87 protein-coding genes, 1 tRNA gene and 2 pseudogenes (2 of these 90 running past the window's edge) are annotated in these 115343 nt (G+C 61.0%); 49 read left to right on the plus strand and 41 right to left on the minus strand.

Annotated elements, in window-relative coordinates; genetic code table 11:
• Together ACR9Y2_RS06815 and ACR9Y2_RS06820 are read right to left on the minus strand one after the other, a co-directional pair.
• Positions 1-237, minus strand: partial view of a hypothetical protein gene (locus ACR9Y2_RS06815; RefSeq protein ID WP_435040305.1) — the 5' portion only. Its footprint begins 66 nt before the window's first position; the window shows 237 of its 303 coding nt (coding positions 1-237); the start codon lies at positions 235-237; the stop codon falls past the left edge of the window.
• A 30-nt stretch (positions 238-267) separates the two neighbouring features.
• On the minus strand, positions 268-486 hold the full coding sequence (locus ACR9Y2_RS06820) for a hypothetical protein (protein WP_435040306.1): 219 nt from the start codon (positions 484-486) through the stop codon (positions 268-270).
• A gap of 296 nt (positions 487-782) precedes the next feature.
• On the opposite strand from ACR9Y2_RS06820, the gene ACR9Y2_RS06825 reads away from it, so the two are divergent.
• Positions 783-1661, plus strand: coding sequence for a helix-turn-helix domain-containing protein (locus tag ACR9Y2_RS06825; RefSeq protein ID WP_435040307.1), 879 nt, complete (start codon positions 783-785; stop codon positions 1659-1661).
• A gap of 139 nt (positions 1662-1800) precedes the next feature.
• The gene (locus ACR9Y2_RS06830; RefSeq protein ID WP_435040308.1) at positions 1801-3345 is read left to right on the plus strand and encodes a B12-binding domain-containing radical SAM protein; all 1545 of its coding nucleotides are present in this window, start codon (positions 1801-1803) and stop codon (positions 3343-3345) included.
• A 38-nt stretch (positions 3346-3383) separates the two neighbouring features.
• Here ACR9Y2_RS06830 and ACR9Y2_RS06835 read toward each other — a convergent pair whose 3' ends face one another.
• Genes ACR9Y2_RS06835 through ACR9Y2_RS06845 form a run of 3 tightly spaced genes read right to left on the minus strand, consistent with a single transcriptional unit; the run spans position 3384 to position 4665 of the window.
• Positions 3384-3836 (minus strand): nuclear transport factor 2 family protein, encoded by a 453-nt coding sequence (locus ACR9Y2_RS06835; protein WP_435040309.1) that lies wholly within the window; start codon positions 3834-3836, stop codon positions 3384-3386.
• A complete protein-coding gene (locus ACR9Y2_RS06840) occupies positions 3833-4243 on the minus strand; it encodes a DoxX family membrane protein (RefSeq protein WP_435040310.1) in 411 nt (136 codons plus the stop codon). The genes ACR9Y2_RS06835 and ACR9Y2_RS06840 overlap by 4 nt, the downstream gene beginning before the upstream one ends.
• Positions 4240-4665 carry a cupin domain-containing protein gene (locus ACR9Y2_RS06845; RefSeq protein ID WP_435040311.1) on the minus strand — a complete coding sequence of 142 codons (426 nt, stop codon included), beginning with the start codon at positions 4663-4665 and terminating at the stop codon, positions 4240-4242. The genes ACR9Y2_RS06840 and ACR9Y2_RS06845 overlap by 4 nt, the downstream gene beginning before the upstream one ends.
• Before the next feature lie 83 nt (positions 4666-4748).
• Here ACR9Y2_RS06845 and ACR9Y2_RS06850 point away from each other — a divergent pair, with 83 nt between their 5' ends.
• On the plus strand, positions 4749-6257 hold the full coding sequence (locus tag ACR9Y2_RS06850) for a PLP-dependent aminotransferase family protein (protein WP_435040312.1): 1509 nt from the start codon (positions 4749-4751) through the stop codon (positions 6255-6257).
• Here the strand turns inward: ACR9Y2_RS06850 and ACR9Y2_RS06855 are convergent.
• The 12 genes from ACR9Y2_RS06855 to ACR9Y2_RS06910 form a co-directional block, all read right to left on the minus strand.
• Positions 6254-8035 carry a serine/threonine protein kinase gene (locus ACR9Y2_RS06855; RefSeq protein ID WP_435040313.1) on the minus strand — a complete coding sequence of 594 codons (1782 nt, stop codon included), beginning with the start codon at positions 8033-8035 and terminating at the stop codon, positions 6254-6256. The genes ACR9Y2_RS06850 and ACR9Y2_RS06855 overlap by 4 nt on opposite strands.
• Complete coding sequence (locus ACR9Y2_RS06860) at positions 8032-8871, minus strand: protein phosphatase 2C domain-containing protein (RefSeq protein ID WP_435040314.1); 840 nt, start codon at positions 8869-8871, stop codon at positions 8032-8034. The genes ACR9Y2_RS06855 and ACR9Y2_RS06860 overlap by 4 nt, the downstream gene beginning before the upstream one ends.
• Positions 8872-8882: 11 nt before the next feature.
• The gene (locus ACR9Y2_RS06865) at positions 8883-10082 is read right to left on the minus strand and encodes a serine/threonine protein kinase (protein WP_435044825.1); all 1200 of its coding nucleotides are present in this window, start codon (positions 10080-10082) and stop codon (positions 8883-8885) included.
• Between the two features lie 36 nt (positions 10083-10118).
• Positions 10119-11861 carry a trypsin-like peptidase domain-containing protein gene (locus ACR9Y2_RS06870; RefSeq protein WP_435040315.1) on the minus strand — a complete coding sequence of 581 codons (1743 nt, stop codon included), beginning with the start codon at positions 11859-11861 and terminating at the stop codon, positions 10119-10121.
• A 153-nt stretch (positions 11862-12014) separates the two neighbouring features.
• Positions 12015-13856, minus strand: a complete 1842-nt coding sequence (locus ACR9Y2_RS06875; RefSeq protein ID WP_435040316.1) for a TPR end-of-group domain-containing protein — start codon at positions 13854-13856, stop codon at positions 12015-12017.
• Between the two features lie 93 nt (positions 13857-13949).
• Positions 13950-15944: a glycoside hydrolase family 20 zincin-like fold domain-containing protein gene (locus tag ACR9Y2_RS06880; protein WP_435040317.1), complete on the minus strand. Its 1995-nt coding sequence runs from the start codon at positions 15942-15944 to the stop codon at positions 13950-13952.
• Positions 15938-17068, minus strand: coding sequence for a mandelate racemase/muconate lactonizing enzyme family protein (locus tag ACR9Y2_RS06885; protein WP_435040318.1), 1131 nt, complete (start codon positions 17066-17068; stop codon positions 15938-15940). Before ACR9Y2_RS06885 ends, ACR9Y2_RS06880 begins: the two co-directional genes overlap by 7 nt.
• Positions 17065-18060: a 3-hydroxyacyl-CoA dehydrogenase family protein gene (locus ACR9Y2_RS06890; RefSeq protein WP_435040320.1), complete on the minus strand. Its 996-nt coding sequence runs from the start codon at positions 18058-18060 to the stop codon at positions 17065-17067. The genes ACR9Y2_RS06885 and ACR9Y2_RS06890 overlap by 4 nt, the downstream gene beginning before the upstream one ends.
• Positions 18053-18835 (minus strand): creatininase family protein, encoded by a 783-nt coding sequence (locus ACR9Y2_RS06895; protein WP_435040321.1) that lies wholly within the window; start codon positions 18833-18835, stop codon positions 18053-18055. The genes ACR9Y2_RS06890 and ACR9Y2_RS06895 overlap by 8 nt, the downstream gene beginning before the upstream one ends.
• Positions 18832-19770, minus strand: a complete 939-nt coding sequence (locus tag ACR9Y2_RS06900) for a dihydrodipicolinate synthase family protein (protein WP_435040323.1) — start codon at positions 19768-19770, stop codon at positions 18832-18834. Before ACR9Y2_RS06900 ends, ACR9Y2_RS06895 begins: the two co-directional genes overlap by 4 nt.
• Complete coding sequence (locus ACR9Y2_RS06905; RefSeq protein WP_435040324.1) at positions 19767-20684, minus strand: DMT family transporter; 918 nt, start codon at positions 20682-20684, stop codon at positions 19767-19769. The genes ACR9Y2_RS06900 and ACR9Y2_RS06905 overlap by 4 nt, the downstream gene beginning before the upstream one ends.
• Positions 20685-20690: 6 nt before the next feature.
• Positions 20691-21956, minus strand: coding sequence for an ROK family protein (locus ACR9Y2_RS06910; RefSeq protein WP_435040325.1), 1266 nt, complete (start codon positions 21954-21956; stop codon positions 20691-20693).
• A gap of 213 nt (positions 21957-22169) precedes the next feature.
• Here ACR9Y2_RS06910 and ACR9Y2_RS06915 point away from each other — a divergent pair, with 213 nt between their 5' ends.
• Genes ACR9Y2_RS06915 through ACR9Y2_RS06935 form a run of 5 tightly spaced genes read left to right on the plus strand, consistent with a single transcriptional unit; the run spans position 22170 to position 30435 of the window.
• Positions 22170-25550 (plus strand): carboxypeptidase regulatory-like domain-containing protein, encoded by a 3381-nt coding sequence (locus ACR9Y2_RS06915; RefSeq protein ID WP_435040326.1) that lies wholly within the window; start codon positions 22170-22172, stop codon positions 25548-25550.
• A gap of 15 nt (positions 25551-25565) precedes the next feature.
• Positions 25566-27443, plus strand: coding sequence for a DUF2264 domain-containing protein (locus ACR9Y2_RS06920; RefSeq protein ID WP_435040327.1), 1878 nt, complete (start codon positions 25566-25568; stop codon positions 27441-27443).
• On the plus strand, positions 27440-27832 hold the full coding sequence (locus ACR9Y2_RS06925; protein WP_435040328.1) for a RidA family protein: 393 nt from the start codon (positions 27440-27442) through the stop codon (positions 27830-27832). Before ACR9Y2_RS06920 ends, ACR9Y2_RS06925 begins: the two co-directional genes overlap by 4 nt.
• Before the next feature lie 2 nt (positions 27833-27834).
• Positions 27835-29157, plus strand: a complete 1323-nt coding sequence (locus ACR9Y2_RS06930; RefSeq protein WP_435040329.1) for a Gfo/Idh/MocA family protein — start codon at positions 27835-27837, stop codon at positions 29155-29157.
• 27 nt (positions 29158-29184) lie between these two features.
• Positions 29185-30435 (plus strand): Gfo/Idh/MocA family protein, encoded by a 1251-nt coding sequence (locus ACR9Y2_RS06935; protein WP_435040330.1) that lies wholly within the window; start codon positions 29185-29187, stop codon positions 30433-30435.
• Here ACR9Y2_RS06935 and ACR9Y2_RS06940 read toward each other — a convergent pair.
• The 7 genes from ACR9Y2_RS06940 to ACR9Y2_RS06970 form a co-directional block, all read right to left on the minus strand.
• Positions 30432-32585 (minus strand): hypothetical protein, encoded by a 2154-nt coding sequence (locus ACR9Y2_RS06940; protein ID WP_435040331.1) that lies wholly within the window; start codon positions 32583-32585, stop codon positions 30432-30434. The two genes, ACR9Y2_RS06935 and ACR9Y2_RS06940, sit on opposite strands and share 4 nt — an antisense overlap.
• A gap of 118 nt (positions 32586-32703) precedes the next feature.
• Positions 32704-34365, minus strand: coding sequence for an allophanate hydrolase (atzF, locus tag ACR9Y2_RS06945; protein WP_435040332.1), 1662 nt, complete (start codon positions 34363-34365; stop codon positions 32704-32706).
• The gene (locus ACR9Y2_RS06950; RefSeq protein WP_435040333.1) at positions 34362-37802 is read right to left on the minus strand and encodes a 5-oxoprolinase/urea amidolyase family protein; all 3441 of its coding nucleotides are present in this window, start codon (positions 37800-37802) and stop codon (positions 34362-34364) included. The genes atzF and ACR9Y2_RS06950 overlap by 4 nt, the downstream gene beginning before the upstream one ends.
• Positions 37803-37807: 5 nt before the next feature.
• Positions 37808-38467 carry an urea amidolyase associated protein UAAP2 gene (locus ACR9Y2_RS06955; RefSeq protein WP_435040334.1) on the minus strand — a complete coding sequence of 220 codons (660 nt, stop codon included), beginning with the start codon at positions 38465-38467 and terminating at the stop codon, positions 37808-37810.
• Positions 38464-39192: an urea amidolyase associated protein UAAP1 gene (locus tag ACR9Y2_RS06960; protein WP_435040335.1), complete on the minus strand. Its 729-nt coding sequence runs from the start codon at positions 39190-39192 to the stop codon at positions 38464-38466. Before ACR9Y2_RS06960 ends, ACR9Y2_RS06955 begins: the two co-directional genes overlap by 4 nt.
• A gap of 36 nt (positions 39193-39228) precedes the next feature.
• Positions 39229-40233, minus strand: a complete 1005-nt coding sequence (locus tag ACR9Y2_RS06965) for a hypothetical protein (RefSeq protein WP_435040336.1) — start codon at positions 40231-40233, stop codon at positions 39229-39231.
• Positions 40233-41636 (minus strand): sodium:solute symporter family transporter, encoded by a 1404-nt coding sequence (locus ACR9Y2_RS06970; RefSeq protein ID WP_435040337.1) that lies wholly within the window; start codon positions 41634-41636, stop codon positions 40233-40235. The genes ACR9Y2_RS06965 and ACR9Y2_RS06970 overlap by 1 nt, the downstream gene beginning before the upstream one ends.
• A 320-nt stretch (positions 41637-41956) precedes the next feature.
• Between ACR9Y2_RS06970 and ACR9Y2_RS06975 the strand changes: the two genes are divergently transcribed.
• Positions 41957-45637, plus strand: a complete 3681-nt coding sequence (locus ACR9Y2_RS06975) for a carboxypeptidase regulatory-like domain-containing protein (RefSeq protein WP_435040338.1) — start codon at positions 41957-41959, stop codon at positions 45635-45637.
• 82 nt (positions 45638-45719) lie between these two features.
• On the opposite strand, the gene nusB is transcribed toward ACR9Y2_RS06975, so the two are convergent.
• Entirely contained in the window at positions 45720-46184 is a 465-nt protein-coding gene (gene nusB / locus ACR9Y2_RS06980) for a transcription antitermination factor NusB (protein ID WP_435040340.1), read from the minus strand.
• A 13-nt stretch (positions 46185-46197) separates the two neighbouring features.
• The gene (gene ribH / locus ACR9Y2_RS06985; RefSeq protein ID WP_435040341.1) at positions 46198-46677 is read right to left on the minus strand and encodes a 6,7-dimethyl-8-ribityllumazine synthase; all 480 of its coding nucleotides are present in this window, start codon (positions 46675-46677) and stop codon (positions 46198-46200) included.
• 34 nt (positions 46678-46711) lie between these two features.
• On the opposite strand from ribH, the gene lepA reads away from it, so the two are divergent.
• Positions 46712-48526, plus strand: coding sequence for a translation elongation factor 4 (gene lepA, locus ACR9Y2_RS06990; protein ID WP_435040343.1), 1815 nt, complete (start codon positions 46712-46714; stop codon positions 48524-48526).
• Between the two features lie 9 nt (positions 48527-48535).
• Here the strand turns inward: lepA and ACR9Y2_RS06995 are convergent, their stop codons facing one another.
• Positions 48536-49033, minus strand: a complete 498-nt coding sequence (locus tag ACR9Y2_RS06995; RefSeq protein WP_435040344.1) for a hypothetical protein — start codon at positions 49031-49033, stop codon at positions 48536-48538.
• Entirely contained in the window at positions 49030-49680 is a 651-nt protein-coding gene (locus ACR9Y2_RS07000) for an SGNH/GDSL hydrolase family protein (protein ID WP_435040345.1), read from the minus strand. Before ACR9Y2_RS07000 ends, ACR9Y2_RS06995 begins: the two co-directional genes overlap by 4 nt.
• A gap of 176 nt (positions 49681-49856) precedes the next feature.
• On the opposite strand from ACR9Y2_RS07000, the gene ACR9Y2_RS07005 reads away from it, so the two are divergent.
• The 4 genes from ACR9Y2_RS07005 (at position 49857) to ACR9Y2_RS07020 (ending at position 52586) form a co-directional block, all read left to right on the plus strand.
• Complete coding sequence (locus tag ACR9Y2_RS07005) at positions 49857-50297, plus strand: YciI family protein (protein ID WP_435040346.1); 441 nt, start codon at positions 49857-49859, stop codon at positions 50295-50297.
• A 14-nt stretch (positions 50298-50311) separates the two neighbouring features.
• Complete coding sequence (locus tag ACR9Y2_RS07010; RefSeq protein ID WP_435040347.1) at positions 50312-50725, plus strand: VOC family protein; 414 nt, start codon at positions 50312-50314, stop codon at positions 50723-50725.
• 105 nt (positions 50726-50830) lie between these two features.
• A complete protein-coding gene (locus tag ACR9Y2_RS07015) occupies positions 50831-51253 on the plus strand; it encodes a YciI family protein (protein WP_435040348.1) in 423 nt (140 codons plus the stop codon).
• Positions 51254-51305: 52 nt separating this feature from the next.
• On the plus strand, positions 51306-52586 hold the full coding sequence (locus ACR9Y2_RS07020; RefSeq protein ID WP_435040349.1) for an RNA polymerase sigma factor: 1281 nt from the start codon (positions 51306-51308) through the stop codon (positions 52584-52586).
• On the opposite strand, the gene ACR9Y2_RS07025 is transcribed toward ACR9Y2_RS07020, so the two are convergent.
• Both ACR9Y2_RS07025 and ACR9Y2_RS07030 read right to left on the minus strand, forming a co-directional pair.
• A complete protein-coding gene (locus ACR9Y2_RS07025) occupies positions 52576-55200 on the minus strand; it encodes a tetratricopeptide repeat protein (RefSeq protein WP_435040350.1) in 2625 nt (874 codons plus the stop codon). The genes ACR9Y2_RS07020 and ACR9Y2_RS07025 overlap by 11 nt on opposite strands.
• Positions 55201-55226: 26 nt before the next feature.
• Complete coding sequence (locus tag ACR9Y2_RS07030) at positions 55227-55808, minus strand: ECF-type sigma factor (RefSeq protein WP_435040351.1); 582 nt, start codon at positions 55806-55808, stop codon at positions 55227-55229.
• Positions 55809-55933: 125 nt separating this feature from the next.
• On the opposite strand from ACR9Y2_RS07030, the gene ACR9Y2_RS07035 reads away from it, so the two are divergent.
• The 18 genes from ACR9Y2_RS07035 to ACR9Y2_RS07120 all read left to right on the plus strand — a co-directional run bounded on the left by ACR9Y2_RS07035 (position 55934) and on the right by ACR9Y2_RS07120 (position 81027).
• Positions 55934-56353 carry a hypothetical protein gene (locus tag ACR9Y2_RS07035; RefSeq protein WP_435040352.1) on the plus strand — a complete coding sequence of 140 codons (420 nt, stop codon included), beginning with the start codon at positions 55934-55936 and terminating at the stop codon, positions 56351-56353.
• Positions 56354-56355: 2 nt separating this feature from the next.
• The gene (locus ACR9Y2_RS07040) at positions 56356-57531 is read left to right on the plus strand and encodes a hypothetical protein (protein WP_435040353.1); all 1176 of its coding nucleotides are present in this window, start codon (positions 56356-56358) and stop codon (positions 57529-57531) included.
• A gap of 19 nt (positions 57532-57550) precedes the next feature.
• Positions 57551-58747 (plus strand): hypothetical protein, encoded by a 1197-nt coding sequence (locus ACR9Y2_RS07045; protein WP_435040354.1) that lies wholly within the window; start codon positions 57551-57553, stop codon positions 58745-58747.
• Positions 58748-58804: 57 nt separating this feature from the next.
• Positions 58805-60610, plus strand: a complete 1806-nt coding sequence (locus ACR9Y2_RS07050) for a glycoside hydrolase family 97 N-terminal domain-containing protein (protein WP_435040355.1) — start codon at positions 58805-58807, stop codon at positions 60608-60610.
• A gap of 245 nt (positions 60611-60855) precedes the next feature.
• Positions 60856-64440 (plus strand): TonB-dependent receptor domain-containing protein, encoded by a 3585-nt coding sequence (locus ACR9Y2_RS07055; RefSeq protein WP_435040356.1) that lies wholly within the window; start codon positions 60856-60858, stop codon positions 64438-64440.
• A gap of 41 nt (positions 64441-64481) precedes the next feature.
• Complete coding sequence (locus ACR9Y2_RS07060; protein ID WP_435040358.1) at positions 64482-65582, plus strand: glycoside hydrolase family 16 protein; 1101 nt, start codon at positions 64482-64484, stop codon at positions 65580-65582.
• On the plus strand, positions 65557-68604 hold the full coding sequence (locus ACR9Y2_RS07065) for a sensor histidine kinase (RefSeq protein WP_435040359.1): 3048 nt from the start codon (positions 65557-65559) through the stop codon (positions 68602-68604). Before ACR9Y2_RS07060 ends, ACR9Y2_RS07065 begins: the two co-directional genes overlap by 26 nt.
• A 13-nt stretch (positions 68605-68617) precedes the next feature.
• Positions 68618-69247, plus strand: a complete 630-nt coding sequence (locus ACR9Y2_RS07070; protein ID WP_435040360.1) for a response regulator — start codon at positions 68618-68620, stop codon at positions 69245-69247.
• Positions 69248-69419: 172 nt separating this feature from the next.
• Complete coding sequence (locus ACR9Y2_RS07075; RefSeq protein ID WP_435040361.1) at positions 69420-69800, plus strand: hypothetical protein; 381 nt, start codon at positions 69420-69422, stop codon at positions 69798-69800.
• Between the two features lie 241 nt (positions 69801-70041).
• Entirely contained in the window at positions 70042-70716 is a 675-nt protein-coding gene (locus ACR9Y2_RS07080) for a response regulator (RefSeq protein WP_435044826.1), read from the plus strand.
• Positions 70717-70884: 168 nt separating this feature from the next.
• Positions 70885-72201 (plus strand): BamA/TamA family outer membrane protein, encoded by a 1317-nt coding sequence (locus tag ACR9Y2_RS07085; RefSeq protein WP_435040362.1) that lies wholly within the window; start codon positions 70885-70887, stop codon positions 72199-72201.
• A 12-nt stretch (positions 72202-72213) separates the two neighbouring features.
• Positions 72214-73797, plus strand: a complete 1584-nt coding sequence (locus ACR9Y2_RS07090; protein ID WP_435040363.1) for a hypothetical protein — start codon at positions 72214-72216, stop codon at positions 73795-73797.
• 35 nt (positions 73798-73832) lie between these two features.
• Positions 73833-74246 carry a hypothetical protein gene (locus ACR9Y2_RS07095; protein WP_435040365.1) on the plus strand — a complete coding sequence of 138 codons (414 nt, stop codon included), beginning with the start codon at positions 73833-73835 and terminating at the stop codon, positions 74244-74246.
• A gap of 115 nt (positions 74247-74361) precedes the next feature.
• Complete coding sequence (locus ACR9Y2_RS07100) at positions 74362-76020, plus strand: FAD-dependent oxidoreductase (RefSeq protein ID WP_435040366.1); 1659 nt, start codon at positions 74362-74364, stop codon at positions 76018-76020.
• Between the two features lie 50 nt (positions 76021-76070).
• A complete protein-coding gene (locus ACR9Y2_RS07105) occupies positions 76071-77444 on the plus strand; it encodes a sensor histidine kinase (RefSeq protein ID WP_435040368.1) in 1374 nt (457 codons plus the stop codon).
• Positions 77445-77510: 66 nt separating this feature from the next.
• Positions 77511-77587, plus strand: a tRNA-Pro gene (locus ACR9Y2_RS07110).
• Positions 77588-78362: 775 nt separating this feature from the next.
• The gene (locus ACR9Y2_RS07115) at positions 78363-78506 is read left to right on the plus strand and encodes a hypothetical protein (RefSeq protein WP_435040370.1); all 144 of its coding nucleotides are present in this window, start codon (positions 78363-78365) and stop codon (positions 78504-78506) included.
• 229 nt (positions 78507-78735) lie between these two features.
• Complete coding sequence (locus ACR9Y2_RS07120; protein ID WP_435040371.1) at positions 78736-81027, plus strand: UbiA prenyltransferase family protein; 2292 nt, start codon at positions 78736-78738, stop codon at positions 81025-81027.
• A 1532-nt stretch (positions 81028-82559) separates the two neighbouring features.
• Here ACR9Y2_RS07120 and ACR9Y2_RS07125 read toward each other — a convergent pair.
• Entirely contained in the window at positions 82560-83435 is an 876-nt protein-coding gene (locus ACR9Y2_RS07125) for a class I SAM-dependent methyltransferase (RefSeq protein WP_435040372.1), read from the minus strand.
• A 2097-nt stretch (positions 83436-85532) separates the two neighbouring features.
• On the opposite strand from ACR9Y2_RS07125, the pseudogene ACR9Y2_RS07130 reads away from it, so the two are divergent.
• Positions 85533-86689, plus strand: a pseudogene (locus ACR9Y2_RS07130) (IS256 family transposase).
• Between the two features lie 577 nt (positions 86690-87266).
• On the opposite strand, the gene ACR9Y2_RS07135 reads toward ACR9Y2_RS07130, so the two are convergent.
• The 3 genes from ACR9Y2_RS07135 to ACR9Y2_RS07145 all read right to left on the minus strand — a co-directional run bounded on the left by ACR9Y2_RS07135 (position 87267) and on the right by ACR9Y2_RS07145 (position 88661).
• Entirely contained in the window at positions 87267-87677 is a 411-nt protein-coding gene (locus ACR9Y2_RS07135) for a hypothetical protein (RefSeq protein ID WP_435040373.1), read from the minus strand.
• A 30-nt stretch (positions 87678-87707) separates the two neighbouring features.
• Positions 87708-87965 (minus strand): hypothetical protein, encoded by a 258-nt coding sequence (locus ACR9Y2_RS07140; RefSeq protein ID WP_435040374.1) that lies wholly within the window; start codon positions 87963-87965, stop codon positions 87708-87710.
• A 486-nt stretch (positions 87966-88451) separates the two neighbouring features.
• Positions 88452-88661 (minus strand): hypothetical protein, encoded by a 210-nt coding sequence (locus tag ACR9Y2_RS07145; RefSeq protein ID WP_435040375.1) that lies wholly within the window; start codon positions 88659-88661, stop codon positions 88452-88454.
• 943 nt (positions 88662-89604) lie between these two features.
• On the opposite strand from ACR9Y2_RS07145, the gene ACR9Y2_RS07150 reads away from it, so the two are divergent.
• From ACR9Y2_RS07150 to ACR9Y2_RS07160, 3 genes are all read left to right on the plus strand, one after another.
• The gene (locus tag ACR9Y2_RS07150; protein ID WP_435040376.1) at positions 89605-89967 is read left to right on the plus strand and encodes a hypothetical protein; all 363 of its coding nucleotides are present in this window, start codon (positions 89605-89607) and stop codon (positions 89965-89967) included.
• Positions 89968-90693: 726 nt separating this feature from the next.
• Complete coding sequence (locus ACR9Y2_RS07155; protein WP_435040377.1) at positions 90694-93105, plus strand: response regulator; 2412 nt, start codon at positions 90694-90696, stop codon at positions 93103-93105.
• A gap of 1001 nt (positions 93106-94106) precedes the next feature.
• Positions 94107-96551, plus strand: coding sequence for a response regulator (locus ACR9Y2_RS07160; RefSeq protein WP_435040378.1), 2445 nt, complete (start codon positions 94107-94109; stop codon positions 96549-96551).
• A 776-nt stretch (positions 96552-97327) separates the two neighbouring features.
• Here ACR9Y2_RS07160 and ACR9Y2_RS07165 read toward each other — a convergent pair.
• Genes ACR9Y2_RS07165 through ACR9Y2_RS07175 form a run of 3 tightly spaced genes read right to left on the minus strand, consistent with a single transcriptional unit; the run spans position 97328 to position 98583 of the window.
• Complete coding sequence (locus ACR9Y2_RS07165) at positions 97328-97840, minus strand: hypothetical protein (RefSeq protein WP_435040379.1); 513 nt, start codon at positions 97838-97840, stop codon at positions 97328-97330.
• Positions 97837-98205, minus strand: coding sequence for a hypothetical protein (locus tag ACR9Y2_RS07170; protein ID WP_435040380.1), 369 nt, complete (start codon positions 98203-98205; stop codon positions 97837-97839). The genes ACR9Y2_RS07165 and ACR9Y2_RS07170 overlap by 4 nt, the downstream gene beginning before the upstream one ends.
• Before the next feature lie 12 nt (positions 98206-98217).
• The gene (locus ACR9Y2_RS07175; protein WP_435040381.1) at positions 98218-98583 is read right to left on the minus strand and encodes a hypothetical protein; all 366 of its coding nucleotides are present in this window, start codon (positions 98581-98583) and stop codon (positions 98218-98220) included.
• Between the two features lie 520 nt (positions 98584-99103).
• On the opposite strand from ACR9Y2_RS07175, the gene ACR9Y2_RS07180 reads away from it, so the two are divergent.
• From ACR9Y2_RS07180 to ACR9Y2_RS07235, 12 genes and pseudogenes are all read left to right on the plus strand, one after another.
• On the plus strand, positions 99104-99496 hold the full coding sequence (locus ACR9Y2_RS07180) for a type II toxin-antitoxin system PemK/MazF family toxin (RefSeq protein WP_435040382.1): 393 nt from the start codon (positions 99104-99106) through the stop codon (positions 99494-99496).
• A 2558-nt stretch (positions 99497-102054) separates the two neighbouring features.
• Positions 102055-102777, plus strand: coding sequence for a hypothetical protein (locus tag ACR9Y2_RS07185; protein ID WP_435040384.1), 723 nt, complete (start codon positions 102055-102057; stop codon positions 102775-102777).
• 161 nt (positions 102778-102938) lie between these two features.
• Positions 102939-103307 carry a helix-turn-helix domain-containing protein gene (locus tag ACR9Y2_RS07190; protein ID WP_435040386.1) on the plus strand — a complete coding sequence of 123 codons (369 nt, stop codon included), beginning with the start codon at positions 102939-102941 and terminating at the stop codon, positions 103305-103307.
• The gene (locus tag ACR9Y2_RS07195; protein WP_435040387.1) at positions 103304-104005 is read left to right on the plus strand and encodes an ImmA/IrrE family metallo-endopeptidase; all 702 of its coding nucleotides are present in this window, start codon (positions 103304-103306) and stop codon (positions 104003-104005) included. The genes ACR9Y2_RS07190 and ACR9Y2_RS07195 overlap by 4 nt, the downstream gene beginning before the upstream one ends.
• Before the next feature lie 90 nt (positions 104006-104095).
• Positions 104096-104359 carry a hypothetical protein gene (locus ACR9Y2_RS07200; RefSeq protein ID WP_435040388.1) on the plus strand — a complete coding sequence of 88 codons (264 nt, stop codon included), beginning with the start codon at positions 104096-104098 and terminating at the stop codon, positions 104357-104359.
• Positions 104352-104756, plus strand: coding sequence for an E2/UBC family protein (locus ACR9Y2_RS07205; protein WP_435040389.1), 405 nt, complete (start codon positions 104352-104354; stop codon positions 104754-104756). The genes ACR9Y2_RS07200 and ACR9Y2_RS07205 overlap by 8 nt, the downstream gene beginning before the upstream one ends.
• Positions 104756-106144, plus strand: a complete 1389-nt coding sequence (locus ACR9Y2_RS07210) for a ThiF family adenylyltransferase (protein WP_435040390.1) — start codon at positions 104756-104758, stop codon at positions 106142-106144. Before ACR9Y2_RS07205 ends, ACR9Y2_RS07210 begins: the two co-directional genes overlap by 1 nt.
• A gap of 152 nt (positions 106145-106296) precedes the next feature.
• On the plus strand, positions 106297-106476 hold the full coding sequence (locus ACR9Y2_RS07215; RefSeq protein ID WP_435044827.1) for a DUF6527 family protein: 180 nt from the start codon (positions 106297-106299) through the stop codon (positions 106474-106476).
• Between the two features lie 82 nt (positions 106477-106558).
• On the plus strand, positions 106559-106804 hold the full coding sequence (locus ACR9Y2_RS07220) for a DUF2188 domain-containing protein (protein WP_435040391.1): 246 nt from the start codon (positions 106559-106561) through the stop codon (positions 106802-106804).
• Positions 106805-107149: 345 nt separating this feature from the next.
• Positions 107150-107749, plus strand: coding sequence for a hypothetical protein (locus tag ACR9Y2_RS07225; RefSeq protein ID WP_435040392.1), 600 nt, complete (start codon positions 107150-107152; stop codon positions 107747-107749).
• A 426-nt stretch (positions 107750-108175) separates the two neighbouring features.
• A pseudogene (locus ACR9Y2_RS07230) lies at positions 108176-109455 on the plus strand (IS3 family transposase).
• A 311-nt stretch (positions 109456-109766) separates the two neighbouring features.
• Positions 109767-110159, plus strand: a complete 393-nt coding sequence (locus ACR9Y2_RS07235) for a type II toxin-antitoxin system PemK/MazF family toxin (protein ID WP_435040393.1) — start codon at positions 109767-109769, stop codon at positions 110157-110159.
• Positions 110160-110436: 277 nt separating this feature from the next.
• Here the strand turns inward: ACR9Y2_RS07235 and ACR9Y2_RS07240 are convergent, their stop codons facing one another.
• Complete coding sequence (locus ACR9Y2_RS07240) at positions 110437-110802, minus strand: hypothetical protein (protein ID WP_435040394.1); 366 nt, start codon at positions 110800-110802, stop codon at positions 110437-110439.
• A gap of 189 nt (positions 110803-110991) precedes the next feature.
• A complete protein-coding gene (locus ACR9Y2_RS07245) occupies positions 110992-111714 on the minus strand; it encodes a hypothetical protein (protein ID WP_435040395.1) in 723 nt (240 codons plus the stop codon).
• Positions 111715-112276: 562 nt separating this feature from the next.
• On the opposite strand from ACR9Y2_RS07245, the gene ACR9Y2_RS07250 reads away from it, so the two are divergent.
• Positions 112277-112552 (plus strand): hypothetical protein, encoded by a 276-nt coding sequence (locus ACR9Y2_RS07250; protein WP_435040396.1) that lies wholly within the window; start codon positions 112277-112279, stop codon positions 112550-112552.
• 914 nt (positions 112553-113466) lie between these two features.
• On the opposite strand, the gene ACR9Y2_RS07255 is transcribed toward ACR9Y2_RS07250, so the two are convergent.
• Positions 113467-114474, minus strand: a complete 1008-nt coding sequence (locus ACR9Y2_RS07255) for a hypothetical protein (RefSeq protein ID WP_435040397.1) — start codon at positions 114472-114474, stop codon at positions 113467-113469.
• Between the two features lie 778 nt (positions 114475-115252).
• A protein-coding gene (locus ACR9Y2_RS07260) for a tyrosine-type recombinase/integrase (protein ID WP_435040398.1) crosses the window boundary here: on the minus strand, positions 115253-115343 show its end. Its footprint extends 860 nt past the window's final position; 91 of the gene's 951 nt are visible here — the last part of the coding sequence; the start codon falls outside the window, past its right edge; it ends in the stop codon at positions 115253-115255.

Below are 115343 nucleotides of genomic sequence, written 5' to 3' on the forward strand. Positions count from 1 at the left end.
CACTGCCTGGCGGGCTCGATCGCAGACCTCAAATACAAATCCGGTAGGCATATGGCCGGCCGCCTGGCCGCTCCACAACTCCATCCGTTCCAGAAGTGTGTCCTGTATGTTTCCGGCTTCGCCGATGTATAGCCACTCCCGTGCGTTCGATAGCCCGAACACACCAGGCAGCGCCGGCGCGTGCTCCCGGATGGAACTGATCGTGAACGGCCGTGGAAACGGTCGCTCAAATGGCATGCATGGTCCTGTGTTGGATGTGCTTCGACTTCATCCCGTCTTCTTCCCGGGAGGAACGCCCCGCACCTTGTCCTGGTCCAGGATCGCTTTGAGGCGGGCTACCAGGGACTTGCCCAGGGTAATGTCTTCCGATTTGGAGACATGGCCCGGCATCTTGGGATCAATGAATTCACGGCGGAATAGTTGGTCGGAAGCCAGGGAGACCAGCAGCTCAATCTCACGGGTGCTGAGCTTCACCGTCTTGAGCATCACTCGCCGCCTGCGCGGCGTCCCGTAGGGATTCCCACCAGCAGGACCGATGACGGCCTCGCGACTTCAGGACACGAACAGTCCTCTGACATGGCAACCTCCTCCGGTTGTCGGGTTGTGCCTAAGCGGACACGACAGACGGCCTGACTTAGTCCAGGCTGCCGGTGAGTGAACGGAGTTGTCCAGACATTAACCATTATTAGTTAACCGAGCTTGCAAGTCAAGGCGGGAGGTGACACAATTAGGAGCCGCTGATTTACTCAGAGAAGTTAAGTCACTTTTAAGCCGGAGTATACGTGGACGTCTCGCTGTTGATCAGGCAGCGCCTGAGCGAACTGGGCCTGGACCAGAAGGATCTCGCTGCCGCCGCACAGGTGACCGAGTCCTACATCTCCCAGCTTCTGGCCCGGAAAAAGGACCCGCCGGCGCCCGGACGCACCGACATCTATGACAAAGTCGAGCGGGTCCTGCGGCTGCCGGCCGGTGAACTCTCCCGGCTGGCCGACCTTCAGCGCCAACAGGAACTGAAAAAGAAGGTGGCCCAGCCGCCCACACCTCTGTTCAAGGATTGCCGCGACCTGATCCTGCGCAAGTGCGAACCCGGCAGCCGCGAAGAGGTTCGCCGGATCTTCGAGAAGGATCCCTTCGGAGAACTCGAGCGCCTGGTGACGCAGAAGATCCTGGATGTGGCGCAGGGTGTGGCGCGCGAGGAACTGCGCAACGAGGCCTGGTTACGGGCACTGGCAGAGCACGGGGGACGCAGTTTTGAGCAGGTCCGCGTGGCCATGCTGGAGTTTCTGGACACCGACATGTTCCAGGTCTCGCTGGAGAGTTGTGTATCCTTCCTCCATCCAATGATAGACTCCTGGGACATAGACTTAAGATCGTTCGGCATGGAAGTCGCCCTCAACAAGCGGCTCGGGCCGGGCGGTGTGAAGCGTTTCGAGTTCGTTGAGCGCTCGCCCGTGCAGCCACCCGAGATGGAGCCGGGCTTTGAGCAGTTCTTGAGAGATGCGTCCCTCAGTGGGAACGCGACCGAAGAGGAGATCGAGTTTTTGAGAAGGTTGAAGTTTGGCGGAAGGCACCCCTCCCCCCTGTATTACTACCGTGAACTTCAGAATCTAAAGGACCCGCTTCATTTCCCACCCACCCCTTCATCCGGCGGTGTCCAGTGAATCGAGGGCGCGCGTATTGCGCCCGGCACTTCTGTATCTGCAGTACTGCAGATTGGCGGTTTAAGTTCGAGAATCTCAGGAGCCTCGCTGATCCTTCATCCAGGTCCGGCGGCCTTACTGAAAGTGAAGGAGAAGTTTGATGCGCATTATCCTGGTCAACCCAAGCGACGTGGCCTTCGGCGTTGGCGTAATTACTCCGCGCTGGCTTTACGTACTGGCTGCCGCGACTCCGCGGCAGTATGGCGACCCGATCATCGTCGACGAGACGCTGGAAGCTATCAACCCCGAACAGATCCAGTCCGGCGACGTCGTCGGCATCGGCATCCACACAGCTAACGCGTTGCGCGGTTTTGAAGTCGGCCGCCTGGCGCGCGAGCGGGGCGCCACCGTTGTATTTGGCGGCATCCACTCGACGCTGTATCCGGGCGAGGCCGTTGAGTATGGCGCGGCGCATTCCGTGGTGCAGGGCGACGGTGACGAGGCGTGGGGCCAGTTGCTGGCCGATCACGTGGCAGGCAAGCTGCAACCGCTTTATGACGGCGGCCGTGTGAAGTCCGGCCAGTTCCTGCCGGCTCGCTGGGACCTGCTGCCTCCGAAGAGCTACATGTGGGCCTCGGTGCAGACCGTCAGGGGCTGCCCGAAGCACTGCTCCTTCTGTTCCGTATGGCGCACCGACGGGCAGGCCCCGCGGCAGCGTACGGGTGACGCGGTGATCGATGAGATCGTGCAGCTGCGGCGCATGGGCTATCGCTTCATCGCCTTGGCCGACGACAACTTCTACCCGGTCACCCTCAACGACCTCGCACTGGCGGAGCGCCAGGGCAACATGGAGAAGCTGGCCGAACTGCAGAAGATGCGGTCCGACCGTTTCGAGTTCATGGAGTTGCTGTCCGGGTTGCCGGATGACACCATCATGTTCACGCAGATCACGATGGAAGCGGCCGAAGACATCGAGTTCCTGAAGGCGATGCGCAAGGCGCGCATCCGCGGCGCCCTCGTGGGCGTGGAAGCCGTGACTCCGGAGGGCCTGAAGTCGGTCTTCAAGGACTTCAATCTCTCGGGCGACAAGCTGGTGGAGCGCCTGAAGCTGTTCAAGGAGAACGGTGTCCACGTGCTGGGCTCGTTCATCTTCGGCCTGTCCAGCGACCGCGCGGAGACCTTCGATGCGACGGCCGAGCTGGCGAAGAAGGCCGAGCTGACATTCGCCCAGTTCGTTATGATGACGCCCTTCCCCGGCACGGTCGATTTCGACAAGTGGGAGAAGAGCTCGCAGGGCAAGAACGAGAAGGTGGAAGGCATCCCGATCACGCGCTACTGGCTGATCCCGGGCCATCGCCGTCCCAAGCTGTACATGCCTCATCCGAGCATGAGCTCGGAAGAGATCCGCATCCGGACGCAGGGTGTGTGGGACAACTACTACACGCTGGGCGAGGTGTGGAAGCGCGCGCAATGCGTGAAGTCGTGGAAGGGCCGGCTGGCCTTCGTGTTTATCTCGAAGCTCTACCGGCAGATGTACGCCAACACCGGGATCGCGACGGACAGCGCCCGCAGGAAGAGCGCGAACCGTTGGGCCCGCTGGACCGCGCTGATCTGCCTGAAGCTGTTCCGCGGCAAGATGATGCCGGAGCTGGAAGTGCCTCGCCTGGCGACCACCCAGCCCGTGCTTACCAACATCGCTCAGTAGTCAGTTCGAACAGGGCGTAGGGGGCGACCTCTACGCCCTCATTGTTTTTCGGCGTCGGTGTGCCAGCCGGGGTTCGTCCATTGGCCGTCGCGGCGCACGAAGATCTCCGTGACACGCCCTGACGAGATCGAGCGTTTGCCCTTGGTTTCGGTTTCGACGAGGTAGCTGCTCCAGACGATGGCGACGTCGCCGAAGCGCTGCACCTCGGTGCGTGGGAACTCGAGGCGGATGAGCTTGCCGCCGGCGGCCTGGAACTCCGCCGCGCTTTTGAACACCTCGGCCTGGTGCTTCCAGGCCACCTCTCCGGAACTGATCACGATGGTATCGGGTGGCACCAGCCGGGCCAGGGCATTTGTGTCGTTGGCGAACCAGGAGCGCCAGACCGCCTCGCGGACGGTGAGCAAGTCGTCCTGGCCGCAGAGCGGAAGCGTGCCGCCCAGTACACCGGCCAGCAGCAGGCCGGCCATCATCACGCCGCGTCGAGTCTTCATGTTCTCCTCCCAGGAATGTGGATTGCGAGCAGCACCGCGGCCGCCGAGGCGGAGAAGACTGAGTAGTCCAGCGGTGATTTGATGCCGAATGAGATCGCCATGGCGATGCCGAACAGGACCAGCAGCAGGGCGCTGGCAAGTGCTACCCAACGAGGCCAGAGGCCGAGAATGAGGGCGATGCCGAGAACGAGCTCGGCGAGGGTGGCGGACCAACCCAGGAACAGGATGGTGGACGCGGGCATGAAGGCGTTGACCTCGGCTGTGTACTTGAGGAAGTTGGCGAAATTGCCATAGCCGACGTCCTTGCCATAGAGGCCGAAGCGGGAGGCGATGCCGGAGAGGAAAGCCGCTCCCAGCGCGAGGCGGGCGTAGAGGATCGTCGCGCGTTCCCAGTTGGGGGCGGTCATCGATGCTCCCTGCCGGCGGGGACATCCACACTGAGGGGGGCGTCGTGGTCGCAGAGGAAGTAGGCTACGAACTTCGCGCTTTCGGTCCTGCTGGCGTTGGCTGAGATGGCGTGGATTCCATTGGGGGCCTCGTAGAAGCCTTGGCCCGCCTTGTAGACCGCCTCGGGCTCGCCCTGCACCCGGGTGCGGATGGCGCCCTGGACGACATAGCCGAGCACTGCGCAGGGATGGCTATGGGCGGGGGAGGCTTCGCCGGGCCCGTAGTTGACCTCGATCATGGTGGCGGTGAGGCGGCCGCCCGCGAGCGGCGGCAGGTTGTGCGTGAGGACGGGGCGGACGCGCTGGGGCGCCGCGGCGGGCTGGCCGGCGAGGGCGTAGCAGAGGACCAGGCCGGCACTCGCGCGGTGGAAACAGAGGGTCATCGACAGCTCCTTATGAAATCCATCGTACGGGATAGTGGATTAGTCATCAGGACCATTTATGTTATTGTCGCTGTACCAATTTGATGTCGAAGACGGCCACAACATTTGGGCTGGTGCTGCCGGCGCGGACGGCGAAGACCGCGGCTTACCGCTGGCTGTATAGCGCTTTGCGGAGTGCGATTCTGGACGGACGGCTGCGGCCCGGTTCGCGTCTGCCGGCGACGCGGGAGCTGGCGGCGGAGTATGGGTTGTCTCGCGGGACGATCGTGCATGCGTTCGAGCAACTGAAGGCCGAGGGGTATCTGGAAGGGGCGGTGGGATCGGGGACGCGGGTGAGCCAGGTGCTGCCGGAACAACTGCTGGAGACGGCCCGCGGCGAATCGAAGCAGCCGGCGCGGACTTCGAAACCGGCGCGGGCGGTGTCCGACTATGGGCGAAGGGTGCAGCTCTTCTCGAACCTCGAGGCGCGGCCGACGCGTGCGTTCCGGCCGAACGTGCCGGCCCTGGATCTGTTTCCCGCTACGCTGTGGGCGCAGGTGGCGGCGCGGCGGCTGCGGCGGGTGTCGACACAGCTTCTGCTGGGGTGCGATGCACTGGGGTACCTGCCGCTGCGGCGGGCGGTGGCCGATTACCTGAGCACGTCGCGCGGGGTGCAGTGCGTGCCGGAGCAGGTGGCGATCCTGAGCGGCGTGCAGGAGGCGCTGGATTTGACGGCGCGGGTGCTGGTGAACGCCGGCGACCGGGTGTGCATGGAGAATCCGGGGTACACCGGCGCGCGGGCGATGTTCGAAGCGATGGGTGCGCAGGTGGAAGGGATCGGGCTGGATGACGAGGGGCTGAAGATGGACACGGCGGCGCTGAAGGGTGCGCGGCTGGTGTACATCACGCCGGGGCACCAGTTTCCATTGGGCCTCACGATGAGCCTGGCGCGGCGGCTGCAGTTGCTGGAATGGGCGAGGAAGAACAGGGCCGTGATCCTGGAGGACGACTACGACAGTGAATACCGCTACTCGGGGCGGCCGGTGCCGGCGCTGCAGGGATTGGACCGGCATGGGCTGGTGCTGTTCACCGGCAGCTTCAGCAAGGTCCTGTTCCCTTCGCTGCGGCTGGGTTACCTGGTGTTGCCACCGGACCTGGTGGAGGTGTTCTCGGCGGCGATCTCGGTGACGAGCCGGCACGCGCCGGTGCTGGAGCAGGCGGTGCTGAGCGACTTCATCGCGGAGGGGCATTTCGGGCGGCATCTGCGGCGGATGCGGACGATCTATGCGGAGCGGGTGGCGGTGCTGCTGGAGTGCGCCCGGGCGCGGTTGGGCGGCCTGCTGGCGATCTCGGATGTCGAGGCTGGTTTGCAGACCGCGGGGTGGCTGCGGACCGGTCTGGAGGGCGCGGCTGTGCGTGTGGCGGCGGCCCGGCGCCATGTTGACGTGGTGCCGCTGAGCGAGTACAGCCACGGTGAAGGGGTGGCGGAAGGGCTGCAATTGGGCTTCGCGGCGATCGATACCAGGGAGATCCGGCGCGGGGTGGAGGCGTTGGGGCTGGCGCTGGAAGAGGAGTGGGCGCGGGTGCGGAGGCCGCGCCGGACGGCGCGCTAGCGGGTGGATTTGATGGCTTTCTTCAGGTTGCCGACGAGGCGTTCAGCGACTTTGCGGCTGCCGCCGCGTTTGACGGCTCCGATGAGGAGGGACTTGTCGCCGGCTTCTCCGGACCAGAGGTCGAGATGGCCGGCGCGGAGGGTGACGGCGCCGCGGGCCTGGTCCTTGATGCCCAGGTAGCCTCCGGTGACTTTCGAGCCAGTGGTGGCGGTCTCTTCGCTTTTGCCGCTGAGGACGGCGTCCGCTTCGTCCTTGTGCTGGACCACGGAGAGGAAGCCGGCCAACTGCTCAGCGATTTCGATCTTGAGGTAGACGTCGAGGTCGTTCTGCATCTTTTCGACGAAGATGGTGCGGACGTCGCGGAGGGCGCGCACGGTGGGTTTGGCCGGTGCAGCGGGAGTGGGCGCCGCGACTGGGGCCGGGGCCGGAGTGTCGACGGGAGGTGGAGCGGCGGGGCGCGGCCGTTCGGCGGGTTCAGATGGCTTCGTTTCGGGCACGGCGGCGGTGAGCGGAGGGAGGGCGACCTTCTTACGCGGCTCGGGGGTGAGGGCTGGGCGATTGGGCGCCTGGGGTTGGACGGGGGCGCTGGGTGCGGGTTCGTTCAGGATGGGGGTGATGCTGCCGGCCGGGGCGATGGAGGCCGGCGAATCGAGCAAGCCGGGCGGAAGTGCGGGCTCGGGCTGAGGCTGGGGGGGCGGGGGTGGCGGCTGATTGCGGACCACCTCGACCGGAGGCGGCGGCGGCGCGGTCGTCTGCGTGGAGTGCTGCAAGACCCAGACGCCGGCCGCGGCGGCGACCACGGCGATGGAAAGGACGCCCGCAAGAAGGGGCAACTGGGATTTCCGTGAAGGTTGAGCAACGGGTTGAACGGTGGCCGCCAGCCGGGTTTCCGCCATCGGGGGTGCGGCAGGTTGAGCTTCGGCGACGGGTGGGGCGACGCTGGCGAGGCGCGTGGGCTTGATCGTGACGACCGGCACGGCGAGCAGGGCTTCGCGGAATTCGTCCGCTGACTGGAAGCGGTCGCTGGCCTTTTTGGCGAGAGCCCGGTTCACCACGATCTCGAGTTCGCGTGCGCAGTCGACGCCAAGCACCCGGAGGGAAGGCGGCGGCTGCTCGAGGTGGGCCTGGAGAACGGCCCGGTCGGATTCACCGTGGAAGGGGGCAGAGCCGGTCAAGGTTTCGAAGAGGACAACGCCGGTGGAGTAGAGATCGGACCGGTTGTCGGCCTCCTCGAAGCGGATGCGTTCCGGAGCGAGGTATTCGAGGGTCCCGATGACACTACCGACACGGGTGAGGCGCGAGGAACCGAGGACGCGGGCGATGCCGAAGTCTGTGACTTTGACGTGGCCGTCGTCGGAGATCATGATGTTGGCGGGTTTGATGTCGCGGTGAAGAACCCCCAGGCTATGGGCATGGGCGAGGCCCTGCAGCACCTGCTGGATGATGGAAATGGCTGAGTCGACCGGGAGGCGGCCGGAGGCCTTGAGGATCTGGTCGAGGGTGCGGCCGGGGACGAACTCCATGACCATGTAGTAGTCTTCGCCGTCGCGGAAGAAGCTGAAGAGGGTGGCCGTGCAGGGGTGACTGAGCCTGGCGAGGGTGGCGGCCTCGACACGGAAGCGTTCGATGAGGTCGGGCTGGCGGGCGATCTCGCTGTGCAGCATTTTGATGGCGACGCGGCGATCGACCATGACATCGACGGCCTCGAAGACGGCACCCATGCCTCCGGCGCCCAACTGACGGGTGAAGCGGTAATTTCCAATCGTTCTGGCTGTCATTCGTTTACCTCGAGCTGGCGGGTGGGCTTCAGGGAAGCGGACTCCGCGGGGCCGGGCATGTGCGCGATGGCGACGGTGATGTTATCGTAGCCGCCGCGGTCGCGCGCCATCCGGATGAGTTTAGCGCAAGCCAGTTCGGGGTCGAACCCGGAGGCTACATCGCGGATTTCAGTTTCGTTGATGAGATCGTGGAGCCCGTCGGAACAAAGGACGAAGCAATCTCCGTCCTGGACCGGCATGGGCGTGGGCCAGATGGCCGCTTCGAGAGTAGGCCGTGTCCCCATGGCGCGGCAGAGCACGTTGCGGTCCTCATGCTTGCGGGCTTCGGCCAGGGTCATCGTGCCCAGGCGGACCAGTTCCATGCACTGGGTATGGTCTTCGGAGAGCTGGTAGATGGTGCCGGCCCGGACGAGGTAGAGGCGGCTGTCGCCGACGTGGGCGGCCCAGGCCTGGCGATCGAGGATGGCGAGGGCGGTGCAGGTGGTGCCCATGCCGGAGAGGGCGGGGTCGTGCGAAGAGAGGCGGAGGATTTCGGAATGGGCTCGTTGGAAGGCTTTCGCCAGAGCTTCGCCGGGCGAGCCGTGCGAGCCGCGGTATTCGCGTTCGATGATTTCCACGGCGGTCTGGCTGGCGATTTCGCCGGCCTTGTGGCCGCCCATGCCATCAGCGACGACGAGGAGGAGGCCGCGTTCGCCGGCGAGTACGATGCGGGCCGAGTCTTCGTTGATGGAGCGATGGCAACCGGGGTCCGACAGCAGGCTGGCCGGGGGCAAGGCGTGCGGGAGCGCCGCTTCGGGAGCTTTCCTCTTACCGGTCCATTTCGAAAACCAGGACATCTCGTGATTCCTTACTGCCCGGGGCGTTTCCGGCTTTGCAGCGTGTAGGTGTAAATGCTCCGTTCCGTCGGTTCGAACTGGATGGGGAGATCCTGAAACCCCTCCCGGCGCAGCACGAGACTGACGGTTTCTCCAGGACGAACGCCTATCTGATAAGGCGTCATTCCGAGCAAAATTCCATCCCTGTAGACGCCGGCGGCGCCGTCCATGGTGTCGACGGTGACGGATTTCAGATCCGGCTGGGCGGGTTGTTCGACGACGGCGGGTGCTGGATGGGGCCTGGCGGGGCGCCCGCCACGGATGGCGACGGCAGTGACGGCCAGGATGGCCAGGAGAGCAACGGCGGCGGCGATAACGATCTTATACGGCCGGTCTGAGGGCGCCTGGGCCGGCTGTGGTGGTTTGGCGGACAAGCGGTGGAGGGCCTGGTGGAGCTCGGCGGCGGAGGGGTAGCGCCGGAGCGGATCTTTCTCCAGGCAGGTGGCGACGATGCGGGCGACATCGGGGGGAATGCCGGGCCGGCAGGCAGTGATGTCCGGACACGGGGTGAACAGGATGCGGGCGAAGACTTCCTGGCTGCTATCCGCCTGGAAGGGGAGGCGGCCGCTGAGGACCTCGTAGAACAGGATGCCGAGTTGCCAGACGTCGGTGGCGCGGGTGACGGGTTCGGCCCGGAGTTGTTCGGGCGCGAGGGTGGTGGGCGTGCCGGCGACGGCCCCGGCGCGGGTGAGGCGTTCTGAGCGCTGATGCTGGGCGATGCCGAAGTCGAGGATTTTGACCTGGCCGGCCGGGGTGATCTTGATGTTGCTGGTTTTGAGGTCGCGGTGGATGACGCCGCGGGCGTGGAAATGGGCGGCGACTTCAGCGATCTCACGGATGATATCAACGGCTTCGCCGGCGGGCAGGGGCCCGCGGCGGGCGATGAGGGCGGCGAGTGTTTCGCCTTCGACGAACTCCATCAGGATGCAGGGACGGCCCTCGTATTCGTAGAAGCCGAAGTATTGGGCCACGCCGGGATGCTGAAGGCTGGCCTGGATATCGGCCTCGCTGTAGAAGCGTTTGAGGGCGGCGCCGTCGGCCAACTCCGGCGAGAGGACCTTGATGGCGATGACGCGACCCAGATGCGAGTGGATGGCTTTGTACACCTCCCCCATGCCGCCGGCGCCGATGAGGTCGACGACATGGTACTCACCAATCCAGGCATTGCGCATCGAAGCCACGGGTCCTCTCGTTCGGAAGCGAAGAAGCTACTGTCCAGCGGGGTGGACGCCCATGAGCTCCATGCCGTAGCGGATGGGGATGGAGCCGGTGACGGTGGCGCCCTGCTGGTCGGTCCAGCCGAGGGTGAAGATGCCGATGACGCGGCCCTGATCGTCGAACATGGGTCCGCCGCTGTTGCCGTGGCCGGTGGAGTTGATGGTGAGCTGATAGAAGTCGCCGCCAAAGTGTTCCCCTTCGGAGGCGACGACCTGGCCGCGCACGACGCGGGAGATGTTGCCGGCGGAGAGGGTGGGATCAGCGACTTCCTTCTGGATGACCTGCTGGTTGAGGATGTCGCGGGAGGCGGCGACGTCGATGACGGGGACCATGGAGGAGACCTGCGGGTAGCCAAGGATGACGACGGGGTCGCCCACTTTGATGGTTTCCCAGTTGTCGTTGAGGACAACCTTCTTCAAGGTCTGGGGCAGGTCGATCTTGACCATGGCGACGTCCATGCGGTCGGAGATACGGGAGAGTTTGGCGGGAATGCGGATGCGGTTCTTGGCGAAGGCGACGTCGAGGTAGTCGTTGCGGCCTTCGAGGGCTTTGCCTTTGAGGACGTTGGGCTGGATCTGCTGGAGGGAGCCGGCGTCGACCACGAGTTTGGCTTGAGCGGGGATCCAGGACCGGGGGAATTGTTGAACGGGGATGGGCTTCCGCTGCATGCCGCGCTCGGCCGGGATGAGGACAAGTCCGGCGCGGACCTGTTCGTTGCTGAAGCCGTAGGAGGAGTGCCAGGCGGCGGCGACGTGGCGGTTGGTGAGGATGAAGCCGTCGTTGCTGACGACAAAGCCGCTGCCGAAGTGGCGGCCGCCGATGGGGAAGTTCTTCCCGCCGCCTTCGTCCGTGGTGAGGACGGGTTCGAGGCGGTTGTCGAGGATCATGAAGGCGGGCAGATAGTCGCCGGTGCCCTGGACGATTTCCTCTTCCTGGGGTTTGCCATCCTTGCCCTTGACAGGTTTCCCGTCTTTGTCGCGGAGGACCTGGCGATTGGGGACGACGACGTGAAAGAGCTGTTTGCCGCTTTCCATGTCGACGAGTTTCCAGCCGACTTCGAACTCGACGGTAGCGTCGGTGTTGTTCTGGGCGATTTGGGTGGCGGAGAGGCCGGTGGGGGAGAGTTTCTGCTCGATCTTCTGGACGATGACGGTGGGCTTGGAGCGGGCGAAGTAGAACCAGGCGGCCAGGGCGGCGACGGCCAGGAGCAAGGCTCCGGAGACGGCGTAGAGGATGCGATTGGACTGGCGTTTGGTCTCGCCGAGCATGCGTTCGACCGTGGCTTTGCCGACACCACCGGGTGCGGGCGTGGAGGGGGCTTCGCGGGTGGGGGGCAGGTGTGAGCCGGCGCTGACGACGACGCTATCAGCGAGGCGAGTGGCTTTGACGAGTTCGTTGGGCCGGGGGTCGAGGTCGAATTCGAATTCGGGGCCGCCGGCGCCGAGCTGGACGACGTCACCGCAATTGAGTGTAACGGCGCTGAAAATCCGTTGATGGTTGACGAAGGTGCCATTGCGGCTGCCGAGATCGGCGACGGTGTAGCCGGGGGCATCGCCGGGGATCTGAGTGATCTTGGCGTGGCGGCGGCTGACGAGGTCGGTTTCGGCGTCGAACCTGAGTTCGCAGGCGGGATCGCGGCCGATGATGAGTTCGGGGTGTTTGGCCGCGGAGAATTCCTCGGTCTGGCCGGACTTGGCGGCATTGCGAATTCTGATGAGTATGCGCGTTTCCACAGATCCTCCCGGCAGATGTCTGCCGCATGGTTTGGGGGCGAGCGGCGAATGCGCCGCGCCCGACAAATGGAGTCTAGGCGGTGAAAGGGAGAAGAAAGAAGTTAGAACACGTAGTTAACGCGTTAAAGTGATTGATTCCACGGCAGTTGCCGGTTAGCGGAGGAGCCCCATTTTCTGCTCTACCTGACGGAAGCGGGGGTCGTTACGGAGGGGTTCGAAGGCGGGATCGGCCTTGAGAAAGGGCATGTCGCTGCTACGGCTGGACCAGGCGCGGTGGAGCGCTTCGAAGGCTTTGGTCCGATCGCCGAGCGCGGTGTGGACGTAGGCGAGTTCGTACCACGGCGTGGGCGGGGGCCAGTGGAGGAGGGTGTCGAGGAGTTTCAGGGCAGCGGGTTTGTCTCCGGTGGCCAGGCGGACGGCGGCGAGGTGGGCGACGGTGTCGGCGTCGGCGGGATTGTCGCGGAGGGCGGCCTCGAGTTCCATGGCGGCCTGGCGGTATTCGCGTTTCTCCTGAAGGCTGGCTCCGGCGACGGTGTGGGCGAGGTGGAAGTGAGGGTTGAGTTCCATGGCCTGGCGAGCCTGCCAGATGGCCTGATCGTAGCGGCGCGCGCAGTACATGGCGACGCTGAGGTTGGTGCTGACGCGGTAGTTGAGGGGATCGAGCTTCAAGGCGCGACGGGCTTCCAGGAGGGCTTCGTCGAAGCGGGTAGCGGAGGTGAGGTACTGCGCGTACCAGTCGTGGGCGCGGGCGAGGTTGGGGTTGAGGGCGATGGCGCGGCGGAAGCTGAGTTCGCTGCCGGCCCAGTCCCAATCGGCGAAGAATTGGATCCAGGCGAGAACGGCGTGGGCGTGGGCGAGGCGGTTGTCGAGGGTGAGGGCCTGCTGGGCTTCCTGGCGAGCTTTGGCGATGAGGGACCAGTCGGGGGTGAGCTGATAGTAGGCCTGGGAGGCGTAGACTTCGCCGAGAGCGGCGTGGGCGGGGGCGTAGCCGGGCTCCTTGCGGATGGAGTCGCGAAGGAGGGCGGCACTGCGGTCGAGTTCGGCAGGAGTGATGCGGTCTTTGACGTACTGGCCTTTCAAGTAGTCGTTGTAGGCTTCGGGGTTTTGCGGGAGGACGGCGCGGGTGCGACCGGGCAGGCCGAGTTGGGCGGCAACCTGGCGGGCGAGGTCGTCCTGGACTCCGATCAAGTTGCCGGCGTCGGCCTCCCAGGTGCGGGACCAGAGGTGGAAGCCGTCGGCCACACTGATGAGCTGGGCGCTGACGCGGATGTGTCGGCCGACGGTGCGGAGGCTGCCTTCGAGGATGGTTTCGACGCCAAGTTGGCGGCCGGCGGAGCGGATTTCGGGGCTGCGGCCTTTGAACTGGAAGGCGGAGCTGCGGGCGACGACCTTGAGTCCTTCGACCTGGGCGAGGGTGGTGGTGAGTTCCTCGACGAAGCCGTCGGCGAGGTAGCCGGTTTCGGGGTTATTGCTGAGGTTGAGAAAGGGGAGTACGGCGATGGAGGCGGTGTGGCGGCCGGTGGAGGAGGAGTAGCGCCACCAGACGGCGGCGAGGACGACCAGCAGGACACAGGCGGCGAGGGCGATGGGCTTCCAGAGACGGCGTGTTGCGCGGCCCTCCGGTTGAGTGCGGAAGGCGGGCAGGTAGTTGCCCTTGGCGATCTCGATGCGGAGGGGGTCGTTGGCTCCGGTGCCGAGGTAGTAGTCGCGGAGGCGGCTGCGGAGGTTGCTGGCGGCGACGCGGACGACGGAGTCACCGGAAGGGTCGAAGGTGGAGGGGCGGCGGAAGACCTGCATGGCCACCTCGGTCTCCTTGACGGAGGTGGCTCCGTTGAGTTTCTGTTCGACGACGAAGACGAGGAACTGCTGGAGGCGGGCGGCGCTGAGGAACTCCGGCGAGGCGAGGATTCGCTGGAGGTGGAGGCGGACGATCTCGGGCGAAGGCTGGGAGGTATCAGCGGAGGCAGGTCGCGAAATGGGCTGGAGCCATGCCATGCTACGCGGTTCCCAACGTAGGCGCAGCCGGTGGTATGCCGGTGGGGCCAGTTTATCAATATTAGGTTTGCGGATCTGTAAATACGGAATGGCTTAGGGGAGAATGGGCGGCGGGTCGCCTTCGCGATAGCTGCGTGCAGGGTGGGCGATCTTCTCCTGGAGGGTCCGCCAGCGATCGAATTCGCCCTGCCAGCGGCCCATGGCGGTTTCGAGGCGGTAAGGCAGGTAGTCGCGGAGCCAGAGGGTGCGCAGTTGGGCGCGGAGTTCGCCGGCGGCATCCATGAGGTCGAACAGGCGGCTGTGATCGGATTCGCTGGTTTCGATGCCGAACAGGAGGCGGAAGGTGGCGGGTTTGGGGTCGTTGGCGAGGGCCTGGCGGAACTCGTCGAGTTCGAGGGCGTAGAGCTGGCGGAGGGCGATGTAGTCGAGGAGACGGGCGCCGTAGAGGAGGGCCTCGTAGAAAGGGTCGGGGCCTTGTTTGAGGAGGGCCAGGAGGTCGGCCTGGGCGGATTCGGCCTGGATGCGGGCCTGGCGGATGGCGGGGATCTGGGGTCGGGTTCGTTCCAGGCGGTGGGCGTCGAGGGGGTTGGCCCAGAGGGTTTGGAAGACACGGGTGCCGAGGGCCTTTTCCAGCGCGCTTTGGGATTCGGAGACGATGGCCAGAATGCGGCTGACCTCGGTGTGGTGGCGGGGGTGGAGGAGGCGGGCGTAGCGATCGTAGACCTGGGCGTGCGAGAGCGTCTCGTGATTCCAGGAGGCGATGGGGCCGTAGGCGACGGCGGGATCGGCCATGCGGAGGAGGACCTGGCCGCAGTCGGTCCACTCGGTATGGAGGATGCCGAGGGAGCCGTGTTTGCGGGCGCTTTTGATGAGGCCGTCGACGTTGCGGAGGGTGTGGTCGAAATCGGGGACGGCGTCGTAGTAGTTCCAGACTCCGGAGCCGAGGAGGGAGTTGACCTTGGCGGCGGCGAGCGGGGCGACGAAACGGTCGTAATCGGGCTCGTCGGAGTAGCGCCAGGGGATGGCGACGGTGCCGGCGGGTACGCGCGGGAGGACCTCAGGGTGCTGGAGCAGGATGTCGCCCCAGATCATGACGCGTTTGCCCTTGGCGGCGACCAGGGAGGAGACCTGCTGGAAATGGCGCAGGTAGATTTCGCCGGCCTTGGCGGGCTCGAGCTGGCGGCCGGGGACTTTGCCGAGCTCGTAAGTTTCATCCATGCCGACGTGGAACCAGGGGCTGGGGAAGAGGGCGGTGAGCTGGTCGACCCAGTCGCGGAGGAGGGCCTGGGCTTGGGGGTTGAGGGGGTTGATCTCGCCGCCATGGGGCATTTCGGCGAGGGCGGAGTAGGTCTCGATGCGGGCGAGGTCGTGGAGGTGGCCGTAGAGTTCGACGCAGGGGACGACGTCGATGAAGCGGTCGTGGGCGTAGGCGACAAGTTCGCGGACCTGGGCCTTGGTGAGGCGGGCGGAGGCGCTGAGGAGCGGGTAGCCGTCGAGCTCGATGTTGGTTTCGGAGTAGAGGTAGAACTGGTTGGCCTTCCAGCGGGCGAGGAAGTCGAGCTGGCGTTTGAGCTCTTCGAATTTGGGGAAGGGGCCATGGCTGAGGTCGAGCATGAAGCCGCGCAGGCGCATGGCGGGCCAGTCGTGGATTTCGAGCACGGGCAAGGTGGCGGCGGGGGTGAGCAGCTGGCGCAGGGTCTGGACGGCGTAGAAGAGGCCGCGGGCGGTGGGGGCTTTCAGGTGGACTCGGGCGGGGGTGATTTTGAGTGAGTAGGCTTCGGAGGAATTGGGGCCGGGGGTGTCGTCCCATTGCCAGGAGGACTGGTTGGTGGTGCGTTCGAGGAGGATGACGGGGGCGACGGTGGATGAGGTGGCGGGGATGCCGGCCTGTTGGAGGATGTCGCGCAGGGCGCGCTCGACCAGGGCGTCGTCCTTGTCTGGTTTGGCGGCGAAGCCGATGGTGGGCCGGACGAGTTTGAAGGCGCCGGCGCCGCGTTGGACGGAGTGGGGCTGCGGGAGGAGGGGGAGGTCCTGGGCTGGGACGAAGGTGGAAGCGGCGAGGAGGGCGGCGCCGAGACGGGTCAGCATTCGAGGGGTTCTCCGGATTGGTAGCGGCGCAGGGCCGAGTGGTCGAGGCGGACACCGAGTCCGGGGCCTTGGGGGACCTGGGCAAAGCCGCGTTCGAAGACGATGGGGGCTTCCAGGAGGTCGTCCTCGCGGACGAGTTCTCCGAAGATGTCGGAGGGGATGGTGCAGGACGGGGCGGCAGCGCAGGCGTGGAGGGCGGAGGCTTCGAGGATGCCGAGATCGACTTCGCTGCCGTGCCAACAGGGGAGGCCGGCCAGGGCGGCGGTGGAGGCGAGGTCGACGAAGCGGAACATGGGTCCGTTGAAGTTGAAGCCGTCGACGGCGTCGAGGCGGAGAGCGGCGAGGAGGTCGGCGGGGTCCTGGTCGTAGGGCAGGGCGACGTGGAGGTAGAGGGGGATGCCGAGGGTCGACTTGAGCTGGCGGAAGCCGGCGAGGTCGGAGCGGAGGACAGGGTCTTCCAGGGCATACATCGTTTCTGGGCGGACGCCTTGCATGAGGCGGAGGGTGGTGGGGACGTCGTTCCAGCGCTGGTTGGGGTCGAGCAGGATGCGGATGCCCTGGCCGCAGCGGGCCTCGATGGCTTCGGTCCATTCGCGGACGGGATCTTCAGAAGAGCACTTGAACTTGAAGACGCTGTGGCCGCGTTGCATGGCCTCGTGGGCTTTGCGGGCAGCGTCGGCGGGGGTACGGCGGCCGGTCCAGCCGCTGCACTCGACGGAGTGGCGGAAGGCACCTCCGAGGAGTTGGTAGACGGGTAAGTCGAGGGCTTGGCCGGCGAGGTCGAGGATGGCGGATTCGATGGCGTCGTAGACGCGGGCGTGGGGGACGGGCAGGGCGCGCCAGTTGAGCGTGAAGACGTCGCGGCCTACGACGGATTGGAGGGCGGCTTCGACGTGATCGGGATCGGCGGCGCGATAGGTTTCACCGATGCCGACGCGGCCGTCGCTGCCTTGGAGTTGGATGATCCACTTCACTTCGTAGGGGAAGTCCTGCCAGGTTTTGCCGGTGTGGAAGCGGCGGGCGAAGTCGGCGTCAGAGTCGTCGACCTCGCGGGAGTTCAGGCTGTCGGGCCGGGCTGGGACTCGGACGGGCGTGGCGGTGGCGGTGCGGATGGTGAGGCTCACGTCTTTTTCCTTCTGGGCGTGGGGCGATCGCCGATGTCCTCGGGGTACTCCTGCGCTAGGGAGCGGATGCGGTAGCTGAAGTCGAGGAAGAGCTTCTCCCAGCGTTCGGCCTGGCCGTCGCGGTATTTGTAGAAGCCGCGCGCGTTGGAGACGCCCTTGGCGCCGGATTGGGCGAGGCGTTTGAGAGTGGCGGGCACTTCGGTGGCGTTGGAGAGTTCGGGGAAGAGGTCCTTGGCGACGGTGGCGTAGGCGGGGAGGCCGGTGAGGTCCATGAAGCGGAAGGGGCCGGCGAAGGTGATCCAGTAGCCGAGGTCGTTGCGAAGGGAGCGGTCGACATCGGCGACGGTGGCATAGCCGTTTTCAACGAGGTAGAGCGCTTCGCGGATGAGGGCGTAGAAGCAGCGGTTGGTGATGAAGCCGCGGATGTCGCGGCGGAGGAAGGTGGGCTCCTTGCCCCAGTGGCGGGAGAGGGCGAGGACGCGCCGGGCGACAGCGGGCGAGGTGTCGTTGCCGCAGATGACCTCGAGGAAACGCGTGGTGTGGGCGGGTTCGGCCCAATGGATGCCGAGGATGCGCCTGGGGTGGCGGGTCTCCTTCTGCAGGATGGAGATGGGGATAGCGGAGGTGTTGCAGCCGATGGGGACATGGCGGCCGACGGAATCTTCGATGCTCTCGATGAGGCGCTGCTTCTGCGCGCCGTTCTCGGAGATGGACTCGATGACGATTTCGGATTCGCCGAGTTCGGCGACATCGCCGGTGGTGCGGAAGCGCTGCATGGCTTCGTCGACGGGGGCGTGGAGGAGATTCTCCTGGCCCATTTTGCGGAGGAGCGCGGCGATGCGGCGGCGGGCTGTGGAGCGCTGACCTGGATCCTTTTCGACACCGGTGACAGGGTGTCCGGCAGAGAGAAGACACGCCGTGATGCTGGCGCCCATCAGGCCGAGGCCGGCGACACCGGCGGGCATGCGGCCCACGTCCAGTTTTTCAGGCATTGCGTAGATCCTCCATGGGTGGCCATGAGGCAAAGTCATTCAGGAATTCGATGAGGGCTTCGGTGGCGGCGGAGAGCAGGTGCGCGCCCTTGGCGGCGGTGGCTTTGTGGGGTTCGCCGCTGGAGCCGTTGCTGGAGAGGAATTCGGTGCGGCGGACGATGGAAACGCCGCGATAGGGGGCGTCGTCTTCCCAGCCGATGTAGTTGTTGGCGGGCGGGCGAGTGGGTCGGGCGGCGCGGTCCATTTGGACGCGGGCGGCGTCGAGGCGGAGCATCATGCTGGTTTCGTACTCACAGGCATGGCTGAGGGCCGGCGATTCCATGGGAGGCTGACCCGCGAAGGGGGCTCCGGCCAGTTCCCAGTAGGTCGCCAGCGCGACTTCGGCGACGGGCGCCTGGGCGAGGAGGGAGAGCGCCTGGCGAACGGGGGTGATGTTGCCTCCGTGGCCGTTGAGGATGACGATGAGGCGGAAGCCTGAGCCTTCGAGGGACCGGACGAGGTCGATGATGATTCGCGTGAAGAGATCCGGGTTGACGCTGAGCGTTCCGGCGAAGGATGAGTGATGGTGGCTGGAGCCGTAAGGCAGCGCGGGGCAGAGGATGATGCGATCGGTCAGGGATTGCTCAGCGGCGTTGGCAATGGCGGTGACGAGATCGGTGTCGGTGGTGACGGGCAGGTGCGGGCCGTGCTGCTCGACGGCGGCGACGGGCAGGACCGCGATGGCGCCGGGTGCGAGGCGGGCGACGTCGGGGGAGGTGAGGGCGGACAGTTTCAACGGGGCGCTCCGTGGGTGGCGGGTTCGAGGCCGTGTTCCTGTACCAATTGGAGGATGCGGTCGTTGAGGAGGGCGATGTATTGAAGGTCGTGCTGGCTGGGCCGGACGGTGGCGCGGCGGACCGTGACGTTGTGGAGGATGCCGCGAGCCTGGAGCAGGAGCTTTTCTGCGTGATGGAAGAGCTCCATATTCTGGAGGCTGTAGAGGATCTGAGGCAGGATGCCTTCGAAGAGGGGTTGGGCTTCGCGGCGGCGGCCGGCACGGGCCAGGAGGAAGACCTTGCGCAGGAGATCGGTGAGGCCGAGGCCGGGGACCACACCGGCGATGCCGGCTGGAGCGAGTTCGAGGGTGTACATGCCGCCCCAGCCTTCGAGGACGCCCACGCTGCCGGAGGTGGCGTCGCGAATGGCGGCCACCTTATCGGCGAGGCGGGGCTCCTCCAACTTGATGTAGCGGAACTGGGGGTGGCGGCGGTTGAGTTCGGCGATGGCGGGTATGGACATGGAGGCGCCGCCGGGGTTGAAGTCCTGGAGGATGAATGGGACTTCGACGGCGGACAGCAGGGCTCCGAAGTGGTCGAGGAGATCGGCGTCGGAGAGGGCGAACTGGCGGGGGGCGGCGGAGCAGATGGCGGAGGCTCCGGCGTCGACGGCGCGTGCGGCGGCGGCGATGGCGAGGCGGGTGGAGGCGTAGTTCACCTGGGCGATGACGGGCACGCGTCCGGCGGCGCGTTGGACGGCGTGGCTGGTGAGTTGGAGGCGTTCGTCCTCAGAGAGTTTGTAGAACTCGCTGGCGTAGGCGGGGAGACAGACGGCGCAGGCTCCGGCGTCCACGGCGAAGTCGATGAGGAGATCGAGGTCGGTCCAGCAGATCTCCTCGGATGCTTCGAAGGGGGTGGGAATGATGGGGACAATGCCGTCGATTTGAAAGGTCATGAAGAGGTCACCGTTCGTTTGGAGCGCTGTTCGTGCATGGTTACGAGCCAGGCGCCGATGGCTACCAGGAGGCCGCCGGCGAGGAGGGCGAAGCTGACAGTTTCGTGGAGCGCCAGGCCGGAGAGCAGGACTCCGAAGACAGGCAGGAAATAGATGGAGAGGGAGGCTTGGGTGGCGTCGACCTCACCGAGGACGCGGAAGTAGAGGAACATCGACAGGGCGAGGCTGAAGGCTCCGATGATGATGAGGCCCAGGAGGGCTGGGGTTGAAGCGGATTGGAGGCGCTGCAGGGGGCCGGGCTCGTAGAACAGCATGGCGGGCAACAGGGCGATGAGCGAGACGGTGAACGTGGCGACGAGGAGTTGCGCGGGGCCGAGCCACTCGAGGGCGCGCTTGCTGTAGACGTTATAGAAGGCGCTGCCCCAGCAGCTGAGGAAGATGAGCATATTGCCGAGGAAGTAGCGGCTTTCGACGAAGCTGGTTTCGTTCCAGTGGATGCCGGAGGAGAGGAGGACTCCGGGGATGGAGAGGGCGAAGGCGGCCCAGCGGACGGCGCTCATGTGTTCGCTGAGAAGCAGGGCGGCGAGAACGGTCATGAGTACGGGGACTGTCAGGTTGATGACGGAGGCGTTGGAGGCGGGGGCGCGTTCGAGGCCCCAGTTGAGGCACATCTGGGCGACGAGTGAGCCGCTGAGCCCGAGGACGAGGACCTGGGCCAGACGGGCCGGCCAGCGTCCGGGCGGCGCGGCGGGACGGCTTTCCGCCCAGGCGACCGGCAGCATGAGGAGTGCGGCGAGGAGCATGGCGAACCAGGTGAGTGTGAGCGGGCGCAGTTCCTGAGCCGCCACTCGGGATGCAGGGAACTGGATGGCCCAGAGGAGATTCACCAGGGCCAGCAACGCGAAATTGCGCATACGGTTCTAGTGTTCGGCGGAGAGTTTCATGCGGCTCGAGCCGCCCTCCCGCAGATGTTGCGGGGTTTTGAGCTCAGGGATGGTGAAGAGCTCTTCGAGACTCAACAGGCCCGCACCGAGGACGCCGGCAGTATCGCCGAGCGAGCCGAAACAGATGACGAGATCCTCAGTGAGATGGCTGAGGGCCTGAAGGCGCACGGTGCGCTGGATCTGGTCGAGGAAGCCGGCGCCGCAGATTTCGAGGCGTTGATCGAGTACGATGCGGGCGGGGTCGAGCAGATTGACGAGGTTGGCGAGGCCGATGGCGAGGTGGCGGGACATCTCTTCTGAGATGGAGAGGCAGACTTTGTCGCCGGCGCGTGCGGCTTCGAGGACATCCCAACCGGTGACGCGGAGGGGATCGCCGCCCGCCCTGGAGAGAGCGAGAGAGGAGCCGCCTTCGCGGATGATGTCGCGGAAGCGGTGGGCAAGGGCGGGTGAACCGGCCACGGCTTCGAGGCAGCCGAAGCTGCCGCATTTGCAGGCGACATTGGCCATGCTGACGCGAGTGTGTCCGAACTCGCCGGCACTGGTGCGGCGGCCTTCAATGACGCGGCCTCCGGAGAAGAGGGCGGAGCCGATGCCGGCACCGTACTCGACATAGATCATGTCGTCGTTGGATTCGCCGGCGCCCAGCAGGCGTTCGGCATTGCCGCGGCAGCGGGTGGCGTTCTCGACGAAGGTTGGGACGTGGAAAGCATCCTCGAAGATCTTGACCAAGGGGACATTGCGCCAGAAGTCCAACTGGGAGGAGAGGACGGAGATGCCCTGGCTGCGATTGACCAGGCCGACGTCGGCGATGCCGATGCCGCGGAGGCTGCGGGCGGAGACACCAGCTTCGGCGAGGGCTTTGCGGGCACAGCGTTTCAATTGATCAATGAGGGCGGATTCGCCGCCGTCGAGGCGAGTGGGTTCGCGGACGAGGCCGCGGATGTGGGGGGCGAGATCCATGACACCGGCGACAACGGTTTCGGAGTCGAACTCGATGCCGAGGAGGAAGCCCTGTTCCTGATTGACGCGCAGGAGGACCTGTTTGCGGCCGGTGGGGTTGTCGCTGAGTCCGGCGACCTCGAGGCGGCGTTCGCTGAGGAGTTCCTTGGTCAGTTGAGAGATGGTGCTGGTGCGGAGGCCGGTGAGGCGATGGATTTCGACACGGGAGAGGGGTCCGAAATTGCGGACGACATTGAGGATGACTCCGGCATCCCGTTCTTTTTGAGTGTTGACGTACTTCATCGGGCCTCCCAGCGATCGTAGGATGAACGGAATTGAGTGTCAAGAGAAAGTTTCCATAACGAAACATTTACTTCGTTACAGATCGAATTCGATCCACAGAAAGTTTAGTTTCTGTTATTTTCTTCTTGACTGGCGTGAGTGTTCGCCCCTACACTGCGGCAATGCCGGCCGCTGGTGTTCTGGGCAGAGCGGCGGCAACCAGGAGGTCCATCCATGAAAGCTGTGAAGCTGGGAAGTCTGGCAGGGTCAATACTGGCGCTCCTGCTTTTCGTCACATTACTGGCCGCCCCGGCGGCGGCGCAATCCACATTTGGTTCGGTGGTCGGGCAGGTGGCCGACTCGACGGGCGGATGGGTACCCAACGCGAAGGTCGGACTGCAGGAAGTCAGGACGCATGTGACGCGGCAGGCGACGACATCCCCGGATGGACTGTATGAGTTCCTGAATGTGCCACAGGGCGAGTACAGGATTGAGATCGAGATGGCGGGGTTCAAGAAGTTCGTGACGGCGACGTTTGAGTTGCAGGCGCGGCAGATTGTCCGAATGGATGCGGGCCTGGTGGTGGGGGACGTGGCCGCGACGGTGGAGGTGGCGGGCACGGCGCCGCTGGTGAATACGGAGACGCCGACGGTTTCGTCAGTGAGGAGCAACGAGCAGTTGCTGAAGGGTCCGTTCATGTACCGGTCCGCGGCGACATCACCGGCGCGGGTGCTGGGTTTGTTCTCGGAGTCGCAGTTAGGAGTGAGCGAAGAGCGGCAGTTCTCGCTGTCGGGCGGCATGGTGTACCAGAACGACGTTTCGGTGGATGGCATCCTGTCGACGAACATTCGGGACAACGGGATTGGGTTGCGGGCGGAGGGGTTGTTTCCTTCGACGGACACGATTCAGGAGCTGAAGGTGAGCTCGGTGAACAACAACGCGGAGTTCGCGCAGATGGGCAGCATCACGACGATCACGAAGTCGGGCACTAACGCGTATCACGGGTCGGTGCTGTACAACTACTACGGCAACTCGATGCGGGCGAACCCGTCGTATTTCGCGAAGCAGGTGAACAACGGCGTGCTGCCGCGTGAAGTGAACAACGACATTGTGGGCAACGTGGGTGGGCGGATTATTCCGAACCGGACGTTCTTCTTCACGGCGTATGAGCGGCTGACGAAGTATGGGCTGGTACGCAACTCGACCAGTGGAATCACGGTGCCGGAGAATGATATCCGGCAGGGCGATTTCTCGCGGTTCCTGACGACGGCGCAGAAGATTGTGATCAACGATCCGGCGACGAACCAGCCGTTCGCGGGCAACATCATTCCGGCGAGCCGGATCAACAGCGTGAGCCGGAAGATTGCGGACAAGTACATCGGGCCGGTGAACGTGGCGAGCAACCTGTATTTCTACCTGCAGGACAACGCTCCGGAGATCCAGCAGAACTATGACGTGCGGGTCGACCATTACTTCGGAAACCGTCACAATGTTTTCGGCCGGTATAGCTGGAAGGATTACAACCGGAAGGCGGCGACGAACTTCCAGTCCGAGGGCGGGCTGCAGACGCTGACGCCGTCGCACACGATGGTGTTGTCGGACAACTTTGTGATCCGGCCGAACCTGATCAACGAGGCGCGGTTCGGGTTCAGCCTGCTGAAGGATGTGACGCTGTCGGGTATCCGGGCGCGGGACTTCCTGCAGGATACGGGGCTGAAGCTGGTGGCGTCGAGCATCCCGGATATTTCGGGGGCATCGAACGTCAACATCAGCGGGTACACGGCATTTGGCCGTGCGAAGGATCAGCCGTTGGTCACGCACACCTATGAGTTTGGGGACAACGTGACCTGGCAGGCCGGCCGGCATACGGTGAAGGCGGGCGTGCAGGTGCACTGGCTGAACTTCCAGCAGCCGGCGGGCGGCTATGGGGAACTGGGCACGTTCACGTTCGACAACAACCTGACGCGGGGCACGAACCACCCGTTTGCCAACTTCCTGCTGGGTGTACCGACGGTGGTGAACCAGACGCAGCCGGGACCGGGGGTGAATGCGAGCACGAATCACTATGGGTTCTTTGTGCAGGACGAATGGCGGATGCGGAAGGTGACGGTGAGTCTGGGTTTGCGCTATGAACTGCACGCACCGTTCGAGGATGGGGCGGGCAACATCGCGAACTTCCTGCAGGGGTCGGCGAACGGAGATGTGGTGGTGCCATCGGAAGCTTCGCGGGCGCTGGCGACGCCGCGATTTGTGAATGCGATTGGGACGGCGAAGATTCTGACGGCGGAGCAGGCTGGTATTCCGGGACGGCTGCGGTACACGGATCGCAACAATTTCGCTCCGCGGATCGGAGTGGCGTGGCGGCCGTTCAACAACAACAAGACGGTGCTGCGGGCGGGGTACGGGTTGTACACGGTGCGTGTGCTGGGCCCGTTCTTCACCGGCATGACGGACATCCATACGTCAGGGCAGCAGATTTTCACGAACACGTTCAACGACGCGACGAGTGCGCACTCGATCGTGTGGCCGAACACGTCGAACTCGCTGGCGGACCTAGGCAACATCGCGGTGGGCACATTGAATTTCAGCTCGGCCAACGCGATCCGGTTCCGGGATCCGTACACGCAGCAGTGGAGCTTCACGATGGAGCGTGAAGTGGCGCGGCGGAACTCGGTGCGAGTCACGTACACGGGAAATCACGGCGTTGGGCTGGTGACGTCGCCGAACATCAATGAAGTGCTTCCGAATACGGTGGGGTACAACAACCTGCCGGCTTCGGCCCGCCAGTATCCGAACTACCGCCAGGTGCGGCTGCGTGCGAACGGCGGCAGCAGCAGCTATCACGACCTGACGATCCAGCACCGCTTGCTGGGCCTGGGCGGATTGACGGTGACGAACTCGTACAAGTTCGCCAAGGGGCTCAGCAATGTGGAGACGGATCCGAACAACGCGAACTTCTCGAACGAGATTCCGGCGGATTTGAACAACCGGTTCGACCCGCGTTACTGGCGCGGCCCGATGGTGGGCATTCCGTATCACAGGGTTCTGACCGACTTCCTGTGGGACGTGCCGCTGGGTCGCGGGCGGCACTGGGGTCGCAACTGGAACCGGCTGGTGGACGGGATTGCGGGCGGGTGGACGGTGTCGAGCATCATGATGTTCCAGAGCGGTCCGCACCTGACACCGTTCTTCACGAGCCACTGCCAGGCGGGCACTGACTGTTCCTCGCGGAACCGGCCGGATGTGGTGCCGGGGCAGGATCCGGATGCGGGGTTGAAGACGACGGAGGCGTGGTTCAACACGGGGGCATTCACGAAGGCTCCGTTCCTGAGCGCGGACGGCAAGAGCGTTTTCGCGGGCCGGTTTGGGAATGCGGGCGTGGGTACGGTGATGGGCCCGGGGATCATGCAGATTGACGCGGGCGTTTTCAAGGATGTTCGCCTCACGGAGCGTTGGAGCATGCGGGTGCAGGGCCAGGCGAGGAACCTGCCCAATCACCCGAACTTCACGAACCCCAACATGAATATGGACAGCGCGGACTTCGGCAAGATCCGCGGCTTGAACGGCAACGCCTACTCCCGCCTGATTACGGGCGGGGTCCGCATCCTGTTCTAAAGAGATGCGCCGCTGATGACCAGACGTGACCTGTTTGGCGCCGTGGCCCTGGCGGGCATGCTTTCGGAGGAGGGCATGCCCGCGGCGAGCGGAGAGTTCTATTTGCCTTGGCTGAATGCGCTGGTGAAGGGCTACCTGACCAACGCGAAGAAGACGAGTGACAGCCTGGCGGTGTGTGACTTCGAAGGCGGCAGCAAGAGGCCGGATGGGCTTTCGCGATCGGGGAAGACGTATTGCAGCGTGTCGCGGATGCTGCCCGCGCTGGCGGCGTGCGTGGCGGCCGGGCGGGATGCGGACGGGGCGCTGTTCCAGGCGATTCTCGGGGTGTACCGGCATGCGTTCGATCCGGTGCATCGGGACTACTGGGGAGCGCCCCCGGCGGACAAGCCGGATCTGCGGCAGGTGGAGTCGTCGCTGATTGCGTGGGTCTTGTGGTTGTTGAGGGACCGGTTGCCGGGCGCACTGACGGCGGCGGAGCGCGGGAATGTGCAGCAGTGGCTGGCGTCCTGCACGGTGCGTGAGGTGCGGTACAACAATTTTGCGTGGTTCACGGCGGTGAACAACGCGGTGCGGCTGGTGCTGGCCGAGCGCTGGAGTGAGTTCCATGGGGATGAAGCGTTCATGCTGGACGATTTGCGGGCTATGGACGCGATGTATGCGGGCGACGGCTGGTATACGGATGGCAAGGGTACGCACATTCACGATTACTACTCGTTCTGGGTATTCGCGAGCCACTACCTGTATTGGCGCGAGATTATCGGGGCGAAGTACCCGGAGTGGAACAGCCGGTTTGAGGGGCGGGTGAAGGCGTTGATGCTGCACGCGCCGGAGCTGTTCTCGGCGAGCGGGGCGCACGCCATGATGGGCGTCTCGCTGGTGTACCGGTTCGCAGTGCTGACGGCGCTGGTGCTGGCGTACCGGCAGGGATTGTGGCCGCATTCGGCGGGGCTGGTGCGCGGGTTGGTGCGCCGCAATATGGGGTTCTTCTGGGGGCATGGAGCGTTCGACGGGCAGAAGGGCAAGCTGCGGGAGACGATCTCCGAAGTGGGCACGCCGGAATTCGCGGAGTCGTATATCGACAACGGACACCCGTACTGGGGCATGCAGGCGTTTGCGTTTCTGCTGATCCCGCGCGGCGATGCATTCTGGAGCGCGAAGGAGGAAGAACTCCCTTGTGAGAAAAGAGATTTCGTCACGGCGCTGGCCGGGCCCGGGGTGTTGATCTCGGGCTGCAGGAGCAGCGGCGAGTCGAGGCTGCACTTCGTGAACAACGGGCGGTTCGATGCGATCTACCGGGACCGGTACACGAAGTTCTCCTATTCCGGGCAGTTCTTCTTTTGTTTCACGAAGCGCAAGGACCGGGCCACGTGGGACAGCGCGCTGGTATTCCGGGATCCGGCGAGCGGCCTGATTGCGGGGCGTGCGGGCGTGGAGGGGGGACGCCTGGTGGACGGCGGATATGAGACGGAGTGGTGGGCCCTGGTGGAGGGTGCACGGATTCGCGTGCGCAGCAGGATCAGGCCAGAGGGTGACAGGGAGTTCCGGACGCACGTGGTGGAGGCTCCGGAGAGTGCGGTGGTGAGGAAGCTGGAGATCTGGGAGGGCTCGACCGCGCTGCCCTTCGCGGAGAATGAACAGATCGAGTTGAAGCGAGATGGTAAGCGGTTGGTAGCGTCGGCAGGCTTGGGCAGCGTGGGCGTGACGGCGTATGACGGTTATGACGACGCGGGTGTCGAAGAGAAGTTCGAGGCGGTTTTCGGGCGGGAGAACATACATCTGTTTGCGCCGCGCTGTGCGGTAGTCACGCTGAAAGTCGCGCTGCGACAGCCGGTGACCAAACTGGAAGCGGCGTTTCTGTGCAGGCCGGCGCGGGGGAAAGGAGCGAGGGCTTGAGCAAGCAGGAGGTCCGGCATCCGGACAAGCAGGTTTCGACAGGAGCGTATTCGGCGGGCGTACTATGCGACGGCTGGCTGTACATCAGCGGGCAGGGTCCGGTGGACCTGGCGACGGGCGAGGTGCAGCGTGGCTCGATCGAAGAGGAGACGCGGTTCACGCTGGCGCACATCGAGAAGATTCTGCAGGCGGCCGGGTGCACGGCCGGCGATGTAGTGAAGTGCACGTGCCACCTGGCGGACATGCAGGAGTTTGACCGCTTCAATGCGGTGTATGCGGAGTACTTTCAACCGATCCGCCCGGCGCGCACCACGGTGCAATCGGTGCTGTGGGGTGGGATCAAAGTGGAGATCGATGCGATTGCACGCATCCCGGAAGGAAAGAGGTAGCCATGACAGAACGCAGAGAGTTCATCAAGAGTGCGGTAATCGGCGCGGCCGCCGCGATGCAGGGCGCGGCCCAGGATCGCCCGCTACGGGTGGGATTCCTGGGTACGGGCAATCGCGGAGGGGCGCTGCTGGGTCCGGTGCTGCGGATTCCGTGGGTGCAGGTGACGGCGCTGTGCGATGTGGATGAGGCGGCGTTGGCGAAGGGGGTGGATCGCGTGCAGAGCGCGGGTCAGCCGAAGCCAGCGACGTTCACGGGTTCGAAGGAGGCGTACCGGCGGCTGGTGGAGAGGAACGATGTGGATGCGGTGATTGTCGCGACGCCGTGGCAGTATCACGTGCCGATGGCGGTAGCGGCGATGAAGGCGGGCAAGGCGGTGGGGGTGGAGGTGCCGGCGGCGCAGACGGTGGAGGAGTGCTGGGAGTTGCTGGAGTCGCGGGACAAGACGGGATCGCCGTGCATGATGCTGGAGAACTGGTCGTTCCGGCGGGACAATCTAGCGGTGCTGAACATGATCCGGCTGGGATTGCTGGGGGAGATTGTGCACTGCCACTGCGCGCATGGGAACGACTGTGTGAACCGCACGCCCTGGTACTTTGACAGGCAGGGCAACGCGCGGTGGGGCGGCGAGTATCTGATCCGGCGGAATTGCGATCAGTATCCGACGCACAGCCTGGGCCCCGTGCTGAGCTGGATGGACATCAACTGCGGCGATGCGTTGGACAGCATCATCTCGGTGGCCAGCCGGTCGTTGGGGATCAATCACTATTTTGAGAAGACGCTGGGGGCGGACAATCCGGCGGCGAAGCGGCATTATGCGCAGGGGGACATCGTTTCCTCGGTGATCCGGACGAAGCGCGGAAACACGATTGTGTTGAATAACGATATGCAGCTGCCGCGGCCGTACGACAACCGCTGGATGATCCAGGGGACGGAGGGTGTGTACAGCGAGGAGCGGAACTCCATCTACCTGTGGCGGCGCAGCCCAAAGGTGCACGAGTGGGAGGCGTTTCCGCCGTATCAGGAGAAGTACGACCATACCTGGTGGAAGCCGGTGAAGTCGAACAGGCCGGGTGTAGACCAGACAGCGGCGGGCCATGGCGGCACGGATCCACTGCTGACCTACAAGTATCTGGAAGCGGTGCGGGACAAACAACCGCTGCCGCTCTCGCTGGAGGACGGGTTGACGATGAGCGTGGTGGTGCCGCTGTCGCAGGAATCGATTGCCGGCGGCAGCAAGCCGGTCTCGTTCCCGGATTTCACGCGCGGGCGATGGCAGACGGCGAAGCCATATTTCGCGGTGGATGTGGCAGTAGCGCTCGCGTAGAGTGCGGGCTGAGGCGTAATCTGAATCATGCGACGACGACAATTCCTGATGACTGCTTCGGCGGCGGCATCACAATCCTGGGCTGGCGCGAACGACAAAGTTCGCGTGGCCATCATCGGAGTGGGCTCAAGGGGCACAGCGCACATCAAGGAGATGCTGCCGGCGGGGAATATCGAAGTCGCCGCCGTGGTGGATCCGGATGGGCGGCGGACGGAGGCGGCGGCGGGGCTGGTGAAGCAGCAGACCGGCAAGGCTCCGAGGATTGAGTCGGACATGCGGCGGGTGTTCGACGACAAGAACATCGATGCGGTGACGATTGCGACGACGAATCACTGGCACACGCTGACGGCGATCTGGGCGATGCAGGCCGGGAAGGATGTGTACGTCGAGAAGCCGGTGTCGCACAACGTGTGGGAGGGTACGAAGCTGGTGGAGGCCGCGCGCCGTTACAACCGGATGGCGGCTGGAGGCACACAGCGGCGCTGGTGGGGGCGGTTCCGGAAGGCGGTGGAACTGATTCACTCGGGCACGATCGGTGACGTATATCAGGGGAACTTCGTGTTTCCGGGCCGCCGGGATTCGATTGGATTCAAGCCGGTGCAGCCACCGCCGGCCTGGCTGAACTGGGACTTGTGGGTGGGGCCGGCGCCGATGCAGCCGTACCACGAGAATCTGGTGCACTATAACTGGCATTGGTTCTGGGATTTCGGCAATGGTGAGATGGGCAACAACGCGATCCACCTGCTGGACATTACGCGTTGGGCTATGAAGAAGACGCTGCCGGTGCGGGTACATTCTACGGGCGGGCGATTTGGGTACAAGGATCAGGCGCAGACGCCGAACACGCAGAACGCGACGTGGGTGTATGAGGATGGCTCGATGATTGTGGGCCAACTGCGCGGGCTGTACACTCCGGAGACGATGTCGTGGGACTTCTTCGGCACAAAGGGGCACCTGCACATCTTCGACGACGGGCGGGTACAGGTCACCCTGGGGCGGAACAAGCAACCGGAGCCTGAGCCGGCGTATCCGCCGGACATCGATCACTTCAAACAGTTTGCCGAAGCGGTACGGACGCGCAACCGGAGCCTGTTGCTGGCGGAGATTGAAGAGACCGCCATTTCCACGGCGCTCTGTCACCTGGGCAACATCTCGTACCGGGTGAACCGCGACCTGCGGTTCGACCCGGCGAAGATGCAGTTTGAGGGCGACGCGGAGGCGAACGGGCTGCTGACGCGGCAGTACAGAAGCCCGTATGTGGTGCCTAGCGTGGTTTAGGAACCGGCGGCTTTGCTGGCGACGATGACGCCTCCACTGCCTCCGAAGGAGATGACCCGCGGCTGCGTGGGCGTACCGACGCGGGTGGACTGGAAGTTCAGGAAGAAACCGGCCGGGATCTGCAGGGTATCCACGATGGTGCCGTTGGGGCGCGTGACGCGGAAGTAGAAATCAGGACGCGCCTCGGATATCGGGGTTCTGCGGGTGCTGGTGGTTTCCTGGTCTGTGGTGAGATTCAGTCGAGTGGTCGTCACCACTTTGTTGCCGCCCTTGCTGGCCAGTTTGTTGCGTGGGATGTAGATGCGGATGCGGCCGGTGTGATCCGTGGTGGTGGTCTGCACGGTTTCGTCCGAGGTGCGTTCGGAGGTGGTCGCGACGGTGGTGGCGATGTCGCCGGTGGGGAGATGGTGGCTGGTGTGGGTGGTGGTTGGGCGGGGCAGGACCACGTCGTCGCCGGTGGGGGCCGGAGAGTCGCGATCCATCAGGCGCACGGTGACGCCTTTCATGGCACGGGCGATGCCGAGCGCGTCGGCGTCCTGGAAGCGCACGTAGAAATAGGTATTGAGGACATCGGCGCGGGTGCCGAGGTGGGCGGCGATGAGCATGGTGCTGTCGTCGAGGCGGATGAAGGTGCCGGTGAAGGTGGGCAGGAGGTCGGTGCCCGGGATGGGGAAGTCGAGTTCGATGAAGGTGGGTTGGTTGTCGCCGCCGTCTGAGAGGACCAGTGAAAAGTCCTCGCTATCGAATTCCATCATGATGGTCAGCACACCCACAACACCCAGGGCATAGCCGGCGGCAAAGCCGGAGGCGAGGCCGAGACCTTGTGTGATGATGACGGCGATGGCGGCCAGAAGGGCCAGGCCCAGGCTGGTGATGGCGCACAGGATGACGTCGGTGTTGTCGAGGTCGTTGCTGGTGTCTTTCTGGACGCGGATCCGGGTGCCTTCCAGGGTGATGGTGAGCGTGGTGGTGGTGGTGAAGCCGAGGTCGACGCCGAGGGGGCAGAGGTCGACGATCTTGCCCTTGGTGATCATTTTGATGGTGCCGTTGCCGAAGGCGATGTCGGCGCTATCGATGACGGCGTCTGGGTGGGTTTGTTTGGCGATGCGGGTGAGTTCTCCGCTGCGGGCGGCGCTTTGGACGATGAGGCGGAGGACGGAGTCGTGAAGGCGGGTGAAGAAGTTGGTATCGGCGTTGGGGAAGCGGGCCGTGAGGGTGGCTGGATTGCCCGGCGAGGGGGTGCCCTGCACCTTGATGCCGACGAGGATGGCGTCGCCGCGCGTGAGGAGCGCTGTTTCGTGGATCTCCAGCTTGCCGATGGGGAGCGGGATGGAGGCGCTGATGGTCATGCGGAGGGTGGCGGCGAGCTTCTGCTGGAGAGCGTTCTGGAGGAGGATGGCGAAGCCGTCGGCCTGATCGGGCGCGGGGGGATTGGTGCGCTGGACGGGCGAGTTGGCATCGAGCTCAAGGCGGGCGTCCTCGCTGTTGGAGAGGTCGAGCTGGATTTCGAGATTGCGGGCTGCGATGCTGACCGGCACGACGTCTGTGACGAGGCCGACACTGAGGCGGAGGCGTCCGGTTGCGAAGGTCACGACGGTGCGAATGTCTCCAGAGACGATGTGGGAGACGCGCTCGAAATTCAGGCGGAAGGGAATGGTGAGGGCTACGCGATCGAAGCCGTCGCGCAGGGGCGCGATGGTGGGCGGGGCCGTGATCTGGAAGCGGCTGATGCGGCCGCCGGGCTTGTCGACCACGAAGGCGCCCATGAGGAGGTCGATCTCGCCGGAGGAGAGGATTTCGTCGAGGAAGACGGTGTCGGGGATAGTTCCGGCGGCGAGCAGGCCGGCCAGTATTTCATTGGCGGCGGAGGTCCGCATGCCGGCGCTGAATTCGTACTCACCGGGGGCGAGGGCGCGGGCGGCGAGTTGCGGGCGCTTGCCGGCCGTATAGGTGATTCTGCCCGCTTTGGCGGCGGCCTTGTTCCAGGCGGCCCGCTGGTCTGGCTTTACGACGCGGCGCGGCTTGAGGCTGGATTTGAGCGACGGGCTGAACACGCTGCCGCGCTTTTCCAGTGACGCGATGGGATCGTCGGCGGTGGCGACGGATCCGAGAAGGGGGAGAAGATCCTGTGGATTGGAAAGAGTAGGCATGGACGTGGCTCCTCTGGCGATTGCGAAGAGGTAGTGCGGATGAGGAGCGCTTCGTTACAAGAGGCGGCGGAATTGCGCGCAAGTGGCCGTTTGTTCGCCGAACCACCTGGCGGTGGTTTCAGGCGCGGCTTTGGAGGTAGGCTCGCCAGCCTCCGAAAGATGTGATCTCCCGGGCGCCCGTGATGCCGGAGGGTTCGCAGATGAAGCCCTTCACGTGTGTGCCGTCGTCGAGTCGAAGGGTGCCGATGCCTAACGGCGGGGGGATGAGGGCCACGAAACAGCCGAATTCGCTAACGGGGACGCTCCAGACTTCGACCTCGATGCCGGGTCCGGCGAAGCCATCTTCGCGAACGAGGCCTGGTTTGGCGGGCGTCGAATTGGCCAGAGCGTAGAAGCGATAGTCGGGCGAAGTGCGGCAAGTCTTCACGAGGGTGGCGTCGCGTGAGGTGAGCTGGCCGTTCAAGGGCTGACCGGTGAGGTGCGCGCCGACGACGGCGACGTTGACACGCTGAGGGGGCAGGAGGCGGGCGGCCACGCGGGCGAGGGCGAGATCGGCCATGGCGGGTGCGATCAGCGTGACTCCGAAGGGCGTGCCGTTGGGCCGGAAGCCGGCGGGGATGGCCAGCGCACTGAGGTCGAGGAGGTTGACGAAGTTGGTGTAGAAACCCAGGTTGGTGTTGAGGCGGATGGGGTCGGCTTCGACTTCTTCTACTTTGTAGATGGTGCCGGTGGTGGGCAGCAGCAGGAAGTCGATGCCAGTCCAGACTGCGGCGGTTTTCGATTTCAATTCGCCCAGTTTGTATGTGGCCTGGTAGGCCTGCACCGCCGTGAGGGTGCTGGCGCTGGTGATGATCTTGCGGGTGACGGGATGCATGTCCCCGGCGTGATCGTGCACAAAGTCTTCGAGGGCGGCGAGGCGTTCGGCGACCCAGGGGCCGGAGTAGAGGAGCTCGGCCGCGGCGCGGAAGGGTTCGTAATCGACCTCGACCCGCTGGCCGCCGGCTCGTTCGCAGCGGGCGATGGCGGCTTCGAAGAGGTGGCGTGATTCGTCATCACCGAAGAACTCGAGTTGATTGGGTCGGGGTACGCCGAAACGGAAGCGGCCGCCAGACCAGGTGTCGCCGGGGTCGTGGAAGGTCCGAGTGGACCAGTCCGCGGCGTCTGGCTGGGCGGCGATGCGGAAGACGCGTTCGGCGGTGGTTAGGTCGCGCGCGAAGACGGAGACGCAGTCGAGGGTGCGGCAGGCGGGCACTACTCCAGTCATGCTGAAGGTGCCACGGGTGGGTTTGAGTCCGATGAGGTTGTTGAAGGCGGCGGGCACGCGGCCGGAGCCGGCAGTGTCGGTGCCGAGCGCGAAGTCGACGTCTTCCAGGGCGACAGAGACCGCGGAGCCGGAGCTGGAGCCGCCCGAGATGTAGCCTTCGGAGAAGACGGAAGTGCAGACGCCGTAGGGCGAGCGAACGCCGACCAGGCCGGTGGCGAACTGATCGAGATTGGTCTTGCCGATGGCGATGGCCCCGGCTGCTTCGAGGAGGCGGACGACGGTTGCCGAATGCTGCGGAGTGTAAGCGAATACCGGGCAGGCGGCCGTGGTGGGCAGGCCGGCGAGGTCGATGTTGTCCTTCACGGCGAAGGTGAGCCCTGCCAGCGGGAGGGACGGGTCCATCGCCTCGGCGCGTTGGACCACGACTTCTTCAGGCAGTAGCGAGATCCAGACGGGTGCGGCGCCGCGTTGGCGGATGCGCTCGTAAGCCTTGCGGATGCGGTCAACGGGTGTCATCGCACCACCATGAGTGCCTGACCCGGGTGGACGATGGCTCCGGGGGTGCAACGGACTTCGACGACTTCGCAGGCAGCGGGTGCGGGCACGGCCACCTCCATCTTCATGGCCTCGAGGACCACGAGCGGGTCGCCCACTTTCAGCTTCTGTCCGGGCTGCGCCTGGATCTTCCAGACGCTGGCGGTGATGGGGGAGCGGATGGAGCGGCAGCCTGCGGGCACGCTCTCCTCGGGCGGCGCGACGGGTGTGGGTTCTTCGATGTGTTCGGCCAGACCGGCGGCGGCCCAGCGTTCGCGCTCCGCGTGGAAGGCTTCCTGTTGTGTCGCCTTGAAGGCAGCGGCCTCTCCGGCGATCGACTGCAGGAAGGACTGATACTGGGCGAGGTGGAAGACGGCGGGCTCAGTACGCACGGTGTACTCGCCGTGGGGGAAGCCTTCGCGCATCTCCAGGAGTTCCTTGGCGGAGACGGGGTAGAAGCGGATCTGGTCGAAGAAGTCCAAGAGCCAGGGCTTGCCTTGCGTGAAGGAATCTGTAGTGCGCCAGGTGTTCCACATCTGGATGGTGCGTCCGACGAACTGATAGCCGCCGGGGCCTTCCATGCCGTAGACGCAGAGGTAGGCGCCACCGATGCCGACGGCGTTCTCCGGGGTCCAGGTGCGGGCCGGATTGTACTTGGTGGTGACCAGGCGATGGCGCGGATCGATGGGCGTCGCGACGGGCGCGCCGAGATAAACATCGCCCAGGGCGAGGGTGAGATAGCTGGCATCGAAGACGATGCGGTGCACGTCGTCGACAGAGCCGAGACCGTTGATGCGGCGGATGAACTCGATGTTCCAGGGGCACCACGGGGCATCGGGCCGCACGGAACGCATGTACTTCTCGATGGCCAGGCGGGTGGCGGGGTCGTCCCAGGAGAGGGGCAGGTAGACGGTGCGCGAGGGCACCTCATCCACATTCTGGGCGGACGTGGCCGAGGCGCTGACGGCCTCCAGGATTTCTTCGCGGCGAATGCGGGCGGTGTCGTAGTGGATCTGCAGAGAGCGGATGCCGGGGGTTAGGTCGACGACCCCATTGAGGCGCTGCTTGCGGATCCAATCGGCCATGGCCTGCGCCTTGAGACGGAGGCCGAAGTCGAGGTGGGCGTCGCCGAATTCGACGAGGAGGTTGCGATCGCCATCGGCGCGGACAACGACTCCGGGCGCCTGTTGCAGGATGGCGGGTTCCGTGTTCACGCGTTGGAAGTGAACGGTGTCGCCGGCCTTGAGTTGCCCGATTTTCCAAAGTTCGTCGTGGACGATGGTGGCCGGACAGACGAACCCGCCGCAACTGGGGCCGTCGGGCCCGAGGATGATGGGCATGTCACCGGTGAAGTCGACAGTGCCGACAGCGTAGGCGTTGTCGTGGATGTTGGAAGGGTGGAGGCCGGCTTCGCCACCATCGGGGCGGGCCCATTCGGGCTTGGGTCCGATGAGGCGGACGCCGGTGCGATCGGAATTGTAGTGGACCTTCCAGTGGGTCTCGAAGAAGCGGTCGATGTCGCGATGGGTGAAGAAGTCGGGTGCGCCGTGCGGGCCGTAGGTGACGCCAAGCGTCCAGTGGTGGTCGAACTGGGGGACGGACTTGGCGGGTTGGGGATCAGAGGCGGCGGCGGTGCCGTAGTGGAGCAGATCGCCGGTGCGGAGGACGCGTCCGGCAGGACCGCCAAAGCGGCCGAGGATGAAGGTGCTGCGGCTGCCGAGGTATTCGGGAGCATCGATGCCGCCGCGGATGGCGAGGTAGGCGCGGGCTCCGGGTCCGCTGACGGCGCTCATTTCGAGAACAGAGCCGGCGCGGACTTCGACAGGCTGCCAGCGCGGAACGGGCGCACCGTCTAGCGTAGCTTCCATATTCGCTCCGGTGAGAGCGAAGATCGCACTGCTGTGGAACTTCAGCGTGGGGCCCAGCAGCGTGCATTCCAGCGCCGCCGCCGACGCTTCGTTGCCCACGAGTTCATTGGCTTCAGTGAACGATTTCCAGTCCATGGGCCCGGAGGGTGGAACACCGATGGCCCAATAGCCGAGACGGCCCGGGTAGTCCTGGACGGTGGTCTGGGTGCCGCCATCGATGACTTCCATCACGCGGGGCGCGTAGTGGAACTCGCCGAGGAACCTGGTGGGGAAGCCGCCGGTGTGGAAGCGGGGCTCGGCGCAGATGGAGCGGAGGTAGTCGACATTGGTCTCGATGCCAGCGAGGCTGGTGGAGGCCAAGGCGGCCTGCATACGCTCGAGCGCCTCGGCGCGGTTGTCACCGCGGGTGATGATTTTGGCGACGAGCGGGTCGTAGTAGGGCGGGATGTCGGTGCCGGTTTCGACCCACGTTTCGACGCGGGCGTCAGTGGGGAACCTGACATCGGTGAGCAGGCCGGCGCTGGGCTGGAAGTTCTTGAGGGGAGACTCCGCGTAGATGCGCACCTGGATGGAGGCGCCCTGGGGGGTGAGTTCGCGGATGGGGTCTTCGCCGCCGGCGAGCCGTACCATCCATTCGACGAGATCGGCTCCGGTGACTTCTTCGGTGACGCCGTGCTCCACCTGCAGGCGGGTGTTCACTTCCAGGAAAAAGAACTCGCCGCGATCGCTGTCGTAGATGAACTCGACCGTGCCGGCTGACTGGTAAGAGACTTTCTTGCCCAGCCGGATGGCGGAGTCGAAGAGAGCTTTGCGGATTGCGTCGGTGAGGCCGGGGGCGGGGGTCTCCTCGATGACTTTCTGGTTGCGCCGCTGGGCGGAACAGTCGCGTTCGCCGAGGGCGACGACGCGGCCCTGGCCGTCGCCGAAGATCTGAACTTCGATGTGGCGGGCATGTTCGACGAAGCGTTCGGCGTAGATGCCGGAGTCCTTGAAGTTGGCGCGGCTGAGGCGCTCGATGGCGGCGAAAGTGTCTTCGAGTTCCGCCTCGGTGTGGCAGAGGCGCATGCCGATGCCGCCGCCTCCGGCTGTGGACTTGAGCATCAGCGGGAAGCCGACTTCGGCGGCCGCGCGGGCTTCGGTGATGAGGGGTGTGCCGGGCAGGAGAGGGACTCCGCACGCCTGCGCCAGTTCACGGGCGCGGTGCTTGAGGCCGAACTCGACCATCTGCACGGGTGTGGGTCCTATGAAGACGATGCCGGCCGCGGCACAAGCTTCGGCAAAGGCGGCGTTCTCGCTGAGGAAGCCGTAGCCGGGGTGGATCGCTTCGGCTCCGGTGCGGCGGGCGGCGTCGAGAACGGCGTCGACATCGAGGTAACTTTGTTGCGGCGGCGGGGGGCCGATCAACACCGCCTCGTCGGCCTGATGGACGTGGAGTGAGTGCTTGTCGGCTTCAGAGTACACGGCGACCGAGGCGATGCCCATGAGGCGCAGGGTACGGATGATGCGGCAGGCGATGGCGCCGCGATTGGCGATCAGAACTTTCCGGAACACCGGCTCTACTCAGCCTCCCAGATGAGCACGCGTGCCGGAGTGGGGTTGTACGCGTTGCAGGGATTGTTCAACTGCGGGCAGTTGGAGATGACGACGAGGGTGTCGCGATCGGCTTTCATTTCGACGTACTTGCCGGGGTCGGAGATGCCGTCTTCAAAGGTGAGGCGGCCTTCGGGGGTGACCGGCACGTTCATGAAGAAGTTTACGTTGTGACCGATGTCGCGTTTCTCCAGGATGCGGCCGTTGAGGTCGGGTTTCCACTTGAGAATCTGCTTAAGGAAGGTCTGCCGGCAGGCGTGCATGTAGCGTTTAGCGATGTCGTAGCGGACCATGTTTGATTCCTGCGAACAGGCTCCGCCGAGGGTGTCGTGGCGGCCGCAGGTGTCAGCGGTGATGGTCATGAGGATATGGCCGTTTTGAGTCAGCAGGCGGGTGCCGGTGCTGAGGTAGACGTTGGCCTGGGCGCAGATTGTTTCGACGGCGGAGTAGCGATCGGCGTAATCGTGGGCATCGAAGAAGAAGGTGTCGACGGCCTGATTGCCTTCCAGGTCGACGATGCGGAAAGTTTGACCCTTCTTCACTTCGTGGATCCAGCCGTCGCCGGCCGGAATGGTCATGTCGAAGATTGCGTCGACGGGTTCGAGGGTGCTCTCAACGAGACTCATGGGCGGGCCTCCGCACCGAAGTAGCGTTCAGTAAGGGTGAAGCCGCGGCCGTTCTCGGGGCGGGATACGCGGCAGGGGTCATCGGCCGCCGCAGGCGCGGCCTGGCCTACCGTGAGTTGAACGGGTTTGGGGGCGTAGACGGTGCCGGGTTCCATGGGGTGGTGATTGGCGGAGAGCAGCACGAGGACGTTCATCTCGGCTCGCAGTTCGACGTGGGCGCCGGGTTTGGAGTTGCCTGGTACGTAGTGCATGGAGCCGTCCGCTTCGACCTGCACTTTGCTGAAGAAGTTGACTGTGGGAGTGAGGTCGCGCGGACCGAGGGAGTATTTCGCGAGTTCCAGCAGCAGGCTCTCACGGCTGCTCTGCGTCCATTCGTTGCGATGGCGCTGATAGTCCTTCTCACCATACTTAGCGTGGACGATGGCGGCGTTGAGGGTGCCGCCGATGGGGTCGTGCCAACCTACGCTATCCGAGGTGATTGAGCACAAGATGTGGCCCATGTCGGAGTAGAGGACGAAGCCCTCAGTGAGCCGCGCGATATGCTGGGCTTTTAGCGTATCGGGCATGTTATAGCGCTCTTCCGGAAAGTCCGCGTTGTAGAAGAGCGCGCTGACATTCGCGCCGCCTTCGACATCGGTCAACCGTAAAGCGGCGCCGCGCTTGAGGACGTAGGACCAGGTCTGCCCGCCGCGCAACTCCTCTTCCCAGAGAATCGATTGCATCATGAATCCTATTCGACTACACAACCGCCAGGATTGCTGTCACTTGCCTCCGATCTTCGAAAGTTCCAGCCGCCAGATGTTCTGCTCACGCAGATTGGAGAGCCACACGGAGCCGTGGGCGAAGAGGATGGAGTCGCCGCCGGCGCCGGCGAACTGGATTGAGACCTTATTGGTTAAAGGATCGATGCGGGAGATGGGGATCTGGAAGACCGTGACCCAGACGGCGCCGCCGCCGGCCGAGATTTCGCCGCCGCCGCCGGGCACTCCGACGGGGATGGTCGCGACGGTTTTGCGGGTCTTGGGGTCTATTTTGGAGACGGTGCCATCGCCTTGATTCAGGGTCCAGACGAAGCCTTCGCCGACGGTGAGAAAGCGGGGTGCGGGGCCGACAGGAATGGAATCAGTGACCTTGTTCGTTTTGGGATCGATGCGCGAAACGAGGTTGCTCTTGGTGGAGGTGACCCAGACGGCGCCTTCGCCGAAGTCGGCTGTGAAGGAGCCTTCCGGCACGCTGACACTCGCGGTGACCGCATTCGTTTTCGGATCGATGCGGGCCACGGTATCGCCCTTTTCCCCGGTGGGCATCCAGACCGCTTCCTTGGAACAAGCGATGCCGCCTTCGCTATCGGCGGGGCCCACGGGGATGGTGGCCACGACTTTCATGGTTTTGTCGTCGACGCGGGAGACGGTCTTGTCACCGCAGTTGGGGGCCCACACGCTCTTGAAGCCATAGGCGATGCCGCTGCACGGTTTCTGGCCGACTTCGACGGTGCCCTCGACGGCGTTGGTTTTGGCATTCAGCTTGGAGATGGAGTTTTTGGGTTTGTTCGAGACCCAGACGCCATCGGGTGAAGCCGTTGTCCAGTCGGGCACGCCGGGTACCGGGAATACGGCGAGCGGTGTGACCTCGGTCATCGGCTTCTGGACTTCCTTGATGCCGGGCTTGGGAGGCCGGGTGGGCCGTTGTTTCTTGGCTGCGCCTTCAGGCGGAGCAGATTGGCCCAGAAGCAGACCACAGGCCAGGAAAAGACTCGCGAACTTCATTACCCCTCCAACGCCTCACCGAACGATTCATCGAGCGACCGGGCCGTGACCGGGGCTCCTTGTGTAGCCAAGCATACCGTCAAAAACACCACCAGGCTGATGACCGGCGGCAGCAGGGTGTCGAGGCCTGCCAACTGGGGTGGCATCGTGAAGTGGCAGACGGCGCGGGCCAGTGTACCGGAAAGGATGCTGGCGATCGCGCCGCTGGAGTTGGCCTTGCTCCAGTAAACACCGAAGAATAGCGGGATCACGCAGCCGGCGAAGACGATGTCGAACGCGATGACGAGCAGGATGCCCGGCTCGGGTCGAACGTAGGCAATCCAGGCCGCGGCGATGGCCGTAGGCAGGGCTAACGCACGCGACAGGAAGAGCATGAAGTCGTCATCGAGGCTGCGCTGGCTCCAGCGCTGGAACAGGTTTCTCGCGGCGACTACGGAGATGACGAGCATGGCGCCGTTGGCGGTGGACATCGAGGCTCCGAGCACACCGACGAAGACCATGATGCCGATGATGAGCGGCAGATGCGAAGAAGCAAACATCGGCAGCACCATTCGGGGATCGTCCACTTTGCCGAGAGTGGCTACGGCGGCCAGGCTCAGCACCGTGCAGCAGAGGCCGATGACGAGGGTCCAGCCGCCTGCATAGTAGCAGCCGCGCCGCGCAGTTTCGGGGGAGCGCGCGGAGAAGACGCGCTCCATAAAGTCGAGCGCCATCGCGTTTCCGAAGGCCAGGGAGATGATGGTGGCCCAGTTTGCCAGGCTGCCGCCCTTCACGCTGGTGAGGGCCGACAAACTGGTGGTGGCTGCCGGCACGCGCGCCATGATTGCGGTCCAATCCTGTGTCCAGAGTACGTAGCCCGCGGCTAGGACAAACCCGACGATGGCGACGTGAATCTGAAAGAAATCAGTCCAGATCGCGGCATAGAGGCCGCCTGCGATGGTGTAGAGGAAAATCACGCTGGTGGCGATGATGAGGCAAACGCCATAGCCCCAGCCGCTCACTACGGAAAGGATCCAGGCCACAGCGCTCAAGTTGCCGGCCACGAGCACGATGAAGCAGACGATCGTGAGCATGGAGGTGAGTAGTTCGGCGTGCTTGGAGTAGCGGCGATAAAAGAATTCGGGCAGTGTGAGCAGATCCAGCTTGTTGAGCGGTGCAGCCAGAAACCGGCCGACAACGAAAAGGCTCAACGCCAAGCCCAGTGGTATGGCCGCCCCCGCCCAGAGATTACTGGAGTAGGCCAGCGCAACATTTCCGAGTGTCGCGTTGCCATCGATCGCCTGAGCAGCCAGCGCAGTGCCCACCACGATGAAGGGCATCGATTTGCCGCACACCGTATAACGCTTGCTGGAACCCTGCACCTGGGTGTAGGTATACAACCCAATGCACAAAGAAATGGCCATGAATATCACGACCGGCCAGAACATGACCGACATGGCAGAGGTGTCCTTACGATGTTGGATTTTGGAGATCGCAGACGACAGAGCCCAGTGGCCGATGACGGGGGGAGCCCGCGGACAGTGCGGGTAAGTGGATTTAGTCTAGCGCATTTCCTGTTGACTTTGTAACGCGAGTAACGCAAACTTTTGTGAACCTGGGTCATTCAACTCGTCAGCCAAAGACGTCCGGCCAAATACCCTGCTCGTGTTCTCCCCGTAGAGCCTAGTGTTCCCGTCATGGGCCCAATCCAAGTCCGTTCGAATCAAAAATAGGGGACGTACACGTGTATCGATTGCTGCTCTTACTCGCGGTGATGCTTCTGCCATTAGCCGCTCAAACCAGCTCAGTTCAGGGGACAGTCAGTGATTCTCAAGGGGCCACCGTTCCCAACGCCATCGTCAATATCACCAATACCGAGACGTCTGCCGCGCGCAAGACGGTGACCAACGACTCAGGCTCGTATTCGTTCGTACAACTGCCTCCGGGCCACTATCGCGTGGAAGCGCAGGCACCGGGTTTTCGCACCCAACTGCAGCAGGTGCAACTGCAGATCAACGTCCCTCTCACTCTGAACATCAAGATGGAATTGGGCCTCGTTACGGAGACGGTCAGCGTGGAGGCAGATGCGACTTCCGTTAACACGCAGAATGCGACCGTGGGCAGCCCGTTTACACAGACGCAAATCCGTCAGTTGCCACTGCAAACAAGAAACGTGGTGGAGCTGTTGAGCCTGCAGCCGGGCGTTACATCGCAAGGCAACGTAATGGGCGCAAAGCGGGACCAGAACAACGTCACGCTGGATGGCGTCGATGTGAACGACAACCAGAGCGCCGGCACTTCGAACGATGATCGCGGCTTCTTCGCCGCGCTGCCGGTGCCGCTGGATTCGGTGCAGGAGTTCCGTGTGACTGTGGCTGGACAGGGCGCCGACCAGGGCCGCTCGGCCGGAGGCCAGGTGGCACTCGTGACGAAGAGCGGATCGAACCAGTATCACGGCTCGCTGTATGAGTTTCATCGCAATGTGAAGACGGCCGCGAACGACTGGTTCAGCAACCGCGCCGGCATCCCGCGTGAGAACCTGATCCGCAATCTCTACGGCGCGTCCGTGGGCGGAAAGATCATCAAGGATCGTGCGTTCTTCTTCTTCAACTGGGAAGAGCGCAAGGACCGATCGGCCAGTGCGCAAAGCCGCGCGGTGCCCACGGAGACGATGAAGGCGGGCACGGTGCGATTCCGCATGAACAACGGCCAGGTTGGAGAGCTGAGCCCGCAGGAGTTGAAGGCCGTGGATCCGCTGGGTCTCGGCTCATCGCAGACGATGCTCGACATCATGAAGCAGTATCCGGTGGGCAACGACCTGGCGGGCGGCGCGGATCGTGGATTGAACTTTTCGCTGTACCGCTTCAACGCTCCGCTGACGCGCAACGACCGGGCACTGGTTTCGAAGATGGATTTCAACCTGGACCGCAGTGCGAAGCACACGTTGATGTTGCGCGGTACGTTGGCGGACAACTCGCGCGACCAGGTGCTGGCGCAATTCCCGGGGCAGGATGCGGCGGCGCGCAACCTGGATAATTCGAAGGGCCTGGCGGCGCGCTACACCGCCGTTATTTCGCCCACGATCGTAAACGTACTGAGCTACGGCTATACGCGGCTGGGCATCGCGCAGTCCGGGACGCCCGGGCCGTCGATCACCTTCGGTACGCTGGCCACGCTGCAGAACTACACCCGCGGGTTCGGACGGTTCATTCCCACGCAGAACCTGGCCAACGATACAACGTGGATGAAGGGCACCCACACGGTGCAGTACGGGGTCAACTTCCGCTTCATCCAAAACGACCGCAATTCGTTCACGACGTCCTATCCCAGCTACAGCTTCAGCCGCAACACGCTGCGCGGCCTGGGTTCAGACATCACGGATTCGATCAACGGCTATATCCGGACGAAGTACGGCAGCTCGTCGCTGGCACTGTCCGAAGCGACGCAGGTGACGAATGCGATGGGCGCGCTGCTGGGCATCGTGAATCAGTACAGTGTGACCTACAACTTCGGCCGTGATGGCAAGGCGGTGCCGGTGGGCGACCCCATCTCACGCAGCTTCGCCACAAAGGAGTATGAGTTCTATGTGCAGGACTCCTGGAAGGTGCGCAAGGACCTGACGCTGACATACGGCCTGCGTTACGGCAGTTTCCAGGTGCCGTACGAAAAGAACGGTGTACAGGTGGTGCCGACGGTGGACCTGGAGCAGTACTTCGCGGAACGCGTGGGCGCCTCCATGGCCGGTGTCTCGGGCGCCACGATGCCGAACGCGTCGTTGACTTACGCGCTGGGCGGGCCGGTGAACAACGGCCGCGGCTGGTTTGGCCGTGACAACAACAATTGGGCTCCGCGTTTCGGCTTCGCGTATGCTCCGGTGAGCGACAGCTTCTGGGGACGCCTGTTCGGCAAAGGCAGCGTGCTGCGCGGCGGTGCGGCGATGCTGTATGACCGGTATGGCAGCGACATGGTGGTGAACTTCGACCAGTCCGGTTCTCCTGGGTTGGCGACGCAGGTGACGCAGCCGAGGAACACGAACTTCAGCGACTCGGCGCGGTATACAGGCGGCAGCCTGCCGACCCTGCCGGCGGCTCCGGTGAACAGCGGGTTCCCTTATACTCCGCCGACGATCCTGGGCGGCTTCAACTCCAACACGGGTGTGGCTGCGCACCTGGTGGCTCCGTACTCGTTCCTGCTCAATCTGAGCTATGCGCGGGAGACGAAGGCGGGCATCACGGTGGAAGTGGGCTATGCCGGCCGCATGTCCCGCAAGGGGCTGCTGCAGCAGGATTTCTTCCAACCATTGACGGAGTTCAAGGATCCGAAGTCCGGCCAGACCTGGTCGCAGGCGGCCGGAATCCTGCGGAACTACTATGAGCAGGGCATCACGCCCGCGCAGGTGAAGGCGAACCCAGGCATCATCCCCAAGGTTCCCTTCTTCGAGAACATGTTCCCCGGCGCTGCCGGGTATGAGTTTGCGGGCAGCCCCACGGCGAACTACTTCTTCACCACGTATGGGACGTATGCAGGCAGCGATCTGGACGCCCTCAACGATATGGATCGCGAACGGCAGACGGACGGCAGCTGCATCTCGGTGCTGGGTTGCAATACCTTCTTCCCGTTGCAGAATGCGGGCATGCGGGTGTGGGTGAACGCCAACAACTCCAGCTACAACGCGGGCACGCTGGTGGTGCGCCGGCCGGTTTCGAAGGGTTGGGGCTTCGACTTCAACTACACGCTATCGCACTCGTTCGACATCCAGTCGACGGCCGAGTCAGGAGCGGGCGGCGGCGGCGCGGTGATCCAGAACTCTTTCAACCCGAAGGAATCCTACGCCTCGTCGGACTTCGACATCCGCCACAACATCACGGCGAACACCGTGGTATTGCTGCCCTTCGGCAAAGGCAAGATGCTGCTGCACGACATCCCGGGCTGGGTGAACCAGTTCGTGGGCGGCTGGCAGGCTTCGATGCTGAGCCGGTACCGCTCGGCAATGCCGCTGAGCATCTCGGTGGGCGGCGTGTATCCGACCAACTACCTGAACGGCTCCATTGCGATCCTGAAGCCCGGCTCCACGATGCCGTCGACTGGTGTGCAGTACAACCAGAACGGCGCACCGAGCATTTTCGCCAACACCTCGGCTGCGAACAGCTTCTATGGGCAGTTTCCGGGCCGGGTGGGCACCCGCAACATCATGCGGGGTGCGCCGCTGGTGAACTTCGACCTGTCCCTGGGCAAGACGTTCCTGCTGCCCTTTGAAGGCCACTCGGTACAGTTCCGCGCCGAGGCCTTCAACGCCTTCAACAATGTGAATTTCCAGGATTCGTCGCTGTCGCTGACGCTGTCGAGTCCCGGAACGTTCGGCCAATTCACCTCAACGGCTACCCAGGCCCGCGTGATGCAATTCGCCCTGCGTTACGAGTTCTAAAAACCAGGAGCCGTCCCTTCGCACACGAAACAGCGTGGCGCGGGGGGACGGCTTCTTCTTTATCCGGACGGGAACGGATGAGTTAGTTGGCTTCGGCGGCGCTGGCCGGGAACAGGACTTTGCGGACGGCATCAAGGACGCCGTTCAGGAAGGGTACGGCTTCTTCCTCGGAGTAGCGGCGGGCCAGCTCCAGGGCTTCGTCGATGACGACCGCAGGAGGGGTACCGACGTGCTTCATCTCGTAGACGGCCATGCGGAGCAGGTTGCGGTCGACGATGGGCATGCGCTCGAGGCGCCAGTTTTCGGCGCGTTTAGCGATGTAGCTGTCTAGCTCTACTACATTTGCCGAGGTTCCGCGGGCCAGGTTTTCCATGAAGGGGTCTTGACTGGGGGTCTCGGCCGGTTCCTCGCCGGTTTCTTCTTCGGTTTCGGCTGTGATGAGGGAGTCGTAGTAGACCCGGATGGCTTCGTCGATCGGCAGCTTGCGGACATCCCACAGGAAAAGAACCTGGACGGCGCGATGGCGCGATTTGCGTCTTGCTGGCATTCTGTCGGTTCTGCTAACCCTTTGGGCTGAGCGACTTGAGTAGGTTTGCCATCTCGATGGCAGTCATCGCGGATTCGAAGCCCTTGTTGCCACCTTTAGCCCCGGCCCGGTCGATGGCCTGTTCGAGGGTATTGGTGGTGAGGACGCCGAAGGCGATGGGGATGCCGGTTTCGAGCGAGACGTGCGCGAGGCCTTTGGCGGCTTCGCCCGCAACATAATCAAAATGAGGGGTTTCCCCTCGGATGACAGCACCCAGGCAGATGACGCCGTCGTGGCGTTTCTGGCGCGCGATTTGTGCGGCGACGACGGGCATTTCCCAGGAGCCGGGGACCTTGGCGATTTCGATATCGGTTGGGGCTACACCGGCGCGACTGAGTGCATCGAGGGCGCCGTTCAGCAACCGTTCGGTGATGAAGCTGTTAAAGCGGCTGACGATGAGGGCGAATTTCAAGCCCTTCCCGTCGAGGTTGCCCTCAAAGACCTTGTGCGACATATGGGATAATTAGGGGACTCTCCCAGTTTACAGCATGGATCCCGCCTACATCAGGAACTTCTCGATCATCGCCCATATCGACCATGGCAAGTCGACTTTGGCAGATCGGTTGCTCGAATATACCGGCGCGCTTTCGCAGCGCGAAATGAAAGAACAAGTCCTTGATTCCATGGATCTGGAGCGTGAGCGCGGCATCACGATCAAAGCCCACGCAGTGCGCCTGGAGTACCACGCCGACGACGGCAATCTGTACCAGTTGAACCTGATCGATACGCCCGGTCACGTGGACTTTACATACGAGGTTTCGCGCAGCCTGCAGGCATGCGAAGGTGCGCTGCTGGTGGTGGATGCGAGCCAGGGTGTCGAGGCGCAGACCCTGGCGAACACTTATCTGGCAATCCATCACAACCTGGAATTGATCCCTGTTATCAACAAGATCGACCTGCCGTCAGCGGAACCGGAACGGATCAAAGAGCAGATCGAAAATATAATCGGGCTGGATGCGAGCGGAGCGGTGCTCGCCAGTGCCAAAAGCGGCATCGGGATCCATGAGATCTGCGAGGCGGTGGTGAAGCGGGTTCCGCACGCCAAGGGCGATCCGGACGCACCGCTGCGGGCCTTGATCTTCGATTCATGGTTCGACCCGTACCGTGGCGTCATTATTCTGACTCGTATCCTCGACGGCAAGGTGAGGAAGGGCCAGAAGATCCGGCTGTGGACGACTGAAACGACATATGAAGTAGACGGGCTTGGCTTCCAGTCGCCGAAGCCGATTCCGTGCGATGAATTGAGCGCGGGCGAGGTTGGCTTCCTGTTCGCGAATATCAAGACGGTGTCGGACGCGAAGATTGGCGACACGATCTACGAGGCGGCACGGCCGATTACGGAACCGCTGCCGGGCTTTGAAGAGATGAAGCCGATGGTGTTCGCGGGTCTGTATCCTATTGAGAGCCATGAACACGGGTTGCTGCGGGATGCTCTCGAGAAGCTGCGGCTGAATGATTCGGCCTTCAACTTCGAGCCTGAGAATTCGGTGGCGCTGGGGTTTGGATTCCGCTGCGGGTTCCTGGGTCTACTACATTTGGAGATTGTGCAGGAGCGGCTGGAGCGCGAGTTCCAGATCGACCTGATCACGACGGCTCCGGGTGTACGGTACCTGATCACGTTGGGTAACGGCGACGTCCTGGAAGTGGACAATCCCACCAAGTGGCCGAATCCGAGCGAGATTATCAAGATCGAAGAGCCAATCATCGACGCGACGGTGATCACCCGGGAAGAGTACCTGGGCGAGATCCTGAAGTTGTTGGAAGAGAAGCGCGGCGACCAGAAGAAGTTCGAGCACATTGGCGGCGGCCGCGTGATGCTGGTGTATGAGATGCCGCTCAACGAAGTCGTGCTCGACTTCTACGACCGGCTGAAGTCAGCTTCGCGGGGCTATGCCTCACTCGACTACCATCTCTCGGGCCATCGCATTTCGCCGATGGTGAAGATGGACGTGCTGGTGGCGGGCGATCCGGTGGATGCGCTGTCGATTATCGTCCACAAGGATTTCGCCTACGACCGCGGCAAGGGGCTGATCGAGCGGCTGCGGAAGCTGATTCCTCGGCAACAGTTCGAAGTGGCGCTGCAGGCGGCGATCGGGGCGAAGATCATTGCTCGCGAGTCGATTGCGGCTTTGCGGAAGAACGTGATTGCCAAGTGCTACGGCGGCGACATTTCGCGCAAGCGGAAGCTGCTGGAAAAGCAAAAAGAAGGCAAGCGCCGGATGAAGCGGGTGGGCCGGGTGGAGATACCGCAGGAGGCGTTCCTGTCGGTGCTGAAGGTGAGCCAGGGCAGCAGCGAAGACTAGGTTTCGCTGCTACTTCGCCAGGCTTTTGAGGCGCTGGCGGACCTCTTCCATCGCTTTGGGGCTAGATAGACCGGAAAAGCTCCAGGCCACGTTTCCATTTCCATCCAGCAGGACTACGAGCGGATCGTCGTCCTTTGGCGGTTTCAGGATCTGGCGCCACTGTTTTTCGCCCTGATAGAGCAGTACAGCGTGATCCTGCTGGGCGGCAGGCATGTCCTTGCGCATGCCGCTGCGGATCATGGGCCGCACGAAGCGCGGCGCGGCTTCCAGCATCGCCACCGACCAGACGGCCTGGCCGTCACGGATTAGCGGATCGGTCCAGGCGCGGGTGGCCTCGCCCGCTTTCTTACTGAAACTCCAGACAAGTATGGCCGGTTTGGCTCCGAAGGCCTGGGGGATGGTGAGTTTGCGTCCTGTCAGGGTCTCAGCCTGGGTTGCGGGCAATGGTTGGCCCACCGCTAAGAACGCTACCGCGGCCGTCAGAACAAAGCCCTGCAGGATCTTCACGGGAGAACCTTCGCTACAGAAGCCGACACTTGGGCGGCGAGCGCATCGTAGCCTTTCGCGTTGAAGTGAACTCCATCTGGGACGTGGTAGTCGGGGTGATCCTTAATCACTTCGAAGAGGTCGTCGACGGGCAGGCCTTCCTGCTTCGCAAACGCCACGGCGAGTTCGTTCCGTTTGATCATGCGGGCGGTCTTGGGCGCAACCTGATCCAGGTGCTCCTTCACGCGGACATCGGTGGTGGTGGCCCAGATGATGCGAGCCTTCGGCGCCAGGCGGCGGAGGGTGGCCAGCATTTCGGGCAGGGCCGCGGCGTAGGCGTCCTCGCTATAACCGTCGCCGTGCATGCCGTTGTTGAAGTGGATGACGTCGAACGCCTGCTCGTGCAGGACGAGGGAGACCTGCTCCAGCAGCGCCGGATCACCGAGGCTCTTGGAAGTGGCCAGCCTGGCTACATAAGCCTTGTCCTTGAGAAGAGTTTCCACCTGTTTGCCATAGCCGCGCGTGATGGAATCGCCAATGAGCAGCACGCGCGGCAGGGCGTGGACATTGGTGTCGGGCATCCAGACATCGAGCCATTCGATGCTCTCGCGGACAATTTGCCCATGGAGGGGGAGCAGCAGGACGGCGAGCAGGAGAAGGGTCTTCATGGGTATGTCGATCATGCTAGCAAGGCACGGAGGTGGCGGCCATGCGCAGAAAAAAACCTGCCACCGCTGTCGATCCCCTGCGCCGTGAATCGACGCAAGGATAGAGCCCAACTGGAAAGGCTGAGGGATGCAGACCGGACCGGGGGGCACGGAAATTCAGAAGGGACGTGACCTAAATGCGATTCATGATGATTGTCAAAGCGAACGCGGATTCAGAGGCGGGCGTGATGCCGAGCCGCGAGTTGATTGAGGCGATGGGACGGTTCAACCAGGAGCTGCTGGATGCCGGAGTTTTGCTGGGCGGAGAAGGCTTGCACAGCAGCGCGAAGGGCGCACGGATTGTGTCATCGGGTGGCGGGAAGACCGTGGTGGACGGACCGTTTCCGGAGACAAAGGAACTGATCGCCGGTTTCTGGCTGTTGAAGGTCAATTCGCGGGAGGAAGCGATCCAATGGGGGTTGAAGTGCCCGGGTCCGATGGAGGGTGAAGAAGGCGTGTTGGAACTCCGCCAGGTCTTCGATGCCTCCGATTTCCCGGCCGATGTGCTGACGCCGGAAGAGGCTGCCCACGAAGAGGCGATGCGGACGCAGCTTGAGAAGACCGCTGGGAAGGTTTAGTTCAGGAGAAGACCATGAAGCTGATCAGCTATCTCACATTTGACGGACAGGCCGAAGAGGCTTTCAAGTTTTACGAAAAAGCCCTGGGCGGCAAGATTACCGCGATGATGCCCCATGCGGGTACGCCGGCCGAGGCGCATGTGCCGAAGGAACAATTGGCGAAGATCATGCATGCGCGCCTGGAGGTTGGCGACCAGGTACTGATGGCGTCGGACGCCATGGTGAATCACTACAAACAGCCGGCCGGCATTTCGGTGTCGGTGAATGTGAAATCCGCCGAGGAGGCGGAGCGCATCTTCAACGCGCTGGCCGATGGAGCGAAAGCGGTGACCATGCCGATTCAGGAGACGTTCTGGTCGCCGAAGTTCGGGATGCTGACCGACCGGTTTGGGATCCCGTGGATGGTGAACTGCGAGCCGGCAAGCTAGAAAGGGTAAAAGGGGGCGCTGTGGTGGCGTCCCCCTTTGGTCTCCGGTGGGGATGCAACCAACCCGCAGTGAGGGAAGACGCGCGGGTGGGGAAGGAGGGTGAGCATGCGATTCATGATGTTGATGATTCCAAAGGGATATGAGGATGCGAAGCCCGGGACGATGCCCGATCCGAAGGCAGTGGAAGCGATGATGGCTTACAACGAGAAACTGCAGAAGGCCGGGGTGCTGTTGGCCTTGGACGGGCTGCACCCGCCGTCGATGGGCGTGCGGGTTTCGTTCAGGGCCGGGCAGCCGGCAGTGACGGATGGTCCGTTTCCCGAGGCGAAGGAAGTGGTGGGCGGCTATTGGATGATCCAGGTGAAATCGCGGGAAGAGGCGATTGAATGGGCGACGCGGTGCCCGGGGTCGGACAGCGAGATGATCGAACTGCGGCAGGTGATGGAGTTCAACGATTTTCCTCCAGATGTAAAAGAAGCGGCGAGAGCGTTTCCGGAAATGCAGGAAAAGACGGGACAGGCAACGTAATCGCCCTGACGCCCTTGCGGGTGCGGCGCGGAAGGTGGTGTGATCGGTAGTTGTGACAGCTACCGATATACACCGGGCGATCGAAGCAGTCTGGCGAATAGAATCGGCGCGGCTGATTGCCGGATTAGCGCGTATTGTGCGCGATGTCGGCGTAGCCGAGGAACTGGCGCAGGATGCGCTGGTGGCGGCGCTGGAGCAATGGCCGGAGTCGGGGGTGCCCCGCAATCCGGGCGCCTGGCTGATGGCTGCGGGCAAGAATCGCGCCATCGACCACCTGCGCCGTAACAAACGCATTGAGCGGAAACACGAAGAGATAGGGATCGAGCTGGAGGCCCGGCAGATGGCCGTGCCGGAAGTGGAAGCTGCGCTGGACGATCCCGTTGGCGACGATCTGCTGCGATTGGTGTTCACAGCCTGCCACCCGGTGCTGGCGCCTGAGGCGCGTGTGGCGCTCACGCTGAGGATGCTGGGCGGCCTGACGACGGGCGAGATCGCGCGTGCCTTCCTGGTCTCAGAATCCACTGTGGCCCAGCGGATTGTGCGGGCGAAGCGGACCCTGGCCGAAAAGCAGGTGCCCTTCGAGGTGCCGCGGGGCGAAGAATTGGCGGCGCGGCTGACTTCGGTCACCGAAGTCATCTACCTGATCTTCAATGAAGGTTATGCGGCGACGGCCGGCGACGACTGGATGCGGCCGGGTCTGTGCGACGACGCGTTGCGGCTGGGGCGTATCCTGGCGGAACTGGCTCCGCAGGAACCAGAAGTGCACGGCCTGGTGGCAATGATGGAATTGCAGGCGTCCCGGGGGCGTGCGCGTGTGGGGCCAAAGGGCGAGCCGGTGTTGCTCTATGAGCAGAACCGGTCGCTGTGGGATCAACTGCTGATCCGGCGCGGGCTGGCTGCGCTCGACCGGGCCTACAAGCTGGGCGAGGCGCAGGATGGTGACGTGGGGCCGTACGTCCTGCAGGCGTCGATTGCGGCGTGCCATGCGAGAGCGAACACGCCTGAACAGACCGACTGGCGGCGGATTGCCATGCTCTACCGCGAACTGGTGCGGCTGCAGCCGTCCCCGGTGGTAGAGCTGAACCGCGCGGTGGCAGTGGGTATGGCGTTCGGGCCGGCCGCCGGCCTGGAATTGGTGGATGCGCTATCGGCGGCGAATGCTTTGGAAAACTATCACCTGCTGCCGAGCGTGAGGGCCGATTTCCTGATGAAGCTGGGCCGGATGGACGAGGCCCGGCTGGAGTTGGAACGGGCGGTATCGCTGGCGCAGAACGGGCGGGAAAAGGCGCTGCTGGCTGAGCGAGTGCAGAAGTGTGTGGCCGCTACTTCTTAGTTGGCGCGGCCTTGGCATACTCGGCCCGGTAGAGGGCAGCTTTGGCGCTATTGCCTGCGGCATCGTAGAGCGTGATCAGATCCTGGCGGGCTGCCTGGAGCCAACTGACCGAAGGGCTGGTCTGCTTCGTTAGGATGGCGTAGCCGGCCAGGATCTCGGTTTCGGCTTCAGGGTACTTCTGCTGGCGTACGAGGGAGCGGCCGAGCTTAATGCGGGCGATGCCGGTGTTCAGATGGCCTGGCGAGAGGGCGGTGGTGAAGCGCTGGACGACGTCGCGGTAGAGATGCTCGGCGCGGGCATTCTCCTTGCGCTCAATGTAGACGCTGGCCAGGTTCGACAGGCCGATGGCGACCAGGTAATGGCGATCTCCGTTCACCTTCCGGTAGATGTCGACTGTGCGGCGGAACTGCGATTCGGCCTCGTCCAGGTGCTTGCGTTTGAGGGCCACCGAGCCTAGCTCATTCAGTGCGGAAGCCACGCGCGGGTGGTTCTGGCCGTAGACGCGTTCCTGGATGGCCATGGATTGCTGCAGCAGGTCGACGGCTTCGTCGAAGCGCTCTTCGCGGACTAGTGCGCGGCCCAGCATGGTGAGGTTGGATGCCGTGGTGTGATTATCCTTGCCATACCAGGACTGGTTGATCTCCAGTGCCTGGCGGTAGAATGCTTCGGCCTCGGGGTAGCGGCCCTGCTCAAACTGAATGGCCCCGAGGTTGATGAGATCTTCCGCGACATGAGGATGACGCGAGCCGTAGAGCTGACGGTGCATGACGAGCACCTTCTGGTTGAGTTCGCCGGATTGGGCGAAGTGTCCGGCATAGAAGTGGACATTGGCCAGTTCGTAGGTGGCGGAAGCCAGTTCGGGGGTGACTTCGCCATCCGAGCGGAGGCGGACGGCCTCTTCGAGGACTTCGATGGCTTTGTCGTAGGAGCCACGCTCACTGAGAACGCGGCCCAGGGCCGAGGCGGCCAGGGCGATGCCGGCGTCGCCGGGCGGAAGAGTGCGGCGGCTCATCTCGAGGCCGTCGCGAACGAGCTTTTCGGCATCGTCGAAGCGCGCCTGGTCGACTCGCAGCAGACCCAGGTCCACGAGACTTTCCGCGACACGGGGATGGCTGGGACCGAACAGGGCCTGGCGGCGTTCCAATGCGAGTTTGAGCAGCGATTCCGACTGAACGAGGTTGTCGAGCTTCTTATAGATGCCGCCGAGGGTCTGGTAGAGGTCGGCCTGGACGGCGGGTTCGGAGTCGAGACCTCGAGCCTCCTGCAGGCCGCGATCGAGCAGGGTAACGACGCGCAGGTCGTCTTTGGGGCCGGCCGCTTCATCTCCGCCTTCAAAGAGCCGGGTCATGAACTGCTGGATGCGCTGGGTGCGGGCGGCTTCGGCTTCGGCCAGGTTGCGAGCTTTCGCCAGGCGGAAGGTGAAGAACGCGATGAGGCCGATGACGGCGGCGGCGGCGAGGGAAGAGGCGACGACGGCGCTACGGTGGCGGCGGATGAACTTGCCGAAGCGGTAGCGCAGGGAGTCTGGCCGGGCGTCGAGCGGTTGGTTGGCGAGGTAGTGATCCACATCGCGGATGAGCGCCTCGACGGAAGCGTAGCGGCGCTGGACATCCCTGTGCATGGCCGTCAGGCACAGGACATCGAGATCGGCCCAGGAGGAGTCGCTGGCCGTGAGGAGAGCAGTTTTGCGGGCCACGGCGGAGGGGCGTTCGGGATCCTGTTGAACCACGAGAGTCTGGGCCTCGGCGGGCGTTCGATTGGAAAGGTCGAAGGGTAGGCGGCTGGCGAGTAATTCGTAAAGGATCACGCCGAGGGCATAGACGTCGTTGTGGATGCTGGCGCGTTCGCCGCGGATCTGTTCGGGCGCGGCATAGGCGGGGGTCATGAGACGGAGCCCGGTCTGGGTGAGGTCGGCCGCGGAGTCGAGCGATTCCTGGTGTTTGGCGATGCCGAAGTCGAGCAGGCGAACTGAGCCATCCGCCTTCACGAGGATGTTGGAGGGTTTGAGGTCCCTGTGAATGACAGCGTGGCCGTGGGCGTACTGGACAGCCTCACACACAGCGCGGAAGAGGTGCAGGCGGCGTTCGATGGAGCAGGCGTGCTGCTGGCAGAAGGCCGTGAGGGGCAACCCCTCGACATATTCCATCGCGAACCAGGGCGTCCCGTCCGGCAGCGTGTCGGCGTCGTAGAGGCGGGCGATGGAGGGGTGGTTGAGTTGGGCGAGGGTTCGCTGTTCCGTCGAGAAACGTTCGCGTCGGGCGGGTGAAAGCCAGGCATCGCGCAGGATCTTGATGGCGACGAGGCTGCGGAGGTCGTCGCGTTCAGCGAGATAGACAACACCCATGCCGCCTTCGCCCAGCAAGGATGTGAGGCGGTAGGGCCCGAACTGACGAGGCTGGGCGGGATCGGATAGCAATAGACCGGCCATGTTGCCCACGGGCTGATCGAGGAGAGAAGACGGGCGGGCATCCTCTTCGAGCAGCGAGAGGACCTCCTGCAGCAGCTCCGTGTCACCGGCGCAGGCGGAGCGCAGATGCGGCAGCCTCGCGGCTTCCGGCAGATCCGCCGTTTCATGAAAGAGGTTCTGGATCCGTTCCAGGCGTGCGCTGTCCAACCGGCCCCCCGAAGGCGAAGAGAATATCAGGCGTTGCGGCGAAGCTCCCGGGCAAGCCAGGCTTTGGCTACCCGCCAGTCGCGGAGGATGGTTGCCTCCGAAACGTTGAGCAAGAGTGCAGTCTCGGCGACGTCCAATCCGCCGAAGAAGCGGCTTTCGACGATGGCGGCCTGGCGCGGGTTGAGCCGGGCTAGGTCCTCAAGCACGTTGTCGAGCGCGAGTACCTGGTCTTCGTAGGGCTTCGTCTGGTCGATGAAGTCCTGTAAGGTTACAAACACAATTCCCTGGTCGCCGCCTCGCTTATTTGCATGACGGCGGCGGGCGGCCTCGACCAGCAACTGGCGCATGGCGCGGGCGGCGATGCGTTTGAAGTGCAGTTGTGATTCGGCGCTGACCCGTGGGGAGTTCGCCATCTTGAGCCAGGCTTCGTTGACGAGGGCCGTGGGGCTGAGTGTGGCGCTGGGATCACCACGGCGGACGGTGGAGGCGAGGCGCCGCAACTCCTCGTAGGTGACGCTGAAGAGATGATCGAGTTCGCGCCGCCGCTCCGCGGTGAGCGGTTCACCGGACTCGACGCCGTCACCTGTGAATGAATTCTCCGAGGACATGACGGTTTTTCCAGGGTCTCTGCGCATTGCGAGGTGGAGGACAGGGGACCCAGAAGACGACTGTGGGCAGAGGCCTGCGACAGGTGTGCCCTGATGCCGCGATGCTAACACCCAAGGATATTCCCATGCAAGCACTTACGTGCAATCCCCGGCCTGCTTGCGCGCGCTGGGCGCGGGCCGGACAGGCACTGACGCTGGCTCTCGTTTTGATGGGCTTGAGCGGCTGCGGAGGAGATTCGGCCGGTGTACGAGCCCCGGCGCGCAGCGGCGACGTATGGGAAGTCGACCGTGCGGCGGGCCGGCCGGACATGCCGGGCGCGGTGCTGGCTTACGTCAACGGGCTGCACCTGATTGTCGTGGACGGCAATGAGGTTTATGCGGGGATGACTCCGATGAAGGCCGAGACGCGGTCGGATGGCGGCCGTGCCATCCAGCTCGCAAACGGCCTGGAGGCGGTGCTGACGCAGGACGGCCCGGACCGGATGCAGCTCAGGTTCTCGAGCGGTGAATCGATTGGATTGCGCAAGAAGGCGGAGGTGAAGTAGCCATGCGGACGACGCGGATAGCGGTGCTGGGCCTGCTGGCGGCGACTACGTTCTATGCGCAGAACGAAGAGGTGGAAAACCAGGCGATCGCACTCGTCTATCACAAGCTGACCGGCGACCCGCTGGATCTGCAGACGGTGGCGCAGAGCAGCGCGGTGGTGCGCAACGCGTCGAGTTTCGACCGGCCGGATGCGGTGAAGACCGAGGCGGCACGGCTGCAGGGCCAGTTGAACGCGGCGGATCCGGGCAAAGAGTTCGTCATGCGCGTGAACGACTCCATCTCGGAGTATGACCACGAGCGCGGCGAATTCTATGTTGTCCTGTTCCGGCCGGGCTACTTCGTGCCGGTGAGCGCGTTTCGGCAGCAGTACCAGTTGGTGTTTGCGAATGTGGAAGGCGCGCGGGCCATTCCCATGCCGAAGGAGGAGGCCCGGAACTTCGATCTGCAATTGCAGAAGCGCTCGCGGCACGTGACGAACGAGATTCATTTCAGGGTGATCGGCAAGGGCGATCCGGCGGGCGGAGTGACGGGCGAACGTGTCATTCGGGCGGAGATTCTGTCGTCGCGGCTGCTGGATATGAACGGCAACGTGGTGTATTTGCCGAAGATCGCGCCCCTGGCGGCCAGCGCTCCGGCGGCTCCGTTCGATGTGGCGAAGGCGGATGTGGCCGGGTTTAAGGTGGGCGTGAAAGTGTCGGACCTCGAAGCGACACTGGCGCGGACGGCCGGCAAGCCTCAGCGGGTGACCCCGAAGAACGGTGTGGACAAGTTCGCGGGCACGCTGGAAGTGAACAGCATGGGGTGCGCGAGCTATGTCGGAAAGCGCAGCCCGAACGTGGGCACGATGTGCGTGGTTGCCTATTTCGACAAGGACGAGATTGTACGGGCGATTCGCGTGGAGCGGCTGTTTCCCTGGTTCGATTCGGAGATCTTCCGGAAGTCGCTCACGCAGAAGTACGGGGCTGTGAGTTCCGCGAGGAACTCAGGGAGCGGGTTGGAGTTGGGCTGGGGCCCTGACGTCAACGAAACGAACCATCCGGAGAAGAACTACTTTCACAGTGCGCTGAGGGCGCAGTACGCGGCGGACGAAGATTTCATGAGCCGCGGCATGAACAGCCTTCCGCGCATCAAGGTGGTTCTGCGCCTGGTGGACGCCCAGTGGGCCTCACAACGGTGATTTCAGGAGGAATTGCAAGATGAAGAAACGATTGAATGGTCTAGTGCCGCTGGGCGCCGCGGCGGTTTTGCTGGCGATGGGGAGCCCGGCTCAGGCGCAGATGGGTCCGCTGTGCGCGGGGCGTAACGCGTGCGCCGAAGTGACGCCGTTCCTGGCGACCATCAACGATTTCCGGACGAGCACGTCAGGGCGGTACAAGGTGCTGACCTCGTCGATCCGGTTCCAGAACAAGACGAACCGGCCGCTGATCCTCGGTTATGTCAGCGGCTCCGGGATTGCGATTGACGATCAGGGCAACCGCTATGCGGCGAGCACGATCCGGGGCATCGGTGAGATCTCGGGGCGCAACGCGGACTCAAAGTTCGTGCTGCAGCCGGGCGAGGCGAGCGACGGGCGGTTTGAGCTGATCTGGGAGCCGACGCGTGGTGTAGTGTTTGGGTTGAGCTTTGAACTGGAACTGACCATCCGCGAGATTGTGCCGCTGCCGGGCAATCAGATCCGCCTGGGGCCGGAACATGCGCTGCACTTCAAGGCGCTGACGAACAACACAAGTTTCAACGCACCGGGGCAGGCCGCGCCGTCGATGGCGCAACCGCCAGCCGTGGCTCCAGCGCCAGTGGGCGTGCCGCATCCGGCCGCCGCTCCGGCCGTCGCCGCGCCGCAGGCTCCGGTGGCCGATGCCTGCGCGGGATTGCAGCGCTGCTATAACGCGGGTCCGTTCATTGCGGAGGTAAAGAGCGTCATCCCCAGCAATGAGAGCCGCTATCACGTAGTTCATTTGAATGTACGGATCCGCAACGTCTCGGGCGAGCAGCTCATACTCGGGTACAAGGCGGGGACGAGCACGGTCATCGACAACCTGGGTCAGCGGTACTATTGGGGCCGGGCAGGCACCTACGATACCAGCGCCACGGGCATTGGTGTGGTGCAGGGCAACAAGGCCGATCCGCAGTTCGTGCTGAATCCCGGGCAGTCTCGCGATGCGACGTTCCGGCTGTTCCGCAACCGGGCGCCCAATGGCGGGGTGGGCAACGCCTACAATTTCGACGTGGCCCTGCAGCAACTGGCCGTGCTCCAAAGCCAGCAGATCCAGACTGTGCGGGAGTACAGCCTGAACTTCCCGAACCTGCCACTGGCCGGAATGGGGGCGGCGCCGGCGCAAAGCGTGGGTGAAGCGACAAAGGCACTGAAGGACATCTTCAAGAAAAAGAAGTAAACGGCGGTTCCCCTCCCGCCGTCCACGGGCAAGGACTGTGATCAGATGATATCTGTCATGGGACTTGCCCGTTTTCTTCTGACCGCAAGCATGGTTTCCCTCTGCCAGGCGCAGAGTTTCGAGATGAAGTCGCCGGATGGGCGGCTGGTCTTCCACATCGAGGGCAACAAGTACCGTGTTCAATATGGGGGACAGCCGCTGATCCTGGAGTCGGCCCTCGGGCTGGTGCTGGACGGCGCAGCCCCGCTGGGTCCGTTTCTGCGAGTGGGCACGGCCACACATACGACCCATTCCTCGCAGTGGAAGCCGGTCTATGGCGAGCGGACGTTGATCCCGGACCGCTATGAAGAGGCGGTTGTTGAATTGCAGGAGACGATCCCGCCGCGGCGATCGCTGCAGTTGATTGTGCGGGCCTATGACGAAGGGCTGGCGTTCCGCTACCGGTTGCCGCAGGCAGGGGCGATTGAAAACGAAGCCACGGAGTTCGCGCTGCCGCCAGGGACTCTCGTTTGGGAAACACACGGAGCGCAGGCGCGGTATGCCAAGGTGCCAGTGGACGATTTGAAGCCAAATGCGGAGCGCCCGCTGACACTGGAGTACGCGAATGGGGTGTTTGCGGCGATCGCGGAGGCCGCGCTCAGCGACTATTCGTCGATGCGGCTGTCGCATCCGGCCAAACGGCCCGGTGTCGTGACGGGGTTACTGGCTGGCGGCGCAATGGCGTCCGAGACGCCCTGGCGCGTCATCCTGGTGGGGCAGAAGCCGGGCGACTTGCTGGAGCACAACTACCTGCTGCTGAATCTGTGTCCGCCCTCACGGATCGCCGACACGTCGTGGATCCGCCCGGGCAAGGTACTGCGGGAAGTCACACTGTCGACGAAGGGCGCGCGCGAAGCGGTGGACTTCGCCGTCCGGCGCGGGCTGAGCTACATCGAATTCGATGCCGGGTGGTACGGGCTCGAATACAGCGACGAGTCGGACGCCTCGCGGGTGCAGGTGGATCCATTGCGGCTGCGGAAGGAACCGGAGTATCAGGGGCTGGACCTGCCGGCGGTGATCGCCTATGCGAAGAGCCGCAAGATCGGGGTGCTGCTCTATGTGAACCGGCGGGCGATCGAACGTCAGCTCGACCAGATTCTGCCGTTGTACGAGAAATGGGGCGTGAGCGGGGTGAAGTACGGTTTCGTGAACACCGGCAGCCAGGGCTGGACGCGTTGGCTGTACGATGCGGTGGCGCAGGCGGCGGCCCATCACCTGATGGTGGACGTTCATGACGAGTTCCGGCCGACTGGTATGAGTCGAACCTGGCCCAATCTCCTGACGCAGGAGGGGATCCGCGGCAACGAGGAGTTTCCCGAGGCGGCGCACAATACAGTGATGCCGTTTACCCGTTACCTCGCCGGAGCGGCTGACTACACCATCTGCTGGTCGACCCCTCGGCTGAAGAACACGGCCGCGCACCAGATGGCGCTGTCGATTTTCTATTACAGCCCGTTCCAGTTCATGTACTGGTATGACCGGCCCGCGGATGTCGACGAAACGAACCCGGCGCTGGCACTATTCGACCATGTGCCGACTGTTTGGGACGAGACGCGCGTCCTGGACGGCCGTCCGGGCGAGTCAGTAGTCATCGCCAGGCGGTCTGGCCAGCGGTGGTTTGTGGGCGGCATTACAAATGACCAGGCGAGGACCATCCATCTGCCACTTTCCTTCCTGCCTGCCGAGGCCCGGATGACAGCCACTGTCTACACGGATGGCGCCACCGCGCGCGAGGTGAGGCTGGAACGGCGAGCTGTGACCGCCCACGACAGCCTGGAACTGCACCTGGCCTCCTCCGGTGGGTTCGCCCTGGAATTACAGTAAGTTGCGCGCCATAGCCGGGCACGCGCCTCGATCCAGGCGGGACTTCATCACCATTTCGAGGTAGGGGAATCCTGCGAGGAATGGGGGTGTGTTCAGTCCCTCCTTAGAACTATCCTTAATAAAAGTCAGGAATTGTCACCCCGCCGAACTGGGTTTGGCCGAGGTGGTCCGCACTGAGCCCCAAGCCGGAATCCGGCCGCGGAGGGTGTGGGTCTATACGAATCTGTTGCAGACCGGAGGGAGCTATGGGATGCAGCACTGTTTCCCGCTACGCCGTAGTTGTGTTCACACTGGTTTTTCTTTGTACCGGTCAACAGGACCGGGCGACACTGACCGGCCGGATCAGCGATGCGTCCGGGGCGCCGGTGCAAAACATCGACCTTGGCATCAAGGCGATTTCGACGAATGCTGAATATGAGACCCGTACGAATGAGGAGGGGCTGTTTACAGTTCCGAACCTGCCGGTTGGCGCCTACCGGTTGACGTTCCGGGGCAGCGGCTTCAAGACGTTGATCCGGGAGCGGGTGGTCCTCAGCGCCGCGCAAGTGGTGCGCATCGATGCCCAGATGCAGTTGGGCATGCTGACGGAATCGGTGGAGGTGACGGCGGAGACTCCGCTGCTGCAGACCGATGCGCCGGACGTCGGCACCGTACTGGGTCATGAGAAGCTCACCAGCCTGCCGCTCAGTTTCAGCGGCGGCCGCTATGCGGAGAATTTCGCTTACAAGCTGACGCCGGGGGTGAGCGGCAACAACTATGAAAGCCGGATCAACGGCAGTGCGGCTTTCTCCAAGGCGGTGGTGCTGGATGGCGCCGACGCGACCATCTACATTGGCGGGCAGTTCGGCGAATCGAGCCCCTCGCTGGAGGCTTTCGAGGAGCTCAAGGTACAGACCTCGGGGATGAGCGCCGAGTTTGGACGCACGGGCGGGGGTGTTTTCAATTTCGTAATGAAATCGGGCACCAACCGGGTGCATGGCTCGGCCGTCGGGTTCCTGCACAACGAATGGATGGACGCCAATTCCTTCGTGAACAACTACTTTGGCCGGCCGCGGCAACGGGATCGCCGCAACAACTGGGGCGGATCGCTGGGCGGGCCGGTGGTGCTGCCGGGTGTCTACAAAGGCAAGGACAGGACATTCTTCTACACGGCGTATGAGCGCTACAAAGAGTCGTATGCGGGCGGCGGTTCGCCCACGGTGACGGTGCCGCTGGACGAGTTTTGGGACGGCAATCTGAGCCGCCTGCTTTCGGGCGCGGTGTTGGGCCAGGATTCACAAGGACGCAATGTCAACCAGGGTGCGATTTACGACCCGGCCTCTACGCGGACGGTGAACGGCCAAGTGGTGCGCGACATCTTTGCCGGCAACGTGATTCCGCAAAGCCGGATTTCAGCCCCGGCGCAGAAGCTGGGGGCGATCTTCCGGCAGCATTACTCGCCGACGGTCAAAGGCGCCGGCGGACTGGTGCCGCTGTTGAACAACTCTTTCTTTCCCGTGTCGAACCAGGCGGGATTCACGCAGAACCAGTTTTCGGTGAAGCTGGACCACTACCTGTCGGCGGCGCACAAGTTGAGCGGGTCGTTTTCCTATATCGACCGGCCGCGCACCATCCTGGATCAGGGCGGGGTGTGGGATTTCAACGACGCCTCCGGCGGACCGCTGTCGCGCGCCCGGCTGCAATGGGTCCGCAGTTGGTATGGGCGTGCCGCCTACGACTGGACGTTGTCACCTTCTGTTTTGAACCATCTGCAGTTGGGCTTCAACCGCCAGCGCAATCCGAGCCTGTCGGCGCACCTGGGTGAGAACGGCGTGTCGGCGCTGGGGCTGAGCGGATTCTCAAAGGAGTTCAACTTCCCTGAGATCCAGTTTGGTTCCAACAACTACCCGGCCAATTACCCCACCTTGGGATTCCAGACGAACGACTTCGGCGCGGGACAGAATTTCCAGGCGATTGATACGGTCTCGTGGGTTCGGAACCGGCATACCCTGCGGGCCGGCGCCGATTGGCGGCGGTCCTATTTGCGGTGGCGGACGGACAATGGACCGGCGGCGATCAGCTTCAGCCAGGCGCAGACGGGGTTACCGGGGTTCACGCAAACGGGCAACGGCTTCGCCAGCATGCTGCTGGGCGAGGTGGCCGGCGCGACGGTCCCGACTCCGACGCCGACAGGCTCGCGGTTCACGAATTTCGCTTTGTTCCTGCAGGACGACTTCCGCGCCACCAGCCGCCTGACGCTCAACCTGGGCGTGCGTTGGGACTACCAGCCGCTGCCGGTGGAACAGTACAACCGGCTGAGCAACTGGAACACGAACGTGGTGGATCCCGTCTGGGGCTTGCCCGGCGCACTGGAATTCGCCAGCGCGGACCGGCGGACGTTTGCTCCGAATCATTACACCGACTTTTCGCCGCGCCTCGGATTCGCCTACCAGGTGAACTCCAAAACCACCGTACGCGGCGCCTACGGGATCTTCTATCTGGCGCGGAACGGGAACGGCTGGTCCGGCGTGCCGTGGGCGCAGACCGCCGGGTTTGGCCAGGAGAATCGCGTCAGCACGACCGTGGACTACCAGGCGGCCTGGAACTGGAACAATCCGTATCCGGGTGTGAATCGTCCCCTGCCGCAGAACGCTTCGCTGGCGAACGGCTCGCCCGGCATCTGGGGCATCGTGAGCTACGATCCCAATGCCGGCAAGAACGGCTACACGCAGCAGTGGAACCTGAACGTCCAACGGGAACTGAGGGCGGGCATCGTCGTGGACGCCGGCTATGTGGGCTCCAAGAGCACCGGGATCCAGGCCAACGAACTGCGGCGGCTGAACCAGTTGGATCCGCGGTTTCTGGCCCTGGGAGACGCCTTGGGGGTGACCGTTTCGAGCCAGGCCGAACTGCCGGCCCCAGTGGCCGCGGCCGGCGGGCGGTACCCTTTCCTGAATGCGGGCATCCGGGTGCCGGCTTACCAGACGCTGCTGCACTATCCGCAGATGTTGGGCACCAACGAGATCAAGAGCGCGGATAGCCCGCTAGGGTTCTCCACCTATCACGCGTTGCAACTGCAGGTGAACAAGCGCTATTCGGGTGGGCTCTCTTTTCTGTGGAACTGCACCTTCTCGAAATCGATCGACAATGTGCGTTCCGCCTTCGGCGATACGTGGGGCGCCAACAGCGGACGTCCGCTGGACTACTACAACCAGCGCTTGGACAAGTCAGTCTCCGATGCGGACCGCTCGCACGTCTTCAAGACGGCTGTGCAATATGAGTTGCCGTTCGGACGGGGCCGGAAGTTCGGGCAATCGCTGCCGGTTGGGCTGGAACTGCTGGCCGGCGGCTGGACACTTCACTACATCGGCACTTACAACAGCGGCTGGGCGCTGGGTGTCAGCGGGTCGGGTACGCCGAATAGCAACTTCGCGACCAATCGCGGCTATGCGCGTAATCCAGACGGGTTGCCGTTGGATACGGGCTGGGACGCGGGCCAACTCGACATGAGCCGCATCAGCCTGCCAGGTACGGCGAACCGTTATGTCAACACACCCTTGCTGGTGAACCCCACCACGCTGGGGCGCTACCAACGGGGCAACACATCCTATAAACTCTCCCAATTGCGGGGTCCGTGGGAGATGTCGGAAGATCTGGCGGTACAAAAGGCGTTTCACCCGGTGGAGGCGGTGCGCCTGCAGGTTCGCGGGGAGTTTCTCAATGCATTCAACAGGACGCTGTGGGGCAATATCAACGTGAACACCGCGAGTCCGTTGTTTGGCCAGGTGGTGGGGAGCAGCGACTGGTTCACTCCACGAAAAATCCAATTGGGGTTGAGGGCTGACTGGTGAGTTTCCACTCTCCCCGCGAAGGGCGCGAAAATTGAGAATCCGTGGTTGAAGCGCGCAACGAGCAGAGCATGTCGAGCAGGCCGGCGCACAGAGCCGGAGCCGTACTGTTGGCGGTTGGCTGTCTGTTCACGGGGTGCTCCCGGCCGCAGGCGAACGAGGCCAAGCCTTCCATCGAGTTCACCATGGTCCCGGCCGTCGGCCCAGGCGGCCCTAAGCTCATCGACGGCATTGCGGGCCGGGTGAAAGGCGCCAAGCCTGGCCAGAAACTGGTGATCTATGCGCGCAGCGGCGTCTGGTGGGTACAGCCCTTCTCCAATACGCCGAACACCGAGATTCTGCCCGACTCCACCTGGAAAAGCCCGACGCACATGGGTACGGATTATGCGGCGCTGCTGGTGGATCGGGATTACTCGCCCGAGCCGACGATGCCGAGCCTGCCGCACCCCGGAGGCAAGATCCATGCCGTCTCCGAGGTGAGTGGTGTGGGTCCGTCGTCGCTGGTCGCGCCATCCCTGCATTTCGGAGGCTACGATTGGAAAGTCAGGGTGCTGCCCAGCGACCGGGGCGGTGCGGCGAACCCCTATTCGGCGAAGAATGTGTGGACGGATGAGCGTGGAATGCTGCACATGCGTATCTCGAAGGGGGTGGACGGGTGGGAGTGCGGTGAACTGTATCTCGAGCGTAGCCTGGGCTACGGATCCTATGTGTTTGTCGTTCGTGAAGTGGCCAAACTGGAGCCTGCATCTGTCCTGGGGTTCTTCACCTGGGACGACCAGGAAGTAGACGAGAACCACAGGGAAATTGATATTGAGATCAGCCGCTGGGGCGACCCGGGATCGAAGAATTCACAGTTTACGATTCAGCCGTACTATGTGCCAGTGAATGTGGTCCGCTACATGTCGCCGCCCGGCCTGATCACATACTCCTTCCGCTGGGAGCCTGGTCGAGTGGCGTTCAAAGCGCAGCGCGGGAATGGACTGCAGGGCGGCGGACCGGTCATTTCGGAGCACGTCTTTTCGTCGGGTGTCCCATCGCCGGGTGGGGAGGCCATTCACCTCAATCTCTATGTCTATGGGAAATCGCGGACGCCTCAACGCAACGAAGCCGAGGTGGTGATTGAGAGGTTCGAGTATCTGCCCTAACCGCACCAGCTTCCGAGGTTGGTACAACGGCCTGCGGCCCTGGCTGCTCGCCGCGGCGGGTGTGTTGTGCCTGGCCGCGCCCGCCATGGCGGTGGATCCGAACCGGGCCATGTCGCAGTATGTTCGCGATCGTTGGGGAACCGAGAGCGGATTTCCCAAAGGAGCAGTGTATGACATCGCACAGACCGCGGACGGGTACCTGTGGTTCGGAACGGAAAAGGGTTTGGTGCGGTTTGACGGTACGTCTTTCCAGCTCATCCGCGATTCGAATTCCAATTTGACCGTCGGCCACGTGCTGGGCCTGATGGGGGACCGGGATGGCGGGCTGTGGGTTCGTTTGCGCCGGCCGACGCTCCTCCGCTACAAGGATGGCCGTTTTGAGAACGTGATGGCCGCCTTGGGGCGTCGCACATCGACAGTCACCGCCATGGGCCGCATGCAGGACGGTGCGCTGCTGGTGTGGGTGCTGGAAGGGGAAGGCAGCGCCATTAAGTATGAGGGCAACCGCTTCGAGACACAGGTCACGACGACTGGACTTTCCCGTTCGCCAGTCATGTCGGTGTCGGAAACGACGCCCGGCACCATCTGGATTGGGACGCGGGACGCGGGTCTGTTTCGTTTGCAGCGGGGCAAGGCGGAGGCGGTGGCCGAAGGGCTGCCCGATCCCAAGATCAATTGCCTGCTCTCCACAAGAGAGGGTCAGCTGTGGGTGGGCACAGATAACGGCATCGCGCATTGGGACGGGCACAAACTGGTCACGGCGAAGCTGCCGGTCTTTCCGGCGCCGGTGCGCGCACTGGCGCTGACTCGCGACCGGGATGAGAACATCTGGGTGGGCACTAACGCCCAGGGGCTCATCCGCCTGAATGCGCACGGCGTTTCGCTGCTGGACGATGTCTCCAAACATAGTTTTGAAGCAGTGACCGCGGTCTTCGAGGATCGCGAAGGCAACATCTGGATGGGCAGCGCCAGCGGCGTGGAGCGCCTGCGCGACAGCGTGTTCGTGACCTACGGTGAACCGGAAGGATTGCCCTCGGAGAATAGCGGGCCAGTGTTTCCCGAGAGTGCAGGCCGGACCTGGTTTGCTCCCGTGGACGGCGGGCTCTACAAGCTGGAGAACGGGAAGGTCTCGGCGGTGCAGGCGGAGGGCCTGGGGCGGGATGTCGTGTACTCCATTGGCGGCGCGCCCGGCGAGTTGTGGGTGGGCCGGCAGCGCGGCGGGTTGACTGGGCTGCGGGTGGAACGTGGCGTCCTCACGGCGAAGACCTACACAAAGGCCAATGGCCTGGCGCAGAACAGCGTCTATGCCGTGCATCGCGGGCGGGACGGGTCAGTCTGGGCCGGCACCTTGAGTGGAGGGGTCAGCCATTTGGAGCATGGACGGTTTACGAACTTCAAAGTGACTGACGGGCTGGCGTCGAATACGGTCTCATCGATTCTCGAGGGTGCCGATGGGACGATGTGGTTCGCCACTCCGCAGGGCCTCAGCGCCCTGGTACAGGGACGCTGGCGCACCTTCTCCAAGAAAGACGGGCTGCCCTCGGAAAGTGTCAGCAGCCTGGCGGAAGATGCGAATGGCGTCCTGTGGATAGGGACCTCGGCGGGGCTCGCCTACTATCGCGGAGGCCGGATTCAGAAGGTGGCGGGTGACTATGCGGCCTTGAAGGAACCTATCCTGGGCCTTGCCATTGACCAGCGCGGTTCCCTTTGGCTTTCGGGCTCGAACCGGGTGCTGAGGGTGCAGTGCGGACTTCTTCTGAAAGGGGCGCCGCCGGCCGAAGCGTTGCGGGAGTTTGGGTGGGCCGATGGGCTGCACAGTGTCGAGGGGGTGAAGCGCCACCGGTCCGTTGCCGCCGATCCGGATGGACGCATCTGGTTCTCGATGAATCGCGGCCTGTCCGTGGTGGACCCGGTCCGCCAGACAATCGTCTCGGCGCCCTCCATCGCTCATATCCAGTCGCTGGCGGCAGACGGGGCGGCGGTGGCCTTGGGGAACCCGGCGCGGGTTCCGGCCAGGCGGCAGCGCATCACGTTCGGCTTCGTCGGCCTGAGCCTGTCGGTGCCGGAGCGGGTACGGTTCCGCTATGCGTTGGATGGGTTCGACCGGGGTTGGAGCGAACCCACACCGGCACACGAAGCTGTCTATACGAATCTCGGGCCGGGCCCCTACCGGTTCCGCGTAATCGCCAGCAATGTCGACGGGGTTTGGAACGGCAATGAGGCCACCCTGAAGTTCGAGATCGAGCCGGCAGTGTGGCAGACATGGTGGTTCCGCCTCTGCGGCGCGGCCCTGTTGATCCTGATGATCGTGGCGCTTTACAGGTTGAGGTTGATGCAGTTGACCGGCCAGTTGAACATGCGGTTCGAAGAACGGCTGGCCGAGCGCACGCGGATCGCGCAGGACCTGCACGATACGTTGCTGCAGGGCTTCCTCAGCGCCTCGATGCAATTGCATGTGGCGGCGGACACTCTGCCGGATGAGTCTCCGGCCAAGACGAGGCTGGAACGGATTCTGAAGCTGATGTCGCAAGTGATCGAGGAGGGGCGGAACGCGGTGCAGGGGCTGCGGTCACAACGCAGCGAGATCCACGACCTGGATCAGGCGTTCTCCCGCATCCAGCAGGAGCTGGGGATCCAGGAGGACATCAATTTCCGGGTGATTGTCCAGGGGCGTCCGCAGTCGATGCATCCGATTCTGCGCGACGAGGTTTACCGCATTGGCCGCGAGGCGGTGGTCAACGCATTCCGCCACGCGCAAGCCAGGAGTATTGAGGTGGAGCTGGAGTACACGGCCAAGCAGTTCCGCTTCCTGGTGCGGGACGACGGCTGCGGCATTGATCCGCATGTGCTGAAGCAAGGGCGTGAAGGGCACTGGGGATTGCCCGGTATGAGAGAGCGGGCGGAGTGGATTGGCGCAAAACTGCATGTCTACAGCAGCCCGACGGCCGGGACCGAAGTCGAGCTGTCGGTGCCGAACCATATCGCGTTCGGCGGGAAACGGACCGGCAGGACCAAAGATTGAGTGAAGGAGCGGGATGAACGAAGAAAAACAGATTCGGGTATTCAGCGTGGACGATCATCCACTGCTGCGGGAAGGCATCGCGACGATCATCAACAACCAGCCCGACATGGTGCTGGTCGCGGATGCGGCCAGCGGGAGTGAAGCGATCCAGGCATACCGTAACCACCTGCCGGATGTGACGCTCATGGATCTGCGGCTGCCTGACATGAGTGGAATCGACGCGGTCATAGCGATCCGAACGGAGTTTCCCGAAGCGCGCATCATCATGCTCACAACGTTCGAGGGTGACGTGGAGATCCAGCGCGCCCTGGCCGCCGGCGCCCGCGGCTACCTGCTGAAAAGCATGCCGCCTAAAGAACTGGTGGAGGTGATCCGGCAGGTGAACGCAGGCAAGAAGCGGCTGCCGGCCGAGGTAGCGGCACAACTGGCCGAGCATCTCAGCGACGAGGCGCTGACTGATCGCGAGATCGACGTGCTGCGCCATCTCGCAGGAGGCAACCGGAATCGGGACATCGCCGAGCTGCTGCGCATCTCCGAAGAAACGGTGAAGGTGCATGTGAAGCATCTGATGGAAAAGCTCGGGGCCAGCGATCGAACGCAGGCGGTGGCGATTGCGGTGAGGCGTGGGGTCATTCAACTTTGAGGCCCGGAACACCTAACACGATGGAGGTAGAACCATGTGCCGAAGTCGAGGGATTCACTTTGCTCGCCCAGCCGCTACCTTACTGTCAGGTGCGCATTTAGGGCACGGTCGGTGTTGAAGGAGACGCAAGCTGCAGAGGCTATTTTCAACGTTTCCAGGCGGGTGGCCTGGAGTGGGCCTGTTGCTGCTTCGTGCCGCGGCGGGCGTGACGGCAGGTCTTCAGGGCGCTGTCTACCTGGCTGGCCGCGACGACGCGGCGGCCTGGATCACGATCGCGGGACTGGCCTGCATCCTAGCTGGCCTTACCCTGAGTCTTGGCCTGATGACCCCCATCTCTGGCGCCCTGGTGGCGGCGGAGGCGGTCAGTGTCGGCATGTCCTGGCTGCCGGCTCCCGCCCAGAACCTGTTCAATGCGCCGCTGTCCGTCGTGTTGATCGTCATCGTCGCAATCGCGGTGGTCTTCCTGGGCCCGGGTGCATTTTCCCTGGATGCGCGGCTGTTTGGGCGGCGCGAAATCATCATCCCGCATCTGCCGCGAAGCCCCAAGCCGTAGGCCGTGGAAGCCGGCAATCTCTTCGTTGAGCATTTGAGGCCGGCGCGCGTTGGCGTACTACACAAACAGTGTTACCTCAAAAGTGGTAGCGTGTGATCCCGCTTACAGAGGTAGATAACAATCATTACATATCGGGATAGTTTCCTTTTGCGATTCCCGCATATTAGATACGTAGGGTCGAAGCGGCAACAAGGACCCAAAACGGAAGGACACAAGGAACATGGCGGCAATTGCCAGCTCGATGCCACAAGCCTCCTGGGCAGGGCCTGAGCTTCGTTGGAGCTTGAGATCCGCGAAAGCGGCAATTCGGGTCCTTACGGTGGATGCACATCCGCTGGTGAGGGAAGGACTCGCGGCGGTAATCAATAAGCAGGAAGGCATGGTCGTGGTGGCCGAGGCAGCCAGTGGAGAGGAAGCCGTGGCGGCGTTCCGAAAGCTGAGGCCGGATGTGGTGACACTCGACCTGCAGCTTCCGGATGTGTCCGGCGACCTTGTGGCGCGGCAGATTCTGGCGGAGTTCCCCACCGCCCGCATCGTCGTGATCACGGGCCTGCAGGGCGACGCGCATATGCTGCGGGCGCTGGAGGCGGGTGTGAAGGGCCTGGTCCTCAAGGGCATGCCGAACGGAGAATTGCTCGACGTAATCCGCCAGGTACACTCCGGGCGGAAGGCGATCCCCCGCCAGGTGGCGTCGGCGCTGGCCGATCATCTTGGGGAAGAGACATTGACGCCGCGGGAGGTGCAGGTGCTGCGACTGGTAGCGCGAGGCAACCGCAACAAGGAAGTGGCCGCCCACCTGTCCATTGCGGACGAGACGGTGCGGATGCATATGAAGAACATTCTCAGCAAGCTGGCCGCGAATGACCGGACTCATGCTGTGACCATTGCCTTGACTCGCGGGTTTATTGCGCTTTAAGCTGCTGCCGGGGTGACGCTGAAGATCCGGCAGCAAGTATTCCATCTGGCACCCTCAGGTCCGCGTCCTGACCCAGAGGCTGCCCCATCTGATTAGTCCGATTACTAGGTTTACTTATCTTGTTTGTTTTGGCACGAGCGGGGCAAAGAACCGAGTGAGGAGCGAAGAATGAGGTATCCAATCAGCACCGCTGGTGCAATCCGGAAATGGGCCTACTGGCCCGGCTGGAAGTCTACGGTATGGTCGAGCCTGGCAGGCCTGCTCCTGCTGGCCGACGGAGCCGGCGCCCAGGAGCCGACCAGGGCCGGACAGATTGAAAAGCAGCGGGCCGAGAAGGCCGCGAAGCTGAAACCGGACGAAGTGTCGCCTGCCGAGCGCCGCCTGCGCGACTTCCGTGATCAGCATTACATGGAGCGGTTTGCGGCGGGCATCCACGGCTTCCGGCCGAAGATCGGCAATATGGTGACCAGCGGCGGCTTCGCGATCGGGCCGGAGTATTACCGGAACGGGTTGGCCAACGGCCTGATGAACGTGAGGGCGTCGGCGCAGATTTCGACGCGCAAGTACTACAGGATGGACGCGGCCATGAACATGCCGGAGCTGGCCAAGGGCAAGCTCGCCTTCGACGCGGTCGCCGTGCATCGCTACTACCCGTCGATTCAATACTATGGGACGGGTCCGGACACGCCGAAGGAGTTCCGGACGAACTTCCTGCTGGAAGACACCAGTGTGGATGGCACCCTGGCGCTGCGGCCCTGGAAGAACCTGGTGTTGGGCGAGACCAGCGGGTATCTATGGACGAATGTCGGCCGCGGCCGAGACAGCCGGTTCGCCTCGGCCGACTCCGTCTTCACTCCGGCCCAATCCCCCGGGATCGATGTCCAAACCAACTACTTGCGCAACGGTGCCTTTGCCCAATGGGACTACCGCGATAATCCGGCCGGCCCAAAGCAGGGCGGCAACTACGTGATGCAATACACCTGGTATCACGACAACCGCATCGGGACGTACAGTTTCCGGCGGCTGGATGTGGATCTCCAACAGTACATCGGGTTCTTCAACAAGACACGGGTGATCGCCCTGCGTGCCAAGGCTCGGTTGAGCGACACGGATCGCAATGAACAGATCCCGTTCTACATGCAGCCGTTCCTGGGTGGTTCGGATGACCTCCGGGGCTACCGGCCATTCCGGTTCAACGACCGCAACTCAATGGTTCTGAACGCCGAATACCGCTGGGAGATCTTCAGCGGACTGGATGGGGCGATTTTTGCCGATGCCGGTAAAGTCTTCCCGCGCAGGGGTATGTTGAATTTCCGGGATCTGGAGTCGTCGGTCGGATTTGGCTTGCGGTTCAATGCCCGCAACCGGACCGCGGTCCGCGTGGATGTGGGCTTCAGCCACGAGGGCTTCCAGGTATGGTTCAAGTTCAACGACGTGTTTGCGACGCGGCGGTTCGGGACAAACGCCGGCCAGCCACTGTACTAAGGAGAGAAAACGATGCGTCGACTGATCTTATTCCTATGCCTGGCCGGGCCACTGGCGGCACAGAGGTTCTATGTGGATGATCCGCTGGACAAGGAACCGCCGCCCCTTTCCGTGAGTGATCTGCTGAATCGTAAACTCAGCGATTACTATGACTTGTTCTCGAATCAGTTCGGCGATGTGGGTGAGCGGCAGCCGCGCGGCGGCACGCCCATCCGGGCGCAGGGAGTGAACACTCTCGGCGAGCCGATGGATGGCGGCTGGTATCAGAAGCGGCATTACTACCACCGCATGAGCCGTGAGGAACTGGTGCGTGGACCCGGGGCGGAGAATCCCCCTTCGACGAGCGGGAAGTGGACCATTGTGGCAGCGAAGTCGGAAGGCGTGACGCCAGGCTTTGCGGTGGTCGACTCCGAGAAACAATTCTATTACGTAAAGTTTGATCCGCCGTCCAATCCTGAGATGGCGACGGCGGCGGACTCGATCGGTGCGCGGTTCTTCTATGCACTCGGCTACTATGTGCCGGAGAACTACATCGTGCACTTCAAGGCTGACCAACTGCAACTGGGGCCAGGGGTAGAAGTTGAGGACGCTACCGGACGGAAACGAGCCATGACGCAGGGTGACGTCGCGATGCTGCTGGCCAGGGTCCCCGTGGGACCGGACGGACGGTATCGGGCTACAGCCAGCCGTAGCGTGCCGGGCAAACCCATCGGTCCGCCACGATATCACGGGACCCGCACGGACGATCCGAACGACATTGTTCCCCATGAGCACCTGCGCGTGCTGCGTGGTTTACAGGTGTTCTGCGCCTGGCTGGATCACGATGATTCGAGGGCGATTAACAACCTGGACACAGTCGTGACAGAAGATGGCCTGTCGTTTGTCCGACACTACCTGCTGGATTTCGGCTCGGCCCTGGGCAGCGCCACCAACCGTGCGAACAGCCCTCGTTCCGGTGACTACTTCTTCACCTGGAAGGGCAGCGCGGCGCAGTTGTTCACCTTGGGCGCGAAGCCACCGTACTGGGCATTTGCCCACTATCCTAAGCATCCCTCGGTGGGGTTGTTCGAATCCAGGGTATTCAATCCGGAAAAATGGGTGCCGGAGTATCCCAACCCCTCCTTTATGAACCGCTTGCCCGACGATGACTTCTGGGCCGCGAAGCAGGTGATGGCGTTCAGCGACGACGAGATTGCGGCGATTGTCGGTACGGGGCACCTGAGTGACGCCAAAGCCGCTGCCTACCTGGTTCAGTGCCTGCGCGAACGGCGGGACAAGATCGGAATGGCGTATTTTGCCAGGGTGTTGCCCTTCGACTCGTTCCGAATTCAATCTGGCCGGTTAGGTTGGGATGATTTGAGCAAGCAGCATGGATTTGGAGTGGTAGGGAACGTGCAGATCCAATGGTCACGGTTTGATAACCAGACTGGGATCCGGACTCCACTGCCCGACGCAAAGGGAGAGGCGGTGCCTCCAGTTGGCGGGTATCTGGCGGCGGAGTTGAGTTCGCCGTCGAGGCCCAAGCAGACCGTGGTCGTGTATTTGCGGCAAAACGGAGATCGGGCCTCTGTAGTGGGTGTCGACAGGACTTGGTAGCTGAACTGAAGAAAGGGTATCAGGACGGTAACGCCATGATTCGAAAGCAAGGGACCGCGGAATCGTTGAACGAAATCTACACGGTGGCGCTGCTGCTGACGGGCAGCCGGCGCAGGGCCGAAGCATCGGTGACGGAAGGCCTGCGGCAGATCACGGACAGTGATGTGCGCTGTGAATCGCTGCGGGAGACGCTGCTTCAGCGGACTGTGTCCGCGGCGCTGGAAGGACCACAGCACTGCGAGGCTGACCTGGGGCTGCCGCCCGAGATGCAGCGGGTGCTCGCCTTGCCTGTGCGCTCGCGTCACTGCTTTGTCCTGCGTTTTCTGCAGGATACGCCGCTTGAGCAGTGCGCGAGAATGCTGCGCATCCGGCCGGAGCAAGTGGCCGAAGCTGCTGCCTCTGCGGTGCGGATGCTGGCTGAGGTCATGGTGACCGAGCGGGCCGCTTGAAGAACATCAGGCGAAGGGCCCGCAAACCTCACTGACCGCAGGAGGGTAGAATACAAATTGATATGGTTTCCACAAACGACGGACCGCGGAGCGCACCCAAAGCAGCGCCAAGTGCATGAAAAAACCTTACATATTGGCGATCGACGACGACTCCGCGGTCTTGCGCGCGGTGGAGCGCGACCTCAAAGCTAAGTTCTCCCAGGACTATCGCATCATCGCGGTGGACTCACCACAGAAAGCCATCGATGTTGTCCGCCAGTTGACATCCCGTGGCGACCGGGTGGCACTTTTCCTGGTCGATCAGCGGATGCCGCAAATGAGCGGCACTGAATTGCTACAGGAAGTGATCGCACTGCAGCCGGCAGCGAAGCGGGTGCTGCTGACGGCTTATGCGGATTCGACGGCAGCGATCGAAGCCATCAACAAGGTCAAGCTCAACCACTACCTGATGAAGCCCTGGGAGCCGCCGGAGCACAATCTGTACCCTGTGCTGGCTGACCAGCTCGAAGACTGGCAGGCGACCAGCCGCGAGGAGTTCGACGGCGCCATTGTGCTGGGTACGCGATGGGCCCCGGAGACGCACAAATTAAAGGACTTCCTAGCCAAGAGCCAGGTGCCGTACCGCTGGCTGGAACCGGAGGGAGTTGCGGACGCCAGGGTACTGGCGGCCCTGGCCGGCCGGAGTCCCGCGCTACCGGCGTTGATCTTCCCGGATGGGACCCTGCTGGAGCAGCCCGATTTGACGCAAGTGGCGCAAAAGCTGGGCTTAGCCACGGTGCCGAGCCGCCGCTTCTACGACGTAATTGTGATTGGCGCGGGTCCGGCTGGTTTGGCTTGCTCGTTGTACTGCAGCACTGAGGGTTTGAAGACCGTCCTGGTGGAGCGAGAGGCGGCCGGCGGACAGGCTGGTCTCAGCTCCAGGATCGAGAATTACCTGGGATTTCCGTCCGGATTGAGCGGAGCGGATCTGGCGCGGCGCGGCGTGGCGCAGGTACGCCGCTTCGGGGTCGAGGTGCTGGCTCCGGCGGACGCAGTGGGCCTCTCTGTGGAGGGCGAATACCGGGTGGTCCGGCTTTCGAACGGCCAGGAGTTGGCCGCGCACAGTGTCGTGATTGCTGCGGGTGTACAGTGGCGGCGACTGGATGTGCCTGGGATGGAACAGCTTACGGGCGCGGGGATCTACTATGGAGCGGCCACGACCGAGGCGGCCTCGTGCAAGGATGAAGACGTATACATTGTCGGCGGCGCGAATTCGGCTGGACAGGCCGCGGTTCACTTCGCTGAAGTCGCGCGATCGGTGACCATGATCGTGCGCGGCGATGCCCTTTCGAAGTCGATGTCCCACTATCTTGTGCAACGGATCGAGACCATCCCGAACATTTCGGTGATGCCGAACGCCGAAGTGGAGTCCGTCTGCGGGGAAGGCCGTCTGCAGGAGATTAGCGTACGGCGCTTTCCGGACAAACGAGTGGAGAAACTGCCGGCGTCGGCGCTGTTCATCTTCATTGGAGCGGAGCCACACACCGAATGGCTGGATGGCGTGGTGCGGCGGGACCAGAAGGGCTTCCTGCTGACGGGCGCGAATGTCCTGTCGGAGGGCAAGCGACCAGCCGGCTGGAAGATGGACCGCGACCCCTACCTGTTGGAAACGAGCGTTCCGGGAGTGTTTGCGGTGGGCGATGTGCGCGACGGTGCGGTGCGGCGGGTGGCGAATAGCGTCGGCGAAGGGTCGATCGTGCTCTACTTCATTCGCCAATACATGCGGAATCGGTAAGGGATCAGATGCCGGAAGAGACGTACGAGCCAGTAACGGTCGATGACCTGATGCAATCCCCTCTGTTTGAGGAGGAGAGTGCCGAAGCAGTGGCCTGGATCGCGCAACAGATGCACATCCGGCGGCTTGGGGCCGGGGAGATTCTCTGGAACCAGGGCGACGTGGTAACGGAGTTCCAAATGGTCCTGGAAGGCGAACTCCACTACCGGCGGGACGATGATCCGTACGCCCAGTTCATTGTGGGGACCGCCGGCCACCCGACAGGGGTGCTGCCGTTTTCCCGCATGAAGAAGGCAACGGGCCGCGTCTGGGCTGTGGTGCCGACACGGCTGGCTGCAATGGAAGCATCGCACTTGCGGGAGTTGGTATATCGCGCTCCCCTGGTCGCGCAACGGCTGGTGGCCCAGATGACCGACAGGACGCGGGAAATCACGCGCATGGAAGAGGGTTCCAGCCGGTTGTTGGCGTTGGGGAAGCTGGCCGCGGGGCTGGCACACGAACTGAACAACCCGGCATCGGCGGCGGTGCGGTCCTCGGCGCTGCTGCGCGATGTCTTGAGCCGGAGGCGCAAAGCGGGCGTGGCGCTGCATGGCGTCGTCTTCCCCGATGGCGTTCGGGAAACCATGACCGAAATGATCCAGGCGCTTGAAGAATGCCTGAGCACACCCGGTGACATGGATGCTTTGGAGCGGGCCGATATTGAATCGGACACAACAGACTGGCTGGAAGACAATGGTCTGCCGGCGGCGCTGGCATCGGAACTGGTGGAAGCCCGAGTGACCGTGGAGCAGTTGAAGCCGCTGGCTGCGGCGGTGCCGGTCGAACCGCTGGCCAATTTTCTGCGCCTGATTGTAGCGGACCACCAGACCCTGTGCCTGACGCGTGAACTGGAAGAAGCGTCGCGGCGCATCTCGGAACTGGTGCAGGCGGTGAAGCAGTACTCGTACATGGACCAGAGTCCGGTGGCTGAAGTGGACGTGGAGCAGGGGATTGACCTGACGCTGCGCATGTTCCAGCACCAGTTAAAGCACGGTTTCACGGTGAATCGGAAGCTCTGCGGCAATCTGCCGAGGGTGCAGGCCAACGGCAGCGCCCTGAACCAGATCTGGACGAACCTGATCGACAACGCGATCGACGCCATGGAGGGGATGCCGGCGGATCAGCCGAAGATTCTGACGGTGAGAACCTGCCTGGAGGCGGAAGGTATCCTGGTGGAGATCGGGGACAATGGTCCCGGCATCCCGGCGGAGGTGCAGAGCCGGATCTTTGATCCGTTCTTCACGACCAAAGGGGTGGGCAAGGGGACCGGCCTGGGTCTCGACATCGTGCGGCGCATCGTGAGAAGCCACCGCGCGACGATCCTGGTGAATTCGGAACCGGGGCGGACGGTGTTCCAGGTGAGGCTCCCATTGACGCCCGCCTGAGGTGAGTTGTGGGCACTGTGTGTCCTGGCGGCAAGAGTGTTCTAGAATTGAAAGGTGTAGTGATGTCGGGGCGTAGCGCAGCCTGGTAGCGCACCTGCCTTGGGCGCAGGGGGTCGGGCGTTCAAATCGCCCCGCCCCGACCAATGGAATCAAGTAAATACAGCCGCTTCCTCGGAGCCCGAGAAAGTGGCTGTAGTCGTTTTTGTAGCTGCGGCTATCCCCAAGCTTCAACGCTCATATATCCTGAATGAAGTTACACCTGCTTCTAAGCAGGGGGGGCGCAGCTTCGAGTCCTGACGGTGCTACCAATGCTTTCAATCGGTCAGGCAAGATTTCCGCACATTGAAGCATACTGTGTAGGCGGATGTCGATGATCATCTGAAAACGTAGTTTTCTGAACCTTCAGCCGCTGGCGACAACATCATCGCGCCGGAGGTGCCGCATCATCGAGACTGCCTGCCTCCTCCTCTTGGGCGCCTCGACGCTGTTTACGCACTTTCGATTTCGCGCCTGTAGTGAATTACTCGCTCCATGGCTCGACCAGCCGAAGAGGCCAAAGAGTTCGTACTCCGTCATCCACAGCCGCAGTTCCGCTTTTGAACAGCGCATAGCCGCAGCTCCCTAACGATTGGCCTCCATCACCACTGCATCTCTGACCGCCCTAAGATATGCCTCACCGACAATTCCAAACAAGAATATTCTGACTTATTCGGTATGCCACGCCTACCCAGCCGTTCCACCTGAAGTCACAGGACAAGGAGTAGCTTCGGCGGATACTGAGTGGCGGAATCTAGCAAGTGAGAGTGGTTTTGCGGGCATTGGCGTTGCTCCACCTCGATGCGGGAAAGAGTGCTCTTCACGCTGCCCAGGCTGTGCCATTCGCTGCGCAGGCGATCCGAACGATCGGCAAGAGGCACCATGATTTCGACCCTGATCGCCGCTGAAGCGGTCAAGCGGAAACTGGTTCCACGTGCGGGTCCGGAAACAATTCGAATCTTGCTCCAAAGCCACGACCTGAAGCCGCTGCAGGAAGAAAATGTGGTGGGTGGCCAAGTTGGATGATCTCTACTTCTCCAGGATGGAGGATGCTCTGGCGCCGCATGAGAAGCCGTACATCCTCCGGCCCTGCAGTTAGGAGTGCGCCATTGAAATCGGGCCCCTCCAACGCTCAGCCCGCAAAGATCTCTCGCAATAACGCGGTCTTTATGATATAAAACTCGAAGGCTCGCGCCTGGATGCACAACTGTCCCAGCGCGCCCGCTCTTCACGCGTAGCAAGGAGGAACTCTGTGGTGCCGAATCGATTAACGCCTCCGACTCTTGTCGAGGTACTGTGGGAGGCGCGCGGCTACTTCCTCGTCGCGGTAGCTTGCACGTGGGCAGGCTACGTCATCGCACACAAGGCGCTTTGGCCCGCACAAAGTGATTGGCCATCATTGGCGCTGTTATGGTTGCTTCTGTTGCCAGCATATGTAGCCCGCGCAACACTATTTGAACAGACAAACGTGAAATGGTTTGCAGAGAACCACGACAATCGTCAGTGGCTAAGGAAACTCAGCATTCAATTTTCATTAATTACTTTGGCACTCAATGTGCCCCTGGGGCTACTCATCCTTTACGCCTCGCCGACTCCTGCGTTTGACAGTCGCCAAAATATTTTGATCAGGGCTGGGCTTACCATCTTACCGATGTATCTCATGACGTTTCATCTGGCTCTTAAATGGCCATCCGAACCAACCCTGTATAGCTTTAGACTTAGAAATTTCTTCCCTGCATTCTCAACCTGTCTTATGCCATTCATATTCGGCTATTCCGGAGTCAACGATCTTCCGTGCGCAATCATTGGAGTTGCGCTAATTCTCAGCTTCTGGGCGCTCGCTCAGTTTATCACTCACAAAGGCCTTGCCAAGGTCGGTTTTCGCGTTTACGTAATAGTTCTATTGGCCATGATCATCTCCACTTTTAATAGTGACTCTCAGGTGGGAAGATGGATCTGGGTATGCACCTTCGGTATACTCACAACATTGGTTATGGGCGTGTCGGAAGCATGGCGTGTTACTACTAGAATCCTCAAAGGCATAGACTATAGGCCGGCCGGCCCGTATACTGACACCGAGCGCGCCCTCTATCTTGGCGGAACCAATCTTGCGACAGCTTCTCTCATTCCTTCATTTCTTTTAACCAGCCTACATCCAGCAACTACAAGTATCTATCTTTCGTCGATCATTATCCTCCTCGCACTTCAATACATTTGCTGGTTCGTTGACCGAACACCAAATAAAGGAACGTATTGGCCAACTCTCGGACTCGTATTTGGTTTTCTTATTCCATTGGCGATTGGAATGGGTACTAGGTTTGACTCCGGCATAGTCATACTTACAGGAGCAAAACTGCCGGAACAGCTTTCTGACTTTGTCACAATCACGAGCGTTTTTGTGTTAATTATCGGATATTTTATCAAAGAGTATTGGCAATCGTTTCTCCGGCGTGATCAGCGTGTTCAGATGGCATCCATTTTCTTGTCAACAGAAGTGTGCTTGGTTTTCACTGGCATTGTTTCTGCGCTATTGGGTATTCTAATGCCAATCCTGGGGTTCATCTATCCGGCTGTGTTTGGCGCAATCTCGTCGGGACTGGCGAACAGAATGGCCATCCTACTACGCGCCTATCTATTTGGCGCGGCACTCTGCCTCATTGTCATATTCTTCATCCGTCTTCGGCGAGGCTCGGATCCAAGCCCTGCGGCGCCCGGAACACCTCCCACTCAGCCGCCTACCCACACGGCCGCATTCCGTCTCCTGAGTGGGCTCTTTACTTCGACTCGCCCAATTACTTCATCGATACCCGGAATTATGACAGCTGTCGTCATGTTTCGAGCTGACGCAAATATAGCCAACATTATTTCTGGCAGTGCTGCAATGGCCCTCATCACAATGGCTGGCTTTATAGCCAATGACGTTTTTGATCGTCACAAAGATAGACTTGGTGGCGTTGTTCGGCCTATAGCGGCTGGTATTATCCCTCCCATGACGGCTGTCGTATTTGCGTCGCTCCTTTTCTGTGTAGCTGAGTTCATAGGAGGAGTATCAAGTCAGGCTGCGAGAGTCCTCCATCTGACCGTAGCTCTGTTGATTATTTATTCTCCATTTGCGCATCGATACACGAAGTGGAAGGGATTTTATACCGCACTCCTATGCTGTCTGCCAATCGCCTACGCGAGCGCGGCGACCAATCTAGCTATAGACGTTCGCCTATATATTGTACTGGTGCTGTTCGTTCTTGGCAGAGAAATATTGATAGATGTTCGTCAATTGGAATATGATTTGCGTGCTTCCTTTTTTACTCTGTCAGGACTACTCGGAGCCAGGGCTGCGCAGATTATTGCTTCTTTGTTAATGCTCATCGCCGCAATATGCCTTGTCTTTCTTTCATCGACCTCGCCAGGGCGGTTTGCGGCTTTATTGTGCCTTGCACTTACTGTTCTATTTGCCTTCCTGCAGCGGAGGTTGTCCATCGCGAGGCAAACTGCCTGGTCTCGCCTTTCGCTTGGCGTTGGTGCTATTGCATTGGCGATGTCTGTCTAGGTTACCCAAGATGACGCCACCATCGAAGCCGCAACGGTCCTGGAAGGCCCTTCTCGCACCTCTTTTGTATGGTGCCCTATTGGTCGGACTGCAATTGGCTGGTAAACTCGAACTAATCCCGGCTCCATCTCGACTCGCGGAGTGGCTCGTTGGTGTGCTAGCTACAAGTTCGTTGTTGATTATTGGACTTTTTACGTTCCTAGAGAACATTGCGGTGATAAATATATATTTCCCTGGATCGGTTGTTATCCTAGCATCGATGGCCGCTACGCATGGTGACATACGGCGGGCGTTGACTACGTACGTCGTTATACTTTTGTGCGCCTTTGCAGCACATCATATTAACTATTTTTTCGGTAGAAGAGTCTATATCGAGAGACTTGTAACAGCGCGGCGCGCGGGGCTAGGAGTTTTTTGGGGACTGGCCACATATTGGCATCCGCATCTTGGATCCATCTATTCATATCAACTTGGGTCAAAGAAGTATTCTTATCTTGATTTCGTCCGGATTTGCGGCATTGCATGGGGGGCATGGAGTGTGTTCTGGGCTTGTCTTCTGTATACATTAGGTAGCGTCCCTCAGTCCGGCAATACTTGGGTATTGGTTGCCTTCGCGTATGTTTTCGGATGGGCCTGTTGGGAGGCGCTGCAGATTGTTGTCGGTGAGCGTATTTTGCCGTTGTTGCATAAGCGTTGGCATTGGCGCAGGGTGCCGCCTGAATGATCTTTCAACGCATCATAACAATACTCGGTGAAAGCACACGATATTAGGACGCCCACCTTGACCTCTCATGTGGATGTGGGTGATGACATGTACAGCGTTATTGAGCCAATAATAGCATCTGTCCCGTACAGCAGCATGATATATTTGAATTATCATGGAAAATCAACTCTAGCGGCCTGTCCTTCCAGACCTTTCAGCAGCGTCGGGGTACACATCGACAGCTTTCATTTGGCAAGTGAGTACGACTGAAGACACTTTGTGAGGGATAGACTCTAAATACTGTCCATGTGAAGGAGAAAGAAAAGTGCCCAACTCCTGTAGCTTCTACGAGGGAAGATGGGCACCAAGGGTGGCCGAATCGCCGACTTCTTACTTTGCGCGCGAGGCCGAGGGGGCAGATGCTTTCCGGCCCAATAGATCCGAGAGGATCTTGACGATCAGCAAATATACAAGTATCGCTGCAAGCAATGCCTTAGTCTGACCAAGGCGACAAGCAAGAGCGAGGAACACGCTACGACCACTTAAGGCCACAAATGCAACAACGAGAGAAACAAACGCAGCCGCCTTGGCGGTTCCACTCATTGAGCTTTCCTCCTTCTGCTGTCATTTGTTTTTGACAGCGAAGAAGCCATCACGACATCAATCCACATTTACTGTGGACCTCTTCGTCGGCAAAAATGCAACTCTATTACATGTCTAGGAGGAGGTACAGTCATTTTGACAGATTTGACGTCTGTAGGCAAGCAGCTCAGTATTTGTTGTCAGTATTTGTCGGTACTGATGGTTAGGATAGTCGTGGAGCAAGCATTTATGTGGCCAAGCTGTTCTTTCTGATTGTCATCTGATATCCAGAGCGGATGACGCTATATTGAGATTCAATGCTCGCCAAGAAGGTGTTGATTGCTGCCCTTGGGCGCTCCGACGCCGAGAGAATTACTGAAAGATGGTTGTCGAGCATTAAATAGTCGTCAAAGACCAAGATACCGCCTGGCCTAAGCACGCGCCACGATTGCACTGCGTCCACAAGGACATCCTCAGGACGATGTGATCCGTCAACATAGATGAAGTCAAAGTGGTCCTCAGGAAACGTAAATAGAACATCTTGTGACTTTCCTTTGTGTTTGATGACGTTACGCGGGTTTCTGCTCCTAGCTACATTCATCTCAAAAAACAATTCTCGATCATCTTCGAAGATGTCGATGCATTCAATACGCGCGTCCTGACCGGTAAGAATATTGTCTATCAACCAACAAGCTGAATAGCCTTCCATCGAACCAATCTCTAGGAACTTCAAGTGCGGAACGCCTACGAAACGCGCTAAGTCTTCTCGCCAGTTCGCTATTCGTGAAGAGAAACAGTCGAATCTGATTTGATATGGTCCTCGTTGAAGTTGAGCCTGGCATGACATAGTGAAGCGAGCGATTTCGGTCTTTGTTTGCACAGCCAACCACGGAGCAGCTTCAGCGAGCGATTGGACTGCGTACCGGGACAATATTCGACAGTTTTCAGGTGTATCATCAGGCCCCAGGTCGGACTCGGTGCCTAGGTCGAGCTGATGGAGACACTCTTCAAGCGCCGCTATCCAAATGAGGACAGCTTCATCTGTCACCGTTTGCTGCGAGGGGAAGAGTTTAAAAATAAAGTAGCGTCTTGCGAGAGCAAGCATGTTTTCCGTGAGTGTCATAGGTCATTCAAATCATCGCGACTACAACTGCACGAGGAGGAGTGAGAGTATCAACAAGAACCGGGTATTGTATGTATTACCCGTTCCAGTGCGAACGCACGGATGTTGCCGAGGGTGTTTGCCCTGTTGATGTGTAGTGTTAAATTGACAGATTGTCTAGGCGCATGCCTGATTGCCATATTCTCCAATCGCATAGATGGGTGCATTACATCTGCTCCGTCCCCACCCTAACAAATGTCGCGTGGCTCACTCAAGTAGCCACCCGCGATAGAGGGAGCTGGTTGCGGCGAGTTTCGGGCACTGATCAGCTTTTCGAGATCGCCGGACGGCGTACTCCGAGGATGTCGAAACCGCTGGTACGGCCTTTGTGGTTCCGGGAGCAGCTTTTGGTGTGCACGACGGCCGAGTACAAATGGATCGCGAGCCGCCGTTCGGTGATCAAGCCAACTCCTGGCCCGTGTGAGATAGTCCGAGACGGTGGCCTAGCCCAGGGTGCAACTGGCAGCGATCTGGCGCTGATTGAGTCCCTGGGCGGACAACCGTAGGACGCGTTTCAACTTATTCATAGACAACCTCTTCTGCGGCAACCGAACCTCCTGAAGGAGGACTGGCAAGCCGCAGGTTCGATTGTCCAGCGCCGTCCGTTCCGAGCCTAGCCGAAGGTGATCGGCATAAGTTCGGAATCGTGATCGGTCTGACATCGGAACGCTGATCGGCATCGCTCGGAATCAGCATATGGTTGGATACGAGGTGGAGGATCCACACAGCTCAGTTTGCTGGAGATGAGCGAGAGCAATTCTCGGCTATCTGCAAGTTATCACAGGTCTCTGGCAAGTCGACGTTTGAGGCGATCGACGCTGTTAGGAGGGATCCAAGCGCCTCCCGGGCTGCACGCGACGCGGCTTCATCGGCGTTTAAGGCCCGGATGCGCGAAGGCGACGACGGTCCCCCAGTGCTTTGAAGTTAGAAGTTGGGGGCACCGTCCAGTGTCCGAAGCGCGGTTGTGGTATCGAATTCCTTTGTTGTGGTCCCGTTGCGCCACTTTCGAGTGTGCAGCTTTGGTCGCTCGCCTAAGAGAGCTGATGGATTGCGACCACAATGTCCTCTCGCCATCTCCGCCAGGTCGTAGGTATAAACAAGAGGAGAATCGGCGACTGCGAGCCATGCCTGGACATGAATCCGAGGATGTCGAAACCGCTGGCGTGGCCTTTGGGGGCTCTGGGAGTAGATTGGTGGTGTGCACGACGGCCGAGTGCAAATGGACTGTAAGCCGCCATTCGCCAGTCAAGCCAACTCATGCCGCCCCACGAGGCACGAAGATAGAAACTTCCATACACCCGGTCTCTAGCGAACCGCAGGCCGCATCCGCCGCTCACTTTCAACCCCTTCACCAGTCCGGGGTTTTTGTTCGTGGCGTTCGCGGGAGACGGCGTCCGGTTCCGGTTTGGCCGTAAAGCATGGTTTGCCTACTCACTCACGGCTTCCCTGACATACATATTCGAGAGGATTCAACCAGGAACCGCTGCACCCGCGCCGCCGATCATCTCGTATCTGTTGAATCATTCTTGCCCGGAGCACCACCATCCCCGCCGCCATTGCGGTCGGGAAGGATGTGAACGGCGGCGGTAGAGGGAGGGGGAGCTTGCCCGGGTCGCGGCGGGAGATCCGGCACCCAGTATCCCTACGGCGACCCAGACGCTAAGCTGCGGGTAAGAGAACGGTGCGTGCCAAGCGGAAATCGACCGTCCTCGGGCTTCTCAAGGTGGGACGATGAGACGCATACGATCCAACTGTCCCGGAAAACCAGCTTCGCACTCTCCAACGCCGGCTGAGAGAGTGGAGCACAGCGATTGCTAGAGGCCTAGTTCTCGGCACCTCACCCGACGCGCCGGACAACCAGGAAGAGGTCACTTCATGATGGGGGCCGCCCCTAGACCCCCGGGATGTAGCGCCTTATTGAGCGGTTATGTTCTAAGAGTTCTGCAAAAGCAATGAGGGTCATGGTAAGCCTTTCTGATCCGTGTAGCAGCGGAAGGAAGGAAAGGACCGATGACCCGAAAGAAGGATACCGCGGACCGGGTGGACTGGAAAGCGGTGATGTTGGAAGACCAGGATTTCGTGAAGGCACTTGTGCAGAACGTCGTGCAACAGGTGCTGGATGCGGAGATGGATGAGACAGTTGGAGCGGCGCGCTCCGAGCGCACGCCGGCGCGCACGGGCTATCGCAGCGGCTCCTATGTTCGTGGGCTGGTGACACGGGTCGGCCGCATTGAACTGCGGGTGCCGCAAGACCGCCAGGGGCGCTTCCGGACCGAGGTCTTTGAGCGCTATCAACGCAGCGAAAAGGCGCTGGTCGGGGCATTGGCCGAGATGTACGTGCAGGGTGTGTCGACGCACAAGGTCAAGGCGATCACGGAGGAGCTGTGCGGGCACGAGTTTTCGGCCTCGACGATCAGCCGGATCAACCAGACGATGGACGAGGAACTGGAGAAGTTTGCGACACGGCCGCTCGAAGAGGACTATCCCTTTCTGATCCTCGACGCACGCTACGAGAAGGTGCGAGAGGACGGGGTGATCCGCAGCCGTGCCGTGCAGGTGGCGATCGGAGTGAACTGGGACGGCCGGCGCTGCATCCTGGCCGTCGAACTGGCCAACCGGGAGAGCACCTCGAGCTGGCGGGAGTTTCTTGTGAAGCTACGGCAGCGTGGTCTGCGCGGGGTAGAATTGGTCGTCAGTGACGATCACTCGGGCTTGAAGCGCGCGATCGCCGAAGTCGTGCCGGAGGCCGCTGGCAACGTTGTTGCGTGCACTTTCTGCGCAATGCGCTCGACCACCTGCCGCGCAAAGCCGATGACGATTGCCTGACCGAGTTGCGCTGGATCTACGATCGCCGCAACCTGGCCGAGGCGCGGCAGGATCTGGCGGCGTGGCTGAAGAAGTGGGAGTCGCGCTACGCCAGGTTGTGCCAGTGGGTGGAGGAACAGATCGAGGAGACGCTGACGTTTTACCGTCTGCCGCAGGCGCACCACAAGCATCTGAAGTCGACGAACATGCTGGAACGGTTGAACGAGGAACTCAAACGCCGGACCTTGGTAGTGAGGATCTTCCCGAACGCGGCGAGCTGTCTGCGGCTGGTGCGTGCCCTGGCGGTGGAGATCCACGAGGACTGGGTGGAAGCGACCCGCTATCTGAACATGGAGGAACTGAAGGAACACAAGAAGCAGCTCCTACGAGACATGCAGCCCGCCGCCTGACGGCGGCCGGGGGTGACTACGGGATTGAGTGGAGACGGGGACTCGCTGCCCCCGCCTCCACACCTCCACCCCCGCCCAAACAGAAGGCCCCATGAAGCTCAGTACTTTTGCAGAACTTGACACACACAACTTATTGAGCAGGCATTGATTGCAGATGGGGTGGCTCGATGGCCGCCAATCATGCCCGCACCCAAGTCAACCCTCCGGTTCTATCCCTGGAGAGCCCTATCCTCCGGTTGGGTAACACCAGCATAAGCAGCTAACGAATTGCGGTCCAGAGTAATCTTTCACAGCCGAGAATGGTGATTTTCCAACGACAGATGGGCATAGGCAACATGTCCTCGTGAGGCAATGCGCCAGGAGTTCTAATTGTCGCCCGTCACCTGGTTGACGACGCGGCCAGGCCCGTACATGACGCAGTCCTCGGCAGTGCACTCAAACGCTTAGTTGCACACCGACAAGCCGCACCAAGACATCACCGTAAACCGTTGCAAACACCGGCCACCATCGCATCCGCAAGTGGAAAGCTGGCTCCAGAGATAAGTGCCGTCAAGAGCGAGCCCGGCGCCGGGTCGCCCTAGTCCCCGGTGATTTGCGTTGCGAGCAGATAGCAGCTTGTGCCGAGGTGTTCACCTTCCATCAGGTGGACCCGGATTCGCTCGCCTTCCAGCGCTGACTCGACTTCCCCGCGGATACCCGGATCGACCATAATCACTTTGGATTTGCTGACCAATAAAGCTAGGGCCAACTTGTCGGTGTGCTCCATCGCGGAGACGAAGAGTTGCCAGTCGTCCACGTAGAGCACACATCCTGCAGTGCTCAGGGTGTGCATTCGTTGGTTGAGGGAGAATCCATTCGTCGCCGTTTGCCTAAGCCTGACGAAGCCAATGCGAAGGAGGGCACACAGGAGGCAAGACAGACACAGCAGATACAGCCAGTGAGATGCTTTCGCTGGAAACAGCCGCATCTTCGACTCGGTCGCGATCACCGAGCCTCCTCATAACGAGGATAAAGGATATTAAGCAGTACTGATTGGGCTTTTTCCTTGGTCCGGGTCCACCACAAGCCAGTCCTTGTCCAGGGACAATAACGTCCGATACTCGTCGCCAAGGGCAGTGGCGTATGCATCGTGACGTGGCATGGGAGCGTCCAACCAGTCAAGATCAGTCCCTCCAGCGGCGAGGAATTCTTCACGATCAATCTCGGCTCGACGGTAGAGTTCCGTTCTGAGTTCGAGAATGCGGGCCTCGGGAAGTGATGCTGCGACTGCGCTCATTTGGTTGACGATGCTCCTCCATTCAAACAATGACCAGCAATTGGCGCTCCGAACTGCGCCTGCGGCCGGCGAGCACACCTCGGCAATCCAGACAGCGACTCACTGCGCCGCCGTAAACTGTGCAATGCCAAGATGATACATCAGGTCGTCTTCTTGACACGGAAGTACGTATCGCTTCGTCACGACTTCTTCTTTTGGGTGGGATTCCCGTCTGGACGTCGACGTACAAGACGCCTCGCCGCGCCCCGAATGATCGAATTGAGATCTCACGTCTCAAACTGAGACATTCGCGCCAATACCCGCATGGACACTCTTCAAACGAAACAAAGCAACCTTGCCGGACTCTGCCCTTCCCCAAGGAGCCTGTCGGTATAAGTGCTTCCTGCGTCGGGGAAGTCTCCAACACGGAGTATGCCGCCGACAGGGCGCTCTGCCCCCGATTCGATGAGCGGGCGAGTGGGGCATCCGAGCCGATAGTGACTCGCTTTAGGTGCTTGAGTTCGACGTTGAGCCCTTGTCGATCTCCTCGGCGATGATCGCGGCCCTGAGGTGGTCGATGTACTCCCGGAGTTTCTCCGCCCGCTGCGAGCAGAGTGCGCACTCGGCCAGATGAGCCTGGATTTCGGTCATTTGGTCTGGAGTACACCGCCTGAGCAGGGCACTCTCCAATTGTTCTTCGTCAATGTGCTCGTCCATGAATCACGCCCCCCAATTGACTCAGTCCCATATCGATGAAGGTGGTTGCGCAACAACAGCATCCATCGTCATTCGAACACTCATTCGGTCAACGCGTTCTGCTAACGTGAAGCTCCGTCTTCCAATGGCTCTCAAATGTAACACCCTCAGCATCCACTCCGTCGTCTGTTGTCCCGGCCGAACGATGGCCGGCCGCAGTTCCAAAACGCGCTGGATCAGGGCTGCTTCGGACAGGTGGACGGCGAATTGCGAGTTAATTTCGGTGCATAGGCGGTGCGCTGCGTGGAAGCCCTGATGCTCGGTTGAGCGGCCAGCCGATACGGTGTGATTCTTCACAGACTGGCGGGCATCCACGTGCGATCTCATTGGTACAGCTCACTTTCGCGCCGAATGCTGTGCATGTCAATTGATTTCCTGGGTGCGGTGCCTCACGCGGATTGCCGGAATGGGGGAATGAGGTGTTTGGCGGTGCCTCAAGACGCAGCACGCGGCTGTGCGCGCGGCCACCCATGAGAATTCACGCTTGGCGCTCCTATTGTTGGCCGAACAAACAGCAGCTTGCGAGTACCCTATCGACTCATTTCCCTGCCAGGTGGCCTAGGAATTCTCCACGGAAGCAACTGCCTTCGCAGAAAGAGGGTGGCGGTTCATCAGCCTGTCTCCTTCCGAAATCTACGATCCACAGAGAAGTAGGCGAATGAGACAAGTCACCATTGCAGAAATAAGGGTAGTAAGAGCGAAATATCCTATACTGTACTCGTGCTGATCCGTCGTCGAAGCTACCAGGCACAAAGCGGGAACGGGCTTGGCTTGGTGATTAACAACAGTTCATTCGCTTCGTCTGGCAGAGCGGGATTCGCATGCGTTGCCGACGCTGCTAGTGGGGGTTGGTGCCGTCCTTCGCGACGGTAGATGCGTTTTGTTCTGTGCCTTGTGAAAAGCCATGCAGAAGATTCCCTCCGAAGAAGATATCGCGAAGGTCCTCACACAACTCGTCAAGCATCTGAAACATATCGAGTTAGCTCAAGCCGAGGCAGTTCTTGTGCGCCTTTCGTTCCATCGGCTGCTGAACCCGGTGTACAAGTCCAGCAAAGGAAAAAAGGTCCGATTTGATCCCGTAGCCTACTTTGGAACCAGTCGAGTTTTGCAGACGGCTGCGTATGTCGCTGATTGTGAAGAATCTATCGAGCGCGGCAAAGCTCATCGCGCTCATCTCGCAGCGATTGCGGCGGCGACGCGTTGGACTGGCCGCGAACGCGATCTGCAGGAAAGTGCAGAGACCAAAGCGATCTGCACCGCGGCCTAGATACAACGCAGAGCATATCTTTGCTTGAGATCGGGCATCGGAACCTCGGTATAGACTCTTCGGCCTTCAGCTGCATGCTCCACCAGCCAAATGACCTCGCTCGTGACGTGAGCGTCCAATAGTTTAAACTCGACCGCCTTTGTTTCTTGTTCGGGACTACGTGCCTGGCCGATGAATCCGACGAGGAGCTACGCGAGGAACCCCCGCCAACGACGGATCGTATCCAACCGGCTAACGTTCCCCTGGATTAACGAGTCAGGATTGCGTAGTATTTGAACGGGAACCTCATGCATTTCTCACGGAAGGACTTGATGGATCTTCAAGAGGGTTGGAGCGCAGGACAATGCGGGCGGGCTCGGAAATCCCGGAACTGATGCAACCGGTGCGAGGCGTTGGCGTTCCACTTTCCCTCACTGGTGCGATACTGCATCGCTATTTTGGGCCGCGGATGTATCGTTGCTCAAATAGCGTCGTGCCCAGCCGGCCGAAGACGGCCGCCGGGACCAAATCGGCATGTCCGAAGACGCCGGTGATGCTACTCACGGGTTGGGGCCAACGAAATAGTATCGGAAGGCGACGTGCCGATCCGCGTGGAGGTGGTCCTGCGTAGGCTGTCGTACCGTCGCGACGTGCAGATAGCTCTCCAGCAATTCGCGGCAAAAAGAGCGCGAGCTTCTCGCTTGAGACTGGAAGAGGGTGTGGGGTGAGAGGGGGATACTCAGCGTGATGGGATCGACTCGCCCACGGTTGCTCATCGTTGACGACGAAGCGCCCCAGATGCAAGTGCTGCGCAGCATCTTGGAGCTGGAAGGCTACGACACGACGGGATTCGTGTCGGCCAGTGAGGCACTCGAAGCGCTGGCAGGTCAGGAGTTTGATCTTATCCTAACGGACCTGATGATGCCTGAGATGGACGGCATATCGTTTTTGCGAAGTGCGTTTGCGTCCGATCCCAACGTCGTCGGTATCGTCATGTCCGGCCAAGGTGCGCACGACACAGTAGCAGAAGCGCTCAAAGCCGGCGCACTCGACTACATTCTCAAGCCATTTCAACTGAGTGCGCTTCTTCCAGCCTTGGTGCGAGCGCTTACGATACGAAAGCTCCGCATGGAGAACATACAACTCCGCGAAGCCATGAGTATGTATGACGTCGGTTCAACTCTTTCTCTTCCCCTTGATACGAACGCCGTCGCTCAAACGCTTGCCGACACCGTGCTTCGGCAAACCCAGGCCCGCAGTGTATCGGTGTTGCTTCTCGACGTTGACAAGAACGAGCTGCGATCAGTCGCCGCATGCGGCGAGGAATCCGAAGGAGTAAAGGATCTGGTCATTCCGCTTGATCCTCTTCTCGCCGGATGGGTGAGCGACTGTTGCAAGTTGCTCATCAACAACGACGAAGGCGTCGACTTGAGGGGCGGCTTTGTGATTCCCTTGTCGGGGCTTGTGGGGATATCCGTTCCCATGCTGGTCGCACGTCGCCTCATCGGCATCGTGAATCTCCATCCTCGGAGCAGCCGCCAGCCGATTACCCGCGATCAGGCTCGGGCAATGAATATGCTCATCGGCGCCACAACTGCTGCACTGGAGGCATCGTCTCAATTTGCACGGTTAACGACGGCCGAGCAGCGATATCGCGGACTTGCGGATACCGCACCGGACGTGGTCTTTCGCTACGATTTATGGCCACGCCCATGCTTTGCATACGTGAACTCGGCCATCAAGACGCTCACCGGTCATCCTCCCGAGGCATTCTACGCCGATCCGCACCTCGGATTAGAAATTGTTCACCCTGAGGATCGGCACCTGATGGAAGAGGTCTTGTCGGGCGCCTCTCCCAGTGGCGGCACAGTCACATTGCGATGGGTAAGCAAGGATGGTACGGTTGCCTGGATCGAACACCACAGCGCCCATGTCCTGGATGCCTTGGGAACACTGGTGGCGGTGGAAGGCATCGCGCGCGACATTACCGAACGCAAGAATCGTGAAGAGGAGCTGCGACACGCGCAGAGAATGGAGGTCATTGGCCGACTTACGGGTGGCGTCGCCCACGACTTCAACAATCTTCTGACAGTAATCAATGGTTACACCGCAGCGATGCTTGACGAGGTACGGGACAACGCCCACTTGCGGGACTCGCTGGGGGAGGTCCGGAAGGCTTGCGACCGCGCTGGCGTGTTGACCCGCCAGTTGGTTGCGTTCGGGCGAAAGCAGTTTGGGGTGGTGCGAACGTTGAATCTGAACAGTATTGTCAGTGACAGCGAGAACATGCTCGGTCGCGTTTTGGGCGATAACATCGAGTTCGTGACGGTGCTCGACCCGGCATTGTCCAATGTCAAGGCGTACGAGGGGCAGGTAGAGCAGGTCCTCTTGAATCTCGCAATCAACGCACGCGACGCGATGCCGCGGGGGGGAAGATTCACGATTACCACCAGCGATTCACAGCTGGTAGACGGAAGTCGGCATCAGGCCGGCCCCGCTGCGAAGGAGGGGGTCGTCGTGCTTGTCGTCAATGACACGGGGTGCGGCATGGACGCTGCGACGCTGTCTATGGTTTTCGAGCCGTTCTTCACTACCAAGGGGCCCGGACGGGGCACCGGCCTGGGATTATCCATTGTGCAGGAGGTCATCCACCAAAACGGCGGCAGGATTGCCGTCCGAAGTGAACCTGGCAAGGGGACCACATTCACGATCTCTCTGAAATCCACCCACGAGCAGGTCGCCGTCTCGGAAGCATATCGTGTCATGCCTGATCTTCCGCGTGGCACCGAAACGATCATGGTTGTTGAGGACGACGCTGCGGTCCGGCACCTGATGTGCGGCACACTTCGGCACGCTGGTTACCACGTGGTGTCCGCAAGGAATCCTCGAGCTGCTCTGCGCCTTACCCAGGACATCGCTGGAAAGTATGCGCTGGTCGTGGTCGATCTCGGCATGCGACAGATGAGCGGCCCCGCACTGGTTGACGAGCTAACAAGACAGATTCCGTGGCTCAAGGTCATCTACACGTCGGGGCGAGCTGTCGATTCCGGCGAGGAGATCGCGCACCTTGACCCAGCAATGCCGCTTATCCAAAAACCGTTCACTGCGCACACGCTGCTATTGGCGGTAAGAACGGCGCTGGACTTCGGTTCTCAGTAGGCAAGCCGACGAGTTATTCCAGTATCAAGCATTCTGCCCGGCACCAACACCCCAGCGGTTACATTGACGGTCTAGGACCGGAAGTGCGTTATTCCGGTAGTGTTAGGGCAAAGGGGGTTTAACCAGACAATGGGTGTCGCGCAACTTCAGCAGAAATCTGACATTTTCTGCGAACGTGCTGCGAGACAGTGAGACAAGATTGAGTTTCTATGCCGCCGTGCGAGATATCTTCTGATAGGGAAGCACATGCATCAGCGGACTACGCCCACCGTTATGTCGGCCTGGCTCGCTCTGTAGATGCCGCCGAAGTAATCCATCCCACGCAGCCTCGATGGCCCCGCAAACCAGTTGATTGGGCGCGTCTTGTGCGAACTCGTCCATACCTCGCACGCTGCTTGTAACGTGATAAATCAATGAGGCTTAGCTGCATTGCTCCGTGCTTAGTCAACGCGTCGGCCACGGCAAAGTGACGGAAAAGCACCCTCTCCCTGCGTACGCAGCGCGTCTGCAAACCTCGCTCGCGAGCAGCGAATGCAGGTTTGCGCAGCGCCACAGTCGCGCATCGTTCCTTAGCCAGATCGATATGCGCGGGTTTTTGGCTGCTAATGCCAGGGTGCGAACTGGCCGATTACTTCGACGGGGAGAATCCTTTGCCTGCACCCTCCTGTATGGCGATTCGCCGGTACCGTGCCGCAGCGTGTACGACGAGTGTTTGCCGCTTCATCTTGCTCGTGTTCCTGCTTCTTTCTGTTGCTTCGTCGGGCTGGTCGGCGGCTTCAGTCGATGTCCGGCAGCACTGCGCCCCGTCGGAGGCGAATCACATTGCGTTCGGGGCGCCGACCGAACCGGTGTCCGCTTCTTGTCGGGGCGTCGCTGTAGCAGGTTTCCTGCCCGGTTCGTCGTCGACCGTGCCGTTATCGGTAGCGTTGTTGGGACTGGTTGGCCTCTGTGCTGCCCTGTTGATGAGGGCGGTGCTCCGACGTCACAGCGGAGAGATAGCGATGCTTCGCTCCGCTCTCGAGTCGGTTGCCGACGGCATTTTGGTGACAGATCACGACGGCAACTTTCTGACGTTCAACCAGCAGTTCAAAGATGTCGTTTCCGGGTCTACACGCACTGGGGAGTCAGGGTCCTGGCAAGATGAGTTGCGATCGCTCTGGAAACAGCTACGACAACCCGCAACGCTGCTGGTGCAAGTGCAGCGTTTGGTTAAGGAGCCCAACTCCACCTCTGATTTTACTTTGGAATTCCAGGATGGCCGGATCGTGCAATGCCACACGCGGCCACTCAACTGTAACGACTCGGGCGGCCGCCGATATTGGTCGTTTCGCGATGTCACGGTGTCCCTGAGAACGGAGGCTGCACTGCGGGAAGAACGCCATTTGTTCCAAGTCCTGATTGATGAGCTGCCAATGTACATCTATTTCAAGGACCGCAAGAGCCGCTTCACCCGTCTCAATCCCGCGATGATCCGCTTGTTTGGCTGTACAGACGCAAGCCAACTCATTGGTAAATCGGATGCTGACTTCTTCACTGGAGAACACGCCGAGCAAGCGTACAAGGATGAGCAGGAGTTGGTGTGGGGGAAGCGCAGTCTGGTCTCCCAAGAGGAGAAGGAAACCTGGTCCGACGGGCATGAAACCTGGGTGCTCACGACGAAGCTTCCGCTGAGGGATGTGGCTGGCCGCATCGTCGGGACGTTCGGCGTGTCACGAGACATCACCGAACGTAAGCTGGCTGAGCGGGAGCTCCAGGCGGCCAAGGAGGCCGCCGAGGCCGCAAACCGCGCCAAGAGCGAGTTTCTTGCCAACATGAGCCACGAGATCCGAACGCCCATGAATGGTGTCGTCGGACTCACCGAGTTGTTGCTTGAGACGGACCTAAGCTCTGAGCAGCAAGGCTACCTCAGCATGTTGAAGCGGTCTGGTGAAGCGCTTCTGACGGTCATCAACGACATTCTCGACTTCTCAAAGATCGAGGCGGGAAAACTGGACTTGGACCCTGTAGAGTTCGATTTGCGCGATGCAATCATCGACACGCTCCGTGTGGTGGCGCAGGCAGCACAGTCAAAGGGCCTCGAACTTGCGTGCGATGTCAACGAAGCGGTTCCTGCCTCGTTTATCGGCGACCAAGCACGCCTGCGCCAGGTCCTGTTAAACCTTGTGAACAACGCGGTGAAGTTCACGCAAACGGGTGAAGTGGTGGTGTCTGTGGATTGGTCGAGCGACTTGAGCGACACTGGGGACCGCTCGCTGCACTTCACGGTGCGCGATACTGGCATAGGGATCCCGCCGGAGAAGGCGCAACTCATCTTCCAACCCTTCACCCAAGCTGACGGGAGTACGACCAGAAAGTATGGTGGGACAGGGCTTGGGTTGTCGATATCCGCTCAACTGGCAAAGATGCTGGGTGGGCGCATCTGGGTCGACAGCGAACTCGGCGTGGGCACGACGATGCACGTCACCATGGCGCTAGCGCCCACTCCGGTGGCTGCCCTTCTCCCAGTGCCTGACACAACTCGCGTGTACTTTGATCTCGAAGTGCTAATCGTCGACGACAACTCGACGAATCGTCATATCCTGGAACGCCAGCTCTCACACCGACAAATTCGGTCCGTCTCGTGCGGCGATGCAGCAGAGGCACTGTCAGTATTGAGTGAGCGCTCCAAACCATTCGATATGATTCTTACGGATTGCCACATGCCGGGGATGGATGGATTCCACTTGGCAAAGGAGATTCAGACCCGATGGCCGCACTACTGTGGACAGATCTTAATGTTGTCGTCCGCGGCTGATCTTGGGGATGCCATGCAATGCCGAACGTACGGTATCAGCAAGCACCTCCTAAAGCCAGTGAAGGGCCTTGAGCTTATCGCAGCAATACGCCAACTCATCGAGCAGCGCGACGAATTGGGAGGTCGCGCGACCGGCAATGGGAAGGTGTCTTCCACGAGCGCGAGGGTTGCTTCGGCAGGCTTGCCTGATGGAGTCCTCCTCCCATCACTTCGTATTTTGGTGGCGGAGGACAACGAAGTGAATCAGCGCGTCATCCAGCGCCTCCTTGAGAAGGTCGGCCAATCTGTCCATCTCGTGGACTGCGGCCGAAAGGCAGTCGAGGCAGCTGCTCGTGAGCAGTACGACCTCATTCTGATGGATGTGCAGATGCCGGATATTGACGGCTTTGAGGCGACTGCTGAGATTCGTTGTTTGGAGGGAGGTGGGCACCACCGTACGCCGATTTTGGCACTGACAGCCCATACCATGACTGGTGACAGGGAGAGGTGCATAGCGGCAGGCATGGATGGGTATCTTCAAAAGCCGATCGTCCTCAGGGAGCTGTACTTGGCCCTTGCGAACGTGAAGTTGCCGGCCAAACCCGCGCCGATAGCCAAGGGATTCGTCAATGAGACGGAGGGCTCGTTGAATCTGTCTGTATCTGAGCATTGAGGGCATGGAGTGGAGTGGCGTGCCAACGCCGTGGATCGTGTTCTCGCCCAAGTTGCGCTGGTTGAAGGCAGCCAATTGGTGGTCGGCCTTGGGGGCAACACGATTTATCGGGAACTGTGACTGCTGCGTTCCCGGTGTTCCCCGAAGCACATAGCGGGTTGGATGATGAGTGGCCGATTCCCACCCTTGACGCCACTCCATCCCAGCATCATCAAATTCGTGTCTCGCAGAAGACTTGACCGCGCTATCCGTGGAGAGTGCCTGTTGCTCCTTGGCTGTGCCTGTCATCCGTGTGAGGTCAGGAATAGCCAGTGCTTATCGCCGCGAGCGCCCGCAGACGTTCTTCTTGAGCGTCATTGAGCCTTGTTCATGTTTAGGAGTGGGGATAGTTTTATCGTGAAAGAAAAGAAATGTGGGGCGTAGGATGATTGCAGTTTGGGAATTGAACAGCCGTGATAGACTCCATTCAGGAGATGCTATTGTGTCTCCGAACGATGTACTCATTCACGGCCCTCGGCTTCCCCAAGGGCCACTTTTTTGCTTGATAGCGGGGTGAACCGATCAGGGGGGGCCCAGGCACTCACGAATCTGAAGTTGACCCGCTTAGGATCTTGGCGGTCGGCGTACTCTTGGTATGCCCGAATAAAGACCCTCACGGTCTCGTCCAAGGACTACGAAGTAACTCCCGTTCGTGCCCTTGGTGCTCCTGGGAGTAACAGATCGTCGCTTGTTATCCCGTCCTGTGCTTCTCCGTCGTCAAAGAGTATCCTGCTTGGTTATGACTGTCCAAATGCGTGCTGTTGTAGCTTGTGCATTTCGTTGAAGAGTCGTTTTTCGTCGTCGGTCGCCAAGCTGATCAACTCGGTGGCGGATTGACGTATGAGGTTGAACTCGTATGCTGTTATTCGTTGGTCGATTCGTAACGAGAGTGCATTGCTGAGTCGTTGTAGTGCAATCCCCAATGTCGTGTGTAGCGTCGTGATCTGTTCCTGCAGATCAGCGATTTGTTCCTTGATGGCATTTGCCTGCTCCTGAAATAGTAGGATGGCGCCATCGACGCCTCCTATCAATGCGGCTAACCGATCCTCTGTGTAGGGCGCCTCAGGAGTAAAGTGCGTCAGTAATCCCAATAGGGCCTGGTACTGTTCTGTCGGTTCGATATCGGGGTGCTGCAGCAGTGGACATGCTGTTGCCAGTCGGACATCGAGTTCGACTGCGCAGTTGCGGAGAATGACACTTGCTTCTTTGTAGTCATTGAGGGCGTTGCATAGGCCACTGCTGCGACTCATTTCTTGCTGTACACCTCCGTCACGGTCTTTTCTGCTGCTGCGAGCGCCTCGGGGGGAACCTCGACGCCCTTTTCACGCCCAAGTTTCCCCAGTGCTGCCTTGACCGTGTCGAGAGCTTGTGTCTTGGTCAGCTTTATTCTCTTGGCCGAATTCGTGATCCTCGTTATCGACGTGGCCCATCTGATGGTGCCAGCGTCTGCTCGCTTGCGACGCCGTGCGGTAGCTCCTGTGACCTCTACGAGCTCATATGTGATGCCAAGGTTGTTCAATGCCGAGACCTCATCACGTAACATGGTGATGAGTTGGTCGAGGAGTGCTTGTCTCTTGGCGGTTAAGTCGTTGATTTGGTCGACAATAGATGCCATCTCAGCATGGTATCACCTGGCGCCGATGTCTTCGCGTGGCCATTGGATCGTGATGGCATCCCAGCAATCGCCGCCGCCGGGTGTACCAATGGCTGTGAAGGGTCCGGTCAGGAAGAATGCTTCGTCGTCACCATCCTCGCCAGAATACGCCGTGCCGTGCGGCTCCGCATCGTCAGGTTTGGATAGGTGAATCATGCCGCCGTTCCACAACCGCTTGAATGCCGACAACAGCTCACGAACGTTCGCCTCGGCCCCTAGTATTGCCTGAATGGCGTCTTCCCAGTCGTGCCAGTCGCCTTGGTGTTCTTCATCTGGGGTGCGAAAGACGACGGCGAGGATGGCGTAATCGATCCTGTCCGATAGCGGAACATCATGCATTGGGCATCAGCTATTCCTACGGTCAGAGTGTCGCAATAGGGGCTCGTTGTCAACTTGCGCTATGCGCAATGCCGTGACGGAAATATACATATGTAATTGTGAAGAAGATGGATTCAAGGTAGATAGCTGGTTATCCCGTCGCCAACGGCGTGGTTGTGTCGTAGGCTGCGTGATCCCGGCACCCTCGTTGTGGACGTGGACGAGGCAGCCGGAGTTCCCGTAAGCTATTGACATCACTTGACATACACACCGATTGTGTCTAGTATATGGATACAGATTATTAATTTGGCATTCCCATGACCAAACGCATTAACATCGTGCTGCCGGAAGCCACGATCCAAACCATAGATCGGCTGACCAAGCCGGGCCAGCGCAGCCGCTTCGTAAATGACGCAGTGCGGCATTTCGTCGCGCACCAAAGCACAGAGGCCCTCCGCACTCGCCTTGAGCGGACGTCCGTGAGGGATCGGGACTTGGACGGAATAGTTTCCGCTGATTGGGCTGCCATGGACCAACAAGCATGGCGACACCTCGACAAAGAGGAGGCAGCTCAAAAGTCAGATACCCCAAGCGTGGCGAAATCTACCTCACGACGCTCGACCCGACGGTAGGCCGGGAAATCAAAAAGACCAGGCCTGCCCTGGTCATCCAAAACGATATTTCAAACCGTCTCACCGGCTTGACCATCGTGGCGCCCATCACATCCACGGTAAGGTTCCCCATCAATCCCGTCCACGTCTTGCTTCCTGCCGACGACCGGACCGGCCTTCAGTTGACGTCTGCCGCCTTGCTCAATCAGATCCGCGCCGTTGATCGGAGCCGTCTTTCACAGCGCATTGGAATGGCCGATGCAGAGACCATGATGCAGGTCGACGAAGCCATTAAGGTCAGTCTGGGGCTGCTTGAGCTCTAGTCTGCGGGTCAGGTAAGCAACGACCATGAACACCAAGCGCGCAAACACAACCAGGAGGCGGGATGATCCCCAGCGGAGCTTTCAAATTGGCCAACGACTAAGCAGGTGGCACCACGCTGCCAGCGAGATATGTGAGTGGCGCGACCGACTGGGACGGCCGATCGATTTTGGAATGCTGGAGGTCGCGATTGGACTCCGAGCATTTGGCTTCGCAATCGTCGCGGCAAGCGAAGGGAAAGGCGCCCAGTCACCAATTGCTCCCTACGTAGACGTCAAACTCCCAATCAACCGGCCAGTGCGAGACCGTCTGCTCGGACGCCTCTCCCTTCCCTTGCCGCAGCATCTGGTGATAGAGCACGCACTTCGCGTCTTTTACTCCATGCGACCCACTCCCAAGATCCTGAAGCTGGCCCTGAGGCCGTTGAGGAGAAGTGCGACCACTCGCCTCTCCTTTCACAACGGAGCATATCGCGTCAGAAAGGCTCTGTCGCTGCGACCGCCAGGTTTACATCGGCCCAGCGTGTTTCAACTACGCAATGAGATCCAGGATTTCGCTGTCTTTCTCCGCCACCGTTTTCTGACTGATAGGTGAGTCCACTATCCCGTTTTATGCAACTTAATCGGATTCAACGAGGCTTTAGAGAAGTGCCCGTCCAAGACGACGACTTGCAGCCTATTTTAGACAACGGTCAGGTGATCTATTGGCAGTGTGCGCAAGGGGCGGAGGAGCCGCCGTGTATCCCCTGCTTGGAGATCCGTCCTCCCGCCAGTCACTCTAGGATGTCAAGAATGGCGGGTGCATTTATAGGTCGCCGAAGCAGCATTGACTACAACATTGACGAACAACAGGACCGTAAGGAAAAGGCGCTCGCCGGCATTCGGGTTAAGGCATCGCCCGGCCGCCGAGTATTGCGCAGTCTGTGCTGCGAGATCCTGGCACAAGCCCTACTGATCGGATTCGTCGGAATGTGTTGAGAAGGCTGTTGCCGGTGTAGGCGTTTGACAGATTCGCCACAGTTGCTATGCTTCCTTCACTATTAACTCTCGACATTTATGTCTCAACTCACAAAAGAGCACTTTGACCAGGTCATTTCCACACTGGCCAGCAAGAAGCAGGTCGAGCAGGTAGCGAGCCAGGTTGATGACCTCGCACGAACTACAAGCGGCGGCCTCGAAGATGTCTTAGGCCGTCTGGACGTGCGAACACGAGTCGAGAAGGTAGAAGCCCAGTTGCAGAGAATAGGCGAGGCGCTTCACCTCAAACTCTGAAGCCAACAGCAAAAAAAGGCAGGGAAGCCCCCTTGCCTTTTTTGCTGTTTGGGCAACTGATAGGATAGGTGCAGACCTGTTGGAAGCGAGTCGCCGTTGGCCCACCTGGTCGCTCCGGTATCAGGCCGTTTCTTGCGGTCTGGTGCGGCGTCCGTGAACTGTACTGACGCGTAGGAGAACCCTATTCAGTACAACTCCTCAATGTCGACGTTCAGGGCGTCAATCAGTTGGTCGATAAGGACCTGACGCTTTAATGTTAGATCCCGGATTTGGTCTATAATCACCATTGACGGATCAAAACACCTGGAGGGCGCAGTGAGGTCGCCTCTTTGCGACCTCACTGCGAGGGAGATGCGGCCTCGCGACCACTACGGTTACCAGTCTGCCCGCAGGAGGCCGTGACGCCCCAACAGGCGAATCTGTTGTGACCTCCGGGTGTTCTGAGGCAATTCTCATCTCAACTATGCGGGCTACTGGATTGAGACCCCGACGGCCTCTCATCATCTCCGCCAGGCAGTACGCTTAAATAAGCGGAGAATTGACGGTCGAGAACTATCCCTGCCTTAATCCGAAGGCATCGCGACAGCCAGCATGGTTTTTGGTGGCCCCAAGGGAACGTTATAGGCCGGGTCCATATTCCCTTGACTACAAATCTTGACAATTCTTCGTCGGAGTCTTAGTATTCACATTAAGGTGTATTTACGGCTTAGTCAGATCGACCGCGCTATCCTTACTGCGAGTAGAATTACCGCGATGAAAATACCTACTCCAAAGGCAGCGACACCAATACCCTTGTCAAGATTGCTAGCTCCTGCTCCCGCCACAGCCATCGCGACGAGTTCACCACCTTGTCCGAGGACCGCTCTCCAGCTTGATCCATGTCGTTGAGGGGCCGACAGGGTTGTTTCCACACCATACAAATGGAAAAGGCCCATCCGCGCCGGATTCTTGACCGCCGCCTGCCTGGTATCAAAGAGACTACAGGCGCGAGAGTTAGGATGAAGCCATCCGATTGGGTGATTGAGAAGCTTGGTTGCCGAGTTATCGCACCGCGGCCACTGCGGGCCATCAGCGTCTACTCGCTCCCAAACACAAAACTTACATTCAACACAGCGCTTTTGGGTGTTCGGCATGACTGACGTCTCCAATGCTGGATACCCATCTGTTCTGCGAACAGATGGCCTGACGGTGCGACTAACACCGTCAGGCATTCTCCAGATCCACCACCACCACTCCACTCGGAGTGGTGTTTCATTCCAGTCCCATCCTCAATCTAATGGTGATTGCCAATGCTGGCAAGGTCAAAGAATGCGATCGATGCGGCGGTGAAGGATTGTTCTCGGAAATGCGCCGGGCCTGTGATAGACTACCTGCATTTTACGAACCTGCGAGGCAGATACATGAAAGTAACTCCAGAAATCGACCCGGACCGAAAGCGGAAGATTCTACAGTACTGCCGATTCCATCCAAAGGCGACGGTTGGCGACATTGCCGGCAGCCTCCGCAAATCAGAGGCACAGACGGCCAGGTACCTAGAAACATTACAAGCTGACGGTTCGCTCACTAGGAGATGGGTCGTCAATATGGATGAGCTGGGATGGTGCCACAAATACAGGATAGATGTTCGAATCAATCCGCGAGAGCTCAATGAGAGTAGAGACCTGCCACCATCGGGAAGCGAGTGGGGTACCACGAACCCACAGGAGATGCTCGCCCACTATCTGATGGACCAGTTCATGGAGGCGGAAGACGCCAAGGCCGCTCCAGATGCCATCATCGAGGATGTAACGATACTTCTTGGTGATCCGGCAGACTTATGCATATTAGTTCGAGTGAAGGATCCTCGAGCATTGTACACATTCATTACGGAAAAGGTTCGCGGCACCTTGGGTGTGGAGAACACCAGTACATGCACTGAGGCTTGGTCGGCTGCTTCCGCAAGGGAACGAAGGAAGGACATGAACGGCGACTCGGGTAATTCAAGCGACACTCATCCGAGGATAGAGAAATAGTCCGCAACTACATGATCCAACCAGGTTTGTGGGATTCTCTGCTTCTCTGGAGACAACAGCCGCCTCCGCGTCTTCGTCGTCGGTTACGCACCAGACTCGGTCAGCACAAGGAGGTGCAGCCTGTTGACAACCGGGGCTTGACGAGAAACTGTTCGCATTGTATGCTGACAGTGGGTATGAATGCACTAGCAAAACGGATTCGGGAGCTGCGAGATCTGAAGGATCTCTCTCTCCGCGAGTTCGCAAGACAACTCGGGAATATTTCGCCAGCACACGTGTCGGACATCGAGAACGGGCGGCGGAATCCATCGGATGAACTACTCCGCAAGATGGCAGTCGTTTTAGGGGTGGAGTTTGAGGAACTTCACAAGCTAGACGATCGCCTCCCGCTTGAGGAACTCCGAAATGCATTGCGCCTGGATCCTGCCTTGGGATTTGCACTCAGAAAGATGACCGAAGAGAAGGTCTCATCGGAGGAGCTTCTAACGCTTGCAGCAAGGAAGCGGGCGAGCGGGGAGGAAAAGAAATGAAGGTTTTTCGATCCAGACGCGGACCATTCCAAGAGCAGCCGTACTATGAAGACGCCGAGATCGAGGCGATCTGTCTTGATGAGCTCCGACAGTTTGGACTTCTTCCATCCCAACCGGAGCCAATCCGCGTCGAGCGGTTTGTCGAGAAGCGATTCGATGTGACCGTTGAGTCCGCCGACTTGCCCGAAGGCATTCTTGGGTTCACTGAATTCACCGCCAGCGGAGTTAGTAGGATTTTCGTATCTGCTCGACTGGAGGAAGAAGGCAGCAAGACCTCAGAACGTCGAGTGCGTAGCACAATCGCACACGAGGCCGGCCATGGGCTTCTCCACGCGCACTTGTTCGCTATCCAGAACACCGCGCCGCTATTTGCAGACAACACCGACCCCAAAGCGCCGAAGGTCCTCTGCAGAGAGGGCGGGGCCGATCCAGCCAGGCGCAACTACGGCGGCGAATGGTGGGAGTTTCAAGCTAACGCTGCAATGGGTCATCTGCTTGTACCCAAGCCTCTGTTGCCGATCGCAGTTGGTGACTACTTGGTTCCCGCCGGGAACCTCGGAGGCAAGTGCATCAATCCGACACGATACGAAGCAGCCGTGCGGGCAGTGGCAGAGGCATTTGATGTCAATGCAATTGTAGCCAGAATCCGTCTTGAAACGGCTTACCCGGCCAAGAATGACAAGCAGCTAATGCTGTAAATTTTTTTGCCCTTGGTGTTCGCACTGTACGCGTACGCTGCAAGGCTGTATCAATTATTAATGCTGCCAAGCGCAGCAAGGAGAATCACAATGACAGAACAACAAAAAGAGCACGATCCTCACGTCGTGGAGATCGTCATCGATCGCGTGGAGTACAAATCGCCGACCCAAACCACCGGTGCCGCACTCTACGCCCTGGGGCACGTAGCGGCAGGATATAGACTATTCCGCGAATCGCCGGGCCCGCGGGAAGACGAGCCAATCGCCAACGACCAGACGCAAGTCAAGGTCCACGCGCATGAGAAGTTCTATTCAAGCCCCGGTCAGATCACCCCAGGAGGCGCCGATGAGTAGCACTGAGGCGGCTCAGCAGTTACTTTCAGATGAGGATCGCGCTCATCTGGAGCTGAAGGGCTATGAGTACGACGTGAGCCAGACCAATGGTCTGGTTCACGTCATCATAAAGAATTTCAACTTACCGCCAATCTATACCCCAAACGTTACGGATTTGCTCCTACGACTCCCTCCGAACTTTCCCTTGGCCAAGCCTGACATGTTCTGGACCTTCCCGCATGTTCGGCTTGCCAATGGAGCGTTCCCGAACAGGGCGGATCAGTTCGACGTGAGTTATCAGGACCGGCAGTGGCAACGCTGGTCCCGTCATTTCGAAGGGAACTCTTGGCGTCCAGGTTCAGACAACCTTCGGAGTTTCCTGGCTACCATTCGAGGTGAATTGGAGAAGGGGGCCTGATGCGCTACACACTAACCTTCGCCGAGCAGCAATACGAAGAGCTCATGCTTCATTTGTTCAATGGTGATGACCGTAGAGAACGGGCTGCGTACCTGCTCTGCGGTATCTCGACGACAGCAAGTGAGACCCGGCTCCTGGTAAGGCACAGCATCCCGGTTCCGGAGCCAGTAGTCTTGTCTTCATCCGAGACCCATATTTCCATTCCTGCGGAATCTTTCCTTCCTGTCCTAAAGGCTGCTGATGAGCAGTCGGCCTGCTTCGTGTTCGTTCATTCGCACCCGGAACATGTACCGGACCACTCGGCTCAAGATGACCGAGAAGAGCCTGGACTATTTCGGACTGCATACAACAGAATCGCGTCCAAGAACGCGATCCATGCAAGTCTGGTCTTCAGCGGGCCCGACCGACCTCGGGGAAGAGTCTGGCTGGACGGTGGAGGCACCGCTGACGTCGATCTGGTTCGTGTCATCGGATCCAGATTTCGGTTCCACCATAGGGCAAACGGGGAGCCGATAGATACCTCCTATCACGATCGGCAAGTGCGCGCCTTTGGGACAGATATGCATACGCAGTTGAGCCGTCTGACGATTGGGGTGATCGGAGCAGGCGGTACCGGCTCGGCTGTCATCGAGCAGCTCATTCGGTTGGGTGTGGGACGGATACTTGTCGCCGACGGGCAACAGTTGGCGAAGTCGAATGTTAGTAGAGTTTATGGCTCCGGTGTTTCGGATGTGGGAGCATTCAAGGTCCGCTTGACGGAAGAGCTAAGCAAACGCATCGGCTTGGGAACGCAAATTGAAGTGATAGAGCGGCCGATCACCTACCAGTCGGTCATGAAGCAATTCCGAGACGTCGATATCATCTTCGGTTGTACTGACGATCAATGGGGGAGGGCCATCCTCGGGCGCTTTAGCCTGGAGTACTGCATTCCTGTCCTAGACTTGGGCGTGAAGATTGACTCCGCCGACGGTACCATTCGATCTGTCGTCGGCCGCGTGACGACCTTGACGCCGAGCTCGGCATGCCTCTTCTGTCGGGGACAGATCACTCCGGAAGGTGTCGCCGCCGAGATTCTAGCGGAACTGTCGCCTGACGAGGCCGCTACGAGGCGGCGCGAGGGTTACATTCCAGAGCTACCAAACGAGGAACCATCTGTGATTCCGTTCACGTCCGCGACCTCCGCACTCGCGATCTCCGAACTCCTTCACAGACTTACGGGATTTCGCGGGGATGACAACGCGATTGGTGAATTGCTGATTCGGTTCGACCATGCCGCAATCCAGACACCAGGGCCAAGCAGGATCCCTGACTGTTGGTGTAGCAACGTATCATTAATCGGTCGAGGGGACCGCGCGCGGTTCCTCGACCAAACATGGAGACCTGAATAATGATTGAATTCCTAAAGAAGCTTTGGAGGGAGCTTCGAAGGCGACGCAATGTTGGGCGAGTCGTCGTCGTTGAATCGGTGAACGACGTTCCTCAGAGTCTGGATGGAGATGTCTATCTGGTTCGCCGCGGGGGGTTGGATAGGCGAGTCGTCATGAACTGTCCCTGTCGATGCAAGCGGCGAATAGATGTAAGCCTCTCTGGAACTGAGGAGCCTCATTGGACCGTCGAGCTAGATGGTGGAAGCATAACGCTGTGGCCGTCGATCTGGCTTAGGCAGGACTCTTGTCAAAGCCATTTCTTCGTGAGGGGCGGGAAGATCATATGGGTATAGCTCAATCTTCTTCTGCCGAAGGACTTCAAGGAGCTGTTACCCAGCGCGATTTGGAGCATAATTAAACAGAAAGGAGCCTAACATGAGTAATCTGCGCAAATTCACACTGACTCACAATGAGTCAAAAGACAATTGGTCGCTCAAGCAAGACGAGACAGGCAGAGTAGTCAGGAACTTCGAGACGAAGGCGGAAGCCGTTAAGGGCGGAGTTCTTGAAAACGTGCTTGGTGCGGCTGGAGGATCGGTCAAGATTCAGAAAGAGAACGGCCGAATTCAGGAGGAGCGCACCTGTCCCGGCAGCAAGAATCCAAGAGAATCAGAGGGATAGCATCGCCGGGCCGAGCACGGACGCCCGACGCTGAGTCGTGCTCTATGGCCGACCGTGGAGTGGTCGGCATCGGGGCAGGGGCGACAGCAACTCTACTCTGGGAGGCGGCGCTCGCCACGATAGCTTGCCGTACCCATTAGGAGGTGGTGTATCAGGGGTGGATATTAGTACTCTGCCGGTCTCCAATCGTGTCACGGTCGGCAGCCGCATTTACAGGAAGAGCCTGTCGGATGAACAACGGTACCTCGGCACGCAACATGCTGCCAGCGATCCAGTGAGTAGTATTGCAGACCGTAATGGGCCTGTGACGGTCAGGATGGACGGCGTTAGGGAATGGGAGCTCAAATGGATAAGAATCTCAGGGCGGTTTTAGCCAATTGTATCCGCAAAGTCTGCCTGGAGAAGGCTCGGATCGGGGAATTCCAAATCGACGACGCGGCGACGCAAGTGATACGCGAGCTAAGCACCGCGGACGGCGGTGAGTGGAAGGTGCTCTGTGACCACTTCGCGGAACGAGGCGTGACTCGCTATGTCAAAAAGGAGATCGCAAGAACTCGACCCGCCGACTCGGCGCAACTGTCGCTGCCTGGACTGGAATCACTGCCATTATTGGTCCTGTCCGACAGGACAGCAATTTTCGCGCAGCAACTTGTCTATGATCGCTACCGAGCCGAGTTGAGGCGATTGGAGCGCAAGATCGAGTCATACAAGTACAAACGCCGCAAGTCGGAATACCTAGAGCAAGACATTCGGCAGCTTGAGGAAATGAAGAGGTTCGATCCACGGTTCTCGCAATATGCAGCCGAGGATCCGGGGCTCACGTTGGGAGAAGCAAAACGGCGAGAGGGCAAGGACCAAGAGGCACAAAGCAGCACTCGCGGTCGACGGATGCGCGACAGCCATCGACCTGGTCGAGATTCACATAGGGAAAAGTCTAGAACCTAACTGCTTGGTGATCTCAAGGCTTCTTGTAAATGGGAGACACTGCTGTTCCGCCTTCGTGTGAGACCATCTCAATCGGAGGCGTTTGGGCTCCACATCCGGAGGCGGAAAGGCCGAGCCTCTTGTGTCCTCCCGGCACCTTGGTGGAGATTTTCATCTTAGCTATCAGGAGTGCCGGATTGCGACCCTGACGGCCTCTCGCCATCTCCGCCAGGCCGTCGGCATAGATAAGCGGAGAATTGGTAATTGAACGTGGGCAATGCACAAAGGCGGAGTGTTGTGGCCGCCAGAAGCACCCTCGTTGTGGACGTGGACGAGGCAGCCGGAGTTCCCGTAAGCTATTGACAACACTTGACATACACACCGATTGTGTCTAGTCTCCCGCCCCGCGATTTTCTTGGACACTGATTTGAAGGAAGGAGAGTCAGCATGTCCAGCAACAAGCAAGCGGTCCCGGGGGGCTCGGAGGGAGCCCGAAGGGCGACCGGAGAGGCCCCCGGGACCGGCCGCCGAGGCAAGGGCCGCTGGTCGGCCAAGCGCAAGATGGCGGTCGTTCTTGAGCTCCTCCGCGGCGAGGATCTGGAGAGCTTGAGCCGTAAGTACGCGGTCACAGCCGCCACGCTGTCCGATTGGCGCGACGCCTTTCTCGCCAGCGGCGAGGCCGGCCTGAAGATCCGCGAAGACGATCTGGTCGATGAGCAGGGCCGGCGCATGAAGTCCGTCATCGCCGAACTCGCCATGACCGTCGAACTGCAGCGCGAGCGCATCCAGCAACTGGAGAACGCCAACCCTTCTCTGAAGTGGAGGTCGAAGCGATGAGTCAAGCCCAGTCGCCCTCCACCGGCCGCAAGTACGGGCGGGCTCGCGTTCTGGCCGTGTGGGGCCAGCCACGCTCGACGTTCTATAGCCGGCAGCAGAGAGCAAGGCAGCCCGCGGCTTCCCAGCGCCGTGGTCCGAAGACGAAGTACACAGATGCCGAGTTGTTGGAGCAGATCCGCACCATCCTGGCGGCCTCGCCCTTCCATGGCGAGGGACATCGCAAGATCTGGGCGCGACTGCGGGCCCAAGGGGTCCGCACCTCCAAGCCACGTGTGCTCCGACTGATGCGAGCGAACGAACTGCTGGCGCCGCAGCGGCTGCTTGCGCCGGTGGAGCAGAAGTTGCATGACGGTTCCATCCTGACCAGCCAGCCCAACCAGATGTGGGGCACCGATGCCACCGCCACCGTCACCCTCGCCGATGGCCAGGTCACGGTCTTCGCCGCCATTGATCACTGCACCGCCGAGTGCGTGGGGATTCACGCCGTCAAACGCGCCACTCGCTTTGAGGCGCTGGAGCCTTTGCGCCAGGGCGTGCGTGAGTACTTCGGCGCCTTCGGCCCCCAGACCGCCGCCGGTTTGCGGATACGCCACGACCATGGCCCGCAATACATGAGCGACCACTTTCAGAAGGAGCTCCGCTTTCTCGGCATGAAGTCCTCTCCGTCCTTTGTCCGCGAGCCCGAATGCAATGGCTGCATTGAACGCTTCTTCCGCACTCTCAAAGAACAGCTCCTCTGGGTGCAGCACTTCCAAGACCTCGAAGAACTGCAGGCCGCGCTGCGCGAATTCCGCGATCTCTATAACCGCGAGTGGCTGATCGAACGTCTCAGCTTTCAGTCTCCGCGACAAGCTCGCGAGCGCCTCCTTGCGCTCCAGCATGCCGCATGATTATGGTGAATTTACTGTCCAGGAAATCGCGCGCGCAACACCGATTGTGTCTAGTATATGGATACAGATTATTAATTTGGCATTCCCATGACCAAACGCATTAACATCGTGCTGCCGGAAGCCACGATCCAAACCATAGATCGGCTGACCAAGCCGGGCCAGCGCAGCCGCTTCGTAAATGACGCAGTGCGGCATTTCGTCGCGCACCAAAGCACAGAGGCCCTCCGCACTCGCCTTGAGCGGACGTCCGTGAGGGATCGGGACTTGGACGGAATAGTTTCCGCTGATTGGGCTGCCATGGACCAACAAGCATGGCGACACCTCGACAAAGAGGAGGCAGCTCAAAAGTCAGATACCCCAAGCGTGGCGAAATCTACCTCACGACGCTCGACCCGACGGTAGGCCGGGAAATCAAAAAGACCAGGCCTGCCCTGGTCATCCAAAACGATATTTCAAACCGTCTCACCGGCTTGACCATCGTGGCGCCCATCACATCCACGGTAAGGTTCCCCATCAATCCCGTCCACGTCTTGCTTCCTGCCGACGACCGGACCGGCCTTCAGTTGACGTCTGCCGCCTTGCTCAATCAGATCCGCGCCGTTGATCGGAGCCGTCTTTCACAGCGCATTGGAATGGCCGATGCAGAGACCATGATGCAGGTCGACGAAGCCATTAAGGTCAGTCTGGGGCTGCTTGAGTTCTAGGCCGCAGGCTGGATTTCCTCCATCCCAGTCAATGTCCTGCCTCAGTCGTGTTGGTCGATTGGGGGTGTACCTTGAAGCTCACTAGACGTACGAAGATAGAATATCCACATCTCACCTTCCACGAGCAGTGTTGAAACGATACGATATCCAGCCGAGGCAAATTGCTTGATTGATTCGCTGAGCTCTTTTCCGTCTTCGAGTCCAACGTAGTAGTCTTCGTGGGCTTGCTCGTCACGGCGCTTCCGATAGACTTCTAGCTCGTGTTCGTATCCCATGGCTACTTTTTGCTGTAGGCGTCAGCGACGGTCTGCTCAGCCACCGCCAGAATCTCAACCGGAACCTCGACGCCCTTTTCCCTTGCGAGCTTGTCCAATGCCGTCCTGACTGCCTCTAGGGTTTGAGCCTTCGACAGCTTGCCTGCTCTCGAGGCATTGGTGATACGGGTGATGGACGTTGTCCACCTGATCGCTCCGGTATCAGTCCGCTTCTTGCGAGCTGGCGCGACGTCCGTGACCTGTACTAACGCGTAGGAGAAGCCGATTCGGTTCAACTCCTCCACGTCGACTTTCAGGGCGTCAATCAGTTGGTCGATAAGGGCCTGACGCTTCGATGTTAGATCTCGGATTTGGTCTATAATCGCCATTAACGGATCATAACACCTGGAGGCGCAGTGAGGCCGCCTTTTTGCGACCTCACTGCGAGTGAGATGCAGCCTTGCGATGGGATTGGAGGCTCCACCTCATCTCTATGCATCCCAACAGGAACAGCCTGCCGGGGTGCCAACTGCCGTGAATGGCCGTGTCAGGAAGAACAACTCATCGTAAGCATCATGTCAAGGAAGCGTGCGCAGCATTTCCTCGGTGTCCCCGGTTATTGCGCGGACCCGGCCGAAATATCCGTAATTATCACCATGAAGATTGGGTGGCTCCGCATTGTACGCCAGAAACCAGATAGCCCTGAGCACATTATGCAGGAAGCAGAGAATCTCATCGATATCAGCCTTTAGCGTCTTGCGGTAAAGCGCCTCAATGGACTGGTCGTCTTTGAAAATAATGTGGGCGATTTGGTTTCGGATCGGTTTGTAGATCTCTTCAAACTTGGTCTTGTGCGGTCCCAGAGCTTTTCTCAGGGCCCGCAGATCCCGAACGGTAGGCTCCCAGGCGTTCTCGACATATTCGTCGAGCCAAGGTGGGTTCGGCTCAGTGCCGGGTACGGCGAGCTTTCGTGCGCGTAGCGCAGCTTTGCTGAAGAACTCGGGGTGCGCAGTTGTGGCGTTCAAGACTTGGTAGATGGAATGAAGTCTAGGGTCCGAATCGAGTATGCGCGCCAGAACTATGAATAGACTGTTCTGGAGACTGAACGAGGTAATTCTCCAGAAATCGGGATGGCGGTTAACCCGCATCGCCAAATCTGAGTCCGAGGCAACAATAAGGGTGATTGTCCGGTGTGTGTAACAGCTGACCATAGCCGCGTTGACATCGTTGCGAATGATTTCGTAGTCTCGCCAGTATTCCTCTTCGGTTAGCGGAAACTGTCCCGCCGGTACGGGCATCATTTTTGGATTGTAGCGCCTGTCTACCCGCCACTCTGGTTGGCCTGCCCGACTGTGTGCGCCATTCGCTGAGCAGTGTGCGGTAATGGTGGTCCTGCCTCGTGAAGCCGCCTAAAGTCGGCCTGCACCCGGACGCAAAGCTCGACGCTTCTTCATACTTTTGGGCGAGGAGCGCCTGATGCGGGGGACGAATCTACATGGAGGCAGGCGGGTCAAAGGACAATACGGTCTTGGCGGCGCCGAGGCATCAAATTCTCTGCCGACGTGGATTTAATGCAACGTTAATGTCGCCAATCCCGCCAGATCCCGCCACATGATGACACCATCGCGAGGCTATTTAGTGATTGGAATCAACAAGCATATTCCGCCAACTGAGATGTGGCGCGATAGTGGCGCGATCCCGAACGCGTAGCGACGTTGACTCTATGCGATGTGGTGGGCACAGTAAGGATATATGAACGTCGTTGACTCCAATAGCCCGCAGCATGGCGAGTGAATCACATTCTACTGGGCTCGGAGGCCGCGATATTCGCTACATTCAAACCAAGTATAGATAGGAGCTGTGATGCCCGCTTACATTCTCTCGTATGACCTGAACAAGCCTGGACAACACTATGCTGAACTCATTGCCGAGTTGGAGCGGTCCACAGACTGGTGGCACTATCTTAAGTCCACCTGGATTGTCATACGCTCCGAAGGAACCACTGCGGCACTGGGAGAGACTCTGGCGCGTTTGATCGACGAGAATGATCGACTCTTGATTTTAGCCGCAAAAGGACCAGCAGCAGGTTGGTTGACGGAAGATGCGTGGCAGTGGATCAACCAACACGTCCCTGCCTGATGCTTGTCGCCAAGAGGGCTTGTCCCCCGGAGGCCATGACACCACAACTGTCGAATTCATTGCGGCCTCCGGGTATTCTTGGGAAATTCTCATCTTAACTATGAGGGCTACTGGATTGCGACCCCGACGGCCTCTCGCCATCTCCGCCAGGTCGTAGGTATAAACAAGCGGAGAATCGGCGACTGCGAGCCTCGCCGGGACATGAATCCGAGTATGTCGAAACAGCTGGCGTGGCCGTTGGAGGATCTGGGAGTAGATGAGTGGTGTGCACGACGGCCGAGTGCAAATGGATCGTGAGCCGCCGTTCGCCAATCAATCCAACTCATGCCGCACCCCGAGCCGCTATGGCGGGAACTTCCATGCGACGGGTCTCTGACGAAGCTCAGGACGAATCCGCCTCTCACTTCCAACCCCCTCACGTGATAGGGGTTTTTGTTCGTGGTGTCCCCCGAGGTGGTGTTCGCAGGCGACGCCGTCCGGTTCTGGTTTGGTTGTAGGCATGGTTCGTCTAGCTGCTCACGGCTGCCCTGGCATAGATATTCGATGGTCGCCCCAATCATGCCCGCACCCAAGGCGGCACTCAGGTTCCATCCCTGGAGAGCCCTATCCTCCGCCTAGGTAACACCAGCATAAGCAGCCAATGGATTGCGGTCTAGAGTAATCGTTCGCAGCCGAGAACGGTGATTTACCAACGACAGCTAGGCTCAGGTAACATGTCCTCGTGAGGCAATACGCGATAGCGGAATAGTTGACATCAGACATCGGAATGCGCATCTTGGATATGAGTAGTGTCGGATCGAGACCGTGCCGGCTTCAATCCGTCCCCGTGAGGGCGTACACACGGAGCAAGGAGATGGCCATTTCGCGAAATGGACGGTGACGCTGTGACTGTATGTCGACCAATAGCTCGATAATTATTCGAGGGAGGACGGATTCGACTTAGGATCACCAAATGCTCGGATCTGCGAACAGAGGATATCTTTCGCGGCCAATCGAGCGATACCATGCGCCTTGGACACATCCGTGGGCGGTGCAGTGCCACTATGGATAATGGTGCTGCGCACGTCGTAAGCCCAAACGAGATCACGAGCGCGCGATTGCCGTTCCTCGTCCGCCAGGCGGGTGAGGTTACTTAGGATGAGCTGGCGGATGCGAGATCGCAAAGAGGTGTCGCGGCGAAATAATATCTCTCGCTCCAGGGCGCTGAGAGCATGCCACTCCTCCGTGTCCTTGTCGAATTGCAGTTTCTGTCCAGATAGTGCCGCCTGAAGCGAATCGAGCAACTCGTTCGCGATCGGGTGCTTCATTGCAGGTGTCGTTAAAACCTCTAGGGCCATGATGTAAGTGAGAAATTGCGAGCGCATGGAGTGCTCGATCTGAGCATCGCAAAAGAGCTCTACAGCGGTGCGCAGTCGTGGGTCCGCGTACAACGCTGCCGCGTTAGGTGCAAGTATCCCGTCGCGGAGGTGCGGCTCAATGCTCTGAGCCGACAAGGACTGGATCAGTGCCCCGCCAATACCCACCTTTGCCAGACGGATGTTTTTCCCGACGGAAACGACGCTAGGTAGGTTCGCATTGACAATACCATGGACAGGGCCATTGCTCACCAGACCACACGACCGCTCGAGATCCAACGCAGCCTGAATTGGATCCGTGGTGATGGTCACTTGATCAAGCTTCATCTCCGCCTGGAAAGGAATGCCAACACTAACGGCCATCCATGCCACCGCACCCCAGAGGTGTGGCAGGAACGCCTCCGCTGCTTCAACGGTTGTGAATGGCTCGGCGCGCAAGACAAGGTACGGGTTCTCATCAATGACGCGAACGATCATATCTCCGAGGTCGATTGCGAGCGGCGGGTCCAAACCAGTAATCTGATGGTGAGTGCGGATCGGGAATCGTAACGCGAACCTATCAGTCATTTGTCGTCCCCAAGCTTGGCGCAATCTCTCGCCACGTCGGGTACCCAGGTCGAGTGTAAACAGGATGACATTCAGGGAGGGTTCAATCTGGTTGCGCAGAGCCAATGCTCAAATGGGCACCTGGCGACCTCAAACCATCTTCTCTCATTGACCAGTGAAAATCCAGAGAATAGGCACAATCACGTCTCGTGTCGGCGAAAGGGGTAAAGTGCATGTTCGAAAGGCGGGAGTCAGCGAATCCCTGCCGGGTTTTGCCCCTGGATTGGACCAAGTCGCAGGACCTATGGAAGGCTTATCAGCAGAAGGCTGTAGAGGGCACTGGTTCTGATTGAACTGGATTCTCACTTTCAACCCCTTCACCAGTCCGGGGTTTTTGTTCGTGGCGTTCGCGGGAGACGGCGTCCGGTTCCGGTTTGGCCGTAAAGCATGGTTTGCCTACTCACTCACGGCTTCCCTGACATACATATTCGAGAGGATTCAACCAGGAACCGCTGCACCCGCGCCGCCGATCATCTCGTATCTGTTGAATCATTCTTGCCCGGAGCACCACCATCCCCGCCGCCATTGCGGTCGGGAAGGATGTGAACGGCGGCGGTAGAGGGAGGGGGAGCTTGCCCGGGTCGCGGCGGGAGATCCGGCACCCAGTATCCCTACGGCGACCCAGACGCTAAGCTGCGGGTAAGAGAACGGGGCGTGCCAAGTCTGAGCCAATCCAGCCAGTAATCGGCGAGCGGTTTGCCCGCCGCTGGATCGCGCTTGCACGGCTAGGGCGTGGCGCCTAAACCTCCCTGCGGATCATCATGTGGTGGCTGGGGTGATGCAACTGGAGTGTCTCCCGGAGATGCTCCTTACTCACGTGGGTATATCGC

The organism is Paludibaculum fermentans (assembly GCF_051172195.1).
In the GTDB taxonomy this organism is placed as follows: Bacteria; Acidobacteriota; Terriglobia; order Bryobacterales; family Bryobacteraceae; genus Paludibaculum; species Paludibaculum fermentans_A.

What these genes read in the sequence shown, in the direction of transcription:
- ACR9Y2_RS06820 (WP_435040306.1), bottom strand. Translation starts at nt 486, where the DNA reads ATGCTCAAGACGGTGAAGCTCAGCACCCGTGAGATTGAGCTGCTGGTC.
- ACR9Y2_RS06830 (WP_435040308.1), top strand. Translation starts at nt 1,801, where the DNA reads ATGCGCATTATCCTGGTCAACCCAAGCGACGTGGCCTTCGGCGTTGGC.
- ACR9Y2_RS06835 (WP_435040309.1), bottom strand. Translation starts at nt 3,836, where the DNA reads ATGAAGACTCGACGCGGCGTGATGATGGCCGGCCTGCTGCTGGCCGGT.
- ACR9Y2_RS06840 (WP_435040310.1), bottom strand. Translation starts at nt 4,243, where the DNA reads ATGACCGCCCCCAACTGGGAACGCGCGACGATCCTCTACGCCCGCCTC.
- ACR9Y2_RS06845 (WP_435040311.1), bottom strand. Translation starts at nt 4,665, where the DNA reads ATGACCCTCTGTTTCCACCGCGCGAGTGCCGGCCTGGTCCTCTGCTAC.
- ACR9Y2_RS06850 (WP_435040312.1), top strand. Translation starts at nt 4,749, where the DNA reads ATGTCGAAGACGGCCACAACATTTGGGCTGGTGCTGCCGGCGCGGACG.
- ACR9Y2_RS06855 (WP_435040313.1), bottom strand. Translation starts at nt 8,035, where the DNA reads ATGACAGCCAGAACGATTGGAAATTACCGCTTCACCCGTCAGTTGGGC.
- ACR9Y2_RS06860 (WP_435040314.1), bottom strand. Translation starts at nt 8,871, where the DNA reads ATGTCCTGGTTTTCGAAATGGACCGGTAAGAGGAAAGCTCCCGAAGCG.
- ACR9Y2_RS06865 (WP_435044825.1), bottom strand. Translation starts at nt 10,082, where the DNA reads ATGCGCAATGCCTGGATTGGTGAGTACCATGTCGTCGACCTCATCGGC.
- ACR9Y2_RS06875 (WP_435040316.1), bottom strand. Translation starts at nt 13,856, where the DNA reads ATGGCATGGCTCCAGCCCATTTCGCGACCTGCCTCCGCTGATACCTCC.
- ACR9Y2_RS06880 (WP_435040317.1), bottom strand. Translation starts at nt 15,944, where the DNA reads ATGCTGACCCGTCTCGGCGCCGCCCTCCTCGCCGCTTCCACCTTCGTC.
- ACR9Y2_RS06890 (WP_435040320.1), bottom strand. Translation starts at nt 18,060, where the DNA reads ATGCCTGAAAAACTGGACGTGGGCCGCATGCCCGCCGGTGTCGCCGGC.
- ACR9Y2_RS06900 (WP_435040323.1), bottom strand. Translation starts at nt 19,770, where the DNA reads ATGACCTTTCAAATCGACGGCATTGTCCCCATCATTCCCACCCCCTTC.
- ACR9Y2_RS06905 (WP_435040324.1), bottom strand. Translation starts at nt 20,684, where the DNA reads ATGCGCAATTTCGCGTTGCTGGCCCTGGTGAATCTCCTCTGGGCCATC.
- ACR9Y2_RS06910 (WP_435040325.1), bottom strand. Translation starts at nt 21,956, where the DNA reads ATGAAGTACGTCAACACTCAAAAAGAACGGGATGCCGGAGTCATCCTC.
- ACR9Y2_RS06915 (WP_435040326.1), top strand. Translation starts at nt 22,170, where the DNA reads ATGAAAGCTGTGAAGCTGGGAAGTCTGGCAGGGTCAATACTGGCGCTC.
- ACR9Y2_RS06920 (WP_435040327.1), top strand. Translation starts at nt 25,566, where the DNA reads ATGACCAGACGTGACCTGTTTGGCGCCGTGGCCCTGGCGGGCATGCTT.
- ACR9Y2_RS06930 (WP_435040329.1), top strand. Translation starts at nt 27,835, where the DNA reads ATGACAGAACGCAGAGAGTTCATCAAGAGTGCGGTAATCGGCGCGGCC.
- ACR9Y2_RS06935 (WP_435040330.1), top strand. Translation starts at nt 29,185, where the DNA reads ATGCGACGACGACAATTCCTGATGACTGCTTCGGCGGCGGCATCACAA.
- ACR9Y2_RS06940 (WP_435040331.1), bottom strand. Translation starts at nt 32,585, where the DNA reads ATGCCTACTCTTTCCAATCCACAGGATCTTCTCCCCCTTCTCGGATCC.
- atzF (WP_435040332.1), bottom strand. Translation starts at nt 34,365, where the DNA reads ATGACACCCGTTGACCGCATCCGCAAGGCTTACGAGCGCATCCGCCAA.
- ACR9Y2_RS06955 (WP_435040334.1), bottom strand. Translation starts at nt 38,467, where the DNA reads ATGAGTCTCGTTGAGAGCACCCTCGAACCCGTCGACGCAATCTTCGAC.
- ACR9Y2_RS06960 (WP_435040335.1), bottom strand. Translation starts at nt 39,192, where the DNA reads ATGATGCAATCGATTCTCTGGGAAGAGGAGTTGCGCGGCGGGCAGACC.
- ACR9Y2_RS06965 (WP_435040336.1), bottom strand. Translation starts at nt 40,233, where the DNA reads ATGAAGTTCGCGAGTCTTTTCCTGGCCTGTGGTCTGCTTCTGGGCCAA.
- ACR9Y2_RS06970 (WP_435040337.1), bottom strand. Translation starts at nt 41,636, where the DNA reads ATGGCCATTTCTTTGTGCATTGGGTTGTATACCTACACCCAGGTGCAG.
- nusB (WP_435040340.1), bottom strand. Translation starts at nt 46,184, where the DNA reads ATGCCAGCAAGACGCAAATCGCGCCATCGCGCCGTCCAGGTTCTTTTC.
- ribH (WP_435040341.1), bottom strand. Translation starts at nt 46,677, where the DNA reads ATGTCGCACAAGGTCTTTGAGGGCAACCTCGACGGGAAGGGCTTGAAA.
- lepA (WP_435040343.1), top strand. Translation starts at nt 46,712, where the DNA reads ATGGATCCCGCCTACATCAGGAACTTCTCGATCATCGCCCATATCGAC.
- ACR9Y2_RS07000 (WP_435040345.1), bottom strand. Translation starts at nt 49,680, where the DNA reads ATGAAGACCCTTCTCCTGCTCGCCGTCCTGCTGCTCCCCCTCCATGGG.
- ACR9Y2_RS07005 (WP_435040346.1), top strand. Translation starts at nt 49,857, where the DNA reads ATGCGATTCATGATGATTGTCAAAGCGAACGCGGATTCAGAGGCGGGC.
- ACR9Y2_RS07010 (WP_435040347.1), top strand. Translation starts at nt 50,312, where the DNA reads ATGAAGCTGATCAGCTATCTCACATTTGACGGACAGGCCGAAGAGGCT.
- ACR9Y2_RS07015 (WP_435040348.1), top strand. Translation starts at nt 50,831, where the DNA reads ATGCGATTCATGATGTTGATGATTCCAAAGGGATATGAGGATGCGAAG.
- ACR9Y2_RS07030 (WP_435040351.1), bottom strand. Translation starts at nt 55,808, where the DNA reads ATGTCCTCGGAGAATTCATTCACAGGTGACGGCGTCGAGTCCGGTGAA.
- ACR9Y2_RS07035 (WP_435040352.1), top strand. Translation starts at nt 55,934, where the DNA reads ATGCAAGCACTTACGTGCAATCCCCGGCCTGCTTGCGCGCGCTGGGCG.
- ACR9Y2_RS07040 (WP_435040353.1), top strand. Translation starts at nt 56,356, where the DNA reads ATGCGGACGACGCGGATAGCGGTGCTGGGCCTGCTGGCGGCGACTACG.
- ACR9Y2_RS07045 (WP_435040354.1), top strand. Translation starts at nt 57,551, where the DNA reads ATGAAGAAACGATTGAATGGTCTAGTGCCGCTGGGCGCCGCGGCGGTT.
- ACR9Y2_RS07050 (WP_435040355.1), top strand. Translation starts at nt 58,805, where the DNA reads ATGGGACTTGCCCGTTTTCTTCTGACCGCAAGCATGGTTTCCCTCTGC.
- ACR9Y2_RS07055 (WP_435040356.1), top strand. Translation starts at nt 60,856, where the DNA reads ATGGGATGCAGCACTGTTTCCCGCTACGCCGTAGTTGTGTTCACACTG.
- ACR9Y2_RS07070 (WP_435040360.1), top strand. Translation starts at nt 68,618, where the DNA reads ATGAACGAAGAAAAACAGATTCGGGTATTCAGCGTGGACGATCATCCA.
- ACR9Y2_RS07080 (WP_435044826.1), top strand. Translation starts at nt 70,042, where the DNA reads ATGCCACAAGCCTCCTGGGCAGGGCCTGAGCTTCGTTGGAGCTTGAGA.
- ACR9Y2_RS07085 (WP_435040362.1), top strand. Translation starts at nt 70,885, where the DNA reads ATGAGGTATCCAATCAGCACCGCTGGTGCAATCCGGAAATGGGCCTAC.
- ACR9Y2_RS07090 (WP_435040363.1), top strand. Translation starts at nt 72,214, where the DNA reads ATGCGTCGACTGATCTTATTCCTATGCCTGGCCGGGCCACTGGCGGCA.
- ACR9Y2_RS07095 (WP_435040365.1), top strand. Translation starts at nt 73,833, where the DNA reads ATGATTCGAAAGCAAGGGACCGCGGAATCGTTGAACGAAATCTACACG.
- ACR9Y2_RS07100 (WP_435040366.1), top strand. Translation starts at nt 74,362, where the DNA reads ATGAAAAAACCTTACATATTGGCGATCGACGACGACTCCGCGGTCTTG.
- ACR9Y2_RS07105 (WP_435040368.1), top strand. Translation starts at nt 76,071, where the DNA reads ATGCAATCCCCTCTGTTTGAGGAGGAGAGTGCCGAAGCAGTGGCCTGG.
- ACR9Y2_RS07115 (WP_435040370.1), top strand. Translation starts at nt 78,363, where the DNA reads ATGATTTCGACCCTGATCGCCGCTGAAGCGGTCAAGCGGAAACTGGTT.
- ACR9Y2_RS07125 (WP_435040372.1), bottom strand. Translation starts at nt 83,435, where the DNA reads ATGACACTCACGGAAAACATGCTTGCTCTCGCAAGACGCTACTTTATT.
- ACR9Y2_RS07140 (WP_435040374.1), bottom strand. Translation starts at nt 87,965, where the DNA reads ATGAGCGCAGTCGCAGCATCACTTCCCGAGGCCCGCATTCTCGAACTC.
- ACR9Y2_RS07145 (WP_435040375.1), bottom strand. Translation starts at nt 88,661, where the DNA reads ATGGACGAGCACATTGACGAAGAACAATTGGAGAGTGCCCTGCTCAGG.
- ACR9Y2_RS07150 (WP_435040376.1), top strand. Translation starts at nt 89,605, where the DNA reads ATGCAGAAGATTCCCTCCGAAGAAGATATCGCGAAGGTCCTCACACAA.
- ACR9Y2_RS07155 (WP_435040377.1), top strand. Translation starts at nt 90,694, where the DNA reads ATGGGATCGACTCGCCCACGGTTGCTCATCGTTGACGACGAAGCGCCC.
- ACR9Y2_RS07160 (WP_435040378.1), top strand. Translation starts at nt 94,107, where the DNA reads ATGCTTCGCTCCGCTCTCGAGTCGGTTGCCGACGGCATTTTGGTGACA.
- ACR9Y2_RS07165 (WP_435040379.1), bottom strand. Translation starts at nt 97,840, where the DNA reads ATGAGTCGCAGCAGTGGCCTATGCAACGCCCTCAATGACTACAAAGAA.
- ACR9Y2_RS07170 (WP_435040380.1), bottom strand. Translation starts at nt 98,205, where the DNA reads ATGGCATCTATTGTCGACCAAATCAACGACTTAACCGCCAAGAGACAA.
- ACR9Y2_RS07175 (WP_435040381.1), bottom strand. Translation starts at nt 98,583, where the DNA reads ATGCATGATGTTCCGCTATCGGACAGGATCGATTACGCCATCCTCGCC.
- ACR9Y2_RS07180 (WP_435040382.1), top strand. Translation starts at nt 99,104, where the DNA reads ATGGCGACACCTCGACAAAGAGGAGGCAGCTCAAAAGTCAGATACCCC.
- ACR9Y2_RS07185 (WP_435040384.1), top strand. Translation starts at nt 102,055, where the DNA reads ATGCTGGCAAGGTCAAAGAATGCGATCGATGCGGCGGTGAAGGATTGT.
- ACR9Y2_RS07190 (WP_435040386.1), top strand. Translation starts at nt 102,939, where the DNA reads ATGCTGACAGTGGGTATGAATGCACTAGCAAAACGGATTCGGGAGCTG.
- ACR9Y2_RS07195 (WP_435040387.1), top strand. Translation starts at nt 103,304, where the DNA reads ATGAAGGTTTTTCGATCCAGACGCGGACCATTCCAAGAGCAGCCGTAC.
- ACR9Y2_RS07200 (WP_435040388.1), top strand. Translation starts at nt 104,096, where the DNA reads ATGACAGAACAACAAAAAGAGCACGATCCTCACGTCGTGGAGATCGTC.
- ACR9Y2_RS07205 (WP_435040389.1), top strand. Translation starts at nt 104,352, where the DNA reads ATGAGTAGCACTGAGGCGGCTCAGCAGTTACTTTCAGATGAGGATCGC.
- ACR9Y2_RS07210 (WP_435040390.1), top strand. Translation starts at nt 104,756, where the DNA reads ATGCGCTACACACTAACCTTCGCCGAGCAGCAATACGAAGAGCTCATG.
- ACR9Y2_RS07215 (WP_435044827.1), top strand. Translation starts at nt 106,297, where the DNA reads ATGAACTGTCCCTGTCGATGCAAGCGGCGAATAGATGTAAGCCTCTCT.
- ACR9Y2_RS07220 (WP_435040391.1), top strand. Translation starts at nt 106,559, where the DNA reads ATGAGTAATCTGCGCAAATTCACACTGACTCACAATGAGTCAAAAGAC.
- ACR9Y2_RS07225 (WP_435040392.1), top strand. Translation starts at nt 107,150, where the DNA reads ATGGATAAGAATCTCAGGGCGGTTTTAGCCAATTGTATCCGCAAAGTC.
- ACR9Y2_RS07235 (WP_435040393.1), top strand. Translation starts at nt 109,767, where the DNA reads ATGGCGACACCTCGACAAAGAGGAGGCAGCTCAAAAGTCAGATACCCC.
- ACR9Y2_RS07240 (WP_435040394.1), bottom strand. Translation starts at nt 110,802, where the DNA reads ATGGCGATTATAGACCAAATCCGAGATCTAACATCGAAGCGTCAGGCC.
- ACR9Y2_RS07245 (WP_435040395.1), bottom strand. Translation starts at nt 111,714, where the DNA reads ATGATGCCCGTACCGGCGGGACAGTTTCCGCTAACCGAAGAGGAATAC.
- ACR9Y2_RS07250 (WP_435040396.1), top strand. Translation starts at nt 112,277, where the DNA reads ATGCCCGCTTACATTCTCTCGTATGACCTGAACAAGCCTGGACAACAC.
- ACR9Y2_RS07255 (WP_435040397.1), bottom strand. Translation starts at nt 114,474, where the DNA reads ATGACTGATAGGTTCGCGTTACGATTCCCGATCCGCACTCACCATCAG.